Origin of the sequence: Halomonas binhaiensis, from assembly GCF_008329985.2 — a bacterium.
GTDB classification, from domain to species: domain Bacteria; phylum Pseudomonadota; class Gammaproteobacteria; order Pseudomonadales; family Halomonadaceae; genus Halomonas; species Halomonas binhaiensis.
Genome location: NZ_CP038437.2, coordinates 4,608,054 through 4,723,396 on the forward strand (window position 1 = coordinate 4,608,054; position 115,343 = coordinate 4,723,396).

General features: G+C 56.2%; 107 protein-coding genes, 1 other RNA gene and 1 pseudogene (2 of these 109 cut by a window edge). 60 read left to right on the plus strand and 49 right to left on the minus strand.

What is annotated here, in order from left to right; all coding sequences use genetic code 11:
* Window positions 1-700, minus strand: the 5' portion of a protein-coding gene (locus tag E4T21_RS20095; protein WP_149286722.1) for an amino acid ABC transporter substrate-binding protein. 332 nt of this gene lie to the left of the window's left edge; the window shows 700 of its 1,032 coding nt (coding positions 1-700); the start codon lies at window positions 698-700; its stop codon lies off the left edge, out of view.
* Window positions 701-930: 230 nt separating this feature from the next.
* Window positions 931-2,493, minus strand: coding sequence for a nitric oxide reductase transcriptional regulator NorR (gene norR / locus E4T21_RS20100; RefSeq protein ID WP_149286723.1), 1,563 nt, complete (start codon window positions 2,491-2,493; stop codon window positions 931-933).
* Window positions 2,494-2,730: 237 nt separating this feature from the next.
* Between norR and hmpA the strand changes: the two genes are divergently transcribed.
* Window positions 2,731-3,906, plus strand: coding sequence for an NO-inducible flavohemoprotein (gene hmpA / locus E4T21_RS20105; protein WP_149286724.1), 1,176 nt, complete (start codon window positions 2,731-2,733; stop codon window positions 3,904-3,906).
* Between the two features lie 95 nt (window positions 3,907-4,001).
* On the opposite strand, the gene E4T21_RS20110 is transcribed toward hmpA, so the two are convergent.
* The 4 genes from E4T21_RS20110 to yiaK all read right to left on the minus strand — a co-directional run bounded on the left by E4T21_RS20110 (window position 4,002) and on the right by yiaK (window position 8,206).
* On the minus strand, window positions 4,002-5,516 hold the full coding sequence (locus E4T21_RS20110; protein WP_149286725.1) for a tripartite tricarboxylate transporter permease: 1,515 nt from the start codon (window positions 5,514-5,516) through the stop codon (window positions 4,002-4,004).
* Between the two features lie 3 nt (window positions 5,517-5,519).
* Window positions 5,520-6,011 (minus strand): tripartite tricarboxylate transporter TctB family protein, encoded by a 492-nt coding sequence (locus tag E4T21_RS20115; protein ID WP_149286726.1) that lies wholly within the window; start codon window positions 6,009-6,011, stop codon window positions 5,520-5,522.
* A 62-nt stretch (window positions 6,012-6,073) separates the two neighbouring features.
* The gene (locus E4T21_RS20120) at window positions 6,074-7,042 is read right to left on the minus strand and encodes a Bug family tripartite tricarboxylate transporter substrate binding protein (protein WP_149286727.1); all 969 of its coding nucleotides are present in this window, start codon (window positions 7,040-7,042) and stop codon (window positions 6,074-6,076) included.
* A gap of 150 nt (window positions 7,043-7,192) precedes the next feature.
* Window positions 7,193-8,206: a 3-dehydro-L-gulonate 2-dehydrogenase gene (gene yiaK / locus E4T21_RS20125; protein WP_149286728.1), complete on the minus strand. Its 1,014-nt coding sequence runs from the start codon at window positions 8,204-8,206 to the stop codon at window positions 7,193-7,195.
* Window positions 8,207-8,413: 207 nt separating this feature from the next.
* On the opposite strand from yiaK, the gene E4T21_RS20130 reads away from it, so the two are divergent.
* Window positions 8,414-8,731: an NIPSNAP family protein gene (locus E4T21_RS20130; RefSeq protein ID WP_149286729.1), complete on the plus strand. Its 318-nt coding sequence runs from the start codon at window positions 8,414-8,416 to the stop codon at window positions 8,729-8,731.
* 85 nt (window positions 8,732-8,816) lie between these two features.
* Window positions 8,817-10,469, plus strand: a complete 1,653-nt coding sequence (locus E4T21_RS20135; protein WP_149286730.1) for a thiamine pyrophosphate-binding protein — start codon at window positions 8,817-8,819, stop codon at window positions 10,467-10,469.
* 271 nt (window positions 10,470-10,740) lie between these two features.
* On the opposite strand, the pseudogene E4T21_RS21720 reads toward E4T21_RS20135, so the two are convergent.
* Window positions 10,741-10,950 (minus strand): annotated as a pseudogene (locus E4T21_RS21720) (transposase); the annotation flags it as partial.
* A gap of 602 nt (window positions 10,951-11,552) precedes the next feature.
* Here E4T21_RS21720 and E4T21_RS20140 point away from each other — a divergent pair.
* From E4T21_RS20140 to E4T21_RS20155, 4 genes are all read left to right on the plus strand, one after another.
* Window positions 11,553-12,533, plus strand: coding sequence for a ThiF family adenylyltransferase (locus E4T21_RS20140; protein WP_149286731.1), 981 nt, complete (start codon window positions 11,553-11,555; stop codon window positions 12,531-12,533).
* Window positions 12,534-12,562: 29 nt separating this feature from the next.
* Complete coding sequence (locus E4T21_RS20145; protein ID WP_149286732.1) at window positions 12,563-13,438, plus strand: hypothetical protein; 876 nt, start codon at window positions 12,563-12,565, stop codon at window positions 13,436-13,438.
* A gap of 385 nt (window positions 13,439-13,823) precedes the next feature.
* The gene (locus E4T21_RS20150) at window positions 13,824-14,921 is read left to right on the plus strand and encodes a JmjC domain-containing protein (protein WP_149286733.1); all 1,098 of its coding nucleotides are present in this window, start codon (window positions 13,824-13,826) and stop codon (window positions 14,919-14,921) included.
* On the plus strand, window positions 14,921-16,195 hold the full coding sequence (locus E4T21_RS20155; protein WP_149286734.1) for an MFS transporter: 1,275 nt from the start codon (window positions 14,921-14,923) through the stop codon (window positions 16,193-16,195). Before E4T21_RS20150 ends, E4T21_RS20155 begins: the two co-directional genes overlap by 1 nt.
* Window positions 16,196-16,327: 132 nt before the next feature.
* Here E4T21_RS20155 and E4T21_RS20160 read toward each other — a convergent pair whose 3' ends face one another.
* Together E4T21_RS20160 and E4T21_RS20165 are read right to left on the minus strand one after the other, a co-directional pair.
* Window positions 16,328-16,759, minus strand: a complete 432-nt coding sequence (locus E4T21_RS20160; RefSeq protein WP_240349406.1) for a GNAT family N-acetyltransferase — start codon at window positions 16,757-16,759, stop codon at window positions 16,328-16,330.
* Window positions 16,760-16,835: 76 nt separating this feature from the next.
* Entirely contained in the window at window positions 16,836-17,210 is a 375-nt protein-coding gene (locus E4T21_RS20165) for a nuclear transport factor 2 family protein (protein ID WP_149286736.1), read from the minus strand.
* Window positions 17,211-17,520: 310 nt separating this feature from the next.
* Here E4T21_RS20165 and aptA point away from each other — a divergent pair, with 310 nt between their 5' ends.
* From aptA to E4T21_RS20185, 5 genes are all read left to right on the plus strand, one after another.
* Window positions 17,521-18,873 carry an omega-aminotransferase AptA gene (gene aptA, locus E4T21_RS20170; protein ID WP_149286737.1) on the plus strand — a complete coding sequence of 451 codons (1,353 nt, stop codon included), beginning with the start codon at window positions 17,521-17,523 and terminating at the stop codon, window positions 18,871-18,873.
* A 119-nt stretch (window positions 18,874-18,992) separates the two neighbouring features.
* Window positions 18,993-20,483 carry a CoA-acylating methylmalonate-semialdehyde dehydrogenase gene (locus E4T21_RS20175; protein ID WP_149286738.1) on the plus strand — a complete coding sequence of 497 codons (1,491 nt, stop codon included), beginning with the start codon at window positions 18,993-18,995 and terminating at the stop codon, window positions 20,481-20,483.
* Window positions 20,484-20,563: 80 nt separating this feature from the next.
* Window positions 20,564-20,695 (plus strand): hypothetical protein, encoded by a 132-nt coding sequence (locus tag E4T21_RS21570; protein WP_275898209.1) that lies wholly within the window; start codon window positions 20,564-20,566, stop codon window positions 20,693-20,695.
* Between the two features lie 86 nt (window positions 20,696-20,781).
* On the plus strand, window positions 20,782-22,344 hold the full coding sequence (locus E4T21_RS20180) for a sodium/proline symporter (protein WP_205423423.1): 1,563 nt from the start codon (window positions 20,782-20,784) through the stop codon (window positions 22,342-22,344).
* Entirely contained in the window at window positions 22,341-22,856 is a 516-nt protein-coding gene (locus E4T21_RS20185; RefSeq protein WP_149286739.1) for a hypothetical protein, read from the plus strand. Before E4T21_RS20180 ends, E4T21_RS20185 begins: the two co-directional genes overlap by 4 nt.
* A 56-nt stretch (window positions 22,857-22,912) precedes the next feature.
* Here the strand turns inward: E4T21_RS20185 and E4T21_RS20190 are convergent, their stop codons facing one another.
* The 4 genes from E4T21_RS20190 to hemN form a co-directional block, all read right to left on the minus strand.
* Entirely contained in the window at window positions 22,913-24,691 is a 1,779-nt protein-coding gene (locus tag E4T21_RS20190) for a DUF4153 domain-containing protein (RefSeq protein ID WP_187775051.1), read from the minus strand.
* Between the two features lie 136 nt (window positions 24,692-24,827).
* Entirely contained in the window at window positions 24,828-25,643 is an 816-nt protein-coding gene (locus tag E4T21_RS20195; protein WP_149286741.1) for a ribonucleoside-diphosphate reductase, read from the minus strand.
* Between the two features lie 57 nt (window positions 25,644-25,700).
* Entirely contained in the window at window positions 25,701-27,812 is a 2,112-nt protein-coding gene (locus E4T21_RS20200; protein ID WP_149286742.1) for an adenosylcobalamin-dependent ribonucleoside-diphosphate reductase, read from the minus strand.
* Window positions 27,813-28,088: 276 nt separating this feature from the next.
* Window positions 28,089-29,474: an oxygen-independent coproporphyrinogen III oxidase gene (hemN, locus tag E4T21_RS20205; protein ID WP_149286743.1), complete on the minus strand. Its 1,386-nt coding sequence runs from the start codon at window positions 29,472-29,474 to the stop codon at window positions 28,089-28,091.
* 385 nt (window positions 29,475-29,859) lie between these two features.
* Between hemN and E4T21_RS20210 the strand changes: the two genes are divergently transcribed.
* Together E4T21_RS20210 and E4T21_RS20215 are read left to right on the plus strand one after the other, a co-directional pair.
* Window positions 29,860-30,309, plus strand: a complete 450-nt coding sequence (locus tag E4T21_RS20210; RefSeq protein ID WP_149286744.1) for an Rrf2 family transcriptional regulator — start codon at window positions 29,860-29,862, stop codon at window positions 30,307-30,309.
* A gap of 94 nt (window positions 30,310-30,403) precedes the next feature.
* Complete coding sequence (locus E4T21_RS20215) at window positions 30,404-30,982, plus strand: hypothetical protein (protein ID WP_149286745.1); 579 nt, start codon at window positions 30,404-30,406, stop codon at window positions 30,980-30,982.
* Between the two features lie 31 nt (window positions 30,983-31,013).
* Here E4T21_RS20215 and phnE (E4T21_RS20220) read toward each other — a convergent pair whose 3' ends face one another.
* From phnE (E4T21_RS20220) to phnD, 4 genes are all read right to left on the minus strand, one after another.
* On the minus strand, window positions 31,014-31,817 hold the full coding sequence (gene phnE, locus E4T21_RS20220) for a phosphonate ABC transporter, permease protein PhnE (RefSeq protein ID WP_149286746.1): 804 nt from the start codon (window positions 31,815-31,817) through the stop codon (window positions 31,014-31,016).
* Complete coding sequence (phnE, locus tag E4T21_RS20225; protein WP_149286747.1) at window positions 31,811-32,605, minus strand: phosphonate ABC transporter, permease protein PhnE; 795 nt, start codon at window positions 32,603-32,605, stop codon at window positions 31,811-31,813. Before phnE (E4T21_RS20225) ends, phnE (E4T21_RS20220) begins: the two co-directional genes overlap by 7 nt.
* Window positions 32,605-33,390, minus strand: coding sequence for a phosphonate ABC transporter ATP-binding protein (phnC, locus tag E4T21_RS20230; RefSeq protein ID WP_149286748.1), 786 nt, complete (start codon window positions 33,388-33,390; stop codon window positions 32,605-32,607). Before phnC ends, phnE (E4T21_RS20225) begins: the two co-directional genes overlap by 1 nt.
* A gap of 64 nt (window positions 33,391-33,454) precedes the next feature.
* Window positions 33,455-34,453, minus strand: a complete 999-nt coding sequence (phnD, locus tag E4T21_RS20235) for a phosphate/phosphite/phosphonate ABC transporter substrate-binding protein (protein WP_240349229.1) — start codon at window positions 34,451-34,453, stop codon at window positions 33,455-33,457.
* Between the two features lie 146 nt (window positions 34,454-34,599).
* Here phnD and E4T21_RS20240 point away from each other — a divergent pair, with 146 nt between their 5' ends.
* A complete protein-coding gene (locus E4T21_RS20240; protein WP_149286749.1) occupies window positions 34,600-35,196 on the plus strand; it encodes a histidine phosphatase family protein in 597 nt (198 codons plus the stop codon).
* A 190-nt stretch (window positions 35,197-35,386) separates the two neighbouring features.
* Here the strand turns inward: E4T21_RS20240 and E4T21_RS20245 are convergent, their stop codons facing one another.
* From E4T21_RS20245 to E4T21_RS20255, 3 genes are all read right to left on the minus strand, one after another.
* Window positions 35,387-36,127: a 16S rRNA (uracil(1498)-N(3))-methyltransferase gene (locus E4T21_RS20245; protein ID WP_149286750.1), complete on the minus strand. Its 741-nt coding sequence runs from the start codon at window positions 36,125-36,127 to the stop codon at window positions 35,387-35,389.
* Window positions 36,127-36,636, minus strand: coding sequence for a protein-export chaperone SecB (secB, locus tag E4T21_RS20250; protein ID WP_149286751.1), 510 nt, complete (start codon window positions 36,634-36,636; stop codon window positions 36,127-36,129). Before secB ends, E4T21_RS20245 begins: the two co-directional genes overlap by 1 nt.
* A gap of 115 nt (window positions 36,637-36,751) precedes the next feature.
* Entirely contained in the window at window positions 36,752-37,174 is a 423-nt protein-coding gene (locus E4T21_RS20255) for a rhodanese-like domain-containing protein (protein ID WP_149286752.1), read from the minus strand.
* A gap of 609 nt (window positions 37,175-37,783) precedes the next feature.
* Here E4T21_RS20255 and gpmI point away from each other — a divergent pair.
* The 3 genes from gpmI (at window position 37,784) to E4T21_RS20270 (ending at window position 42,017) form a co-directional block, all read left to right on the plus strand.
* Window positions 37,784-39,355, plus strand: a complete 1,572-nt coding sequence (gene gpmI / locus E4T21_RS20260) for a 2,3-bisphosphoglycerate-independent phosphoglycerate mutase (protein ID WP_149286753.1) — start codon at window positions 37,784-37,786, stop codon at window positions 39,353-39,355.
* A 74-nt stretch (window positions 39,356-39,429) separates the two neighbouring features.
* Entirely contained in the window at window positions 39,430-40,557 is a 1,128-nt protein-coding gene (locus E4T21_RS20265; RefSeq protein ID WP_149286754.1) for a murein hydrolase activator EnvC family protein, read from the plus strand.
* A 155-nt stretch (window positions 40,558-40,712) separates the two neighbouring features.
* Entirely contained in the window at window positions 40,713-42,017 is a 1,305-nt protein-coding gene (locus tag E4T21_RS20270) for a S41 family peptidase (RefSeq protein WP_149286755.1), read from the plus strand.
* A 62-nt stretch (window positions 42,018-42,079) separates the two neighbouring features.
* Here the strand turns inward: E4T21_RS20270 and E4T21_RS20275 are convergent, their stop codons facing one another.
* From E4T21_RS20275 to E4T21_RS20290, 4 genes are all read right to left on the minus strand, one after another.
* Window positions 42,080-43,336 carry a UbiH/UbiF/VisC/COQ6 family ubiquinone biosynthesis hydroxylase gene (locus tag E4T21_RS20275; protein ID WP_149286756.1) on the minus strand — a complete coding sequence of 419 codons (1,257 nt, stop codon included), beginning with the start codon at window positions 43,334-43,336 and terminating at the stop codon, window positions 42,080-42,082.
* 108 nt (window positions 43,337-43,444) lie between these two features.
* The gene (ubiH, locus tag E4T21_RS20280) at window positions 43,445-44,677 is read right to left on the minus strand and encodes a 2-octaprenyl-6-methoxyphenyl hydroxylase (RefSeq protein WP_149287345.1); all 1,233 of its coding nucleotides are present in this window, start codon (window positions 44,675-44,677) and stop codon (window positions 43,445-43,447) included.
* Between the two features lie 76 nt (window positions 44,678-44,753).
* Window positions 44,754-46,211, minus strand: a complete 1,458-nt coding sequence (locus E4T21_RS20285; RefSeq protein ID WP_149286757.1) for an aminopeptidase P N-terminal domain-containing protein — start codon at window positions 46,209-46,211, stop codon at window positions 44,754-44,756.
* Window positions 46,186-46,770, minus strand: coding sequence for a UPF0149 family protein (locus E4T21_RS20290; RefSeq protein ID WP_149287346.1), 585 nt, complete (start codon window positions 46,768-46,770; stop codon window positions 46,186-46,188). Before E4T21_RS20290 ends, E4T21_RS20285 begins: the two co-directional genes overlap by 26 nt.
* 146 nt (window positions 46,771-46,916) lie before the next feature.
* Between E4T21_RS20290 and E4T21_RS20295 the strand changes: the two genes are divergently transcribed.
* The 3 genes from E4T21_RS20295 to E4T21_RS20305 all read left to right on the plus strand — a co-directional run bounded on the left by E4T21_RS20295 (window position 46,917) and on the right by E4T21_RS20305 (window position 48,388).
* Window positions 46,917-47,225, plus strand: coding sequence for a cell division protein ZapA (locus E4T21_RS20295; protein ID WP_149286758.1), 309 nt, complete (start codon window positions 46,917-46,919; stop codon window positions 47,223-47,225).
* 119 nt (window positions 47,226-47,344) lie between these two features.
* Window positions 47,345-47,529, plus strand: a non-coding RNA gene (gene ssrS / locus E4T21_RS20300) — 6S RNA.
* Between the two features lie 94 nt (window positions 47,530-47,623).
* Window positions 47,624-48,388, plus strand: coding sequence for a 5-formyltetrahydrofolate cyclo-ligase (locus E4T21_RS20305; RefSeq protein ID WP_240349230.1), 765 nt, complete (start codon window positions 47,624-47,626; stop codon window positions 48,386-48,388).
* A gap of 658 nt (window positions 48,389-49,046) precedes the next feature.
* Here the strand turns inward: E4T21_RS20305 and ilvA are convergent.
* On the minus strand, window positions 49,047-50,561 hold the full coding sequence (gene ilvA / locus E4T21_RS20310) for a threonine ammonia-lyase, biosynthetic (protein ID WP_149286759.1): 1,515 nt from the start codon (window positions 50,559-50,561) through the stop codon (window positions 49,047-49,049).
* Between the two features lie 136 nt (window positions 50,562-50,697).
* On the opposite strand from ilvA, the gene rpiA reads away from it, so the two are divergent.
* Window positions 50,698-51,372 (plus strand): ribose-5-phosphate isomerase RpiA, encoded by a 675-nt coding sequence (gene rpiA, locus E4T21_RS20315; protein WP_149286760.1) that lies wholly within the window; start codon window positions 50,698-50,700, stop codon window positions 51,370-51,372.
* Window positions 51,373-51,445: 73 nt separating this feature from the next.
* Here the strand turns inward: rpiA and waaA are convergent, their stop codons facing one another.
* From waaA to E4T21_RS20330, 3 genes are read right to left on the minus strand one after another with little or no spacing between them, the layout of a single operon-like run.
* Window positions 51,446-52,783, minus strand: a complete 1,338-nt coding sequence (gene waaA, locus E4T21_RS20320) for a lipid IV(A) 3-deoxy-D-manno-octulosonic acid transferase (protein WP_149286761.1) — start codon at window positions 52,781-52,783, stop codon at window positions 51,446-51,448.
* Entirely contained in the window at window positions 52,783-54,213 is a 1,431-nt protein-coding gene (gene hldE, locus E4T21_RS20325; RefSeq protein ID WP_149286762.1) for a bifunctional D-glycero-beta-D-manno-heptose-7-phosphate kinase/D-glycero-beta-D-manno-heptose 1-phosphate adenylyltransferase HldE, read from the minus strand. Before hldE ends, waaA begins: the two co-directional genes overlap by 1 nt.
* Entirely contained in the window at window positions 54,203-55,321 is a 1,119-nt protein-coding gene (locus E4T21_RS20330; protein ID WP_149286763.1) for a glycosyltransferase family 9 protein, read from the minus strand. The genes hldE and E4T21_RS20330 overlap by 11 nt, the downstream gene beginning before the upstream one ends.
* Here E4T21_RS20330 and E4T21_RS20335 point away from each other — a divergent pair.
* Window positions 55,320-56,102 carry a 3-deoxy-D-manno-octulosonic acid kinase gene (locus E4T21_RS20335; RefSeq protein WP_149286764.1) on the plus strand — a complete coding sequence of 261 codons (783 nt, stop codon included), beginning with the start codon at window positions 55,320-55,322 and terminating at the stop codon, window positions 56,100-56,102. The genes E4T21_RS20330 and E4T21_RS20335 overlap by 2 nt on opposite strands.
* On the opposite strand, the gene E4T21_RS20340 is transcribed toward E4T21_RS20335, so the two are convergent.
* Window positions 56,078-57,226 carry a glycosyltransferase family 4 protein gene (locus tag E4T21_RS20340; RefSeq protein WP_240349231.1) on the minus strand — a complete coding sequence of 383 codons (1,149 nt, stop codon included), beginning with the start codon at window positions 57,224-57,226 and terminating at the stop codon, window positions 56,078-56,080. The two genes, E4T21_RS20335 and E4T21_RS20340, sit on opposite strands and share 25 nt — an antisense overlap.
* Window positions 57,227-57,262: 36 nt before the next feature.
* On the opposite strand from E4T21_RS20340, the gene E4T21_RS20345 reads away from it, so the two are divergent.
* The 4 genes from E4T21_RS20345 (at window position 57,263) to E4T21_RS20360 (ending at window position 61,405) form a co-directional block, all read left to right on the plus strand.
* A complete protein-coding gene (locus tag E4T21_RS20345) occupies window positions 57,263-58,411 on the plus strand; it encodes a glycosyltransferase family 9 protein (protein WP_149286765.1) in 1,149 nt (382 codons plus the stop codon).
* On the plus strand, window positions 58,408-59,172 hold the full coding sequence (locus E4T21_RS20350) for a glycosyltransferase family 2 protein (protein ID WP_149286766.1): 765 nt from the start codon (window positions 58,408-58,410) through the stop codon (window positions 59,170-59,172). Before E4T21_RS20345 ends, E4T21_RS20350 begins: the two co-directional genes overlap by 4 nt.
* Window positions 59,173-59,190: 18 nt before the next feature.
* Window positions 59,191-60,837: a sulfatase-like hydrolase/transferase gene (locus E4T21_RS20355; RefSeq protein ID WP_149286767.1), complete on the plus strand. Its 1,647-nt coding sequence runs from the start codon at window positions 59,191-59,193 to the stop codon at window positions 60,835-60,837.
* A gap of 190 nt (window positions 60,838-61,027) precedes the next feature.
* Window positions 61,028-61,405 (plus strand): VOC family protein, encoded by a 378-nt coding sequence (locus E4T21_RS20360; protein ID WP_149286768.1) that lies wholly within the window; start codon window positions 61,028-61,030, stop codon window positions 61,403-61,405.
* A 14-nt stretch (window positions 61,406-61,419) separates the two neighbouring features.
* Here E4T21_RS20360 and E4T21_RS20365 read toward each other — a convergent pair whose 3' ends face one another.
* From E4T21_RS20365 to rfaD, 4 genes are read right to left on the minus strand one after another with little or no spacing between them, the layout of a single operon-like run.
* Window positions 61,420-62,052, minus strand: coding sequence for a glutathione S-transferase family protein (locus E4T21_RS20365; RefSeq protein WP_149286769.1), 633 nt, complete (start codon window positions 62,050-62,052; stop codon window positions 61,420-61,422).
* 55 nt (window positions 62,053-62,107) lie between these two features.
* The gene (locus tag E4T21_RS20370; protein ID WP_149286770.1) at window positions 62,108-62,800 is read right to left on the minus strand and encodes a helix-turn-helix transcriptional regulator; all 693 of its coding nucleotides are present in this window, start codon (window positions 62,798-62,800) and stop codon (window positions 62,108-62,110) included.
* Window positions 62,801-63,856: a lipopolysaccharide heptosyltransferase II gene (waaF, locus tag E4T21_RS20375; RefSeq protein ID WP_240349232.1), complete on the minus strand. Its 1,056-nt coding sequence runs from the start codon at window positions 63,854-63,856 to the stop codon at window positions 62,801-62,803.
* A complete protein-coding gene (rfaD, locus tag E4T21_RS20380) occupies window positions 63,849-64,805 on the minus strand; it encodes an ADP-glyceromanno-heptose 6-epimerase (protein ID WP_149286771.1) in 957 nt (318 codons plus the stop codon). Before rfaD ends, waaF begins: the two co-directional genes overlap by 8 nt.
* 108 nt (window positions 64,806-64,913) lie before the next feature.
* On the opposite strand from rfaD, the gene glyQ reads away from it, so the two are divergent.
* On the plus strand, window positions 64,914-65,912 hold the full coding sequence (gene glyQ / locus E4T21_RS20385; RefSeq protein WP_149286772.1) for a glycine--tRNA ligase subunit alpha: 999 nt from the start codon (window positions 64,914-64,916) through the stop codon (window positions 65,910-65,912).
* Window positions 65,913-65,914: 2 nt separating this feature from the next.
* Window positions 65,915-67,981 (plus strand): glycine--tRNA ligase subunit beta, encoded by a 2,067-nt coding sequence (gene glyS / locus E4T21_RS20390; RefSeq protein ID WP_149286773.1) that lies wholly within the window; start codon window positions 65,915-65,917, stop codon window positions 67,979-67,981.
* A 160-nt stretch (window positions 67,982-68,141) separates the two neighbouring features.
* Here the strand turns inward: glyS and E4T21_RS20395 are convergent, their stop codons facing one another.
* On the minus strand, window positions 68,142-69,233 hold the full coding sequence (locus tag E4T21_RS20395) for a zinc-dependent alcohol dehydrogenase family protein (RefSeq protein ID WP_149286774.1): 1,092 nt from the start codon (window positions 69,231-69,233) through the stop codon (window positions 68,142-68,144).
* 145 nt (window positions 69,234-69,378) lie between these two features.
* On the opposite strand from E4T21_RS20395, the gene E4T21_RS20400 reads away from it, so the two are divergent.
* Entirely contained in the window at window positions 69,379-70,290 is a 912-nt protein-coding gene (locus E4T21_RS20400; RefSeq protein WP_149286775.1) for a LysR family transcriptional regulator, read from the plus strand.
* A gap of 196 nt (window positions 70,291-70,486) precedes the next feature.
* Window positions 70,487-71,059, plus strand: a complete 573-nt coding sequence (gmhB, locus tag E4T21_RS20405) for a D-glycero-beta-D-manno-heptose 1,7-bisphosphate 7-phosphatase (protein WP_149286776.1) — start codon at window positions 70,487-70,489, stop codon at window positions 71,057-71,059.
* A gap of 221 nt (window positions 71,060-71,280) precedes the next feature.
* Here the strand turns inward: gmhB and gyrB are convergent, their stop codons facing one another.
* From gyrB to dnaA, 4 genes are all read right to left on the minus strand, one after another.
* A complete protein-coding gene (gene gyrB / locus E4T21_RS20410; protein ID WP_149286777.1) occupies window positions 71,281-73,701 on the minus strand; it encodes a DNA topoisomerase (ATP-hydrolyzing) subunit B in 2,421 nt (806 codons plus the stop codon).
* Window positions 73,702-73,712: 11 nt separating this feature from the next.
* Entirely contained in the window at window positions 73,713-74,828 is a 1,116-nt protein-coding gene (gene recF, locus E4T21_RS20415) for a DNA replication/repair protein RecF (protein ID WP_149286778.1), read from the minus strand.
* Between the two features lie 33 nt (window positions 74,829-74,861).
* Window positions 74,862-75,965 carry a DNA polymerase III subunit beta gene (gene dnaN / locus E4T21_RS20420; protein ID WP_149286779.1) on the minus strand — a complete coding sequence of 368 codons (1,104 nt, stop codon included), beginning with the start codon at window positions 75,963-75,965 and terminating at the stop codon, window positions 74,862-74,864.
* Window positions 75,966-76,028: 63 nt separating this feature from the next.
* On the minus strand, window positions 76,029-77,504 hold the full coding sequence (dnaA, locus tag E4T21_RS20425; protein ID WP_149286780.1) for a chromosomal replication initiator protein DnaA: 1,476 nt from the start codon (window positions 77,502-77,504) through the stop codon (window positions 76,029-76,031).
* Between the two features lie 621 nt (window positions 77,505-78,125).
* On the opposite strand from dnaA, the gene rpmH reads away from it, so the two are divergent.
* The 4 genes from rpmH to mnmE all read left to right on the plus strand — a co-directional run bounded on the left by rpmH (window position 78,126) and on the right by mnmE (window position 82,082).
* Entirely contained in the window at window positions 78,126-78,260 is a 135-nt protein-coding gene (gene rpmH, locus E4T21_RS20430) for a 50S ribosomal protein L34 (RefSeq protein WP_023005112.1), read from the plus strand.
* A gap of 14 nt (window positions 78,261-78,274) precedes the next feature.
* A complete protein-coding gene (gene rnpA / locus E4T21_RS20435; protein ID WP_149286781.1) occupies window positions 78,275-78,685 on the plus strand; it encodes a ribonuclease P protein component in 411 nt (136 codons plus the stop codon).
* A gap of 228 nt (window positions 78,686-78,913) precedes the next feature.
* Window positions 78,914-80,590, plus strand: a complete 1,677-nt coding sequence (gene yidC / locus E4T21_RS20440; RefSeq protein WP_149286782.1) for a membrane protein insertase YidC — start codon at window positions 78,914-78,916, stop codon at window positions 80,588-80,590.
* A gap of 121 nt (window positions 80,591-80,711) precedes the next feature.
* Complete coding sequence (mnmE, locus tag E4T21_RS20445) at window positions 80,712-82,082, plus strand: tRNA uridine-5-carboxymethylaminomethyl(34) synthesis GTPase MnmE (RefSeq protein WP_149286783.1); 1,371 nt, start codon at window positions 80,712-80,714, stop codon at window positions 82,080-82,082.
* 22 nt (window positions 82,083-82,104) lie between these two features.
* Here the strand turns inward: mnmE and E4T21_RS20450 are convergent, their stop codons facing one another.
* Both E4T21_RS20450 and E4T21_RS20455 read right to left on the minus strand, forming a co-directional pair.
* Window positions 82,105-82,752, minus strand: coding sequence for an NAD(P)-dependent oxidoreductase (locus tag E4T21_RS20450; RefSeq protein WP_149286784.1), 648 nt, complete (start codon window positions 82,750-82,752; stop codon window positions 82,105-82,107).
* Window positions 82,749-83,627 (minus strand): EamA family transporter, encoded by an 879-nt coding sequence (locus E4T21_RS20455; RefSeq protein ID WP_149286785.1) that lies wholly within the window; start codon window positions 83,625-83,627, stop codon window positions 82,749-82,751. Before E4T21_RS20455 ends, E4T21_RS20450 begins: the two co-directional genes overlap by 4 nt.
* 111 nt (window positions 83,628-83,738) lie before the next feature.
* Here E4T21_RS20455 and E4T21_RS20460 point away from each other — a divergent pair, with 111 nt between their 5' ends.
* The 3 genes from E4T21_RS20460 (at window position 83,739) to E4T21_RS20465 (ending at window position 84,941) form a co-directional block, all read left to right on the plus strand.
* Complete coding sequence (locus E4T21_RS20460; protein WP_149286786.1) at window positions 83,739-84,230, plus strand: MarR family winged helix-turn-helix transcriptional regulator; 492 nt, start codon at window positions 83,739-83,741, stop codon at window positions 84,228-84,230.
* Between the two features lie 21 nt (window positions 84,231-84,251).
* Complete coding sequence (locus E4T21_RS21575) at window positions 84,252-84,464, plus strand: GDCCVxC domain-containing (seleno)protein (protein WP_149286787.1); 213 nt, start codon at window positions 84,252-84,254, stop codon at window positions 84,462-84,464.
* A gap of 123 nt (window positions 84,465-84,587) precedes the next feature.
* The gene (locus tag E4T21_RS20465) at window positions 84,588-84,941 is read left to right on the plus strand and encodes a DUF1428 domain-containing protein (RefSeq protein WP_149286788.1); all 354 of its coding nucleotides are present in this window, start codon (window positions 84,588-84,590) and stop codon (window positions 84,939-84,941) included.
* 90 nt (window positions 84,942-85,031) lie between these two features.
* Here E4T21_RS20465 and E4T21_RS20470 read toward each other — a convergent pair whose 3' ends face one another.
* From E4T21_RS20470 to rdgB, 4 genes are all read right to left on the minus strand, one after another.
* Window positions 85,032-85,889, minus strand: coding sequence for a 23S rRNA (adenine(2030)-N(6))-methyltransferase RlmJ (locus tag E4T21_RS20470; RefSeq protein ID WP_149286789.1), 858 nt, complete (start codon window positions 85,887-85,889; stop codon window positions 85,032-85,034).
* A 228-nt stretch (window positions 85,890-86,117) separates the two neighbouring features.
* A complete protein-coding gene (locus E4T21_RS20475; RefSeq protein WP_149286790.1) occupies window positions 86,118-86,816 on the minus strand; it encodes a YiaD family glycine zipper/OmpA-like lipoprotein in 699 nt (232 codons plus the stop codon).
* Between the two features lie 78 nt (window positions 86,817-86,894).
* Window positions 86,895-88,082, minus strand: a complete 1,188-nt coding sequence (gene hemW, locus E4T21_RS20480; RefSeq protein WP_149286791.1) for a radical SAM family heme chaperone HemW — start codon at window positions 88,080-88,082, stop codon at window positions 86,895-86,897.
* A 28-nt stretch (window positions 88,083-88,110) separates the two neighbouring features.
* Window positions 88,111-88,734 carry an RdgB/HAM1 family non-canonical purine NTP pyrophosphatase gene (gene rdgB, locus E4T21_RS20485; RefSeq protein WP_149286792.1) on the minus strand — a complete coding sequence of 208 codons (624 nt, stop codon included), beginning with the start codon at window positions 88,732-88,734 and terminating at the stop codon, window positions 88,111-88,113.
* 341 nt (window positions 88,735-89,075) lie between these two features.
* Here rdgB and E4T21_RS20490 point away from each other — a divergent pair, with 341 nt between their 5' ends.
* Window positions 89,076-89,750, plus strand: coding sequence for a LuxR C-terminal-related transcriptional regulator (locus E4T21_RS20490; RefSeq protein WP_149286793.1), 675 nt, complete (start codon window positions 89,076-89,078; stop codon window positions 89,748-89,750).
* Window positions 89,751-89,890: 140 nt separating this feature from the next.
* On the opposite strand, the gene E4T21_RS20495 is transcribed toward E4T21_RS20490, so the two are convergent.
* The 5 genes from E4T21_RS20495 to E4T21_RS20515 are packed head-to-tail and all read right to left on the minus strand — an operon-like array spanning window position 89,891 to window position 95,734.
* Complete coding sequence (locus E4T21_RS20495; RefSeq protein ID WP_149286794.1) at window positions 89,891-91,132, minus strand: P-loop nucleotide/nucleoside kinase family protein; 1,242 nt, start codon at window positions 91,130-91,132, stop codon at window positions 89,891-89,893.
* Between the two features lie 18 nt (window positions 91,133-91,150).
* The gene (gene hemL, locus E4T21_RS20500; RefSeq protein WP_149286795.1) at window positions 91,151-92,437 is read right to left on the minus strand and encodes a glutamate-1-semialdehyde 2,1-aminomutase; all 1,287 of its coding nucleotides are present in this window, start codon (window positions 92,435-92,437) and stop codon (window positions 91,151-91,153) included.
* A gap of 55 nt (window positions 92,438-92,492) precedes the next feature.
* Window positions 92,493-93,329: a bifunctional hydroxymethylpyrimidine kinase/phosphomethylpyrimidine kinase gene (gene thiD, locus E4T21_RS20505; protein ID WP_149286796.1), complete on the minus strand. Its 837-nt coding sequence runs from the start codon at window positions 93,327-93,329 to the stop codon at window positions 92,493-92,495.
* Window positions 93,330-93,340: 11 nt separating this feature from the next.
* Window positions 93,341-93,772: a protoporphyrinogen oxidase HemJ gene (hemJ, locus tag E4T21_RS20510; RefSeq protein WP_149286797.1), complete on the minus strand. Its 432-nt coding sequence runs from the start codon at window positions 93,770-93,772 to the stop codon at window positions 93,341-93,343.
* A gap of 9 nt (window positions 93,773-93,781) precedes the next feature.
* Window positions 93,782-95,734, minus strand: coding sequence for a chloride channel protein (locus tag E4T21_RS20515; protein ID WP_240349233.1), 1,953 nt, complete (start codon window positions 95,732-95,734; stop codon window positions 93,782-93,784).
* A 96-nt stretch (window positions 95,735-95,830) separates the two neighbouring features.
* On the opposite strand from E4T21_RS20515, the gene argC reads away from it, so the two are divergent.
* The 21 genes from argC to E4T21_RS20620 form a co-directional block, all read left to right on the plus strand.
* Entirely contained in the window at window positions 95,831-96,865 is a 1,035-nt protein-coding gene (gene argC, locus E4T21_RS20520; RefSeq protein WP_149286798.1) for an N-acetyl-gamma-glutamyl-phosphate reductase, read from the plus strand.
* Between the two features lie 135 nt (window positions 96,866-97,000).
* A complete protein-coding gene (gene erpA / locus E4T21_RS20525; RefSeq protein WP_149286799.1) occupies window positions 97,001-97,354 on the plus strand; it encodes an iron-sulfur cluster insertion protein ErpA in 354 nt (117 codons plus the stop codon).
* Window positions 97,355-97,496: 142 nt separating this feature from the next.
* A complete protein-coding gene (locus E4T21_RS20530) occupies window positions 97,497-98,252 on the plus strand; it encodes a transporter substrate-binding domain-containing protein (protein WP_149286800.1) in 756 nt (251 codons plus the stop codon).
* 118 nt (window positions 98,253-98,370) lie between these two features.
* Window positions 98,371-99,039, plus strand: coding sequence for an amino acid ABC transporter permease (locus E4T21_RS20535; protein WP_149286801.1), 669 nt, complete (start codon window positions 98,371-98,373; stop codon window positions 99,037-99,039).
* Between the two features lie 148 nt (window positions 99,040-99,187).
* Window positions 99,188-99,907 (plus strand): amino acid ABC transporter ATP-binding protein, encoded by a 720-nt coding sequence (locus E4T21_RS20540; RefSeq protein ID WP_275898211.1) that lies wholly within the window; start codon window positions 99,188-99,190, stop codon window positions 99,905-99,907.
* 570 nt (window positions 99,908-100,477) lie between these two features.
* Window positions 100,478-102,391: a tRNA uridine-5-carboxymethylaminomethyl(34) synthesis enzyme MnmG gene (gene mnmG, locus E4T21_RS20545; RefSeq protein WP_149286803.1), complete on the plus strand. Its 1,914-nt coding sequence runs from the start codon at window positions 100,478-100,480 to the stop codon at window positions 102,389-102,391.
* Window positions 102,388-103,047 (plus strand): 16S rRNA (guanine(527)-N(7))-methyltransferase RsmG, encoded by a 660-nt coding sequence (gene rsmG, locus E4T21_RS20550; protein WP_149286804.1) that lies wholly within the window; start codon window positions 102,388-102,390, stop codon window positions 103,045-103,047. The genes mnmG and rsmG overlap by 4 nt, the downstream gene beginning before the upstream one ends.
* A gap of 180 nt (window positions 103,048-103,227) precedes the next feature.
* A complete protein-coding gene (locus tag E4T21_RS20555; RefSeq protein ID WP_149286805.1) occupies window positions 103,228-103,998 on the plus strand; it encodes a ParA family protein in 771 nt (256 codons plus the stop codon).
* 49 nt (window positions 103,999-104,047) lie between these two features.
* The gene (locus tag E4T21_RS20560) at window positions 104,048-104,959 is read left to right on the plus strand and encodes a ParB/RepB/Spo0J family partition protein (protein WP_149286806.1); all 912 of its coding nucleotides are present in this window, start codon (window positions 104,048-104,050) and stop codon (window positions 104,957-104,959) included.
* 337 nt (window positions 104,960-105,296) lie between these two features.
* Window positions 105,297-105,683, plus strand: a complete 387-nt coding sequence (locus E4T21_RS20565) for an ATP synthase subunit I (RefSeq protein ID WP_149286807.1) — start codon at window positions 105,297-105,299, stop codon at window positions 105,681-105,683.
* 13 nt (window positions 105,684-105,696) lie between these two features.
* Complete coding sequence (atpB, locus tag E4T21_RS20570) at window positions 105,697-106,560, plus strand: F0F1 ATP synthase subunit A (RefSeq protein ID WP_149286808.1); 864 nt, start codon at window positions 105,697-105,699, stop codon at window positions 106,558-106,560.
* Window positions 106,561-106,649: 89 nt separating this feature from the next.
* Entirely contained in the window at window positions 106,650-106,898 is a 249-nt protein-coding gene (gene atpE / locus E4T21_RS20575; RefSeq protein WP_013334203.1) for a F0F1 ATP synthase subunit C, read from the plus strand.
* A gap of 63 nt (window positions 106,899-106,961) precedes the next feature.
* Window positions 106,962-107,432, plus strand: coding sequence for a F0F1 ATP synthase subunit B (locus E4T21_RS20580; protein ID WP_149286809.1), 471 nt, complete (start codon window positions 106,962-106,964; stop codon window positions 107,430-107,432).
* A 10-nt stretch (window positions 107,433-107,442) separates the two neighbouring features.
* Window positions 107,443-107,982 (plus strand): F0F1 ATP synthase subunit delta, encoded by a 540-nt coding sequence (locus tag E4T21_RS20585; protein WP_149286810.1) that lies wholly within the window; start codon window positions 107,443-107,445, stop codon window positions 107,980-107,982.
* Between the two features lie 16 nt (window positions 107,983-107,998).
* Window positions 107,999-109,543, plus strand: a complete 1,545-nt coding sequence (gene atpA, locus E4T21_RS20590) for a F0F1 ATP synthase subunit alpha (protein WP_149286811.1) — start codon at window positions 107,999-108,001, stop codon at window positions 109,541-109,543.
* A 71-nt stretch (window positions 109,544-109,614) separates the two neighbouring features.
* Window positions 109,615-110,490 carry a F0F1 ATP synthase subunit gamma gene (atpG, locus tag E4T21_RS20595; RefSeq protein WP_149286812.1) on the plus strand — a complete coding sequence of 292 codons (876 nt, stop codon included), beginning with the start codon at window positions 109,615-109,617 and terminating at the stop codon, window positions 110,488-110,490.
* A gap of 91 nt (window positions 110,491-110,581) precedes the next feature.
* The gene (gene atpD / locus E4T21_RS20600; protein WP_149286813.1) at window positions 110,582-111,958 is read left to right on the plus strand and encodes a F0F1 ATP synthase subunit beta; all 1,377 of its coding nucleotides are present in this window, start codon (window positions 110,582-110,584) and stop codon (window positions 111,956-111,958) included.
* 66 nt (window positions 111,959-112,024) lie between these two features.
* On the plus strand, window positions 112,025-112,453 hold the full coding sequence (locus tag E4T21_RS20605) for a F0F1 ATP synthase subunit epsilon (RefSeq protein ID WP_149286814.1): 429 nt from the start codon (window positions 112,025-112,027) through the stop codon (window positions 112,451-112,453).
* Between the two features lie 211 nt (window positions 112,454-112,664).
* On the plus strand, window positions 112,665-114,035 hold the full coding sequence (gene mgtE / locus E4T21_RS20610) for a magnesium transporter (protein WP_420827715.1): 1,371 nt from the start codon (window positions 112,665-112,667) through the stop codon (window positions 114,033-114,035).
* Window positions 114,036-114,156: 121 nt separating this feature from the next.
* On the plus strand, window positions 114,157-114,954 hold the full coding sequence (locus tag E4T21_RS20615; protein ID WP_149286816.1) for an undecaprenyl-diphosphate phosphatase: 798 nt from the start codon (window positions 114,157-114,159) through the stop codon (window positions 114,952-114,954).
* A 26-nt stretch (window positions 114,955-114,980) separates the two neighbouring features.
* Window positions 114,981-115,343, plus strand: the beginning of a protein-coding gene (locus E4T21_RS20620) for an FAD:protein FMN transferase (RefSeq protein ID WP_149286817.1). Its footprint extends 723 nt past the window's final position; 363 of the gene's 1,086 nt are visible here — the first part of the coding sequence; the start codon lies at window positions 114,981-114,983; its stop codon lies off the right edge, out of view.

The following is a 115,343-nucleotide window of genomic DNA, read 5'->3' on the forward strand; positions in this document are numbered from 1 at the left end:
GAACCACTGGACCGAGAGGTTCCTTCGAGATCAGTTGCGTCATGATCTCGACACTATCCGGATCGGGCAGTTGCAGGCGCAAGGCACTGAGCTGAGAGGTATCGGAGGTCAACACATCGCAGCGCCCACTGGCGAAACCGGATGCCGTCTGGTCGGGGGTATCGAAGGTCACGGTGCTGATCTCGATGCCCTTGGACGGAAAGTAATCAGCCAGATTGAGTTCGTGAGTCGTGCCGGACTGGATACAGATGGAGGCTCCGTCCAGGTCCTCGAGACTGGTCACGCCGAGATCCTTCGAGACCATGAAGCCCTGGCCGTCGTAGAAGGTGGTAGCGGTGAAATTGAGCCCTAGCGAATTGTCACGGGTTGCCGTCCAGGTCGTGTTGCGAGACAGCACGTCGATCTCCCCGGATTGCAGCGCAGTGAAGCGCTCCTTGGCCGTAAGCGGTGTGAACTCGACCTGGTCAGGGTCACCGAAGATCGCTGACGAAAGGGCTCGGCAGGTTTCCACGTCCAGCCCCTGCCACTGACCACTGGCATCTGGTGAGGAAAACCCGGAGAGCCCGACATTGACGCCGCAGGTGAGGTTGCCACGCTGCTTGACCTCATCCAGGGTCGCAGCGGAGGCTGCACTTGCCATGCCCAGCCCCAGGGCCGCGACAGAGAGATGGATCAGCATCTTGTTATTGTTGCGTTTCATGCTTTCAACTCCGATCGGTTGCGTTGGCTGATTGTTGTCGACTTGCCTATTTGCCGAATCACGCAATTTACTATCGGAGCCAAAACGTCCCTGGTCAACGCTGGTTTTAAACGCTAGCTCGAATTCCGCCGGCCAAGCGCATGGCAACGCCCTTCTCGTTGCTCGTTGCTCGTTGCTCGTTGCTCGTAGCTCGTAGCTCGTAGCTCGTAGCTCGTAGCTCGTAGCTCAAATCATTCCTTCAACCCCAAGCGCCTGGCCAAACGATGCAGGTTGCCCGCATCCATCCCCAGCTCCCTGGCAGCCCCCGCCCAATTTCCCTGTTCGGCCAAGGCATGCTGTATATGCTCACGCTGGAAGGCATCCGTGGCCTCCCGCAGGTTGATCACGACAGCATTACCTGGCACAGGCTTGTTGATGGAATGCCCTTCTTCAGGAGATTCGGCGACATCCTGACGACCCTCCATACGGGGATCGAGCCCCAGGTGATGAGGGTTGATGCGTACCACTCGGCGTCTGGGATCGGCCACAGGAGTCGCCTCCGCCACAGCCAGCAACGATGCCCTGGCCAATACATGCTCCAGTTCACGCACATTGCCCGGCCACGCCCAGGTACTCAGAGCCTGCCGTGCCTCCGGGTCTAGGCGCAGATTGCCCACGCCTAGACGAATGCGGTTTTCTTCCTGAAAGTGTCCGATCAGCAGCGGCAAGTCTTCTGGACGCTCGCGCAGAGGCGGAACACGTAACGGAAAGGCACTGAGACGGTGATAGAGGTCTTCGCGGAAACGGCCGGCGGTGACTTCCGCTGCCAGGTCGCGGTTGGTCACGGCGACCACGCGAACATCCACGCTGCGGGACCGCTCACTGCCCAGGGCCTGAATCTCCCCTTCCTGCAACGCTCGGAGTAGCTTGGGCTGCAGTACCAAGGGCAGTTCTCCGACCTCATCGAGGACCAGGGTGCCGCCATCCGCCATGGCGAAATGCCCGCGATGATCCCGTGTCGCCCCGGAAAAGGCCCCCCGCTGATGGCCAAACAGAGCGCTTTCAATCAATGAGGCCGGTAGTGCAGCACAGTTGACCATGACCAGGGGGCCGTCCGCCCGGCGCGAATACTCATGCACTGCCCGGGAAATCCTTTCCTTGCCCACGCCAGTCTCTCCATGCACCAGCACACTCATGTCAGAGGCTGCCACCAGTTCTATCGAAGCCATCAGCTGACGCATGGCCGGACTGTTCCAGCGGCTCACGATGGATGGCTTGAGCGGTGTTTCCTGAGTCACCGCCAATTGCATGCGGGCAGAGCCTAGCCGCTCGGCAAGGCACAGACAGGTGCCGAGCAGATCGGCTGCGGCAATCAATCCTTCATCATCCAGGGCTGCCAGGCGCCCTGGGGTCAGGGCATCCAGCGTTACCATTCCGATCAGGCGCTTGCCATCACGCAGGGCAACTCCCAGGCAATCGTGCACCTGACTCAGTTCCTCATCGAGCAGGCCATCATAAGGGTCCGGCAGGGGGGAATCAGCCGGAAAACGACACACCTTCGGTGTTTCTGCAATGGCCGCCAAGCGTGGGTGCTCTTCCAGCAGAAATGTCTTGCCACGCACACTCTCCGGCAGGCCGATCACTGCCACCGGCACAAGGCCATTGCCCTGATGCACCAGTAACGCGCTGGCATCGGCCCGGGTTCCCGCCACCAGCGTCTCAAGCAGGTCCTGCCAGGCTTCCACCAGACCATCGTCATCATTGCCCCCGAGGCGTACCAGCAGTTCCCGCAGGCGCTGCATGAACGTCACCATGGCCTGTCCCCTGAATTGTCAATTTCACAATCATCAATGTCATTATGACAATCAATGTAGTGTCATTCTGACATCGCAACAACGAGCCGTCAGCACGCGTCTCTATCCGACATGGAACTGAAATGCGCCTGGCACAAGGCCTGCAGGCAACCCTATGCGGCAGGATGACGCAGGTCTGTCATGCCGGCATGCGGGTTGCGACAAGAAAGGAGAATGATCTCACCTAGGAGTCACGCCATGACCACAGCTGCTCAGGACGCTATCATCGACGCCACTGCTCCCGTTGTCGCCGAACACCTGAATGCCATTACCGCCTGTTTCTATCCGTTGATGTTCGAGCGCTACCCTGAGGTGGCCAGCTTCTTCAACCAGACCCATCAGCATGATGGCGCCCAGCCGCGCGCACTGGCTCAGTCCGTACTGGCCTATGTAGGCCTGCGCAAGCGCCCGGCCGAGGCCCAGGCGGCCATGGCCACCGCGATCAGCAAGCACGTATCACTGGGCATTCAGCCTGAGCAGTATCCCATTGTTGGCGAATGTCTGATGGCTGCCATCGGAGAGGTACTGGGTGATGCCGTCACTGCGGAAATCGCCGATGCCTGGGGCGCTCTGTACCAGGATCTGGCCGACCTGCTGATTGCCGCCGAGGCTCAGCGTTACGATGCGTTCGCCCACAGTCAGGGCGGCTGGTCAGGCACGCGTGACTTCCGCATCGCTGACATCCGCCAGGAAAGCGACGTCATCCGCTCATTCTATCTTGAACCCGTCGATGGCGGCCCAGTGGCAGAAGCCAAGCCCGGCCAATACATCGGCCTCAAGCTGAACATCAACGGCCAGACCACACACCGCCACTATAGCCTGTCGGGCCTGCTCAATGGCCGCGGCTATCGCATTTCCGTCAAGCAGGAACCGGAAGGCCTGGTAAGCAATTGGCTGCACCAGCATGCCAAGGTCGGTGATGTGCTGGAGCTGTTGCCACCCGCTGGCGAGCTGACCCTGGACGACAGTGACACCCCCGTGGTGCTGATCAGCGGCGGCGTCGGCCAGACCCCCATGCTGCCCCTGGTGCGTCAGGCACTAAAGCAGGGCCGTCAGGTGAGCTATTTGCATGCGGCACGCAGTGCTCAGCATCATGCCTTTGCCCATGATCTCAAGGAGCTTGCTGCCCAGCATCCCGACCAGCTGACCACCCTGGTCGCCTACGAAGAAGGCACAGGCGGCGATGTGCAAGGGCGCATCGAGAAGGAAGTGCTGGCCCGCCTACTGCCAAGCGACAAGGCACAGTGCTACTTCGTCGGCCCTCAGGAATTCATGAGTGTGATGGATCGTTATCTGGAGGAGCTAGGCGTTCCCGGCAGCCAGCGTCATTACGAGCATTTCGGCCCGTCGCGTCCCTTGCACACCGCAGCCTGAAATCACCAGCAGAGCATTCTGCCCGGTAAAAATGCACAAGGCCGCATCGGTTCCGATGCGGCCTTGTGCCATCAATCACCAGCATGAAAGATGATCTAGGCGTGCTGGCGCGCCTGTGGCTTGCGAATCACCATGAAGTAATAGAACACACCGGTCAGGGCCAGGAAGAATAGGCTATCCGGGCTGGTCAGGAAGATCAGCGGACTGCCATCGGAAATCGACAGCGAACGTCGACAGTATTCCTCGAGACTTGGCCCCAGCACGAACCCCAGCAGCAGGCAGGCGACCGGATAGCCATGTCGGCGCAGGAAGTAAGCCAGAATGCCGAACAGCAGCGCCAGGCCCATCTGAAACATCGAATAGGTCGCCACATAGCAGCCGACCAACGCGATCACCGCGATGCTGGCGTAGAGAATGTCCCGTCGGATCGACACGATGCGCACGAACCAGGGTCCCAGCAGATAGAGCGTCAACGGCACCAGGACCAGGGCTGATATAAACAGGGCCATGAACATGGGTGCGATCAGTGCCATCTGGCTGTCGAGGAACTGTGGCCCAGGCTGCAGACCATTGATTACCAGAACCCCCAGCACAATTGCCGTCGTCGGGTCGCCTGGTATGCCGAATGACAGCATCGGTACAAAGGCACCGCTGCACATGGCGTTGTTGGCGCCCTCGGCAGCGGCGATACCCTCCACGGACCCCTTGCCATACTTCTCGGGGTGTTTCGAACTGCGCATCGACTCGGCATAGGCGACAAACGCCGCCATCGAGCCACCGGCCCCAGGCAGGACGCCAACCGCGTAGCCGATGACGGCACACTTCACATAGCGATAGAAGCCGATTTCCCGCACCTCACTCCATGGTGGAATGAAGTCGCGACGCCGGATCGGAGCCGCCTTGACGTCCGCAGCTTCCACGGTGCGTGCTGACTTGTTCTCGGCCTGTACCAGCAGCTCGCTGATGGCGAAGGCTCCGATCACCAACGGCATGATGTCGATCCCCTGCATCAACACGGCAGTGCCGAAAGTGAACCTGGTCACTGGCTGCATCACATCAATGCCGACGGTGGCGACCATGACCCCTAGTGTGGTTGCCACCAGTCCCTTGGATATCGCCCCGCGCTGGGAAATGACAATCACGATCAAGGCGAAGGCAATCAACGCAAACTTGCCTGGCGTGCGTATCAACAGCGCTGCATCGGTTGCCAGTGGCGCAACTACCATCAACAACACCGCGCCCAGAGCACCACCAATCATCGAGGCCAGAGCTGCATGGCCCAGCGCCTTGGCGCCTTCCCCACGCTGCTGCATGGGGTAGCCTTCAATGGCGGTCATCATCGACGCTGGTGCACCGGGAATATTGATGGTGGTTGCAGTGATGCTGCCGCTACACATTCCCGCCATAAAGATACTGGCACAGGCCACCAGCGCCGCCGTGACATCGAGGCTATAGGTCAGCGGCAGCAACAGCGCGATGGCCAGCATCGAGGTCAACCCCGGTACCGCACCGAAGAAGGTACCGATCAGGTAACCGCCGATCAGGTAGGGAAGAATGTCGGGTTGCATGAGTACGGCAAACCCACGCATCAGTTCAGCAACATAATCCATGTGTTATCCCCACAGTACCGGTAAGCGGACCCGGAACACCCACTCGAAGAGTCCGTACCCCAACACCGCAATGGCCACGGCAATCAGCGCCTTGACCAGCAGTTGCCCTGGAGCGGGACGCCCGGCGCTGAACACCAGGGTCATGGCAAAGGCATAGAGCGTGGTGCTGATGAAGTACCCCAGCGATGAGAACAACGCGATATAGACGGCGGTCAACACCACCACCGCGAGGGGCCCGAATGACCTGCTGGCATCCGTCTCCGTAGATGGCTCGTCTTCATTCTCGGCAGCCGCCTTGCGCCGATCCCCCAGCATTGACGCCGCCAATGCCACCAGCATGATCAAGCCGAGCACCACCGGGAAAAAGGAAGCGGTGATATTGCCGTTACTGAGCGGCGGCGCAATGCCAAGTGCCGCCACCAGATAGACCAGGGTCAGGGCCAGCAGCAGCACGACGACACCCGCGCGGCTACCCAACCAGGACAGAATTCTCATGCTTAGCCCTCATGAATAGAACACCGCCATGTATCGACACGGCGGAGAAACCTCTGTCAGGCTCACTGTCCCAGCAGCCCCGCTTCCTTGAGCTCGTCCATGCGGCCAAAGAGCTCCTGCTGTGTTGTCTGCGCCCAGTCGCTGACCTCGTCATGGCCCAGCCAGTTGGGTGTCACACCGACATCGACCAACCAGCTCTGGAATTCCTCGCTGTCGTAGGCCTGTTGATAAGCCTCCTCCAGGGCCGAGATAGCCTCGTCCGGCGTATTGGCCGGCGCCGCGAGGATGACGAAGCTACCCATCTGAATGTCGTAGCCCAACTCCGTGGCGGGAGGAACATCGGGGAAGCTCTCGCTCTGCACATCGGTGAACTCCACCAGGCCACGCGCATCCCCCGAAGAGATCAGCGACTCGAAATCGCCCAGGCTGGTGAGGGCAAAATCCACTTCACCGTTGAGCAGCGCTTCCTTCTGCGGCGCTGCACCGCCAGGATAGGACACCACCTTGAATTCCACGCCGGCCTGATCCTGCAGTTGGAGTAGCGTCAGGTGGGTACGGCTGCCCATGTTCTGGATACCGGCACGGACCTCGCCGGGAGCCTCTTTCGCCGCGTCGATCAACTCCTCGAGACTGGCATACGGCGAATCATCGGGTACCACAATGGAATCCGGTTCGCTGGTAATCCGCGCAATCAGGTCAAGCTTGTCGATATCGTATCCGGCCAGCATGCCCTGCCAGGGAATCGTCACCACGCTATCGTAGGTCAGGGCGACCAGGGTATAGCCATCAGGCCGGGCGCCAAGCGCCTGAACCAGACCATTGGCACTCATGCCGCCTTCGATGTTCTCTACATAGAGGGTGCCGCCGAGCGAATCTTCGGCGAGATTGGAGATCTTGCGCACGATGCCGTCGGTGCCACCGCCCGCGCCCCAGGGCACGATCATGCGAACGTCACGCTGTGGATAATCGGCGTATGCGGCGGTAGCGGTGATCAGGGCCACCAGACCTAGAACCGGTATTGACTTGCGCATGGCGTTTACTCCCTTGGATTGTTATTGGGTTTCAGCCGGATGCACCGGCCTGAGCTGCGGCAACGACCGTTCTCTCTGTAGCAACTGTTGTGTAGCAACCGTTATCGCTGTAACAACGGATATCTCTGCTGCGGTTTTCAACATCCATCATCAGACAGGCAGCGCCAGTACGGCCTGCCAGGTGTCATCAGGTATCTGAACAAGTTCATCGGGACCATGTCGTCGATGGTTCATCGTCGCTTGGCCTGGCCAGCGAACCGGTCGCCCCATTGCATCCGGCTCGCTGGCAGCAAGATGACCGGTAATCCCGGCGCAGAGCGCCTCGCAGGCCTCCTGGCCACCGAGATGCCGAGGATCGAAAATCATGAAGATCTGGGAACAACCGGTACCACTGCCGCGCTGTATACGGTCAATTTGATGACTGGCATTGCCCTGGGACAGTAATGCGGCCAGAGCATCCAGCAGGATGGCCAGACCGGAACCCTTCCAGTAGCCCGTCGGCAACAATCGTCGAGTAGCAGCGATTACCCCTGGGTCGCGACTGAGACGCCCCTGCCCATCAAAGCCCCCATCCACCGCTAGTGTCTCCCCGGCTGCGGACAGCGTGGCCAGCTTGCCGTAGGAAAACTGCGACATGGCCATGTCCAGCACCAGAGGCCCCTCTTTCGAGGGCACGGCCATGACCAGCGGATTGTTGCCGATGCTCTGATTCCTGGCCCCCCAGGCCGGCATGCAGGACTCGGTATTGGTCCACATGATGGCGGCATACCCTTGCTCTGCAGCATGCCAGCCATAGGTGCCACCACGCATCCAGTGTGTGGTGTTGCGAACCGCGACCAGCCCCATGCCATGCTGGCTGGCCAGTGCCATGGCACGCTCGGTGGCGTTGAGGGCGTGGCACACGCCAATACCTTGCCCTCCATCGAAGACCTCCAGGGTATCCAGGCGAGTGATCGGTGTCAGAGTCGCCTGCGGATCAACCCACCCTCTGGCGAGATAGTCGATAAACCTAGGGATGCGGCCTACGCCGTGGGAGACCACGCCATCCCGCGTCGACTCGGCATGCACACGAGCACAGAGAGCGGCATCCTCGGCACCTAACCCAGCCACTCGGAGGATTCGCTCGAGACGCTTTTCCAACTCGACGAAGGGAATCTCAGCCACGACAGATCCTTAAATAATACATCATACAAATGACAACCAAGGACAACATAGACCCCGCCTCCGCAGAGCGGTATGCAACTTTAGTGGACGCCAGATCATCGCACCCAGTCCCCCACTATGGTCGAACTCGCATACAAAGATCATATGTACTACTAATAGAAGAACTACTCATGCATCTTTTTCCACATTCCCCCATCAGGAAGCCACATGATCGTCGATCTACGCACCTACACCATGGTTCCCGGCCGCCTCAACGCCTTTCTCGAACTCTACGAACGCGAAGGCCTGCCCATTCAGAAGCGTCATCTGGGAAATCTCATCGGCTACTTCACGACCGAGACAGGTACCCACAATCAGGTTGTCCACCTGTGGGGATACGAGTCGGCGGCAGACCGTGAGCGGCGCCGCACCGCCATGGAGCAGGATCCAGAGTGGATCGCCTACCGCAAGAAGAGCGCGGAAGCCGGCAACGTCCAGCATCAGTGCAACAAGCTGCTGCGTTCAACGTCGTTTTCGCCGTTGTGAGTTGATCAGTGTGGCGTCCTGCAGGTTCAGCCACACTGCTACTGCCATACTTCCAGCAGCCACTCTCTCCTGACGGAACAATGCCATGACCTCTCACACCAGTGCCCACGGTGGCCAGGTGCTCATCAAGGCCCTCGCCGCCCAGGGCGTCGAACGGGTTTTCTGTGTACCTGGCGAAAGCTATCTTGCCGCTCTCGACGCCTTGCATGATGCCGATATCGATACCATCGTCGCTCGTCACGAAGGTGGTGCCGCGATGATGGCCGAGGCCGACGGCAAGCTCACCGGCCAGCCAGGAGTCGCCTTCGTGACCCGAGGACCCGGCGCGACCAATGCTTCCAGTGGCGTGCACGTTGCCTTCCAGGACTCGACACCGATGGTGCTGTTCATCGGTCAGGTCGCCAGTGATCAGCGTGATCGAGAGGCCTTCCAGGAAGTCGACTACGGCGCGATGTTTGCGCCGCTGGCCAAGTGGGTTGCCACCATCGATCGTGCGGATCGCATTCCGGAATACGTCAGCCATGCCTTCCATGTCGCCCAGAGTGGTCGCCCCGGCCCGGTGGTACTGGCCCTGCCGGAAGACATGCTGTCGAGCCATTGCCAAGCCGAAGTACTGCCCGCGGCTAATCTTCCCAGCGGCAGGGCGAATCACCAGGACGTCCAGACAGTCATCGATGCACTTGCCGAGGCCGAGAAGCCCATGGTCATTGTCGGTGGCAGCGGCTGGTCACAGGCTGCCGCACGGGCACTGGGGCAGTTCGCCGAGCGCTGCCAACTGCCGGTTGGCGCCGCCTTTCGTTGCCAGGACTACCTCGACAACCGTCAACCACACTACGTCGGAGATGTAGGAATCGGCATCAATCCAGCACTGGCCGAGCGCATCAAGGACGCGGATGTGGTGCTGGCGCTGGGCGCCCGGCTTGGTGAAATGACTACCAGCGGCTACACGCTGCTGACGCCGCCCAGGTCCCGGCAGCGCCTGATCCACATACACGCCGATGCCGACGAGCTCGGCCGGGTCTATCGTCCGGACCTGCCGGTGGTGGCCAGGGCCGGAGTGATGGTGCAGCAGTTGGCTGAGCATGCCGTGCCGCCGCGCAGTGATCGACGAGCTTGGCTGGAGGCGGCGCGGGCCGACTATGAGGCCTGGCAGGTCCCGGAGCCGACTCCCGGTGCGCTGCGCATGGAGACCTTGATCCATCACCTCAATGAAGCCCTCCCGGACGATGCCATTGTGACTAACGGGGCGGGTAACTACTCCGCATGGCTCCACCGTTACTATCGTTATCGTGATTTTCGTACCCAGCTGGCTCCTACCTCAGGTTCGATGGGCTACGGCCTGCCCGCCGCCGTGGCAGCCAAACTGCGCTATCCCGAGCGGGAGGTGATCTGCCTGGCAGGGGATGGCTGCTTTCAGATGGTGTCCCAGGAGTTCGGTACCGCCTGTCAGTATGGCGCCAACATCATTGTGCTGGTGTCCAACAATGGCATGTACGGCACCATTCGCATGCATCAGCAGCGCCGTTATCCTCAGCGACCTTCAGCGACGGATCTCTCCAACCCGGATTTCGCCGCTCTGGCGCAGGCCTATGGGGGTTATGGCGAGGTCATCCGTGAAGACAAGGAGATAGCATCGGCACTGGATCGTGCCCGCCAGGCGGGTCGCCCGGCAATCCTCGAACTGCGTGTCGATCGAGAAGCCCTTTCTCCGCGGTTGCGTCTGGAGAAATCGAACTGAAGGAATTGGGAGCCCCCTCCGACAGTGATAAGCCTCGGCCATACGCCGGCCAAGAGCCGCCTGTTGATGCCTGGGGACGTGGCACCATGCGTAGTGCCGCTGCGGGTGCGCGAAGACAGAGAACATGCACTGAATGCTGAATGCTGAATGCTGAATGCTGAATGCCTGACAATGCTGATGAATGAAGTCTTAACCACCTCAGGTTCTTGGCAAATACATCGCGGTTTTTTTGCAATATCAAGCTCTGCGACTTCTCGGCCAGCTGACACTTGAGCCGGGCATTCTCATCGGCAAGAGTCTGCTCACGTTCTGAAGCGCTTTGCTGATGTTGGGCCTTGGTGTGCCACTGGTAGATCTTGCAGGGCTGAAGGTCCAGCTCTCGGGCGGTGGCACTAAAGCCAATACAGTCGGCGAAGGCCTCGTCCTTGAAGACTTGAGAGTAACGGACACGGATCCTCTGTATCGAAGTTGGTTGGCGCACCTCGTCTCAGTGCACTGCCCTAACGGGATGTCCACTGCTCCAGGGCGAGATCATTCTGTCCTCCTGAAGGCCTCATTATGATCCATGCAGCTCTGAAGAGGGCTCTAATAAAATATGGATCACAAATATTTATCAAAATAATTAATTAACAAATAGTTGATCGCAACGTGAAACGTCACAATCTTATTCTTATATTATAGATATATTAGAAACAGCATATAACTAGGCCAAATCAGCCATAAAACTGCTAAAATAACTTACACCAATTATAGCTTATTTCTTACAGTAAACTTGGAGCAGATGACATAAATTAAATTTGCAGATTGAAATTACTATCTGCGATATAAAGATAAGCTATATTATCTATTCAGGAGATTAGTAATGTCTGACTATACTAAAGTTTATTCAATTCAAGCTGCCGACGTTGAACTGGAAATCAAAGAGAAAGAGTGGGACCCCTCAGGAGGACAAGGTGGCGGCACTCATCGTTGTTAATTGAGTAGCCAAAGGGTCGGCAATAGCCGGCCCTTCTATGAAAAATATAATTATTCTAGTTATATTCATTACGACATAGGAAATATTATTTCTAATAAAGGAAAGGCATGAAATATTTAATTCTCTCTCCAAGATGGACTGTTTCTAGGTTAGGATCTGATTTATTTTTCAGATCTGATGATAAACAAATTGAAATAAAAAATATTGAAAACATTGAAAACATTGAAAACATTGAAAATATTATAGAAAAGATCCAAGCAGGCCCTTTCTTATCCGAAAGTTTATTAGAACCTTTACTTGATTTTTTACTGTCTCGTAAAATCTTAGTATCGTCAGATGGATATAAGCAACATCCTCCAAAACTAGATCGGCAATGTGAATACTGGAGATCATTAAATGAGAATCCTTCTGATGCTCTCAATCGAATACAGAGCGCACATGTATCTATTGTTGGTGTAGGGGGCATTGGATCTATCGTTGCTGAAATTTTGTCTGGCTGCGGAGTGAAAAACTTCTCTCTCATTGACAATGATAGAGTCGAAGAATCTAACTTTAATAGGCAATATCTATTTGAAGATAAAGATATAGGTGAATTTAAATCATATGTTGTAAAAGAATGGATTATTTCAAGACACCAAGACGCAAGGGTGGATACATATATAGAAACTTATCCTAATAATAAGGTAAGAGATAAAATATTCGAGAAGTCTGATTTAATTATAGCTTCATTTGATATGCCTAGTATTGATGCACCATTATCACTATTAGAAGATTGCTGGGAAGCAGGAATACCCTCGGCTTTCGCTACAACAGGAATAACTAAATGCTTGATTTCTCCAATTTTCGATCCATCTTTATCGGAACTACCACCTATAAAAGCATTTGAAATCTCTCATCATATGAAAGATAGGCCTCCGGTAATTGCATCATCTGGAGCTTCTAATTCATATACAGCCTCATTCTTGTCAGAGCAGGCTATGCTACATCTTGCAGGAATAAAAGAAGAGGTTAATTACTCACACTCGATGATTCTTAGCAGAAGATCAGGAAAGGTATCATCCTCATTTCACAAAATAGTTAAAATATAACAATGAAAATATTAAGAATTGAAAGTGATATGGAAAAATGCTTTTCCTCTAAGAGAATCGAGTATCATTCAGAATTTATTTCATCACAAACCCGAGCCCCATTAATACAAGAAAATCATTCTGGAGATGTAAGTGGAAATCTTCTTAGTCTTGGCAAGAGAATTTTTGATGATATGTGGGAGTATATCCCAGGGTCTTTATGGCCACGCAATGTTTCCATTATAGAAGGGTTCCAATGTATCATTAAAAATATTATTGAATATTCTCAAACTACAGATGGAATCTGGCTAAGCAAGATAATAAAAAATCTATACATACATAAGGATTCATTGAGAATAAAAACCAGGTTCCCTATATCTGATTTAAATAGAGTGTTGACATGTCCAAGGCTTAATATGGAGCATATTAAAAATGAAAGGGTGGGGGATTTTATTTTAAATAAAAGTCTTAAAAATGAATTTCTTATCCCCCAATCAGATAATTTGCCAAAAATTGAGTTAGTGCCTACATCGAACAGGTTTGTTGGGAAGCGTTTGTTTGAAGAAGGGAAGCTAGATATAGGTTGGGGAATCGGTGTTCCGTCTAGTTTTTTTGATGTTTCAGATTCAGGGCCATTTTCTTCCGAAGCATATCTACCAATGCATTATTTTGTTCATGCTGGAAGCCAAGTTAGCGAAGAGAAATGGCTTTGGGTTAAAGAAAGTTTAATTGATTTATATATGGATATCCCCGGAGTCATCTCAACCCGTTCAAGGTACATGGATTTAGATTTCACTGATAATAATCACCTAATAGATAGAATTAAGCTGAGAAAGACCTGTAAGGAAAGTAAACCTCTTTATTACTCTGACTTTGATCCAAATCGTGAGGTAGCATATAGAATCGCAAAACACACAGGAGTGTAATTTACATCCAGAAAAAACAGGCTATGAGGAAATTGTTAGAAACTCAAAATCATTACAAGATGGATTTACACTTTCTATTCGTGCTCCTGTACATGCAGGACTCATGGGCGCGATACCTGAGTCGTTGGCCTTTATAAATCCAAGGGGTATGAATAACAATAGGATATTACATGAATTTTCTGAAAAAATAAAAACTGTATGGGGGACAAGCAATATTGATAAACATCTCTTGGTTTCACTTGATAAGAATATTAATGCTGCGTGTAGAAAAATAGTTATTGGACGCCTTCGACCCCGCTTCAGATCAGGAGTCAATATCCCAATTTCATCAGGTGGGATAATTTCTCTGAAAAACATTAACACAAGTTAAAAATGGAAATAACAAATGAATATTTACAATAATGTTTATCATGCTCTACATGATCTTAAATCAAGAAAATCAACTCATGGTAAACTACAAGAACTACCATTTTTATTCGGTTTCAAGGAGGTCGGTGAAATATTGAATAGCCCTATTACAAGATCGATTCAGATAAGAGTTGTCCAGAATGGGAGGCTAGTTCCTAGAAAAGATTATACTCGCTCATATTCCTTGGGGCGCGATACCATTCATGACGCACTCGATAATGATAGAATTGTAGACCTTATTATTAATGGTGCGACAGTAGCAATTGATTCCTTAGAGTACTTAAGTAGTGATATCCAAAGTATATGTAAAAAAATGAGTGAGATATTTGGAATTTCAGCCACTGCTACTGCATATATAACTCCTCCACATAGACCCGGGCTCATGCCTCATACTGATGAAGAAGAAATTCTTGTCATCCAAACCTCTGGGAGTAAGAATTGGCGTTATTCACCACCTAGTGATGATATAGCTTATTCTGAAATTGTTGGTAACGATATATTAAGTAACTCTACGTCGGTAATGCTAAAGAAGGGATATACTTTGTGTTTACCATCAGGGGCTCCACACGAGGCAAACACCGGATATGAAGCATCAATTCATCTCACTTTTTCTGTAGAGAAAGAGCGATACTCTGATTTGATCAAGAGTATAATAGAAATTGAGGAGAAAAATAGAAACCCTTTATTAACTACACAGTTTTCTCACGTAGAAGAAGTCAATAGGATAAAATTAAGAAAAGCTTTGATTAAAATATATAACTCTATTGATGATCATGAAATTGGAACTGGAGACGTAAAAAAAGACCATTGCTATACTTCATGGGATAATCTTCAGGGAAAAGAAATAAAAATAAATCTTTTGGAAGATATCCATATGACAGAGTCTAGTGAAAGATTAATAATAGAAAGTAATAGCATGCCTGGAAGGATAATCCTCACAAGAGATGTTAAGGCATTCTTAGAAGAATTAAAAGAAAAAAAATATAAACTCCTAAATGAAAAGAACAAAGGACACATTGGGAAGTTGTTATTTGTTTTATCTGGATATAATGTTATAAAAATAGAGATAGCATAATGAGAACAATACCGTATGAGAAGAATAAATTCCTTGATATTAGAAAAACCCGTATATTATCAACAGAAGCTTTGTCTGTTCTATCTTCACAGATGATTTCATTTTCTATATCTATTGTAGCTGTCTCATTTACTAATATGAGTGACGCAGAAGTAGGTCTAATAGGTACTTTTGCCGGACTGGGAACTTTTATTTTCTTACTGTTTTTCATGCCTATTGCAGATATTGGAAGAAAAGATATTTTGATGGGTGGTATATCTTTGTTTAGGGCCATAGTGTCTGGAACTATAGCGTATTATGCTATACAAGGAAATATTGACAGCATAACTATTTTAGTATCTGTTTTTTTCTTGTCCGGAGCATCCTCAGTCTATGAAAGTACTTTTTCTGCATACCTACCCTGTATAGTAAAACGAAACGAACTCCCTAGAATGAATAGCTGGATCGCTGGTCTAAGGTCAGCCATGGATATTGGCGCAGGATCTATTTCAGGAGTTGTTCTAGCAACCGGAGGGCCTATAAGTATGTTTCTGATGATCACGTCATTATATATAATATCAAGTTTGGGACCTCTTTCATTTAGAAAGGAGTTTATGGAGAAAAAGTCATCAAAATCAATACAGAGAGGCAACAACTGGCTTAGATCAGCTTTTATGGGAATAAAAATCCTCCTTAAAGACCCTAGACAAAGAATTCTTAATATCAGCATAGTTCATTTTAATATTTTTACAGCAGCCATACAGTCTATCTACATAGTATATACTGTTCGCTATGTTGGAATGAGTGAGCTAGAGTTGGGAGTAGCAGGAAGTATAGGAGGGGCGATAGGCCTGAGTGGGGTTTATCTCTCGGAAAGGCTATTCAAAAGATTTAGTATGAAGGCCCTTATGGGAGGAACCCTAATAGCCCCAGGCTTTTCCTGCCTCGCCATTTTAGCATTACCTGTTGTCTCATCGAAATTGACCACCATAATTCTAGGAATTTCTTTGGGCCTATGGATTGCATCAGTTCTCATTAATGTTGCTGCTTTCGAGACACAGAAACAGATCCTTGTTCCAGAGGAACATATAGGAAAATACTCTGCCGCAAGCCGGCTGGTCACTTGGGGAGTTGATCCACTCGGTTCCGCGCTTGGTGTTATTGGGGTATTAACTCTCCCCCTACCATTAGTCTTATTAATAGCTACTCTTGGTATATTTAGTTCTAGCATATGGATTTTTACTAGCCAATCTCTAAGTGATCTACCTTTGAAGTCTCTATGCAGTTTTACATGACCTTTCCCATATTGGTGGCCTCAATTGGATACAACTGTATGTGACAATGTATTCCTCAGGAGGCCATCATCATAGACAAATCTATATGAACCATACTCTGGCAGTTAACCAGCCCTCTTTAATCACACAATATTATCCCATATTTTTATAGATATCTGGGCGTATGACATGCCATACAAAGCTATCTCTATTGATTGCCGTATATCCACATTTCTCATATAACCATGGAGCTGTAGAGGTCACCAGCATTATACGCCTCAAGCGCTTCATGTCAGGGTGAGAATGGCAACACTTCATTAGCCATCCAGCAAGCCCTATCTTCTGGTATGCTTCCAGAATATAAACATCACATAGGTATCCAAAAGTACAATAATCGGTAACCACCCGAGCAAAGCCAATTTTTTTATTCTTGTCAAAAAGACCAAAATTCAGGCTGTGTGAAATAGATTCGATAACCGTCTGGAGGTCAATTCCTTCTGCCCAAGAAGATTTTGTGAGGTAATCATGAATAGCCTTAATATCCAAGCAGTTATTATCTGTTGTTATCCAGAAGCCACCTTTCATCCATTCCACCGAAGACTCCATGTTTACTACCGTCTATTAAATATAATCTCTACTAAAACTCATCATCTCACCAACATCAAATAGCCTCATAGCATAAATATGCTATTTGCCAACGATCATCAACAACCATCCATACTTCAAAGAAGTCATATCGACCAACTATTTCGCTCTCACAATAAACTGTGGCACGGCCACTCACTGTTGTACAACCAGGATGCTCACGAACCTCATCGATGGATTCTCTAAAATCAACAATATCACACTTGTTTACCAATCTTTTATATCTATTTTTCCTGACGTTTGACAGCTGCTCATCTTTAGAGATTATGGTTTCCCCTGATTTGACAAAAAAGAAAGGGGATTCGATATCTGCAAGACAGTCAACATCACCTTTGAAATAGGCTTCAATCCATAATTTCCTGACCTTTTCTAAAGATATATTGATTTCCATTATAAATTCCTTAGACTATTTTCAATATCTCATAAGAATCTCCACTACATATCAAATCAAGTTATATATTTCCTACAAGCCCACTCAAAGCGCTTAATTTCTCTGCTGCAATTTTCCTTTAGTTTCAGCGCTATGGAGTTATCTGCAGTGCGTAGATGAATGGCTCTTCTGCCATCATTTCCACAACCACCCCCCTTTACGTCAGCCATGGCTAACGTGAACGCAAGTAAAGCAGGATTTTACTCACCCGACGCTCACGACATGCTGGGACAGATACCTTGAATCGATATCCGTACCCAGGAGAACCGCCATGCAGGCCTTCGATGCACCGACTGCGCAGACCTCGCCCCGCGATGACAACGCGCTCAACTCGCATTACTGGATGCCTTTCAGCTCCAATCGCGACTTCCGCGAGAATCCGCGCCTGATCACGGGTGCCGAAGGCCGTTATCTGATCGACGACCAGGGCCGTCGCCTGTTCGATTCGCTCTCTGGTCTGTGGACCTGTGGCGCGGGCCACAACCGTGAAGAGATCCAGACGGCGGTTGCCCAGCAGTTGGGCAGCCTGGATTTTGCACCCAGCTTCCAGATCTCACACCCGCTGGCGTTCAAGCTGGCCGAGAAGGTTGCCAGCCTCACGCCCAAGGGGCTGGATCATGTGTTCTTCACTGACTCAGGCTCGGAGTCTGCGGACACTGCGCTGAAAATGGCCAAGGCTTACTGGCGGCTCAAGGGGCATCCGGAAAAGACCCGCCTGATCGGTCGTGCCAAGGGCTATCACGGGGTCAATATCGGTGGCACCAGCCTGGGAGGCATCGGTGGCAACCGCAAGCACTATGGCCAACTGCTCGATGCCAGCCACCTGCCGCATACCTTGCAGCCTCAGTTGACCTTCACCCGGGGCCAGGCCGATACGGGTGCCGAACTGGCCGATGCCCTGCTTGAGCAGATTGCTCTGCACGATGCCTCGACCATCGCCGCCGTGATCGTCGAGCCGATGTCCGGTTCGGCCGGCGTCATCGTGCCGCCCAAGGGCTATCTGGAGCGCTTGCGCGCTATCTGCGATGCCCATGACATCCTGCTGATCTTCGACGAGGTCATCACCGCCTTTGGTCGTTGTGGTGCCAACACGGGTTCTGCTGCGCTTGGCGTCACTCCGGACCTGATGACCATCGCCAAGCAGCTGACCAATGGCGCAGTTCCCATGGGCGCGGTCATTGCCTCCACGGAGATCTACGACACTTTCATGCATGCAGGTGGCCCGCAGCATGCCATCGAATTCACCCACGGATACACCTACAGCGGCCACCCGGTGGCCTGTGCCGCAGGCCTGGCGGCTCTCGACCTGCTCGAGCGTGAGGATTTTCCCGCACAGGTGCGGGCCATCGCTCCAGTGTTCGAAGACAAGCTCCATGCCCTCAAGGGGCGCTCGCATGTGGTCGATATCCGCAACTTCGGCCTGGCGGGCGCCATTCAGCTTGCACCGCGCAATGGCGACCCGAGCATCCGTCCACGGGACGCCCACCTGGCCTTGTGGGAAGCTGGCTTCTACGTACGCTACGGTGGCGACACCCTGCAGTTCGGCCCTCCCTTCTCTACCACCGAGGCAGAACTGGAGCGGCTGTTCGATGCCGTGGCCGGTGTCCTCGACAGCCTGAACTGATAGAGAGTATCTCGTCTATTCACTGAAAATCGACAGCCTGTGGACAGCTCTTATACCGGTGATCCACAGAGTTATCCACAGACTCGCGACACATTCACAAGAACTCAAGCGGACTCTTCATGCAAAACACCATTACCCACTGGATCAACGGCGAGCACATCACCTCCGAGCGTACCCTGCCTGTCACCAATCCTGCTGACGGCACCACCATTCGCCAGGTGGCCGACGGAGACCGCCATACGGTGCAAATTGCCATTGAAGCAGCTCAAGCAGCGTTTCCCGCCTGGCGTGACACCCCTCCGACCAAGCGCGCCCAGGTCATGTACCGTTTCAAGGCATTGCTCGAGCGCGATGCTGAACGCCTGGTTCAGTTGATCAGCGAGGAACACGGCAAGACCCTGGAAGACGCCATGGGCGAACTGCGCCGGGGGATCGAGAATGTCGAATATGCCTGCGGCGTACCAGAACTGATCAAGGGTGAGTATTCGCATAATGTGGGCCCCTCCATCGATGCCTGGTCCAATTTCCAGCCGCTTGGTGTGGTAGCGGGGATCACTCCCTTCAACTTCCCGGCCATGGTGCCGCTGTGGATGTATCCCATGGCGATCGCCTGCGGTAATACCTTCATTCTCAAGCCTTCGGAAAAAGACCCCTCGGCCGCCATGGCCGTGGCAGAACTGTTGGAAGAAGCGGGCCTGCCCAGAGGGGTGATCAACGTGGTCCATGGCGGTCGCGAGTGCGTGGAAGCCCTGCTCGATGCCCCCGAAGTCAAGGCGGTATCATTTGTCGGTTCCACCCCCATCGCTGAGTCCATCTACACCCGTGGCGCAGCATCCGGCAAACGTGTTCAAGCCCTGGGTGGTGCCAAGAACCATGCGGTGGTGCTGCCTGATGCCGACATCGAGAATGCCGCCAACACCCTGATGGGTGCCGCCTATGGCAGTGCAGGCGAGCGCTGCATGGCGATCTCTGTCGCGGTATGTGTGGGCGACGGAACTGCCGAACGGCTGATCGAATCCATGCAGCCAAAGATCGCCGCCCTAAAGATCGGTCCCGGCACTGAGAAGGGGCTCGACATGGGCGCCCTGGTTACCGCCGAACATCGCGACAAGGTGCTGGGCTATATCGAGTACGGCCTTCAGGAAGGTGCGAAACTGGTCGCCGATGGCCGCGGACTGGTCGTCCCCGGCCATGAGGATGGCTACTTTGTCGGTGGTTGCCTGTTCGACAAGGTCACTCCGGAGATGCGTATCTATCGCGAGGAAATCTTTGGCCCAGTGCTTTGCATTGTGCGAGTGGACAGCCTCGATGAAGCCATAGCCCTGACCAACGCCCACGAATACGGTAACGGCACTTGCCTGTTCACCCGCGATGGCGAAGCAGCCCGCCGCTTTGCCGATGCCATCGAAGTTGGCATGGTCGGCATCAACGTGCCGCTGCCTGTTCCCGTGGCTTATCACAGCTTCGGCGGCTGGAAGCGTTCGTTGTTCGGTGACCTTCACGCCTATGGACCCGACGCGGTACGCTTTTATACCCGGCGCAAGGCAATCTCCCAGCGCTGGCCCTCAAGCTTTGAGACCAGTCAGGCGGAGTTCTCCTTCCCATCCTGATCAGTATCCATGATCCATATCGGCCTCGCTCTGCGGGGCCGATGCCATACCGGACACATGATAATCACAAGGAGATAAGCATGTTCGGACTCCCCACCTCCACGACCTGGCTGGTCATCGGCGTTCCTTTGTTCTGGGTTCTCTACACCTTGGGCTTCCTTTGGGTGACACGTGGCTGGCCCGGCCTCAAACGTTCGGAAAGTGAACACTGAAACAAGGCCACATCTCACCAGCGAGTGATAGCCGCACTGCGATAAGAACAGAGTAATAACAACAATGCTCCAGGAAGGAGACAGAAGTGAACACTACCGTCCTGCTTTTTCTTGCCCTGTACTTCATCGCCATGCTGGCGGTGGGCGTCATTTCCATGCGCCGAGGAGGCTCCAGCAGCATGGAAGGCTACTACCTCAGCGGACGCAATGTCGGTCCACTGGTCACTGCCATGACCATGCAGTCCACCTCAATGAGTGGCTACATGTTTCTGGGTGCCGGTTCTCTCGGCTACACCCAGGGCTATTACGGTTTCTGGTATGCCGCAGGTGATATTGGTGGCGGCGTTGTCAATCTTTCAGTGCTTGGCCGCAGGATGCGCAAGCTGTCCCAGATCATGGGCGCACTGACATCCATCGAGTATCTCGAGAAGCGCTACCCCAGCAAATGGGTTCGGCTGATTGCCGCGACTCTGTCTGTCTTTCTGCTGGGAGCTTATGTGCTGGCACAGTTCATTGCCGGCGGCAAAGGTCTGGAGCTTGTCACAGGCCTGCCCTATGAAGTGGCCCTGAGCATCGCCGTGGCGGTCATCCTTGCCTATACCCTTATGGGTGGCTACGGTGCCGTGGCCTATACGGATCTGCTGCAGAGCTTCGTGATGATCATCGGCATCATCTGGATCCTGGCTGCTACCCTGCAGGAGGTGGGGGGCCTGACCGCCGCCAATGAAGCCATTGCTGCTCTGGACCCAACCCTGCTCAGTGTCTGGGGCAAAGATCTCGCCTTCGAAGGCCAGTGGGGTATGGTACTCGGTGCCTTTCTGATCTTCTCGATCGGCTACATGGGCTGGCCTCACGTTGTCACCCGACACATGGCCATGCGCAACCCTTTCCACGCTCGTCGCGCCGGCGTCTATGCCACCTTGTGGAACCTGATCTTCGTCAGTGCGCCTTATATTCTCGGCACCCTGGCCATTCTGGTTCTGCCTGACCTCGACGACCCCGAGCAGGCCATCTTCTCCCTCGCCCAGAATCTGCTGCCTGCGGCAGCCGTCGGTATCGTGATGGCCGCGATAATGGCGGCCATCATGTCCACTGCAGACTCCATCCTGCTACAGACAGGCAGCATCGCCGCCCGGGATATCTACGAGCGTTTCATCAATCCGGACATGGGGGAGCGCCAGATGGTACGGGTATCCCAGCTTATCGTCCTGGTACTGGGAGTGGTGTGCGGCATCGTGGCTATCTTCGAGCCTCCTGCGGTCTTTTCCATCGTCGTATTCACTACCTCGGTACTGGGCAGCGCCTTCCTGCCGGCCTACGTCGCTGCCGTCTGGTGGCGCAAGGCCAATACTCCAGGGGCGCTGGCCTCGATGATTGTCGGAAGCGCGGTGGCCTTTTTCTGGCAGTACCTGGCGCTAGATAGCGTGACAGAGCTGCATCCCATGCTGGTCGGTGTAGTGATGTCCAGCCTAGCCATGGTGATCGCCAGCCTGCTGACTCAGGCCAGCCACCCCGTACCAGAACATATCCTGCGTGCCATGGAAGAAACGGCTGAGCTACGCCCGCTGCCACGCTCCCTGGCATCACAGCAGAGTTTCGAACTGGCCCATGAAGCCATGACGCTCAAGACCCATGGGCGCCAGGCATGAAGCATGTCATAGAGCTGTCGGACGATATCGGTAGCGAAGAAGCCTGGCTCAAGGCCAGGCTTCCTCTGGAAGGCCTTGAACGCCGATTGGCGATGGTCGATCCAGGCCTGCGCATTCTCGATATCGAACCTGTCGGCTTTCCCTATCTGCTGTTCCTGTATCGCTGGGAGTCCCGACGCTGGGGAACCCTGCGCCAGGAACTGATGAGCTGCCTGGTGGATCGCTGCCAGGGAGTCAGCACGACGCTGGAAGGTGTCGAATTTGGCGACCCTCTGGCCTCGGCCACCCTACCAGCGCCAGAACTGGAAACACCGCCGCTTGAGCGCAAGGCGCGCCAGCATGTCATGCAGGTGCGTCGCCACCGCCTCAAGCGTCGGAGTGCAGCAGAACTGGAACTGGCACGCGCCCAGAACATCCGAAAGCCGCTATGGCGTATCCATGCCCGGCATGGCCAACATGGTGAGCTCGACTTGCTGATCGATGCCATCAACGGTGGTTACTATGTGATGTAGGATCATGTGATGTAGGACCGGCTGATGTGGGGCCAGTTAAACCAAGACCTGAGCTCTCACTGGTCATTCAGTGAACGTTTGCTGTCTGGCCGGACGCTAAGCCTCGCCTTGCCAATCTGCAATTCGCGCCAGCGTGGCAAGACCGGTACCAGCTCGCTCGAGGGAATGTTCTCCGATAGCGCAGGACGGTCATCCCCTTCCTGCTGCGGGCCATCGATGCTCATGTCCAGCGACCACCACCGTTCCGCTTCCTGATGCTCGGTTTTCCCGGGCTCTGATTTGAGATGCCCTGATTTGCGATAGAACAGACGCGCTTCGACAAAAGACGAATGATGCAGAACCAGCAGATAGTCAGTTTCACCGTCACCATTCAAGTCCACAGGCAACAACTGGGCTGCTGTGGTGTATCCGTGATCAAGTTCATCCGCCAGGTCACGGCTCAACGCCTCCCATAGCCCCTCGGGCACCCCTTCCTTCTCCAGGCCGAAGCTGGCAAGTGCCTTGCCCTGCAAGTCGGAAGCATCACCATCATCATCAGAGGCTGCCCCCAGCAGGCGGTCTATGCGCAAGGCTACCCGGGGATGGCTGTCGGCATAACGTTCACGCAATACATGCAGGGCCTGGTCGCCAGGGATCGCCAGGTGGTAACGCAGATAAGTGTAATCGAATTCCTCGACATCGATCTTGCCGCTGTCCAGACGGGACAACTGGCTGGCCAGGGAGATCTTGCGGAAGTCCACCAGCGGAGAATTGACCAGCAGCATGCTCAGCATGACAACCAGGCCGAAGGCAATGTTTATCCTTCCCACACCACGCATCCAATCATCGCGCCGGCGCAGCATGTTCTGGCAGTAGCCAATGCAGAATAGCGAGAGCAGCGCCCAGATCATAAATGCCCAGCAACGCTCTACTGTCCAGCCATACTGGGCAACGCGTAGCCACAGGCCATAGCCACTGATGGCACAGTAGATGGGCAGCAAGGCGATCGAGACATAGATGGCACGATGTAGCCAAAGTGGGTAATCACGGCGCTCGGGTTCGGCCTGATAAACGACATTGGTGAAGAACAGCATCAAGGCCAGCAGCCACAGCACCAGGAAGCTGCCACCCGATGCCCAGAGCGGACCCAGCCCGGTGAAAGCCAGTGCAACCAGAAACAGCACACTGACCAGACACAGGATGACAAGGATGATCCTGGCCAGGATGTGCAGAATCCCCACGATGGTATCGAACAGGTTCGACTGGCGACGTAGCAGGGCGATTCCCAGGCCATGGGCAACGGACAGGACCGGATAGAGGAACCAGTGGCTGGAAAACAGATCCTGGAAGAAGTCGATATTGATAGCCGCAAACAGCTCGGCCCACAACAGCAGCAAGGCACTGACACACAACGAGAACAGCAGCGCCAGTATCACGGTCAAGGCCGTACGCCAGGAGTCGCGGAACAGAATACGATATTCCAGGGGACCGCCGCGGCTCACTTGCTGAATGTACAGGACCACCTTGAAGGTGGCGATGGCCAGTGTCATGCCCAAGCCCGGAACCAGGTCGAGGCTATCCACATGCTGCTGGGTGCCCGTGTAATAGCCGAGCGTTCCTACCACCCCCGTGTACAGGCACGTCCACAGTACAACTCTTGCCGCCTGTTCACGGGTATATGTCAGCAGCAGCACTTCCGGGCCGAAGATCACCATGCTGTACAGGGCGATCAGCCACCCAGGAGACACGGCAGGCCAGACTTCGAGTTCCAGCGATTGATGCAGCGCCAGTAGCGCCAATCCCTGAAACAGGGCTAGCAGGATGAGAGTCGGTGTCAGGCTGGGCTTGTGGTCCATCCTTGGAGCACTCCTGTGTATCAGACATGACGAATCATTGCACACCTGGGCCATGGGGCCCTAGAAAGCACAACCCCCAGCGACCTGAGGCAGGGCTGGGGGTTGTGGCATCAACGGCAGCCTGTCGCGCTAGCGATCAACCACACTTGGACCAGCCACAGCCTGCATAACAGGTCGGACAACCATCCATCATGATCAACTCACCGCGACATTCAGGACAATGGCCGACCACCGCGGGACCGTCGCCTTGCGAGTGCTCTTTGCCCTGGGAGCCATCCTGACTCTGGCCGCCTGCCTGAGCCTTGCCATCGATAGGTTCGGAAGCACCAGCCTGTGCTATTTCTTCATCCTCGACTTCTGCCGGAAACCAGCCATGGCCGGAAGCCTGGCGCCTGGCATAACGGCTGACCAGCTCTTCTACCGGGACCTGACGACCATCCTGGTCGAGGAAACCGCGACGATAGAGAATCTGCTGTATCGACCAGGCAATGGCTGCCACTTCGGAGTCGTGGAACATGGGCTTGCCCCAACGATTCATCCCACAGCGCACCAGCCCTTTATCCCATGCGACCTTGCGCAGGTCGGCCACCGCTTGAGTGACGTACCCGCCGCGAGCAGCCAAGGACAGGCTGCGCATGGTGGCAGTGATCCACTGGTGCTCACTGGACAGCTGACCGGAAGGGAAGAAAAACTCCACCGGCCGCTCAATGATCACACGCTGACCATTGAGTACACCTTCCACCGGCATGAAGGACACCAGCAGGTAGACCTTCTTGCGCCCTTCAGCACCAACGTAAGAGATTTTCTCGGATACTGCTTCCAGGGTGCCTTCAGGGCGCGAAGCAATACGCAACGTCAGCGGGTTTTCTTCAGGCAACGGTGCCGGAGGAGGCGTTTCCTGCTCCGCCTTGACCCGGTAGCCCACGATCTTCGAGTTGATTTCGACAGCCATCAGCGGGCTCCTCCAGGTAACAGATGATTCAACAGGGACGCCGACATATCGTCACACTTACCACTTGCCATATGTCCCCTCCTTCAAGGCGTCATAAAGGTTGGCGGCAGTATGCTCTTCGCCGTCGTAGACCACCTTTTCGTCACCTTTCAGTTCCACTGTCTCACCGTTTTCCAGCTCGAATACGTAGGTGGTGTTCTTGAGATCATCCTCACGCACCAGCACACCCTGGAAAGCTTCCGGATTGAAGCGGAAGGTCGTGCATCCCTTGAGGCGACTCTGATAGGCATCCAGATACAGGTCCTTGAATGCCTCGAAGGGGAATTCGGTAGGTACATTGACGGTCTTGGAAATCGCCGAGTCGACCCATGCCTGAGCGGCAGCCTGTATCGCCACATGCTGCTTTGGTGTGACCGCATCGGCCGTCACGAAATAGTCAGGCAGATCACTCTCCACCGCATCGGAACTGATGAAATGGCGATAGGCGGCCAGCTCGAAGGAAACCACTTCCACCTGTTCCTTGGTCTTCTTGCCAGCCTGGATCACATTGCGGAAGTAACGATGCGAGAACGATGGCTCGATACCATTGGACGCGTTATTACCCAGTGACAGGCTGATGGTGCCGGTGGGGGCAATGGAAGAATGATGCGTAAAACGTGCGCCATGCTCGGCCAGCTCGACGACCAGTTCCGGCTCGACTTCGGCAACCTTCTGCATATAGCGGCTATAGCGAGCATGCAGAATGCGTCCTGGGACCTTGTCGCCCACTTCATACCCATCACGCGCCAGCTCCGGACGCTCACGCAGCATCTTCGGGGTCAGCTCGAATTCTTCTTCAAGAATCGGCGCCATGCCCTTTTCCTTGGACAGCAGCAAGGCCTGCTTCCAGCCTTCCACCGCCAGTACCCGGCTGACTTCTTCAGTAAAGGCCAGGGATTCAGGCGAGCCATAGGGCATCTTGAGCATGGTCAAGGTGGAACCCAACCCCAGGAAGCCCATGCCATGCCGGCGCTTGGCTTCGATTTCGCGGCGCTGGCCTTCCAGCGGCAGGCCGCTGATCTCCACGACGTTATCGAGCATGCGGGTGAAGATAGCCACTACTTCGCGGTAAGTATTCCAGTCAAAACGCGGCTTCTTGCCGAAAGGATCGACAACGAAACGGGTGAGGTTCACTGACCCCAGCAGACAGGCTCCCTCTGGCGGCAATGGCTGCTCACCGCAGGGGTTGGTGGCTCGGATCGACTCGCAGAACCAGTTGTTGTTCATCCGATTGACCTGGTCGATCAGAATGAAACCCGGCTCTGCGTAGTCGTAGGTGGAGCGCATGATGGTGTCCCACAGCTCTCGCGCCTTGATCACCTCCACCACACGGCAGGCCACACGACCTTCAGCATCCACGGTGTAACCGTCTTCGATAACCGGCCAGTCGCGATAGATCAGCTCTCTGTCGTCCACATCCCCCTTTTCACCGCCATGCAGCGGGAAGGCCAGCGGCCAGTCAGCATCATTCTTCACCGCTTCCATGAATTCATCGGTGATCAGCAGGCTGAGGTTGAATTGACGTAGACGCCCGGCCTCACGCTTGGCCTCGATGAAATCACGTACATCAGGATGGCCAACATCGAAGGTGCCCATCTGAGCGCCACGACGACCACCCGCAGAAGCGACGGTGAAACACATCTTGTCGAAGATATCCATGAACGCCAACGGACCATTGGTGCCGGCACCGGCGCCAAACACAAAGGCCCCTTTATGGCGCAGTGTGGAAAACTCGTAACCGATGCCACACCCCGCTTTCAGCGTCATTCCGGCGTCCACCACGCTGCCGAGAATATCCTGCATGGAGTCATGGATGGTGCGGGATACGGTGCAGTTGATCAGGCTGACTGCCGGCTTGTAGCCTTCAGCCCCCGCATTGGACATGATCCGACCCGCTGGTACCGCGCCATGCTCCAGTGCCCAACGGAACTTGGGCAGCCAGTGTTCGGCCTGGTCACCTTCCACGGCAGCAAGCGCTTTGGCAACACGTTCCCAGGTCGCGCCAAGATCGGCGTCGACAGGTTGGCCGTGGCGATCCTTCAACCGGTACTTGGCATCCCATATGTCATAAGAAGGGCCCTGCATAGGTACCTCCTGCGACAACGCAGCGACCTTGGAAGATGTCGTCATTCGTATCCTCTCCGATGGATCTCGGCATGTAAACGTATAGCGAAACGGGTGTCCGCGCGAGGGCTGCGCATACTAACGCAGACCACTCACCAGCACCATATATAGTAGAAAAGTGAATAGAAAATACAACATGAAGTATATTTAGGAGAAGACGCCGGAGAAGCACCAGCCCAGCAACTGCCAGGTCCGGCACTCAGAGACGCGCCATGACCTGCTCAGAATACTGCGACATCCTGTCATGCCGCAGCCCGGATTCACCCGCTTGGACGACAGGGGTCAGACCGTGCGGGAATATCTCCCGGCCCCCTCTCCCAGATAAGCATCGAAGGCCATGGCGACATTGCGCAACATCAAGCGTCCGCTCGGTAGTACACGCAAGTACTGGGCATCAATGGTGACCAGGCCGTCATCCTGCATTTCTTCCAGCGCTTCCAGGGCCGCGGAAAAATGTTCCCGGAATATAATGTCATGACGCTTTTCGATTGCGCTGAAGTCCACTTGTCCATGGCACATCACCGCAGTGATCACATCAGCACGCAGATGATCCTCGGCGCTAAGCACATAACCGCGCAATACAGGCAGCTCACCAGCATCCAGACACTTCATGTACTCGGCAGTGGTCTTGACGTTCTGGCTATAGGCATCCGCCATCCGGCCGATAGCCGTCACGCCCAGGCCAATCATGTCGCACTCGGCTCGGGTCGAATATCCCTGGAAATTGCGTTGCAGGGTGCCATCCTGCCGGGCCAGGCTCAGCTCATCCTCGGGCAGGGCGAAATGGTCCATGCCGATGTAGACATAACCCGCCTGAGTCAGTCTGGAAATGGTCAATTCCAACAGCTCCAACTTGCGTTCAGGAGGCGGCATGTCCTCGTTGCGAATCAAGCGCTGAGCCTTGAACAAGGATGGCAGATGAGCATAGCTGTAGGCCGCGATACGATCCGGCCTCAATGCGATGACCTTTTCCAGAGTAGTGGCGAAACTATCGATGGTCTGTAGCGGAAGACCATAGATCAGATCCACCGACACAGAGGCAAACCCGGCCTCTCGAGCAGATGCCATCAAGGCCGTAACCTGAGCCTCACTCTGCACTCGATTAACTGCCCTCTGTACTCGTTCATCGAAATCCTGCACCCCGAAACTCACGCGATTGAAACCCAGTTCGCGCAGTTGACTGATCTGCTCGGTGCTGACTGTTCTTGGATCAACCTCAAGAGAAAACTCACGTGTTTCCGGTGCCGAAAAATGGAACGCGGAGGATAGGGCATCCACCAGTTCAGCAAGCTGGTCATTGGAAAGAAAAGTTGGTGTTCCGCCACCAAGATGCAATTGAGAAAGCTCTCGATTTTCATCGAACAATGCAGCCTGAAGTACAATTTCACGCTTCAGATAATCTAGATATTCTGATGCTCTCTCACGGTTATGAGTAATGATCTTGGAGCAGGCACAGTAATAGCACAGACTTTCACAGAACGGCACATGAATATAAACCGATAATGGCCGTGCGTGATGTCTATGACTTTTGCTCACTGCACGCAGGTAATCATGGGCATCATAGGCATCTTGGAAATGAGGAGCCGTTGGATAGGAAGTATAGCGAGGTCCAGGTCGGTCATATTTTTCGGCCAGGTGTCGTTGGAAGGGAACAACATCGACAGACATCAAAGACTCTCCTCGCCCCGTGTGGCAGATACCTCTTTCAGGGCAATATCCTGATCATCATGCCTCCGGCAGAATCAGGCTGCAGCGAGGCTTCGTCATGATGCTCATTGTGCCATCGAAGCAGGTGATTCGTGCCTCGCGCATAACCAGAATATGACCTGCATCAATAATGCGTCACTTATTAATCCATTACCTACCTCAAAGATGGATACTTGGCATACGCACTGACTCAGATCAGGCATTGTCTTTCTCTTTCTCGCCATACTCTGTGCCAACTTGCGCTATCTGCTCTTCCTCCAAGAGCGGGCAATGCTAGAGTCAGATTCATCCACATTGTCTTGTTAATTTTCTACTACGTTGCCTTTACGGTACCGAGATACTAACGATGCACCTCACTCGTTTTACTGATTACTCATTGCGTGTCCTCATGTATCTGGCTGATGCAGGAGATGAGCGTACTACCATCGCAGAAATTGCAGCGCGATTTTCAGTTTCACGCAACCATCTTATGAAGGTGGTACAGGAACTTAGCCGCCTGGGATATGTCTGTGCCATTCGAGGTAAACACGGTGGCCTTTCTCTCAAGCGGGCGCCTGAATCCATCCGCCTGGGCGCCCTGATACAGGATACTGAACATAGCCTGGCGCTGGTGGAATGCAGTGTCGATGAGGATAACTGTCATCTATCACCCGCATGCCGCTTCAACAGCATTGCCAGTGAAGCCTTGCAGGCTTTCCTGAAGTCCCTGGACAATTACACATTGGCCGACCTCATGGTTCCCGATTGCCGCACACGCCTGCGTGAAATGAAGCGGATCAACGTTCACGTCGAATAGACTTGGGATGACACCAACGGGGGAGCCCCCTTGGAAGGACGACAGCCCTCGCAGAGCATGCTAGCCTCGCCGCAGCTGATTTAGAGGAGTTGTCATGCATTTTCCCTTGTCTTTGGGCCAGCGCTGCCCCCGCATCTTGGCCGTACTGACCACGCTGTCGTGCATCAGCCTGGCCTCCATAGCCCAGGCCGTGAGCTTCAACACTCAGCAGCAACAACAGCATCAGGACTGGGAATCCCTGGTCGTCAGCCTTGGCCAGGAACACCATATTCGCGCGGTGGAACGGTCGAGCTATACCGATGCCATGCTCAGTATTAACGCCACCCCCGGGCGTTGTACCCAGCACTGGCTGGAAATGCGTTCAGACCTGGGTGAACAACAGGCTGTCTCGGGCCAGGTCAACGAAGTTCCTGCCGATGTACTGATCGATGAGAACTCCGCCATGACCGGGCGCGTGGCCTTGTCCACCGAGCGTGGAGATGATGGCCTCTACTTGCGCTTCCACGATATCGACATGCCGTTGCTGGAAGCTCAGATGAGCACCGGACAACAGCTCCACTTGCGTATCCGCATGAGCGAAAACCTGGACGACTACTGGTTCATGACCTTCTCGTTGAGCGGTGCCAACGAAGCACTTTCACGCATGCGAGAGCTGTGTCAGTCCAGCCGCTGACGCATCATTAAAAGCTTACAACCCCCTTTATCTACAGCACTTTACGTCGCAATAAACTGGTAATGGCTTCACCTATCAATACCAGCAGGATGATGGCGCAAAGAATGGTGGCTACGGTCGGCCAGGCAAAAGTATCAATGGCACCTTGCAGGATCACGCCGATGCCACCGGCACCCACCAGCCCCAGCACCGTGGATTCACGGATGTTGATATCCCAGCGCAGAATGATGATGGCAAAGAAAGCCGGCATCACCTGGGGGACCACGGCATAAAGAATCACTTTGGCGCGCCCCGCTCCCGTAGCCTCCATTGCCTCTACCGGCTTGCGATCGATTTCCTCGATGGCTTCTCCCATCAATTTGCCGACGAAGCCGATGGAGCGGAACATGATCGCGAGTATTCCTGCCAGGACGCCCGGACCAAAAATGGCGACGAACAACAGCGCCCAGATAATGGTATTCACAGAGCGACTGGCCACCAGAATGAAGCGCCCAAGCCATAGACAGGCCTTGTTCGGGGTGGTGTTCTGGGCCGCGATATAGGACACCGGCAATGCCGCAAAGATGGTCAGTGCAGTGGCCAGGGTCGCGATATGCACTGTCTCGACCAGAGCGGCAAAGATGTCATTCGCTCGGCGTAGATCCGGCGGCCACATCCGTTCGAGCAGACCATGTATCTGCACCGGCGCATCCCATACCCATGGCCAGTAGATGTCCACATCACGTACGGCCCAGACCATGATGGCCGCCACCAGCAACATGACAGCCAGGCGCATCCAGCGTTCACGCCGGTCGTAGCGTGCCCAGACACGCTGTTCCATCGGCTCCATCACCATACGCGTTTCCTCACCCAGCCACTGATGCCTTCGCTGACCAGAATCACCACGATGATTACCAGCAGGATGGCAAAGGCAAAGTCATAGTCATAACGACCGAAGGCGTTCATCAATGTGCTCCCTATCCCACCGGCACCCACGATGCCTACCACCGCCGATGCTCGCAGATTGCTGTCTAGCTGATACATGGACAGGCCAATCTGGCGTGGCAGAATCTGGGGAAAAACCGCAAAGATGAGCGTCGACAGATAACCCGCCCCTACCGCACGCATGGCCTCGACCTGTCCCCAGTCGATTTCCTCGATTTCTTCCGCCAGCAGCTTGCCAACGAAGCCAATGGAATACAGCGTCAGTGTCAGAATCCCGGCGAGAGGCCCAAACCCCACCGCCTTGACGAACAGGATGGCAACGATCACCGGATGGAAACTACGCGCAACGATGATGATGGCGCGCCCGATCAGGTAAACCGGGCGAGGCACGATATTGCGGGCCGCCATCACAGCGAAGGGAATCGAAAGCAGCACGCCCAGCAAGGTCGCCAGCAGTGCTATCTGAAAGCTTTCCTTGAAGCCATCCAGCAGGAGCTGATAGCGATCGAAATCAGGTGGCAGCCCTCCGCCAAAGATACGTACCGCTCGGGGCAGGCCTTCACCGATACGTTGCCAATTGAATGGCAGGGTTGCCAATGCCCAGCCCAGGTAGGTGAGCACACCGATAATCAGCGTCCAGCGTAGCCAGGGGTTGGTAATGAAAGGCTGCCTGCGCCAATGATGAGGAGTGCTCGACATCAGACATTCTCCTCTGCAGGGGTCGGCGCCAGGGTTTCATCCGGCGCCTCGATTCCACCATAGACTTCGTCCAGAGCGGCCTTGTCAAAGCGCTCAGGAGGGCCATCAAAGATCAACCGGCCATGGCGCAGCCCAACGATACGCTCGGTATAGGCCCGCGCCTGTGCCACATTATGGATATTGATCAACACTGGCAGAGACAGCTCACTGGCCAATGAGCGCATCAGCTTCATGATCTGCTCACTGGTGACCGGATCCAGAGAGGCCGTGGGTTCATCGGCCAGCAGAATATCCGGTTCCTGCATCAGTGCCCGCACCACACCCACCCGTTGGCGTTCTCCCCCGGACAGTTCATCGGCACGCTTGTTGGCGTATTGCGCAATGCCAACCCGCTCCATGAGCTGGAAGGCACGCTCGATGTCCTTCTGGGGGAAACGACGACGCCATGCCTGCAGGAAAGTCACATAGCCCAGCCGTCCCGCCAATACATTCTCCATGACGGTCAGGCGATCGATAAGGTTGAATCCCTGGAACACCATGCCAATACGACGACGTGCATTGCGCAGTGCCTGCCCCTTGAGGGTGGACAGTTCTGTACCATTGAGCTTGATCGAGCCAGAGGTGGGCTCGATCAAACGATTGATACAGCGCAACAAGGTACTCTTGCCAGCGCCTGAAGCACCGACAATGGATACGACAGAATTACCCTCGACGGAAAGATCCAAGCCTTTCAAGACTGGCTCATCATGACCGTAACGTTTGACCAGCTGAGAAATCTCGAGCATTACGACTCCTGGCCCATCGGCAATGGCTGGCCTCTGTATGAAGCAGAGGCCAGGCTGTTTTGGATCATTCCAGATTGTCAGGGGTATAGGTCACACCATTGGCTTTCTGAATGGTGCGAATCACGTTCCACTGGTCCTTGTAGGTAATGGGGATGAACTTCTCGACGCCATCGAATTCCTCCCCCAGTTCAGTACCCGAAAAGTCGAAGCTGAAGAAGGCTTCCTTGATCTTCTCTACCAGTCCCGGGTCCAGGTCATGGGCATAGGTATAGGACGTGGTCGGGAAGCGATCGGACTCGTAGATCATGCGTACACTGTCTTCGTCATAGAGATCGCGAGCCGCCATGCGTTCCACCACTTCAGATGCCACCGGCGCAGCATCGTAGTCTCCCGCTACCACACCAAGCATCGACTGGTCATGACTACCGGAATACGTCACCTCATAATCCTTATCGGGCACCACGCCTTGATCGGGGAACAAGGCCCGGGGAGCCTGGTTGCCGGAATTGGATGTCGGTGAGGTATGAGCGACCCGCTTGCCCTTGAGATCCGCCAGGCTCTGGATATCCGAGTCCGCCTGGGTGTAGACCTGCAAGGTGTAGCCAAAACTCCCATCATCAGAGCCCATCAGAGCAAATGGCACGGCTCCCGCCAGATTGACGGCAAAGGGGGTAGGCCCCGTGGAAAAGCCAGCGATATGCAGACGCCCACTACGCATGGCCTCGACCTCGGCAGAGTTGGACTGCACGGCAAAAAAGCGTACATCCTTGCCCGTCACCGACTCGAGGTGATCAATGAAAGGCTTCCAGATATCCGCATATATGGCCGGATCTTCCACCGGGGTATAGGCAAAGATAAGAGTGTCTGGATTGACGAACTCTTCGGGATCAGCGGGTGCATCCGCCACCAGGTCACCATCGCGGTCACAGTACAACCGGTCGAGTTCCCCTCGCGGACAATCTTCGGCATAGGCAGTACTGAACGTCAGCCCCATGGAGGCAAGAAGAGCGGCACAGACAGCCGCACTCGGAAGCAGGCGAACCTGCCAGGACAAATATCGCATGGCGTGCCTCATTAATTGTGTGTTGTAGTCTATCGTGATGGTTATACCGGCCGGGATGGCAGGCCAAGAGTTCGAAGACGAACGCCTCCGCACAAATATGTGCGATTACGAACATCCACCTCTTCAATCTAGAATGTGACAATCCGATGTCAAACACTCCGAGCCTGGATTTCGCACAGCTCCATAACCACTACCTGCTGATGCGGCACGGCCATAGCCAGGGCAATGCCATGGGACTGATCGTATCGTCTCCGGAACATGGCCTGGGTGGCTATGGCCTGTCGACCAAAGGACAAGAGCAAATTCTCGTGCGCTTGGCGGAATGGCACCTGGCCCCTCCCGAACGCGTCCTGTATTCCGACTTTCTACGAACCAAGGAAACGGCACTCAGAGTAGCCGAGCACTTTGATGTTCCTTCGGCCCCAGAGCCCCGTCTACGTGAGCGATTCTTTGGAGAGCTCGATATGCTGCCGGATTCCGCTTATCAGCAGGTATGGGACGAAGATGCCAGGAACCCTGACCATACCGGCGGAGGAGTGGAAAGTGTGCGTCAGGTAGCCAACAGATTGATTGAAGTGATCCAGGAACTAGAAAAGGGCTACCAGCAAGCCACATTACTCCTGGTCAGCCACGGCGACCCACTGCAGATTCTGCTGACAGCCGCCGCCGGACATGACTTGCGCAGCCATCGGGAGCATTTTCCTCTGGCGCCGGCGGATATCCGTCCTCTGATTGGTCACTAGGCAAACGCTGAAACAGTCTGGTGCCCATCACCTTATTGGCCGTGGTTGTGGACAGAGTTGTGAGTTAATCCCGTAACTCTTTGTGGATAAGCTGTCATCAACCTGCGGAAAAGCGCTCCACAAGCCTACTTCCCTGTTGAATACAGCGAGAAGAAGCCTGTGGAAAAGACATACAAAGAAGGGTACCGCTTCAGAGATCTCCGAACCTGGCCTGCAACAGGCTCAAGGCCACCACGGGAGCGGTTTCGGTGCGCAGAATGCGCGGACCTAACGTCAAGGCCACAAAGTCGGAGGCTTCAGCTGCTTCGACTTCCCTGGCAGAGAGGCCGCCTTCAGGACCAATCAGGACACAGACAGAGGTCACCGACGCGGTGCGCTCAAGGATGCCAGGCGTTCCGGGGTGCAGCACCAGCCTGAGCGACTCGTCACGGGCCGCCAGCCACTCTGCAAGCGGTAGAGGGGCATGCACCTGAGGGACACTGGCTCGGCCACACTGTTCGCAGGCACTCACTGCCACTGCCTGCCAATGAGCCAGCTTCTTTTCCTCGCGCTCACCTTTGAGTCGCACATCACCGTGTTCGGTGTACAAGGGAGTAATCGCCGCAACACCCAGTTCCACTGCTTTCTGGATGGCATAATCCATGCGATCCCCCTTGGAGATCGCCTGTCCCAGATGCACCGCCAAAGGCGATTCGCCTTGCCCTTGGCGTACTTCCTTTACACGGGCCACGACGCGCTTGCGATCGACTTCCGTCAGTTCTGCAGCCGCCTCCTGGCCAGCGCCATCAAACAGCACCAGGGGCTCTCCAGCCTTGAGCCGGAGCACACGCCCCACGTGACGGGCAGGTCCCTCGGGCAGAACGACGTCGCCGCCAGCAACGAGCGTGGCGGCAACGTGGATGCGCGGCCCTTGAAAGACAAGGGCTGTCATCAGTGAGTTGAAGCCTGCTCGGCCTGCTGCTGTGCACGCGCCTTCTTCTGCGCATACAGCGCTTCGAAGTTGACCGGAGCCAGCATCAACGGCGGGAAGCCACCGCGGTTGACCAGGTTGTCAATGCACTCGCGGGCATAGGGGAACAGCACATTGGGGCAGAACGCACCCAGAGTATGATCGAGCTGATCGCCTTCGATACCGGAGATGCGGAACAGTCCAGCCTGCTCCACCTCAGCCAGGAAGCATGTGGTACCACTGTCTGCGTGAGTGACCTGTGCAGTGACCTTGACCACGATTTCGTACAAGTCTTCACCAACGTTCTCACTGCGCGTATCCAGGTCCAGCGCCACCTTGGGCTTGAACTGCTGGGCGAAGACCGACGGAGAATTAGGAGCCTCGAAGGAAATATCCTTCACATAGATACGCTGCAGGGAGAACTGCAGCTGCGGCTTCTCTTGCTGACCTGCGGCCTGTGCACCGGCGTTCTGGTTGTTGTCTTCCGACATGAAACAGATCCTTTCGTCGTAGCTATGAAATAATAGGCGATGAAATAATGGGCGATGATGTCACGCCGCCACAGGATAAACGAGCAGTCCTGTATGGGAGGCCTGTAACAGGCTCCTACTTCTTGACGATGGGCAGACTATCGGCCTGCCACTGGGTCATACCGCCTTTCAGCTTCAGTACCTTTTCGAAGCCAGCTTTCTTCAGCTTGGCCTGCACAGCTCCTGAGCTTTGGCCATGCTTGCATACCACAACAATGGGCTTGCTCTTGAGCTTGTCAAGTTCAGCCATACGGTCGTCAAGGCTGCTCTGGGGAACATTGCGAGCACCGGCAATATGGCCCGCCTTGAAGTCATTCTTATCGCGAATATCCAGGATCACCGCATCTTCGCGGTTGACCAGCAGGGTCGCTTCATTGGGAGTCACTCCCCCGGCATTGGCGTTGCGCAGTTCATACAGTAACCAGGCAGTCAGTACGGCAAGGAAGGCTGCCACCAACACTGGGTGATTCTGCACAAATTCGAACAGCTGATCGATCATGGGCTCGGCTAATCTCTTTTCAGTACTGAAGAATGAACACTCACTAGGCTTTGTGTGAAAAGTCGGCGAGCGATGATCAGGCAAGACGGAATCGATCGAAAAAGCGGAGTTTACAGGGTGTAAATGAGCATTTTGAGATCGATTGACTCGCTTCACTCGCCCTTCGGGCCAGCCTTCGGCCGTTGTCTCCGCTTCGCTCCGGCTCAACGCAGCATGAGCAAGCGCAGGCACTTTTCGTACAGAGCCTAACACGGCATGATGCCGTCAAGGGTGCCTAGTATACATGAGCCTCAGCACTATCCACTGCGCACTCAGCCCCTGCTGCAGAGTGACCTTCAAGCCCTCGCGGCATGACGCTTGGCACCACCGTGCGATATGATGCCGCAAGGAGACGCGACTCGCGACCCCCAGTGCCACGAGATAGACGATACCAGGGCATCTGGATGGACGTGTAGTTGCAACGCATGGCACCAGCGTCAACCCATGACAGCCCAGGACATCCCGTGTGCAACGCAGTATATCTGCCGCACCCACTGCTCGCCTTGATCGTCGGCGAGTACTGAGAAGGATGCTCGGAGACGTCACCCAGACCCAGAGGTTTGTTTCCGCATGACTGCTTCCGCGAACGCGCCGCGCCCAGTGGCACTGATCATCCTCGATGGCTATGGCCACAATGAGGACACTTCATCCAATGCCATCGTCGCCGCCGACACTCCCAATATGGATCGCCTATGGAGTGAGCGCCCACACACTCTGATCCACACTGATGGCCGATATGTCGGCCTGCCAGATGGACAGATGGGCAACTCGGAAGTCGGCCACATGAACCTGGGTGCCGGCCGCATTGTCTATCAGGACTTCACCCGCATCACCAAAGCCATCGAAGATGGTGAGCTGGACAACAACACGGCCCTCACGGCGCCCATTGATGCCGCCGTGGCAGCAGGCAAGGCGGTTCATCTTCTTGGCCTGCTGTCTCCTGGTGGCGTGCACAGCCACGAGAACCACCTGCTGGCAGTAGCGGAACTGGCTGCCCGCCGGGGCGCCAGCAACATCTACATTCATGGCTTCCTCGATGGCCGAGACACGGCCCCCAAAAGCGCTCTCCCGTCCATTGAAAAGACCAACGCCAAGCTGGCCGAACTGGTCGGTGCCGACAATGGCTTTGTTGCTTCAATTATTGGCCGCTATTTCGCCATGGACCGCGATAACCGCTGGGACCGTGTCGAAAAGGCCTATCGCCTGATCACCGAGGGGCATGGTGAATATGTTGCATCCAGCGCAGAAGCTGCCCTCGATGCTGCCTACGAGCGTGGAGAAACCGACGAATTCGTCAGTGCCACCAGCATCCAGCCACATGCCACGCCAGTCGCCAGTGAAGACGGCGATGCCGTTCTGTTCCTCAACTTTCGTGCCGACCGCGCCCGCGAACTGGCTCGAGCCTTCGTGCTTGAAGATTTCGATGGCTTCCAGCGCCAGCGTCAACCGAAACTCGCAGCCGATGGCCTGCTGATGCTGACCCAGTATGCTGCCGATATCCCTGCGCCTTCGGCCTTCCCCCCGGAAGACCTGGTCAACACCTTGGGTGAGGTGATGGAAAAGCGTGGACTGACGCAGCTGCGCATCGCCGAGACCGAAAAATACGCCCACGTCACCTTCTTTTTCTCCGGCGGCCGTGAGCAGGAATTCAAGGGCGAGACCCGCATCCTGGTACCGTCCCCCCAGGATGTGAAAACCTATGACGAAAAGCCGGAGATGAGTGCCCCGGAAGTCACTGACAAGCTGGTAGCTGCCATCGATAGCGGTGCCTACGACCTGATCGTTTGCAACTACGCCAATGGCGACATGGTCGGCCACACGGGTGACTTCAATGCTGCAAAGGCTGCCATCGAGGCAGTCGACGCTTGTGTCGGCCGCGTGGTCGAGGCCATTGAACGAGCAGGTGGCTCCTGCCTGATTACCGCCGACCATGGCAATGCCGAACAAATGGTGCATCCGGTAACCGGCAACCCCCAGACAGCCCATACCACGTTCCCGGTACCGCTTATCTACGTCGGTGAGCGTCCAGCCAGCCTGAAGGATGATGGCCGCCTGTGCGACCTTGCCCCCACGCTGCTGAGCATGATGAACCAGCCGATCCCGGAGGAAATGACCGGCGAGGTACTGATCTCCCTATCGTGAGCGTGACGTTCCAGCACCACCGAGCCAACAGACTTGCCCACACGCCGGCCAGAAGCCGGCGTTGTCGGACCCTGATGGCCTTATTGCTTGGTCTGAGCTTGAGCCTGGGAACCGGCTCAAGCATTGCTGTGCCCAGTGAAAACGATGCACGAGCTCGCCTGGATGCCATCGGCGAGCAGATTCAGGGGGCGACCCGCAACCTGGCCAATACCGATGCGGCTCGTGACGAGGCCAGCCAGGACCTGCGCAAGGTAGAGACCGAACTCGCCGAAACCCATCATCAGTTGGACCAGATCCAGAACGACCGTCGCCAGTTGACCAAGGAAGTCGATGAACTGGAGCAAAGACGCCAGTTCATGGAGGATGAACGCAGTGCCCAGCTTCAGGCGCTGAAGCGCCAGCTCGATGCCCTCTATCGACTAGGCACCACACCGCAATTGAAGCTGCTGCTGAGTGAAAGCGACCCATCCCGTCTGGACCGCCTGCAGACCTACCTCAACCATCTGAGCAAAGCGCGTAACGAGCGCCTCGATGCCCTGGCCGAACTGGATCGACAGCTGGTAGCCAACCAGCATGAACTCGATAAACGGGAACAACGCCTCGATGCGCTCCAGGAGGACCTGGACAAGCGCAGCAAGGTGCTCGCCGACCAGACCAAGGAGCGCCAGGAAGTGGTTGCCAAACTCGACCAGCGCTACGACACCGAAGCCTCGCGCCTGGAGCAGCTCAGCCAGGACCGCGCGCATGCCGAACGTGTTTTGCGTGAAGTCCAGGAAGCCGTAGCGCGTCTGTCCGAGCCACCGCCATCCACGGCCATTGAACGTACTCGTGGAGACCTACCCTGGCCAGTACAGGGCATGATGATGACGCGCTATCACCAGACCCGCGGCGTGCACTATAACGGCATTCTGATTCAGGCAGCCTCCGGCACCAAGGTGGAGGCAGTACACGCCGGACGTGTCGTGTTCGCGGACTGGATGCGAGGTTTCGGTAACCTGTTGATCATTGATCATGGTGATCAGGTGATGACGCTCTATGCCCACCTGCAGCAATTCAGTGTGGACGTCGGCAGTCGTGTGGAAAAAGGACAGGCCATCGGCCAAGTGGGAGAAAGTGGTGGGCGCTCGGCTCCGGGGCTGTATTTCGAGGTGCGTCGCGCAGGCCAGCCCATTAACCCTCAGAGCTGGATTGCACAACGCTGAATGCCATTACAGGGCCAGGCTTTCTCAATACTTTTTCACCGCTCTGTGACACAGGCTTTTCCATAACCCTTTTTCATCCCCCTCGGCACAAGCTATGCTGAGGGCCCAGGCCCTGCCGCCTCAAAGTCGAAACCCCATTGCGTCACGGAGTCCGCATGCCCATCCCTTCAGCTGCCTTTTTCGGATCTCTGCGCCAGCCCTGTGTCGCATTGTTGCTGGCTGTTGTCATTGGCTGGCCACTCACTGGCCAGGCCCAGACATCAACGACAGACGACGATGACTTGCCGGTAGCAGAAATTCAGGCCTTTTCCGAAGTCTTCGAGCGCATCAAGCGCGCCTATGTCGAAGATGTCGACGACGCGACACTGCTCAAGAACGCGATGCGAGGCATGCTCAGCGAGTTGGATCCTCATTCCGCCTACCTCGATGCTGATGCCTACCGCGACCTGGAAGAAAGCACTCAGGGAGAGTTCGGGGGCATCGGCATCGAGATCGGCATGGAAAATGGTCAGTTGATCGTGGTCACTCCCATCGACGACACACCTGCACAGCGCGAAGGTCTCCATGCCAGGGACATGATTCTGCGCATCGACCAGACGCCTACCGATGGCATGGGGTTGCAGGAAGCCGTGGACCTGATGCGCGGAGAACCAGGAAGCAGCATAGAACTGACGATTCTCGGCGCTGGCGATGGCACGCCACGCACAGTGACGCTGACCCGGGAACTCATTCGTACCGAAAGCGTGAAGAGCGAAATACTCGAGCCCGGATATGGCTACCTGCGTATCAGCCAGTTCCAGGCCCGTACTGGCGACCAGGCACTCGATGCCCTGGAAGAGCTCAATGAAGATGCCCCTCTCTCAGGGCTGGTGCTGGACTTGCGCAACAACCCCGGCGGTGTACTCCAGGCCGCAGTGGATGTGGCCGATGCCTTCCTCAGCAGCGGCTTGATCGTCTATACCGAGGGCCGCCTGCCCGACAGCCGCATGCGCTTCTCGGCAACTTCCCGTACAGCAGCACCCAACGTGCCACTGGTGATTCTGATCAACGGTGGTAGTGCCTCGGCAGCCGAAATCGTCGCAGGAGCCTTGCAGGATCAGCGGCGCGGCGTGGTCATGGGCACAGAAAGCTTTGGCAAGGGCTCCGTTCAACAGATCATGCCGCTGGGGAATGGCGAAGGCCTCAAGCTGACGACCGCGTTGTACTACACCCCAAACGGCCGTTCCATTCAGGCACAAGGCATAGAGCCGGATGTGGAAGTCGTGCGCGGCCAGCTGAAAATATCCCAGAACAACGGCGTGCGTGGAGTGAGAGAAGCGGACCTGGAAGGGCACCTCGGCAATGGCAAGCAGTCTGACCAGGCAAAACGCAGTGAGCTTCTGACCAAGGACTATCAGGTGGGTGAAGCGCTCAACCTGCTCAAGGCCTTGAATGTGCTTAGCCAGCGCAATGCCGGCTGAGCCACTGTCTAGAGCCACTGCCTAGCACTGTGACTCAGCCATCATCCACTCAACGAACCCACTCAGCGACAGGACAGAGGTAGCCGGCCTCTCTGTCCTGTTGCCTGCTGCATGAGCAGGCGCTTGAGCGGAGATAGCCGATTGACGCTGGAGAGCCCGAAGTTGCGCAGCAGGGTCACCGCCGGGTGCCGAGCACCAAACAACTGGCGGAAACCATCCATCAGCGCCAGCATCGTCGCGTTGTCTCCCCGCCTACGGCGTTCATAACGAGCCAGCACAGCCGTTTCACCGAAGCCGACACCTCGACGTCGGCCCTCCAGCAGTTCTTCAGCAAGCACCGCGGCGTCCATCAGCCCCAGATTCACGCCCTGCCCCGCCAATGGATGAATGCTATGAGCGGCATCACCGACCAGCGCCAATCCGGGCAGGTGGTACGTCACAGCATGGCGCTGAGCCAAAGGGAAGGTGCGAGCTTCGTCGAGAACCTCCACCTTGCCGAGACGGTCATCGAAGGCCTGGGCCATGGCTTGCCCCAGCGCCTCCCGCGATAGGCACGCCAGCTGGCTGGCGTGCTCAGGTGCGGTTGACCAGACGATGGAGCAATAGTGATCGTCACCATCTACCGTCAGCGGCAGAAACGCCAAAGGGCCATTGGCAAGGAACACCTGGCGAGCCGTGGCTGCGTGGGGAAGAGCGGTACGCACCGTCGTGACCAGGGCATGATGCCCCGTATCACGCTCGCTGATATCGATCCCGGCCATGCTGCGCAAGTGCGAACGCGCGCCATCGGCACCTACCACCAGGGCGGCCCTGAGCTTGCGGCCATCATCCAACATGACGGCCCGTCCTTCCACGCTCTCTTCCAGGGAAGACACCTTGTGTGCATAGAGACGCACCACATTGGGCATTCGCTCCAGTTGCTCCTCAAGCGCAGCAAGCACCACATCGTTCTCGACGATATGGCCCAGGGTCGCGACACCGGCCTGATCCGCACGGAACGCGATACTTCCCGAGCCTTCACCATCCCAGACGTGCATGGCGGTATAGGGCGTCGCTCGGCGCTGGCGAATCGTCTCCCAGGCCCTCAGACTACCTAGCAAGCGCTGGGAGACAGGCGTAAGCGCACTGACCCTGGGAGCCGGCAAGCCATCCCCCACGCCATCCAGGGATAAGGAAAAGGGACGAGCATCGACCATGGCCACACTTACCCCGTCACGGCCAAGAAGCGCTGCCAACGCAGCCCCCACCATGCCGATACCCACGATGACAACATCAAAATCCTGCGGTGCCGCAGCACCTTGTTGAGTCTTGTCCTGCATCCCAAGGTCCACTTCAACAGATTGGCCTATCATCTCATAACCCGACCCTTGGGGAGACCTGCTCTCGCTTTCTCTCCACTACGACCTCTCCACTACGATCTTTCTACCCTATCTCTCAACCCCCATGGCTCGACGAGCCAGGCTGCGACGCAAGGGATCGGCAAGATTGAGGCCGATCAGCCCAGCAGCACGAATATGGGATATCAGTGGTTGATCAATGTCGAAGAGCCGGATCAGGCCATCACTGAAGCGAATGACATTACGCCGGTCCGACTCGCGGCGTGCGTCGAAATCCGTAAGTGTTGCTGCACTGCCGGGTGCCTGCCCATTGGCCATGCCGTTCTCGATTGCTTCGACCAGATCCATGACGCCACGCAAGGCCAGATTGAAGCCTTGCCCGGCCACAGGGTGCAGGGCATGAGCCGCATTGCCCAGCACCGCCAATCCAGGGCGCACTGTCTCACGTGCCGTCACCAGTGATAGTGGGTAGGCATGCCGGGTTCCTACTTTGAGAAAGGCGCCTGCACGCTCACCGAAGGCGTGTTGAAGCTCGGCCAAAAAGTCCTGATCCGACAGTTCCATGCGGCGCTGCTCAGCGCCCTGCGAGTGCGTCCAGACCAGGCCCATGCCTTGCCCCTGCAACGGTAACAGGGCAATGGGCCCTTCCGCCGCAAAGCGCTCATAGGCGGTACCGCGATGAGGACGGCTGACCGTCACATTGGTGATCAGGGCGACCTGGTCATAGGACTCGGTATCACTTGCGATACCCAACGCCTCCTTCATCCCGGATCGGCCACCATCCGCCAGTACCGTCAAGCCTGCCTGCAATGTCTGGCCTGTCGAGAGACGAAGGAGATGCCCTCCTTTCACTGCCTGAATGCTTTCCACCTTCGCAGGGCAGAACCACTCCAGTGGCAATGTCGCCAGATGACGATGCAGTACTCGTCCCATCCATTCATTGGGGACGACATACCCCATGGCTTCAACCCCCAACTCGGCCGCCCGCAACCTGGTCACACCCAGACGTCCCCGCTCACTGACATGGATCAGTGAGATCGGGCTGGCCTGCTCGGCCATCTGCGGCCACACCCCCAGTTTTTCGAAATGTGCAGCAGACCCTGCCGCTATCGCGCTGGACCTGGCATCAAAACTGGGCTGCCACAGTTCCTGATTGGAATCGAGTACAGGAAAGGCTTCGATAATGGCCACCCGGAGCCCCTTGCGCTGCACAAGCGGGGCCAGTGCCGCCCCAAGACTAGCGCCAACCAAGCCACCGCCAATGATGGCAATATCTACATTACATAATAACGATGAATCGCAATCCTTCGGTTCGCGTGGCATACCCGCCTGACAACCCGGCATATTCTTTCCTGTAAAAAGCATTACGTAACGGCATATCCGATAGCCTGCTAACTGGCTAATCAGTATTCATCCAGGCTTCAATATCATCCACCTGCTTGGGAACATCTGAGGTGATGACCCGGCCCCCATCGGCCGTCACCACAACATCATCTTCAATACGTACCCCCAAGCCGCACTGCTCTCCCAGGAACACTTCCCGGAGAGCAGTAACATCCGTGTCTTTCGATATATTCTTCTCGTGTATATAGAGTCCGGGCTCAATCGTGAGCACCATTCCCGGCTCCAGCAGGCGCGACCGACCGTCATCCTCGCGATAGGCGCCTGTGTCATGAACATCCAGACCCAGCCAGTGGGAGGTCGCATGGGGGTAGTAGGGTGCAATGCTATGATCTGCCAGGCGGGCCTCCAGAGGCCCTTCCAGCACCCCTTGGCGAATCAGGCCCGCGGTCAGATCACGCACGACACCACGGTGGATATCCTCCAGGCTGACGCCAGGGCGTACGGCCTCAATAGCACGATTCTGGGCGTGCAACACGAGATCGTACAGCGCACGCTGGGGTTTACTGAACCGCCCTGATGCTGGAAATGTGCGGCTGATGTCACCCGCATATAAAGCAAACTCGGCACCGGCATCCACCAACACCAGATCGCCGTCCTGCACGACACCGTCGTTCTCAATGTAGTGCAGGACGCAGGCATTCGCCCCTCCCGCCACAATCGACTCATAGGCTGGAGCGGACGCGCCATGCCAGCGAAAGACGTGTTCGATCTCGGCTTGCAGCTGATATTCCTTCAAGCCCGGCCCAACACAGGCCATGGCACGCAGATGGCCCAGCGCTGAGATTTTCGCTGCATGCTCCAGCAAAGCAATTTCAGCCGAGCTTTTCAGCATACGTCGTGCGGCCAGGTACGATGCCAGGTCGTGAAACTGGGGGGGCACCTTGCCGGCAGACGCCAGGCGTTCACGGCTCGCTTCCAGCTCCGTTACCAGGTGCTTGTCTCCGGCATTGCAATAGACCCGCTCATGCCCGGCAAGCAGATGATCAAGCGCCGCCTCCCGCTCGCGGTTTTCTATCGCATGATCGATGCCAAACAGCTGCCGAGCACCGCTGGCACCTAGACGGGGGCCCATCCAGCGCTCCAGCTCTACATCCCTGTCCTGGCAAAACAATACGCTGAGAGCCGTGCCATCCTTGCGATCGACATCATGCTGTTGCGGCGGCTCGGGTAACAGCACCAGCAAGGCTTCAGGTTCGGGGAAGCCACACAGATAATGCAAGTCGCTGTTCTGGCGGAATGGGTATTCACTGTCTCGTGAGCGCATTACGGGATGCGCACCACGCACGACAACGACACCAGGGGAGGGAAGAGCGCCCATCAGCGCCTGGCGGCGCTGACGGTATTCCTCCAGGCTTATGGGCTCAGGAGGTTCAGAGATCAGTTTTCGGGAGAGTTCAGCGATCCTGGAAAGCTGATGATGGGATAATTCAGTGCGTGGTCCTGGAGTCCTCATCCACCTTCTCCACCTGGGGCTGGCCCGGGTGCTGCTCGGTGTAGAGCAGCATCGCGGCCATGCGAGCATGCTCGGACAAGGCGAATAAATCGCCTTCATTCTCGGCGTTGTCGTCAATGTCGGTTTCTATTCCCGTCAGACCGGCAAGATCCTCAATGGCCTCTCGCAGAGCTGCCGACCATTTCGTACGCGCATCATCACCAGCATCCTCTATGACTTCCATGAATCCCAGCGTCCACTCCTTGAGTCCCTGGGCACGCTCAGCCAAGGAAAATACTTCATCTGGAAGGAGAGGCTCGAAGTTCAGCTCACTGGCCGCCAAGGCATCCAGGGTCTGACGACGCCAGGCCAACAGGCGTTCGGCACTGGGCTCGTCACGCGGCTGCTCAACACCAAGACTCATGCATACTTCTTCCAGCCAGACTTCGGCACTCAGGTCGTGAAGTGCCAGGGATGCACACAGGCGTCCATCAAGGAAGGCGGGGGATTGCATGCTGCCATGCAAGAGAAATACATCGGCAATGGTTGAAAAATCCTGACGTTCGCTGATCAATGACATAGTAGTATCCATTCGAGCCCCCGAGATACGGCGTTGACCAGTCCGCGAGGGCTCTCATATAGTGACTGGCAATCGATATCCTGATGGTAACGCATTGCTGCCTGCACTGCGCTGCTGTCCTATTTCCAGGCGCCTGGAGCCAGCCCATGACCGACGCAACCCGGCACACTACCGATATTTCCCTGCTTGAGCGCTCCTACACTATCGCCTGTCCGCCTGATCAGCAGGAAAGACTGGAGCGGGCAGCTCGCTACCTGGACCGCGCCATGCAGGGCATCCATGCACAGGGCAAGATTCTGGATCGCGAGAAAGTCGCCATCATGGCAGCCCTGAACCTGGCCAATGAGTTGCTTGAGCTGCATGACGAGAGACGTTCCAGCGAACAGAGCGTCAATGCCCTGAACGAGCGCCTGACCCAGGCCCTGTCGGGAGCCCCCAGCCCCGATCGTCGTTGAGCGATCGTTTCTTTGCTGCTTGCGTAATTCTCCAGTGAAGGACGGCTCTGCGTTGGATTCGTTGAGCCGATATTGAGTTATTCACTTTGGGCGCGGCCGTGGCTCTGGTACGATGAAGGGGTTCCCTGGGGTGTGCGCCAGTTGTTTATCGTCCCTCGAGCCTATGCGCAGTACCCAGGGGGCCATATGCTAGTCGGCCCTGTGTGCAAGTCCGTGCGACGGAAAGCCTGACGGTCCGACTGCGGCCACCCACCTTGAACCTTGGGTTCAAGGGCCAGAACGACAGCGGCATTCTGGGGAACTCTTCATTCGACGCTTGCATCTGAAAGCGGACATTGAAGCTTGAAAGGCTCATCTGTTGCCACAACAGATATGGACTCTCCTGGAGGGTATGACGGTTGTCAGTACGCCTCCTGCATGACACTCCTGTAATATCCTCGCTGATGACGGATTTCTCCGGACGCGAGGTTCACGTGACAGACTTCTCCTCCATCTGCTCTGGGCAGGCATCTCAGGCTCAGCGGCAACAAAATTCCCAGCTACATAGCTCTCAACTGCTCCGTTCTCAACTGCGCCGCGAGTTACGACAGCGCAGAAGAGCCCTCAGCGCCGCCCAGCAAAAGGCAGCCAGCAAAGCCTTGGGTGCCCAACTGCGCAGCCTGCCAGAGCTGCTGGCGGCACGTCGTGTGGCCTTGTACCTGCCCAACGATGGAGAAATCGACCCTCGGCCTCTGCTGGATTGGCTACATCGCCGCGGTGCTCATGCCTATTTGCCCGTGCTTCGGCCGCTGGCCAACAATGCCTTGTGGTTTGTGCGTTATGACCACAACACCCCCATGGTCCGAAACCGCTTCGGCATCCAGGAGCCGGACACTCGCCACGGAGCCCACCCCGCCCGGCGCCTGCCGGCCTGGGCCCTGAGTGTCATCCTGATGCCACTGGTGGGGTTTGATGACCAAGGACAACGCCTAGGCATGGGTGGCGGCTTCTATGACCGGACCCTGGCCTTCACTCACCCTGAGCGCGGCAACCCCGGACCTAGACCAAAACTCATCGGCCTTGCCCATGAAGTGCAACGCATGGAGAAACTACCCATCGCTTCCTGGGATGTACCTCTTGATGCCATTGCAACGGATATGCGGGTCATACGTCCCGGGAATTGACGACGCTTTTCATCCGCGATGTTTCACCGCTCGAATCGCCCAAGCCGGGCTTCCTAATATTGCTATTTAAAGAACACTGTTTCCTTTAAAAAGGAAAACTCCGGTTGTTCCTTTGTATGGAACAACCGGAGTTTGAATGTTCGATTTCGCACAGACAACTATGCTGTCTTCAGGTGGCTTTTTCTGCTTCTACCGCCTGTTCAACCACCTACCAGTGCCTGAGCGTAGCCGGTGGCAACGACCCCGATAGCGAATACCAAAACCAGCACCGCAACTAGATCGGGCTTGCGATTCATCCCCTGACTCCCTTAGCGATCGTTACCGACCGCAAGCGCATGGGAAACACAAGCTCGTGCTTCCCTCCCATGAGCATTCATTAGCTGAAACAGAATATAGAGCGCTATTGAAAGGATGACAAATCGCGACATAACCAACGATCAATGCGTAAACGCGATATCAGCCTTTCGCCAGCATCTCTGGGAAAAATCCGAGAGAGCTAACACTCAATCCGCGCGAAGAATACGCGGCTTGAATGAAAGAAGCCATAGACAACATGCAAAGTCATCTAATTCTTACACTAAAGTCAGATGACTCGGCTTAGCATCCTGATAAATTCCGTTTCTAGAGCGTCCATGCCTGAAATTTAGCAGGCTTATTTTCAGGCCATGAATAATTTATAGGCCGGATTATTGCTTTCCTTCCAATAGTGATAACCGATCTTGTCAAAATACTCTTCGACATGAGTACGGTCGCCATTGGGGACCTGCATACCCACCAGCACCCGGCCGAATGCAGCGCCGTGGTTGCGATAATGAAACAGGGAAATATTCCAGTCCTGGGGAAGGTGAGTCAGGAAGTTCATCAGAGCGCCGGGGCGCTCGGGAAATTCGAAGCGATAGACTTCTTCGTCGAAGCGAGACTTTGGGCGTCCGCCGCCCAGATGGCGGATATGCAGCTTGGCCAGCTCATTGTCCGTGAGGTCCTCTACTGGATAGCCAGCTTCACGCAAACGCTCGATCACGGCCTGGCGATCTTCTCCACCTGGCTTGACCTGGACACCCACGAAGATATGAGCATTCTCTTCATCGGCATAACGATAGTTGAATTCCGTCACCATTCGCTTGCCGATGGTGCGGCAGAACTTCTTGAAACTCCCGGGGACCTCGGGAATGGTCACTGCCAGGATAGCCTCACGCTGCTCCCCAAGTTCCGTCCGCTCTGCGATATGCTGCAGGCGATCAAAATTGGTGTTGGCCCCTGAGTTGACACACACCAGGGTCTGCCCTTCAGCGCCAGTCTGCTGGATGTATTTCTTCAAGCCAGCCAGGGACAGGGCACCAGAGGTTTCTGACACCGCGCGGGTATCCTCGAAGATATCCTTGACCGCGGCACACATCTCGTCCGTGTTCACAGTAATGACATCGTCGACCAGATCACGCACGATCTGGAATGGCACCTTGCCAATCTGGGCCACTGCCACACCTTCGGCAAAGACGCCTACATGCTCCAGCACGACTCGCTTTCCGGCCTTCATCGCAGCCTTGAGACAAGCGCTGTCTTCTGACTCGACCCCGATCACCTTGATCTCCGGGCGCAGGTACTTGATGTACGCTGCCATGCCGGCCAGCAGGCCGCCGCCTCCCACAGGGATGAACACTGCATCGATCGGCCCGCTGTGCTGTCGCAGAATCTCCATGGCCACCGTTCCCTGGCCCGCGACCACATCAATGTCGTCAAAGGGCGGGATATAGGTGTAGCCGTGCTCCTTGACCAGCTCCTGGGCATGCTCCGAAGCTGCATCAAAAGCATCGCCCTTGAGCACAACCTTGGCTCCCCAGCCGCGCACTGCGGCCACCTTGATCTCCGGAGTAATGCGCGGCATCACGATGACAGCCTTGACCCCCATCAGCTTGGCCGCCATGGCCAGGCCCTGGGCATGATTGCCTGCTGAGGCCGCGATCACTCCCTTGGCCCTCTGCGCCTCGCTCAACTGGGCCATCTTGTTGTATGCACCACGAATCTTGAACGAGTGGACAGGCTGCAGATCCTCGCGCTTGATCAGAATTTGATTGCTGAAGCGACGTGACAATATGGGAGCAGGGGAGATCGGTGTTTCCCGCGCAGCTTCGTATACCCGAGCCTGGAGGATCTTCTTGACAGTAGCTTCAAGCATTCTGGTGTCCAACGTGTAGAGAAAGGCGAAAAATCATCTATTGGTAGCATTGCGCCGGGGCCAACGTCCAGCAGTACAGATATCCATCGCTTATAATGGCTCGGCACAAACACTTTTCAGGAAACGCTTGCCCGCCATGACCCAAGACGAACTCAAAGACGCCGTTGCCGCCGCCGCCATCGAAGAGGTGCGCCCGATGCTCGGAAACGACATCGTGATAGGTATCGGCACAGGCTCTACCGCCAATTGTTTCATCGATCGCCTGGCTGCATTGCGTGGCGACTTTCGTGGTGCCGTGGCCAGTAGCGAGGCCAGTGCCAAGCGCCTCAAGGATCACGGCATTGATGTTTTCGAACTCAATGAAGTGGGCACCATGCCAGTCTATATAGATGGCGCAGACGAAGTGAATGCTCACTTACATATGATCAAAGGCGGGGGAGCAGCGTTGACCCGCGAAAAGATCGTGGCCGCTTGCTGCAAGACCTTCATCTGCATCGCTGATGCTTCCAAGCGCGTGGAGCGTCTGGGGAATTTTCCGCTGCCGGTCGAGGTCATTCCCATGGCCCGTTCCTACGTTGCTCGTGAACTGGTCAAGCTGGGCGCGGATCCGGTCTACCGTCAGGGAGTCATCACCGACAATGGCAACCAGATTCTTGATTGCTATGAGTTCATGATTGACGACCCGGTGGCCATGGAGGCTCGCATCAATGCTATTGCAGGCGTCGTCACCAATGGCCTTTTTGCCGCCCGTCCGGCGGATGTTCTGCTGCTTGGCAGTGAAGATGGCGTCAGCCGACTCCTGTCGCAGTAGGCATTCCGGAGCAAGCATCCCGGAGTAAACACTCACTGACATTCGACAGAAGTGGAAAAGAAGGTATCTCCCTTCAGGGGGGGGTCGACAAGGCAGATGAAGGCTGCCCAGGCCCCTCTTCACGCAAGTGACATAGACCCGTCAGGGTCGCCTCAAGCGCCCCTCTATGTGTCTCGATCACCAGCAACCCTGCTTCACGGAGACGCTTGCACTGCTCAGCATCTTCCAGCAATGCGATGACTCGCTCGGAAAGCTCGTCACCATCCGCTACCTCGACCAAAGCCCCAGCATCACGCAAGGCTTCGGCCACGTCTTCGAAATTGGCCAGTTCGGGCCCGGTTACCACCGGAACACCCATCACAGCAGGCTCCAACAGGTTGTGACCGCCGACAGGCACCAGGCTGCCCCCTACAAACGCCAGATCTGCTGTGCCATATAGCGCCAGCAACTCTCCCATGGTATCGCCTAGGTAAACCTGGGCCTTGGCGCTGGGCGTACGTCCACGCGAGCGACGTACGGTGGTGAAGCCAGCTTGCTGGCATAACTCGGCGACTTCATCGAAACGCTGTGGGTGGCGTGGCACGATGACCAATAGCGCATCCTCGAATCGCTCGCGCACCCGGGCGTGAGCCTTGAGCACCAGTTCATCCTCACCGTGATGCGTCGATCCCGCCACCCAGACTGGACGGTGACCAATGGAAGTATGCAAGTCCTCACTAACCCTGTATGTGCCGTCATCAACGGACATATCAAACTTCATTGATCCCACAACCTGGACATGAGAGGGCTTCATGCCCAGGCTTTCAAAACGTTCTGCATCAACTTCGGATTTGGCCGCCAGCCAGTCGATCCGTCCAAGCGCATTGGCCATCAACCAGCGCAGACGGCGATAGCCGCGATATGCACTGAGGGACATGCGTCCATTGACGACAGCGATTGGGATGTGTCGCTTGCTGCAGGCATGCAGCAGGTTGGGCCATAACTCGGTCTCGAAGAAGATGGCCAGTTCCGGCGCCAACTGATCGATGAAGCGTTGTGCACAAAGAGGAAAATCCAAGGCCACGAAAACATGGCTCAGAGGAGCAACCGTCTCAGTCTCCGGTACATCCTCGACCAGTGCCGCAACACGTTCAGCACCTGTGGCTGTCATGGTACTGACCACCAGTCGATGACCTGGGTGGCGTATACGCAGCTCACGAATCAGCGGTCGTGCAGCAATGACCTCTCCCAGGGACGCACAGTGCAACCATAGCCTCGGGCGCGTGTCGGCCGGAGGAGGCAACATGCCCAGGCGCTCGGCTCGGGAGCGCCCGGGAAGCTGTTCACGCCACACCCGACGCCAGATCAGCGGTGACAGCAGGATCAGTGCTGCCGAGTAGGCATGGCGAGTCCAGGAATAACGGCTGGTCATCAGCTCTCGCGGTCGAGAATAGTGGATATCATGGCGGTGGTGGACACGCCATCTTCAAAACCTAGCACCTTCACTTCTCCGCCATTGGCCATCACTGCGCCACCTCCTGCGATGTCTTCCGGGCGGTAGTCGCCGCCCTTGACCAGGATATCCGGCAATACTGCTTCGATCAGTCGGGCCGGGGTATCCTCGCTGAAAGGTACGACCCAGTCCACGGCACCAAGTCCGGCCAGCACCTGCATACGCCGACTCAGCGGGTTGATCGGGCGCTTGGGCCCTTTCAGGCGAGCAATGGATGCATCATCGTTGACAGCAACAATCAGGCGATCCCCCAGTTGGCGCGCATGCTCCAGATAAGCGACATGACCGGCATGCAGAATGTCGAAGCAGCCATTGGTCATGACCACCTTCTCACCACGCGCCTGGGCGGCACGTACGGCCTGAACCAGGGCGACCTCTTCAATCAGGCCATATTCGGCCAGCTTGTCGCCATGCAGTGCCGTATACAGTTCGGCAATCGACAACGTCGCCGTTCCAGGCTTGGCCACAACCAGACCAGCGGCCAGGTTAGATAGAGTCATTGCCTCGTGGAAGCTGTGTCCTGCCGCCAGGGCCAACCCTAGCACCGCGATCACGGTGTCGCCGGCACCCGTCACATCATAGACTTCCCGCGCCCGGGTCGGCATATGCAATGGTTCGTAGCCCTCACGAATCAGTGTCATGCCTTTCTCGCTGCGGGTGATGAGCAAGGCTTCAAGCTCCAGGTCCGCACGCAATGCCTCACCCTTGGCAGCCAGTTCTTCATCGGTGGCGCAGTGCCCAACCACGGCCTCGAACTCGGCCAGATTGGGCGTAATCACACTGGCACCGCGATAACGGCTGAAGTCTGTTCCTTTTGGATCGACCAGTACACGCTTGCCAGTGCTGCGAATATGCGAGATGACCCACTCGATATTGCTCAGGGTTCCCTTGCCATAATCAGACAGGATGACCAGATCCGATGCCGCCACGGCTTCTGCCAGCCGCGGCGCCAATCCCTTGGTATCGATCTTTTCCAGACCGTCCTCGAAATCCAGGCGGATCAACTGCTGGTTGCGACTCATCACCCTTAACTTGGTGATCGTGGGAATGCCAGGGGTACGATGAAAGTAAGTATTTACTCCCACCTCCTCCAGGCGTTGGGTCAGACGATCGGCATTGTCGTCATCACCGACCAATCCGGCCAGCGATGCCAGGGCTCCCAGGGAAGCGATATTGAGCGCCACGTTGGCTGCGCCACCGGGTCGGTCTTCACATTCTTCAACCCGCACTACCGGTACGGGGGCCTCTGGCGAAATCCGTGAGGTGCCTCCATGCCAGTAGCGATCCAGCATGACATCTCCTACCACCAGTACACGGGAGCACTCTAGCGCGGTCAGATCAAGCTTCATCGGGGAACTCACTTTCCTGGTCGGTGGAAGTTGGCAAGGCGTCACTATGCGCCTCATTGAGCAGTCCATCGAGGTGATCGATTACATCTTCGGCACAAATCAACGACATGGCCTCAGGATGACGTACCCGGCGCCCCCAGTTGATGGTTTCTGGGTCTTCGTGAAGAAAGTCCTTCACCGCCTGGGGATAACGATTCACCACCTGCTTACGCCATAGATAGGGTGCCGCACGATCGGGGTTAGTGGTCGCATACAAACCCACTACCGGAGTATTCACGGCGTTGGCCATATGCACCGGCCCGGAATCTGGACCGACCACGACCTGAGCACGATCGATCAGCGCCAGCAGTCCCTTGAGCGAAGTGGCACCTATCGCATCGATCACCGCTTCAGGTTGACACAACGCCTTGATACGCTGCCCCATTTCCCTCTCCTGAGTGCTTCCGCCTCCTGTCATCACCGTTTTCAGGCCGTACTGGACAAAAACGTGTTCGACCACTGCGGCATATCCTTCGGCAGACCAGTTGCGGAAATTGCGCAATCTCGGATTGGCGCAAGGGCTGATCAGCATATAACGGGCATCACCCGTATAACGCCGGGCTTCCTCATAGGCCTGGTCAGGGATCGGCAAGTCCCAGTGAAGGCTGGTGTCCTCAACGCCCAGCAGACGGGCAAAGTCCATGAAAGACTCCAGAACATGAGCTCGCGGGCGGGGATCAATCTGGCGATGAGTAAACCAGTACTGGCGGTCCTTGGCCCGGTCCTTATCGAAACCGACCCGGACATCAGCCTTGAGCCCCAGGGACAGCACACTGGCACGCAGCGCCTGTTGCATGTGCAACAGGACATCAAATCGGGTGTCCGCCAGTTGCCGCCATAGCGCGCGCATGCCAGCCAGTCCCGTGGACTTGTCATAGACGATGAACTCGACCCCTGACAGGCCGGCCAGTAGACTGTACTCGCCCTTGCCGATGATCCAGGTGATCCGAGCCTCAGGCCATTGGCGTTGCAGGGCACGCACCGTGGGCACCAGGTTGCAGACGTCCCCCAGAGCGGAGAGTCGCAGCACGCCGATGTGGGTAGGACGAGTGGGCAGAGGATGCTTCATGCAATTGGCAACGTATCAATCGGTAGGGGTAGGCATTTTATACGATGCCGTCAGTTTATGTGACGGTACTGCAGCTTCACAAATAGAGGAACCACAAACCGAAGCGGCCTTGAAGGCCAAAAGCAGCTTGAAGATCAGTCCCGACATGCTTGAACCCGCCTATTGGCAACGCCTTGGTCATGTCGTTGGCCAGGCCTCGGGGCGAGGCCAGAGCCTGTTTCTTGACCTGGGAGATCGTCATTGGGTATTGCGACCCTATCGCCGCGGCGGCCTTATCGCCAAACTTTCCACCCGCCGTTATGTGTGGACAGGGCTTGAACGCACACGCGCCTTCCGGGAAATGCGCCTGACAGCCGACCTCTTCGCTGCCGGCCTTCCCGTGCCACGCCCTATTCTCGGCGGTGTGACCCGGCACGGCCTGACTTACGAAGCCACACTGATCACCGAACGTCTCCCCGAAAGCATTCCGCTGGCCGATCACTTGATGGCCGACAGTGCTGACAGCGACCTGCTACAACGTGTCGGCAGAATAATCCGACGCTTTCATGATCATGGTCTCGACCATGTCGACCTCAATGCCCGCAATCTGTTGATCGACACCAACGCCAATCCATGGCTGATCGATTTCGATCGCTGCCAATTACGCCGCCAAGGTGCCTGGCAGGCCAAGAACCTCGAGCGCCTGGGGCGTTCACTGGCCAAATTCTGTACCAGCCCGACCTCTGCCAATGCGGCACTCATGGACATTCAGCAGGGCTATTCCGCCAGCACTTCTGCATAGACATTGATCAGGCCCTGTACATGTGACGAGAGAAGAAAGTGAGCACTCACTCTCGCCCTGGCTTCGTCGCCTAGCCGCTCACGCAAGGAAACACTGCCGGCCAGTTCCGTCATGCCAGTTGCCCAGTGGTGAGCCGACTGAGGATCGGCCAGGCGCCCGCTATGCGCATCGATCAACTCAGGAATGGCACCACTGGCGGACCCTATGACGGCCTTGCCTGCGGCCATGGCCTCGATCACTGTCAGCCCAAAGGCCTCATTGCGCGACGGCACACAGACCACGTCGAGTATCTCGAACAATCGTGCGAGGTCTCGGCGGAAACCGGTGAAGGTAATGTGCTCAGCCAGCCCCTGCTCTCTCACCAGCGTTTGAAGCTCAGCAACGTAATCCTCGCGGCTGCCCTCTTCTGCGCTGAGTCCACCGATGATCACACCATGGGCGTGGAGTTCGGGATGCTCTCGAATGACCTCCACCATGGCCTCGACAAATACCTTCTGCCCCTTTCCTGGCGTCAGACGTCCGGCCACCCCCAGGGTCACACTCCCTGAGGGAATACCCAGGCTTGTACGTAGTGCTCGCCGTTCGGCCGCATCCAGGTGGGGAGCAAAATGATGGGGATCGATGCCCAGATAGAGGCGTTGAATGCGCGAGGCGGGTAGCGGAAATGCCTTGATGTTGCGCTTGCGTGTCGCTTCGCTGATCGACAGCACACGACTGACTCGCCCATAGGCCCAGCGATGGTAAAGATCCTTCTTCGGCCGAGTCACTCCCATGTGATCGGTAAACACCACCTTGATGCCTGGGCGTAAGGTGGCAGCCAGTGCTGCCAAGCGCAGATCACTGGACTTATGGCAGTGAAGCAGGCGGATATCATGTGTTCGCAGATAGGCCAGCAGTCGGCGAATACTTGTCAATGCCCTGCCCCGGGATCTCACCGTCAGCGGTTCAACCCCGGCTTCGGCCATACAGGAGGCCACCTTGGAGCCTTCCAGAGCAAGACCATGTACACCCCACCCTTGCGCCACAAGCTCCGGTATAATTCGGGATGGATACATTTCCAGTCCGCCCCAACCGTCCGACAGGCAGATGTGCATCACCTTGGGTTTCGTGACAGCATGACTCAAGCGCGTCTCCTTTCGCAGCGGGGCTTTGGAGCCCAAATGACGTTTTCCAGCAATTCCCCGGACCCTCATTCCCTGGAGAGCCAATCTCCAGGGAACAACAGCGTGGCGCGTGTACTGGTGGTGCGCAACGACAAGCTCGGCGATTTCATGTTGGCGTGGCCAGCCTTGGCAACGCTCAAGGCCGCAGCACCTGCACCACATATTACCGCTCTGGTGCCGTCGTACACCGCTCCCATGGCCGAGGCCTGTCCCTGGATCGATGAAGTGATTCTCGACCCAGGTGACGAGGCCCCCGCAAGCGAACAGCAACAACTGCTCAAGACACTTCGTGAAAAGGCCTTTGATGCACAGCTTACGCTGTTTTCTACACCACGCATCGGCTGGCTGGGATGGCGTGCACGCATTCCTCTGCGCCTGGCGCCAGCAACCAAATGGGCCCAGATATTCTATAACCGACGCATTACCCAGCGCAGGTCACAATCGGCCAAGCCAGAATACGTCTACAATCGCGAGCTGGCCGAAGCGCTGATCAAGGCCCTTGGCCTGACTCCCGGCCACGCCACTCCTCCCTTCTGGCCCGAAGGCAGCGCCAGTCGTGCGCAGGAGCGCCAGGCACTGGCCGCCAGCCTGCCCCTATCGGCGGAACGTCCCTGGGTGTTCCTGCATGCGGGCAGCGGCGGTTCGGCAGTCAATCTGTCCCTTGACGCCTATGCCTACCTTGCCTGCGAGGTGGACAGACAACTGGCCGCTGGCCATCATGCTCGCCCACACTGGATCCTGACGGCAGGCCCGGGTGAGGAAGCCAATGCTGATGCTCTGACCGAAACCCTGACGGCACATGGATTATCAGCGCATCGTCAGCCTCCTCAGGCCGGCTTGGCCGGTTTCTCTCGTAGCCTGGCTGCTGCCGATGCTTTCATTGCTGGTTCCACGGGACCTTTACACGTGGCAGGCTGTCTCAACGTGATCACCATTGGCTTCTATCCGGCACGCCGCTCTGCCACTCCACTACGCTGGCAGACCTGCAACGACGATGATCGCAGACTGGCTTTCCATCCGCCTGAAAGTGCAGTTGAAACCGATATGACGGCCATCGACCTGGAAGCTGCCGCCACGGCCATCGCTCATCGCCTGGCGGCACTTGAGGCAGCGCCTTCCACCGACATCATTCGCGAGAGCCCATGAACCCGATTACCGGTATCATCATCACCCTCAATGAGCAGGACAACATCCAAGATGCCATTGCCTCGCTGCGCCCGGTGTGCGACGAAATCATCGTTGTCGATTCAGGAAGCCAGGACAACACCGTGGCCCTGGCCGAGGCCGCTGGTGCCAGGGTGATCCATCAGTCCTACCTGGGCGATGGTCCACAAAAGGCGTTTGCGGTACCTCAGGCCAGTCATGACTGGATCTTCGCCCTGGATGCGGACGAGCGCCTCGACGCCGACGCGGTAGAGGTGGTTCGCCAACTGGAGCTGGGCGATCCTCGCAAGGCTTACCGTTTCAAGCGCCGCAACTTTGCCGGCCGCCACTGGATTCGCGCTGCCGGCTTCTATCCTGATCCCGTCACTCGCCTATACAACCGCACGACCTCCGGTTATCTACCGAAGAAGGCGCACTCGTCCGTGCAGGCCCCCGAGGTCATCGATGTTGACGCTCACCTGAGCCACTTTACCTATCGCGACCTGTCTCACTGGATGACACGTATCGATCAGCTATCAAGCCGTGACGCCTGGGCCATGAAAGAGCGTGGGGTCAAACCTTCAACACTGCGACCGACGTTGCATGCCATCACCGCCATATTGCGCAAGCTGATTCTCAAGGGTGGCCTGTTCCAGGGGCAGGATGGCATGACAGTTGCCATGACGACTGCATTTCATGCCTACATGAAATATGCCAAGCTGAACGAACTATACGAAAACGAGCAGGCTGACCGAGACGCCTGATCTACACAGAGTCACCCGATGTCCATTTCTACCTCTTCGTGGCTGCGCTGGGTCATTCTGCTGTTTCTCGGCTTGGTCATCGGCCATACCGTTGTCACGATTTCCCCTGTTCCGAACTGGCTGTTTCCATTGCCAACAGCGGCATGGCTGGGTCTGGCCCAGTGGCGCCGCTGGGGCATCAAGCAGCAGCCCCCCGGAGAGCCCCCGCGTAAACGCTTTATCTGGGCCCTGTTGCCATTAGTGCTATGGGGCATCTATGTCTATCTGGTAGACAACTACGGACAGGCTGACATAGGAGCACTGTTCTTCCACCTACAGGCAGGCATCGCTCAACATGGTGGCGGTGAGCGCAATCTCATTGCCGTCATCTATACTTCTGTCATGCTGCTGGTGCTGGTTGCCTATACCTGGCTGATTCGCCAGGACCTGCGCTGGAGACGTTGGGATCCATGGCTCGCGGCCATTCTGCTGATCGGCAATCCTGTGTTCTACACCATCGGCCAACGTAGTGCGGCAGTCGTTGCCACCCCTGGTGCCTGGCTGGAGCAGCGTTACGTCGCGCCCACGATTCTCAAGGCTCCGCAACGGCCACCCAATCTGCTGGTGCTGTACCTGGAAAGCCTCGAACGCACTTATGGTGACAGCGAGAAATTCGGCAATGCCTATGCCGATATCAAAGCCCTCGAGCCCAAGGCCGTGGTATTCGACAACGTCCAGCAGATGGACAACACCGGTTGGACCATGGCCGGCATGATTGCCAGCCAGTGCGGTACCCCGCTGATACCTGCCGGGTTATTGCACGACAGTCAGTTCGAGCCTTTGCATCAGGTAGCACCAGGTGTTGACTGTCTTGGAGATCTGCTCAAGCAGCAGGGTTACCGCCTGACCTTCATGGGTGGAGCCAGCAAGGCATTCGCCGGTAAAGGACTGTTCTATGAGGGCCACGACTTCGACCAGGTCTTCGGTCGCGATGAACTGGCAGCACGTCTAGACGATCCGGAATACCTCAACAGCTGGGGGCTGTACGATGACAGCCTCTACGAGTTTGTCAGCGACGAAATACGCCGCCAGGATGCCTCCCCTGGCCCTTGGGCCATGGTCGCTCTCAATCTCTCTGCCCATGCTCCAGAGGGCTATCCCTCGCAGAGCTGCGAGCCTTTCAAGGACGATTACGAGGATGCCGACATCCTCTACGCAGTGAAATGTTCCGGATGGCTGACACGACGCCTGCTGGAACGGCTCCAGGCCGAAGGACTGCTCGACAACACGCTGGTGGTAGTGGCCAGCGATCACCTGACCATGCGCGTCTCGGCCTGGGAAGACCTGCTCGCCGACAAGCGCACCAACACCCTGTTGATGATGGGCAATGGCCTGACACCGAGGGTTATCCACAAGCCTGCGACCACCATGGATACCTTCCCCACGATCCTCGAAGCCATGGGCTTCACGATCGACTGGCACCGCGCCGGACTCGGCGTATCACTGCTATCCACCGAGCCCACCCTGATGCAACGCCACGGTATCGACGAGCTCAACCGCTACATGCGCGAAGAAACAGCGCTGCAGGAACGCATATGGCTGGGTGAGACCCCGCCCAACCAAGCCGAGGAAAATGATGCAGAGCTAGAGCAGCAAGCACCGGTAGCGACACCGGAACAGCCCTGAGCGGGGTTAAATAAAGACAGCCCTGAGCGGGGTTGGATAAAGACAGCCCTGAGCGGGTTGATAGACCACCCTGAGCGGGTTGATAGACCGCCCTGAGCAGGGTGATCCAGGGCAGCAAGAAGAAGAAGACAGCCCGGGGCCGAGTTTTAGGCTATACCTGCAGGTAAGCCCATCACGGACATCCGCTGTCATGACTACCGGTATCTATTTCGAAATTCAGGCCGATGACACGGAACGTGCTCGAGACTTCTATTCCCGGTTATTCGGTTGGACCTTCACTCACGTTGACGGTCTACCACTGGCCTACTGGCGCATTGATGGCGACGGTATAACAGGAGGCTTGCTGCAGCGTCCTGCAGCCAGGCCTCCCGAGGCCTGTGGCACCAACGCCTTCACCTGTTCCTTCGAAGTCGAGAACATCAAGGCCTGCGTCGGGCTCATCGTCAGCCTGGGAGGACAGGTCGCCCTGCCAGTTTTCCCGGTTCCGGGAACCTGCTGGCAGGGCTATTTCATCGATACCGAAGGCAACACCTTTGGCCTGTTTCAAGTCGATGAACAGGCGGGATGACCCTGAGCCGACATTCAGTTCGCAGCGCCCTCCTTTTCTGCCATGGCCTGCTGAATGAAGGCCATGACCTTTTGTTGCGCAGGGCGTTGCGCTAGTCCCTCACAATAGGTTTCGAACTCCGGGCGCCTTTCCAGCGAGCCGAAATTCATCCCCCAGCGCAAGTGCGAGCCAACATAGACATCCGCTGCCGAGAAGTTATCTCCGGCAATGTAGCGCTTGCCCTTCACGGCGGAGACCAGGGCCTCTATCACATGTTCATAGCAACCATAGCCGAGGGCAACCTGCTGTTCCGGCGAAGGCTGAAAACCTGTGCTCTTGAGTGAAGCCGCCATTTCTACTGGCCCTGCGGAGAAAAACAGCCAGCGGTAGTAGTCCCCGCGCTCGGCTGGTGGAGGAGCCAGCCCGGCTTCGGGAAAGGCATCGGCCAGATAGGCGCAGATTGCCGCCGCCTCGGTCACCACGACATCGCCATGGCGCAGCGCCGGTACCTTGCCCATGGGGTTGATGGCCAGGTATTCAGGCGATTTCATGGCATCACCGAATTCGATGATTTCCATGCTATAAGGGGCACCAACCTCTTCCAGCATCCAATGGACAATGCTGCTGCGTGACAAGGGGTTGGTATAGAAAACGAGCGGTTCTTGCATCGGGTTTCTCCTGCATGACTAGGTAACTACCCATGCAGCATAGTCCGGAATACTGTCAGTTCTTGTCAGCAGTGTGGAGCGTCTTGCGCCAGGCAGCATGCAACGCTTGCCTGCGCCTTGGATAACGCTGTTCCAGTACCGTTGCGCGGGTAATTCGATCAACCCGGAAATGGCGGAAGGATTGCCTCAGCTCGCACCAGGCAGCAACGATGCAGACAGACTCAAAGAAAGCGATGATAAAAGGCCAGACAGTCCTGGTCGTCGCTCGTTTCTCCGCATCGCTATAGATAATCGTGAGCTTGCGTTCCTCACGTATTGCTCGGTGCAACACGCTCAGTTCTACCGCCTGTGGAGGCTTGGCAGCAGGCGCAACCAGCATGGCAGAGTCTTCCAGCCGATGGCGCAATTCCCCCGGCAGCACAGCGGCCACCTTGGTCAGTACCTCATTGGCGGATACTGCCAGTCGGTCATCGCCACTTCGTCGAGCCACCCAGTCCAGTCCCAGGGCCAGCGCTTCTATCTCAGTGTGGGAAAACATCAGCGGGGGGAGCAGAAAGCCCGGCTTGAGTACATAGCCCATGCCGGGTTCACCTTCGATATCGGCGCCCAGTACCTTGAGCTCAGCAATATCGCGATACAGCGTACGTAACGAGACACCCAATTCCTCGGCCAGCGCCTGTCCACTAACCGGATAACGATAGCGACGCAGTGTCTGCATCAGGACAAACAAGCGAGTGGTGCGAGACATTCAAGCACCATCGATGATCGCTGCCAGCAGACGCTCGGGCGTGATCTGCTTGAGGCAGTTGGTATGGCCCAGGGGGCAGTTACGCTCGAAACAAGGGGAGCACTCCAGTGCCAGATAGTGCACTTGGGCATTATCGGTCAGAGGAGGCGTATAGGATGGGCTGGAGGATCCATAGATGGCCTGAATCCGGGTGCCTACGGCTGCCGCCACATGCATCAGGCCAGAGTCATTGGTAACGACCTGTTGGCAATCGCCGAGCAGATCCACCGCGTCTTCCAGTCGCGTTTCCCCGCACAGGTTATGGGCATGCTCAAGACCAGAGACGATTTCCTCACCTGCTGGCTTGTCCTTTGGGCCACCAAAGACACGAATTTCAAAGCCACGTTCAACCAGGGCCGCTGCCAGTTGATGAAAATACGCCAGAGGCCACTGTTTGGCAGGACCATATTCCGCTCCTGGCATCATGCCAATGGCTGGACGTTCACCAAGCTCATGGCTGGCCAGCAGACGAGCAAGATTCTGCTCATCATGCCGCAGGCTCGGTTGCGGAATGGGGAAATCGCCGAGCCTGGCCTGGGCATCGGGCAACCCAAGAGAGACGAAACGCTTCACGGTCTGGTCAAGCACCGTCTTGTCCAAGCTACGGCGCTCGTTGAGCAGCACATAGCGCTGCTCGCCAGTGAAGCCCACTCGATGAGGCACCCTGGCCAGGAACGGCACCAGGGCGGATTTCCAGGAACGCGGCAGTACCACTGCCTGATCGAAACGCCCACGCAGCCCTCTGGCCAGTGCCCGGCGGGAAGCAAAGCCGAACTGGCCATGCCCCACCGGCAACTCGACCACTTCGTCGACTTCCGGCATACGCTCGATGATAGGCCGAGACCAGGCCGGGGCTACCACGGCAAGATAGCCAGCCCCCTGCCCCTTGAGCGTCTTGAACAGGCTCTGGGCCATGACCATGTCACCCACCCAACTGGGGCCAATCACCAACATGCGCTGGCCAGCAAGGCGTTCACTCTGAAGCTTGCTGGCTCCAGCCATTGCCGCCTCAGGCATTCAACCACTCCAGGTACTCTCGCACCCCTTGGGCCACGGTGCGGAACTCCTCGTCGTAGCCGACTTCACGCAGGCGGGAAATATCCGCACGGGTGTAGCTCTGATAACGCCCTTTGAGTTCATCGGGGAAGTCGATGTAGTCGATCTTGCCTTTGCCGTAATAGTCGATCACAGCCTCGCCAATGGCCTTGAACGGCTCGGCACGGCCAGTTCCCAGATTATAGATGCCGCGAGCCTGGGGGTTGTCGAGGAACCACAGGTTGACCTTGACGACGTCTCCCACATAGACGAAGTCACGGCTCTGCATGCCCGCTTCATAACCATCGTAAGCGCCGAACAGGCGCAGATTGTCACCTGCCCGCACCTGAGTATGGTTATGGAAGGCCACACTGGCCATCTTGCCCTTGTGCTGCTCACGCGGGCCATAGACGTTGAAGTAACGGAACCCCGCCACCTGAGTCGTCAGCTTGCCCTCCAGAGAGCGCACATACTGGTCGAACAGCAGCTTGGAATAGCCGTAGACATTGAGCGGCTTCTCATGCTCGGGAGATTCGACGAACACTTCACTACCGCCATAGGTCGCTGCCGATGACGCATACAGGAATGGAATGCCTTCCTGCTCGCAGAAGTGCAACAGCTCCTTGGAATAGGTGAAGTTGTTCTCGAGCATGAACTTGCCATCCCACTCGGTCGTATCCGAGCAGGCGCCTTCATGGAAGATCGCTTCGATGGGCGGCAGTTGATTGAGTTCACCTCGCATGTGGGCCTTGACCCGGGCCAGGAACTCATCCTTGTCCATGTAATCGCCCAGCGTCAGATCAGCCAGGTTGATGAACTTGGTGCCATCACTCAGATCATCCACCACCAGCACATCGGTACGGCCACGCTCATTGAGCGCCTTGACCAGATTCGAGCCGATGAAGCCGGCTCCGCCTGTAACTACGATCATGGGAATCCCCTCTACTTTGGCAGCGGCGTGAAGCCTGCGCCTATAACCTAATTGCCACTGATTGTATACTTGACGGCTTGTGAATTCATGGCCAACGGTGCTCATCCAATGACTCATTCAGCAACCCAGTCGACGACGTCATCGACATCTCCGTCGACACCCGACGTGACAACCTTCCAGGGCCTGATCCTCGCTCTGCAACAGTACTGGGCAGAACAAGGCTGCGTGATCATGCAGCCGCTGGACATGGAGGTGGGCGCAGGCACCTTTCACCCGGCAACCTTCCTGCGCTCCATCGGCCCCGAGACCTGGAATTCAGCCTACGTGCAGCCTTCTCGCCGCCCCACCGATGGCCGTTACGGTGAGAACCCCAACCGCCTGCAGCACTACTACCAGTTTCAGGTAGTGATGAAGCCGTCACCGGATAACCTGCAGGAGCTGTACCTCGGCTCTCTGAAGCATCTCGGCCTTGACCCACTGGTTCACGATATTCGCTTTGTCGAGGACAACTGGGAATCCCCCACTCTTGGTGCCTGGGGTCTTGGCTGGGAAATCTGGCTCAACGGCATGGAAGTCACCCAGTTCACCTACTTCCAGCAAGCCGGCGGTATCGAGTGCTTCCCGGTCACCGGTGAGCTGACCTATGGCCTGGAACGCATTGCCATGTACCTGCAGGATGTCGACAGTGTCTACGACCTGGTATGGACCAAGGCACCAGATGGCAGCATAGTCACCTACGGCGATGTCTACCTGCAGAACGAGCGCGAACAGTCCACCTACAACTTCGAGTACGCTGACGTCGACGCCCTGTTCCGCAACTTCGACCATCAGGAATCCGAGTGCCAGAAACTCTTGGCGGCAACACTGCCGTTGCCCGCCTATGAGCAGGTACTCAAGGCTTCCCACACTTTCAACCTTCTCGACGCCCGTCATGCCATTTCGGTTACCGAACGTCAGCGCTATATCCTGCGCGTACGCACCATGGCCCGGGACGTGGCTCACGCCTACTACGAATCACGCAAGGCTGCCGGCTTCCCGCTGGCCCCCGAAGCATTGCGGCGTGAACTTCTCGACAACGAAACGCAGACAGAACAGGGAGACGCATAAGCATGGCAGCCCAAACCCTATTGGTCGAACTCGGCGTAGAAGAGCTTCCGCCGGGCGCCATCAATGCTCTGTCCGACAGCTTCGCTGATGGTATTCGCCGTGGTCTGAATGAAGCAGGCGTAGCTTTCGAAGGCACCACCGCCTATTCCACACCGCGTCGCCTCGCAGTTCGCGTGGAAGGCCTGAGCGACAAGCAGCCCGACCGCGAAGTCGAGAAACGAGGCCCGGCTCTGGCGGCAGCCTTCAAGGACGGTCAGCCGACCAAGGCCGCCGAGGGCTTTGCTCGTTCCTGCGGCGTCAGCGTGGATCAACTGATCCACCTGGAAACTGACAAGGGCACCTGGCTCGGCTTCCGCGAACAACAGCAAGGAGAAGCGACGACGTCCTTGCTGCCAGCCATTCTGGAAAAGGCCGTAACCTCCCTACCGGTACCCAAGAACATGCGCTGGGGTGCTTCACGCATCGAGTTCTCTCGCCCAGCCCATTGGTTTGTCGTCCTCTACGGTGACAAGGTCGTGCCCGCCAGCGTGCTTGGCCTGAACTCCGGCCGCACTACCTTCGGTCATCGCTTCCATGCCCCGCAGGCCATTGAGCTCGCGCATGCCGATGACTATCTCAAGAGCCTGGCCGATGCCTGGGTCATCGCCGACCGCGAAGAACGCCGTAGTCGCATCCTTGAACAGGTTCTGGCTGAAGCTGAACTGCTGGATGCCACTGCTGTGATCGACGAAGACCTTCTCGATGAGGTCAACGGTCTGGTGGAATGGCCCGTGGCACTGACAGGTAACTTCGATGAGCGCTTCCTGGAAGTGCCGGCGGAATGCCTGGTCTCGTCCATGAAGGCCAACCAGAAATATTTCCACCTGCTGGATGACGAAGGCCTGCTCAAGCCTGCCTTCATTACCATCTCGAATATCGACAGCAGCGAGCCGGAAAAGGTCATTGCCGGTAACGAGAAAGTGATTCGCCCTCGTCTGGCCGATGCGGCTTTCTTCTATGAGACCGACCGCAAGCACAAGCTTGCCGACCGCTTTTCCGGCCTGGCCAATGTGGTCTTCCAGCAGAAGCTGGGAACCCTTGCCGATAAAGCGGCTCGTAGCGCTAATGTCGCCGCTCACATCGCCAGAAAGATTGGTGGTGATGAGGACAAGGCCCGTCGTGCCACACAGTTGGCCAAATGTGACCTGGTCACCGAGATGGTGCTGGAGTTCCCCGAACTGCAGGGCATCATGGGTCGCTATTATGCCGAGCACGATGGCGAGGATGCCGAAGTCGCCAAGGCCCTGGAAGAACAATACCTGCCGCGCTTCGCAGCTGATGAGATCCCGGCGACTCGCACTGGTCAGGCACTGGCCATCGCCGACCGCCTGGACACGCTGACCGGCATCTTCGGCATCGGCCAGCGCCCGAGTGGTACCAAGGATCCCTTCGCTCTGCGCCGAGCTGCCATCGGCACGCTGAACATCATGATCAAGGGTGAACTGGATCTGGATCTGCGCCAACTGCTTGAACTCGCAGTGGCTCAGCATAAGGAGCTGCCCAAGGCTGAAGGCTTGGTGCAGGAAGTGCTCGACTACATGCTTGAGCGCTTCCGTGCCTGGTCTCACGACGAAGGCATCAGCGCAGAAGTCTATCTCGCGGTACGTGCTCGCCCGGTCACCACGCCATTGGACTTCGCTCGTCGTCTACGCGCCGTGCATCTCTTCGCGTCTCGAGAAGAAGCTGCGGCTCTGGCGGCTGCCAACAAGCGCGTTTCCAACATCCTGTCCAAGCAGGAACACGATGGCAGCATCAGCGTTGATGCCAGCCTGCTCTCGGAAGACGCCGAGAAAGCGCTGTACGAGGCGGTCACCCACTGCCGTGACCAGGTAGACCCTCTGTTCCAGAACGCTCGCTACAGCGACGCTCTGGACGTTCTCGCCAGCTTGCGTGCGCCTGTCGATGCTTTCTTTGACCAGGTCATGGTCATGGCGGATGACTCTGCCGTTCGCAACAACCGCCTGGCATTGCTGGCCAGCCTTCAGGCTCTGTTCCTGGAAGTCGCGGATATTGCAGAACTGCAGCAGTAAGCAGCTGTCTCTTCTTCATCTTCTGCTTGCCACTGGAACAAAGGGCCGATCCTAGGATCGGCCCTTTGCTTTGGGGTATTCAGCGAAGATGTTTCACGTGAAACACCTTCGTTTCGTCGCACACTCACAGCCTCCGACGTTGTTCTGCTCCGCCCATCCCCTACGACACTGCCCTGCCCGCAATGCAAGGATCAACAACGATAACGATCTTGCCCAATCCATCAACGCGATGTGTCAATGCCTGCTGTATTTCATCGGGAGAATACCTTGCGGCAATTTTGGGTCGTAGGTTATGGTGCTGCATGAACGTCAGGAGGTCTACGAAATTCTGACGACTACCGACACTGACTCCTTCCAGTCGCAGCATCCCTCTCAGCATGGGGCCGATCAAGTCACCACTCACCTTCGGGCTGTCGAGAAAACCGACAATGGCCACTCTGCCCTCTTCACGCATCAGAGGCAAAACCAAGGACAGCAAGGTATCCCCACCGATGACATCAATAGCCAGGCTCACCCCATGTCCCTGAGTTACCTCCAAGATCCATTGGCGCCGTTGCTCCAGGCTGCCAGGCCCGATAACAGCGCAAGCCCCCATTTCAAGCAATGCCTGCTGGTGATGAGGTCGCGATGTCAGGACAACAGGAAGTGCACCGGCTTTAGCCGCAATGTCCAATGCCTGCAGCGAGACATTGCCAGTACCTTCAATCAGGACATATTGGCCAGCGAGCTGCGCAAGCGAGTCTTTGCTACCTCCCAGAGCTCGCCATGCCGTCACCCCGGAAACCGCCAGGCTCGCAGCCTGCTCCAGCGTCCAGCCCTTTGGGACTTCAAGCACGGCCCTGCGAGGCATGATGACTTCCTGTGCTAACCAGCCATCGACAGGGCCACCAACCTTGCTGTCATGATATTGAACGTAAAACTCGCCCTCCAGCCAATCGCGGGTGTAGTGCCCTAGCACGGCATCGCCTATCTTGAGGTCGGTTACCTTGCCGCCAACTTCTGTGACAATGCCGGCTCCCTCTGAAAGCGGGACAAAGGGTCGTTTCATGTGTGGTAAATACTCACCCTTGGCCAACGCCAGATCACGATAGTTCGTCGCAGCCGCCGCAACCCTGATGCGGACCTCATCCTCGGCCAATGGGCGCCGTTGTATCTCAGTCCTTGTCAGATGATCCATTCCAAGTCCTGTCGATTGATACGCCCAGAACGTCTCGACTTCTTCTGCTTGCTTTTCGAATGACGGTTGTTGCATTGCCACTTCTCCTGTAGATGGTTCGAATGCGCTTTCAACATCCTCCTCTCTTGCCGCCTTCAGGAGCCATCGAAAAGATATCGAAACAGTCTTGAGACTTATGCAACAGTAAGGGGTAATTGCCCACTGCAAACGGAGAGCGGCTGTGTCCTCACACTATCCCAGCCCAGGCACCAGTCTGGATGACATTGTCACCTTTGCAGAAGTCGCTCGCCGAGGTTCCCTACGTAAGGCAGGTGAGCGCCTCCATCTCACCACCGGCGCGGTAAGCCGTCGCTTGGATGCCCTTGAGCAACGTCTCGGTGTTCGTCTGCTGCATCGCACCACCCGCTCCGTGTCACTCACTACTGCTGGTAGTGAGTACCTGGCAAACGTCTTGCCCGCCGTCGAGGCAATCAGCATGGCCAGCCAGCGGTTATCCGAGCATGAAGGGGCTCTCGCGGGAGAAATCAGAATCTCACTCCCCGTCAATTATGGCCGCCTGCATATCGCCCCTTCACTCCCGGAGTTTCTTAATCTTCATCCCAATATCCGTCTGGACGCGGTATTCAATGACAGCTTCAGCGATATCGTGGGCGATGGTTTTGACCTTGCCATACGCATTGGACATCTTGAAGATTCACGCTTGGTGGCACGACGCATTGCTTCAGACCGCCGCATCATCGCCGCCTCCTCCGAGTATCTGGACGCGCACGGAACACCTCGCCACCCTACGGATTTGCTGCACCACGACTGCCTGCATTACACCCACTTTCGAGGCTCTCAGCGCTGGATATTCCGCAAGGGTGATGAGCAACTCTCCATTCCTATCAAGGGAAAGTTCAGGGCCAACTATGGCCATGCACTGACACTGGCCGCGGAACAAGGTTTAGGTATCGTACAAAGCTCTCGTGCCATTACCCTCGACGCACTGAAAGCAGGAAAGTTATGTGAAATCCTCACCGACTGGGCATTACCCGAGATCGGTGTCTATGCAGTCACTCCATCTCGCAACGGCATGCCCTTACGAGTACAGGCTTTGATCGACTTTCTTTCACAGCGCTTACCCGATGCATGAGAATAAATACGAAAGCAATTACCCCTTTCTTGGCTCTCGCCCCCATCCCGACCTTAAGAGTGTTTCACGTGAAACACGTGAACCTGGGAAAATGATTATTGCTTGTTGCCTGTGAGATGTTTCACGTGAAACATGGTGACACTGAATTATGTGAGAACTTGCTCTACACTGGGCCACTCCAGAATTTACTGCGGCAATGAAAATGGCCCCTAAACTCGTCATTCTTGATCGCGACGGTGTGATCAACCAGGACTCGGATGACTATGTAAAGTCTCTCGATGAATGGATCCCCTACCCTTCCTCCATTGCGGCGATGGCAAGGCTCAGCCAGAACGGCTGGCAGGTAGCAGTGGCTACCAATCAGTCTGGTATCGCCCGAGGCTATTACGACGAAGTCACTCTCTCCGCCATGCATCAGCGAATGCTGTCATTGGTCGAAGATGCGGGTGGGCATATTGGCCATATCGCGTACTGCCCTCATGTCAGCGAGGATGGCTGCAATTGCCGCAAGCCACTTCCAGGATTGCTCGAAGAGATTTGCGATGCGCTTGGCCACGACAGCCTGGAAGGCAGCTGGATGGTCGGTGATAGCCTGCGTGACCTGCAAGCAGGTAATGCGGTTGGTTGCCGTCCCGTGCTGGTACGCACGGGCAAGGGAGAACGTACTTTGATCAAGCACCCTGAGCTGGAAGAAAAGAACAACCCGACACTGATATTTGATGACCTGGCAGCCTTTGTGGACTGGTTGCTTGAAGAGACCAACGAATAAGCAGCAAGTTGCTCATACCCTCTAGACAACTGATCTACATAAAAAAAGCCTGACGTTGCCGTCAGGCTTTTTCTTGCTTGAGCATCGAATCATCCAACGCTTCAGCTATTTTTAGAACCTATGCTTCAGAACTCATGCTCTAGGCCCATTGCTCCATGGGTGCATAGGCCTCAGTCACCGAAGCAAGATGTTTCACGTGAAACATCTTGCTTGGCAGACCACTAGACATCCAGGTTGGCTACCAGTGCATTACGTTCGATAAAGTCACGGCGAGGTTCGACCTCATCACCCATCAAGGTGTTGAACATCATGTCAGCAGCAACAGCATCCTCGATGGTCACACGCAACATACGACGGGTGTTGGGATCCATGGTTGTCTCCCACAGCTGATCCGGGTTCATCTCTCCCAAACCCTTGTAGCGCTGCATAGACAACCCTCTCTGGGCTTCACCCATCAACCAGTCCAGCGCTTCGTAGAAGGTACTGACGGGCTTCTGGCGCTCACCACGGGCCACGAAGGCACTTTCTTCCAGCAGACCATCCAGGGTCTCCCCCAGGGCCGCCATGGCACGGTAATCCGCACTGGTGAAGAAATCCACACCCCATACATAGTCAGTAGTGACACCATGGGCGTTCAACGCCACAGCCGGAAGGAAGAAGCCACGCTCGGTATCTTCGTGCAGGGAGAAGGTATAACGCGGGCCGCCTTCATAGGCCACCAGCTCATCCATTTTCTCCTGCAGCTTGTCAATCCAAGCCTGCATGGCACTACGGTCGAGCAGGTTTTCCTCACCCTCAACCCTGCTGAGGTGCACAATCTTGCGAAGCACTTCTTGAGGATAGACCCGTGACAGGCGATCGATACGACGCATGACATCGCGGAACTGATTGACCAGCGTCTCAAGTTGCAACCCGGCGATACCAGGTGCATCAGCATTTACACAGAGACGAGCACCATCCAGTGCCGTGGAGGTCAGATATTCCTCCATCGCCTGCTCATCCTTGATATAGCTCTCCTGCTTGCCTCGCTTGATCTTGTATAGCGGAGGCTGGGCAATATACACATGGCCACGCTCGATCAACTCCGCCATCTGACGGAAGAAGAACGTCAGCAACAGAGTACGAATGTGCGAACCATCAACATCAGCATCCGTCATGATGATGATGGAGTGGTAGCGCAGCTTGTCAGGATTGAACTCTTCGCGGCCGATGCCGCAACCCAAGGCGGTAATCAAGGTGCCAACTTCAGCCGAGGACAGCATCTTGTCGAAGCGAGCCTTCTCAACGTTGAGGATCTTGCCCTTGAGCGGAAGAATCGCCTGAGTACGTCGGTCACGTCCCTGCTTGGCACTTCCCCCTGCCGAGTCACCCTCCACCAGATAAAGTTCGGAGAGACTTGGGTCCTTTTCCTGGCAATCCGCCAGCTTGCCGGGCAGGCCCGCAATATCGAGGGCGCCCTTGCGACGCGTCATGTCACGCGCCTTGCGCGCGGCTTCACGAGCCCTGGCTGCCTCCAGCATCTTGTTGACGATGGACTTGGCTTCGCTGGGCTTCTCGATCAGATATTCGGCAAACAACCTTCCAAGCTCTTGCTCTACCGCTGTTTTTACTTCTGAGGAAACCAGCTTGTCCTTGGTCTGGGATGAGAACTTGGGATCCGGCACCTTGACCGAGATGATAGCGGTCAAGCCTTCACGCGCATCATCCCCGGAAGTGCTGACCTTGGTTTTCTTCAGCAGACCTTCGGTTTCGATATAGTTGTTCAGCGTGCGAGTCAGGGCAGCACGGAAACCGGCCAGGTGAGTACCACCGTCACGCTGAGGAATATTGTTCGTATAGCAGAAAATATTCTCGGAGAAGGTGTCGTTCCATTGCATGGCAACTTCGACACCCACACCATCTTCACGCTGGGCCTCGAAGTGGAATACCGGGTTGAGAACCGTCTTGTTGGTGTTCAGATGGTCCACAAAGGCCTTCAGGCCACCCTCGTAGTGAAACAGCTCTTCCTTGCCACTACGCTCATCCAGCAAGCGAATGGCCACCCCAGAGTTGAGGAACGAAAGTTCGCGCAGACGCTTGGCAAGAATATCGTAGTGGAACTCGATATTGGCGAAAGTATCTGGAGATGGACGGAAATGCACACGAGACCCGGTCTTCTCTGTCTGCCCGACCACCCCCAAGGGAGCCTGGGGCACGCCATGGCGATAGATCTGCTCGTGCACTTTGCCAGCACGCCAGATGGTCAGTTTCAGCTCTTCCGAGAGTGCATTCACCACTGACACCCCTACGCCATGGAGGCCACCGGAGACCTTGTAGGAGTTGTCATCGAACTTACCACCGGCATGCAGTACGGTCATGATGACCTCTGCAGCCGACACACCCTCTTCCTCATGGATATCGGTAGGAATACCGCGACCATTGTCGCTTACGGTAATCGATTCATCCGGATGGATGATCACCTTGATCTCGGTGCAGTGGCCAGCCAAGGCTTCATCGATGGAGTTGTCCACCAGTTCGAACACCATATGGTGCAGGCCAGTACCGTCGTCGGTATCACCGATGTACATCCCGGGCCGCTTGCGTACGGCATCCAGGCCTTTCAGTACCTTGATGCTCGATGAGTCGTAAGCCTGTTCACTCATTGACCGCTCCGTCATGAAGTCTGTCTGTCTATTGCCTGTAACTGCCCACTTCCAGCATCCGTATGTTTCACGTGAAACATCGCTACTGGAGTGTCAGGCTGCCACAGGTCGGCCAGCACCTCGTGATCCACGCTGGTGATAAAGGCCTGACACTGCATCCTTTCCAGCCATTGGCAGAAAACTGCTCGATGGTGCTGGTCTAGCTCAGCAGGTAGGTCGTCGATCAGATAAAGGCAAGTCTGCCCTGTCATCTGCTCCAACAGCCGTCCCTGTGCCAGCTTCAATGCACTCACGACGAGTTTCTGCTGTCCTCGTGAAAGCACGTCCACTGCTGGATACCTATCTAGACGTATGCCCACGTCAGCACGCTGAGGTCCTTGTTGGGTAAATCCCATCTGGCTATCCGTCCCGCGCGCACTGTGCAGTACTTCCGCCAGGGGGCGCTGACGATCCCAGCCACGCGAATAACGTATGCGCAGACCAGGCAGCGGAAGCAAACCATCAAGCGTGTCTTGAAAGACCGGGCGGAAAGCCGTCACCCAAGCATCACGCATTGCATCTAGCTGTTCACCCCACTGAGCCAGCTCATGCTCCCATACGTCCAGAGAAGCATTCTCCATTCTACCATGCCTGAGCAAGGCATTCCGATGTTTCAGAGCCCGACGAAAGCGACGCCAGACATCGATGAAGTCATGTTTCACGTGAAACACTCCCCAATCGAGAAACTCTCGGCGTCCGGCAGGGGGGCCTTCAAGAAGACGAAAGGCATCAGGGTTAATCAGCTGCAGTGGCAAGGTCTCGACAAGCCGAGCCACGCGATCCACCTTTTCTCCGCCGATGCGCAAGGTCAGGTCACTGTCTTCGCGTTGGCGTCGCACTCCGATCGCGACTGGCGGGTCCCCTTCCAGGCGCCCATGCAAGGTGATATCCCCTGCGCCATGGGCAATGACCTGGGCAAGCCTGCGTGCACGAAATGAGCGTCCCATTCCCAACACATGGATACCTTCAAGCAGGCTGGTCTTGCCACTGCCGTTGGCGCCCGTAATCAAGTTGATACGGGGCCCAGGAGAAATATCAAGGGCCTGCAGATTACGCAGGCCCTTGAAAACAAGACGATCGAGAGGCATGAATAGACTCAATGGCCCTTGAAGAAATACGTCTTACAGACGCATCGGCATGACCACATAAAGCGCATCTCCGCCACCCGGTTCCTCCATCAACGCACTACTGTTGGCATCACCCAGCGTCATCTGTACACGCTCCTGCCCCAGCACATTAAGCACGTCAATCAAGTAACCTACATTGAAGCCTATCTCCATGGCAGCACCGCTGTACTCGATGGAAATGTTCTCTTCTGCCTCTTCCTGCTCAGGGTTATTGGCCATGACCTTGAGGTTGCCCTCTTCCAGGTTCAGGCGCACACCACGGTACTTCTCATTGGACAGGATGGCAGTTCGAGAAAGCACCTGACGCAACTCGGAACGTTCGGCGATGAACACCTTATCGCCATTGCGAGGCACCACCCGCTCATAGTCCGGGAACTTTCCATCAACCAGCTTGGAAGTAAAGGTGAAGTCGCCGGTATGAGCACGAATATGGGTAGAGCCCAGGGTCAGGCTGACCGGCTCATCGGAATCATCCAGCAGACGCACCAGCTCAAGCACACCCTTACGCGGCACGATCAGCTTCTGCGCTGTATCCAGACTGACTTCCGTTGAACGTGAACAAACCGCCAGACGGTGACCATCAGTCGCCACAGTTCGAACCAGGTTCGGAGCAAATTCCAGCAACAAGCCATTCAGGTAATAGCGCACATCCTGCTGAGCCATGGCAAAGGAAGTGGCATCAATCAGGTGCTTGAGGGTACCGCGCGGCAGGGCAAGCTCGACACTACCCTGATTGTCCTCAATATTGGGAAATTCTGCTGCTGGCAGTGTGGACAACGTGAAGCGCGAGCGTCCACTGCGCAACACTGCACGATCCCCTTCCAGCGCGATCTGCAGCTCGGACTGATCGGGCAACGATTTACAGATATCCATCAGCTTGCGTGCCGGAACGGTAATCGTTCCAGCCTCGTCAACCTGGCTGGCCACAGTGCGACCAATCAGCTCGACTTCCAGATCGGTGCCGGTCAAGGCCACTTCGTCCTGCTCGACCTTGATCAATACATTGGAGAGCACCGGCAGCGTCTGGCGACGTTCCACCACGCCGGCGACCAGTGTCAGTGGGCGCAGCAAGGCTTCGCGGGAGATGGAAAATTTCATGTCGGCTCCACTTCTTGTCCTGGAGTGATTGAGACCTTTGACCTGTTGCTCTCAGAGTGAGGCTCAGCTGGTCAACAGCCGCAGCAAGTTCTTGTAATCCTCACGAATATCGGCGCTTTCTTCCTGCAGGGCCTGAACCTTGCGGCAAGCATGCAGCACGGTGGTATGATCACGACCACCAAAAGCATCGCCAATCTCGGGAAGACTGTGGTTGGTGAGTTCCTTGGCCAGAGCCATCGCAACCTGACGCGGTCTTGCCACAGAGCGCGAACGCCGCTTGGACAGCAAATCGGCCAGCTTGATCTTGTAGTATTCCGCTACGGTGCGCTGGATGTTATCCACCCCCACCTGCTTATCCTGCAATGCCAGCAGATCCTTCAGCGACTCACGAATGAAGTCCTGAGTAATCGGTCTCCCCATGAAATGGGAGTCGGCAATGACCTTCTTCAGGGCGCCCTCCAGTTCCCGCACATTGGAGCGGATCTTCTGGGCAATAAAGAAGGCAGCGTCATGGGGTAAATCGACCTTGGCCTGATCCGCTTTCTTCATCAGGATGGCGACCCGAGTTTCAAGCTCGGGCGGTTCGATGGCGACAGTCAGCCCCCAGCCAAAGCGGGACTTGAGACGCTCCTCCACCCCGCTGATCTCCTTTGGATAGCGGTCGGAGGTCAATATCATCTGCTGACCACCTTCAAGCAACGCATTGAATGTATGGAAGAATTCTTCCTGGGAGCGCTCCTTGCCGGCGAAAAACTGAATATCGTCGATCAACAATGCATCGACACTGCGGTAAAAGCGCTTGAAGTCATTGATTGCATTGAGCTGCAACGCCTTGACCATGTCCGCCACAAAGCGTTCGGAGTGCAGGTATACCACCCGGGCATTTTCCCGCCTTCCCGCCAGGGCATTGCCTACCGCATGCATCAAGTGCGTCTTGCCCAGACCAACACCACCATAGAGGAACAGTGGGTTATAGGCCCCTCCAGGATTCTCCGACACCTGCCGAGAAGCCGCACGAGCCAGCTGGTTGGACTTACCTTCGACAAAAGTTTCGAAAGTGAAGCTAGGGTTCAGGCCACTGGAGTGCTTGAGACTGCCTTCTACCTGAACCTGGCGTTCACTGCCCGCTGGTGAGCGCAGCGTTTCACCCGCCTCTTCACGCAATTGCTCGATTTCCTGCTCATCAGCCAGGTCATTGCCACGTGGAGAGGTACGCACGGCAGGAGCACGGTTTGCACTAGCAGAAACAGGATTGCCTAGTTCTCGCGTCTGAGGCTGAGGAGCCATCGTTCGGCGGCTGCCAACACTCAGCATTACCTTGGGCGGCTTGGCCGGAGACAGCTCACGCATTAATTCGCTGATGCGCTTGGCGTACTTGTCACTGACCCAGTCTCGTACAAAACGGTTAGGGGCCAAGAGCCGAAGCTGGTTGGCATCACCTTCTTCCGCTTGCAGCGGACGGATCCAGGTATTGAATTGCTGGGAATTCAATTCGTCCTGAAGGGTTTCCAGACATTGTTGCCAGAGAGCGAGCGACACACGAGCTACCTTGATTGGAAGAACGACCGCACATTGTAGCGCCCAAGGACCGGGTTATCCACATGACCAAGGTACCTTTTCATTGCTGTGGACAACCTCTTGTTCGATGACCTGGAGGCATGAGGACAAAACCAGGACACTTCAATGGATGTGGATAAAAAAGCTTACTGTACACAAGGCTTCCACGCTGCCTCCACCATTCATCTACCTGTTCTCCACACTTTTAATATTTCTATATGCCTTTGATATACTGAATGAAAAACAAGTTATCCACAATCATTATCCCCAGTAATAATAACAGGTTTATTTAAAAAACCTTTTAGTAATAATTACTAAAGAAACCGGCAATTTCCCAAATGAACGTCTGTACCACACGGCACCAAAGCGATGCTTTCAGACCTCGTTTCGTCAACAACGCTTTCCTGATCGCTCGCAACGGTCCCGACAAGGCAACCGCCGATTCAAACCTCCTGTGGAAAAAGTGCTTTCGGCAATTGCACCGATGGCTTGAAATCACTAGAATGTCCGGTCTTGAGCCGAATACCCCCGGAGGCCTGAGCGGATTCCGGGCATATCTGGATATCTATCCGTTCCAAAAAACCACTGTGGGATTAATGAGTTATGAAGCGCACTTTCCAACCGAGCGTTCTCAAGCGTAAGCGTACGCACGGCTTCCGTGCCCGTATGGCCACCAAGAACGGCCGTGCCGTTCTGGCACGCCGTCGTGCCAAGGGCCGCAAGCGCCTGAGCGCCTGATCAGCAGGTCATCCGTGACCTGTCTGGCCTTTCCCCGGCATTACCGCTTGCTGACTGCCGGGGAGTATCGCCATGTCTTTGATAAGGCGGTCTACAAGGTCCACGGCAAAGGCCTGATGGCGTTGGCGACCCCGAATGAAGTGGGTCACCCGCGCCTGGGCCTTGTTTTCAGCAAGAAGAACGTACGCCGCGCCGTTGATCGTAATCGTCTGAAACGGCTGGCTCGCGAATCCGTACGCCATGCTCAGCATCGACTACCCGCTGTGGATATCGTCTTGTTGGCCAGACGTGGCGTTAACGAGGTCGACAACGACACTCTGCATCGTCAGCTGTTCGGCATGTGGCGCCGCCTCGAGCGCGAGGCCGAGAAGTCGACCCGACCCTCTCGCCCCTCGACGGCTCCCCGCTCACCCGCAGCCTCCTAGTATCGGGGTCGGTAGCATAGCGGGTAGATCTTGCCGGGCTCCTTCGATGCCATTGGTGACCCGAATGCGCATGATTGGGCCTGATGCTTCAAGCATTGACGTCTTATCCTTTATCGCGGAATGTCTGCGTACGGAATTCGGCCTGCCTCCGGCAGGCTTTCGCATATCTCACGTAGGCGTCCCGCATGACGCCACTGGATTGTTCACTTCCCATCGGGCAGATCCCTCATGGACGTAAAACGACTACTCCTACTGATCCCCCTGGCGGTGCTTGCTTACCTGATCATGGTGCAGTGGAACCAGGATTATGGTCAGACTCCCAGCACGCCGGAGGCTCCAGCAATCACCAGCAATGCCTCCCAGGATGGCTCAGATGATGCGGGCGAAGGCTTGGCCGCACCTAACGCCGATAAGGACGTCGCAGCAGAACTCCCAACTACCGACAACGCGGCAGTCAGCAAGGGGCGTAATCTTGTCGCCGTCGTCACTGACGTGCTTGATCTGCGCATCGATCCTCAAGGGGGAGATGTTGTTTATGCCGCTCTGCCCGAGCATCTGATGAGCCAGGATGGTGACCGGCCCTATGTCTTGCTGGCCAGCACCAATACGCTCAACTATGTAGCGCGCTCCGGCTTGCAGATTGATGGCCACTCAGGCCGTATCGCCTTCACGCCCGAGAAGACCGAATACCGCCTGGTTGATGGCCAGGACACCATGGACGTGGACATGAAGGCCACGGTCAATGGCGTCGACGTCATCAAGCGCTTTACCTTCAATCGTGATGATTATGCGGTGAAGGTCTCTTACCTGCTGGACAATGGCAGTGACAAACCAGTGACGGCCCGCTTCATCGGCCAGTTGGTGCGTGACAGCCAGCCGGATCCATCCGTCGGTCCGAAAATGGGTATGAAGTCCTTCCTCGGAGCGGCCTATTCTTCTCCGGATAACCGTTACGAGAAAGTCAGCTTCGAAGATGTCCAGGCTCACAAGTTCAGCAATCGTGAAGCCGAAGGAGGCTGGGTAGCCATCATCCAGCACTACTTCACCTCTGCCTGGGTTCCCTCCCAGAAACAGCAGAACCTGTTCTACGCGACCACCGACTCTCAGAATCGTAACGTCGCTGCCTTCGCCGGTCAGACAGAAACTGTCGCACCAGGTGCAGATGCTACTCTTGGCGCAACGCTTTACATGGGCCCCAAGGTCCAGGAGCGCCTTGAAGCCATTGCCCCGAACCTGGAACTGACCGTCGACTTCGGCTGGCTATGGTTCATCGCCAACCCCTTGTTCTGGCTGCTTGATCATATCCACAGCCTGATCGGCAACTGGGGCTGGTCCATCGTCATCCTGACCATCATGGTCAAGACAGCACTGTGGCCGCTGTCGGCCAAGGCCTACCGCTCCATGGCGCGCATGCGCAAGCTGGGCCCGGAAATGCAGCGCCTCAAGGAACGCTTCGGCGATGATCGCCAGAAGATGTCCCAGGAGATGATGAAGTTCTACCAGAAGGAAAAGATCAATCCTCTGGGTGGCTGTCTGCCGATCGTGGTTCAGATGCCTGTGTTCATCGCTCTCTACTGGATGCTGCTGGAATCCGTCGAGCTGCGCCATGCTCCCTTCATGCTGTGGATTCAGGACCTCTCGGTGAAGGACCCTTACTTCATCCTGCCGATCCTGATGGGCGTATCAATGTACGTTCAGCAACTGCTCAACCCGACGCCTCCAGATCCCATGCAGGCGAAGATCATGAAGCTGTTGCCCATCGTCTTCACCTTCTTCTTCCTGTGGTTCCCCGCAGGTCTGGTGATCTACTGGGTGTGCAACAACTGCATTTCGATCATTCAGCAGTACCTGATCACCCGCAAGATCGAGAGTGACCCGAGTGTCGGCAAAGGGGTAGCCAAGTAACCCTTCCCCGCACGCTCCAGCCCCCCGCCTAGCGGGGGGTTTTCGTTTCTGGACCACTCCGGACTGGCAAAAAACTCCCTCCCCCAGGAAAATAGGCACAGTATTCAAGGAATCTTCTTCCATGTCCCAACCTCTCTACACTCAGGATAGCATCACCGCCCTGGCTACGCCTCCCGGACGCGGCGGGGTCGGCATCATTCGCGTATCAGGGCCCGCCTGCGCGACGATCGCCAACGCCATGCTGGGGCATGCCCTCCAGCCACGCCGAGCCTATTACGGGCCTTTCCTGGGCGCGGAGGGAGTCATCGACGAGGGTATTGCCCTGTTCTTCGAGGGTCCTCATTCTTTCACCGGCGAAGATGTACTTGAGCTTCAAGGTCATGGCGGCCCGGTGATAATGGATATGCTGCTGGAACGATGCATCGCGCTCGGTGCCCGCCTGGCTCGCCCAGGAGAGTTCTCTGAACGCGCCTTCCTCAACGACAAGCTCGACCTGGCCCAGGCCGAAGCCATTGCCGACCTGATCGATGCCAGCTCGCGCACAGCTGCAGAGAATGCCTTGCGCTCACTGCAGGGTGAATTCTCTACCCGGGTTCATCACCTGGTTCAGGGGCTGATCGAGCTGCGCATGTATGTGGAAGCGGCCATCGATTTCCCCGAAGAAGAAATCGACTTTCTCGCCGATGGCCATGTGGCTGCCAAACTCGCTGCCCTGATGACGGAGCTGGCTGAAGTGCGTGCCAGTGCCGGGCAGGGAGCCTTGATGCGAGAAGGGATGAGCGTGGTCATTGCCGGCCGCCCCAATGCCGGCAAGTCGAGCCTACTCAATGCACTGACCGAGCAGGAGACCGCGATCGTCACCGATATTGAGGGTACCACCCGGGATGTACTGCGCGAGCATATCCATATCGATGGCATGCCCCTGCATATCATCGATACCGCTGGCCTACGTGACACGCCTGATGAAGTCGAGCGCATCGGTGTCGCCCGCGCCTGGGCCGAGATCGAAAAGGCTGACCGGGTGCTGCTACTGGTCGATGCCAATACCACCTCCTCCTCCGACCCCATGGCCATCTGGCCGGAGTTCGTCGAACGCCTGCCTGCGCCAGAACGCTTGACCCTGGTCCGCAACAAGGTAGATCAAAGTGGAGAGTCCTCCGGGATTGACTTATCCACAACCCCTCCGACGTTGCGTCTCTCGGCGCATACCGGAGAGGGTGTGGATAGTCTCAAGGAGCATCTCAAGGCCGTGATGGGCTTTCAGTCCACCACAGAAGGCCGTTTCTCTGCCCGTCGACGCCACCTCGATGCACTCGACCGCGCCCGAGTGGCGCTGGACAATGGCGATGCACAATTGCATGGCTACGGTGCAGGAGAGTTGCTCGCCGAGGACTTGCGCGATGCCCAGCATGCCCTCGGTGAAATCACCGGGGAATTCAGTGCAGACGACCTGTTGGGCGAAATCTTCGGTAGCTTCTGTATCGGCAAGTGACCGATAGAAGCTCATGCCCGACTCAAGCCCATCCTGCTGTGAGACGGCGAGGGGCATCATGCGCTGACATCAGATCCAGCATGGCCATGGCGAAATCGGCGTAACTGATGCGTGACTGTCCCGCGCCATCCACTACCAGGCTATCTGTATCCAACCGATACTCGCGCCTCCCGGGCTCTATCAGCAGATTGGCAGCAGGGCGCAGACAAACCCAGTCAACATCGGGGAAGTCATCCAGCAACGCGTCCTGAGCCGCGCAGGCTTCTGCGATGGGCCGCACACTATCAGGCAGGAAACCAGGCGCACTAAGCACCGTATGGCCACTGCCATCAGCCAATTTCAGTGTCGCAGCACCACCTGTCAGTAGCAGACGACTCCCACTGCCACGTGCACCTTGCAGCAAGCGCTCGCTAAGCTCGACCAACAAGGCTTCATGCCCAGCAGGAGGACGTAGCGAGCTGATTGCCACATCATGCTCAGCCATCAGACTGGCAAGTTCCTCTATCGTTGTATCGAGCAAGTCCAGGTCCATACGGCGAATGCCATCAGGCAAGCACGTATCACGCTGCGCATTCCGCGCCACTACGGTGACTTCCTCTCCACGCTCGACGGCTTCATTGACGAGCGCCCTGCCGACATCTCCGGTACCACCGAATATGATGATCTTCATGCAGCTTCTCCCTGACGGGATCTGGTGATGGCGTACCGCCCTGCTCTCTGGCCTAGCCATACGCTGGCCAGAATGATGACGGCCCCCAGCAGTTGTCGGATACTGAGTTCCTGGGACAATACCAGCCAGCCCAGAACCACCGCCGTCAGGGGGCTGAGAAAGCCAAATGCCGTCACCGTTGCGGGGCCGAAGTGGGCAATGCCGCGGAACCACAGTGCATAACTGAGTGCGGCACCCACCAGGCCAAGCCATAGATAACCAGCAAGATTGATCATGCTGGGGACTGGCAGAGAAGGCTCCAATGCCAGGGCGACAGGGAGAAGCAGCAACCCGCCTGCGGTCAGCTGCCAGGCGGTGAAGGTCAGAGGAGACACATCCGGTTGCCATTTACGCGTGAGTACCGTGCCCAGAGCCATTGAAATCGCGCCTCCCAGTGCCGCTGCCACACCGACAGGATCGAGACGAGCATCAGGCTCAAGGATCAATAACGCGACACCGGCCAATCCTGCCAAGGCAGCCAGAATGCCTTTTGGGCGAATCGCACTACCCAGTGCCAGACGCGAAAGAACCAGAACCATCAACGGCTGCACAGCTCCCAGAGTCGCCGCAACCCCTCCCGGCAATCGGTAAGCCGCAATAAACAGCAAGCCCCAGAACAGCGAAAAATTGAGCGCACCCAGCACCAGCAACCGAGGGATGCTATTCCAGGCAGGCAAGCGGCGAGTGATCAGAAGCAGAATGATGCCGGCCGGCAAGGCTCTCAGCATTGCGACTCCTAGCGGGTGCCCCGGTGGCAGCATCTCCGTCGTGACCACATAGGTGCTGCCCCAGACAGCAGGCGCCAATGCAGTGAGTATGAGATCAGACTGACGCATGATTCTCTCCCGAACATTTATCTTGACCTCAAGATATATCCATTTATCTTGAAGTCAAGATTGTTTGAAAGACATCTTGATATCGAGACAGATAACACTCAGCATCACGGCATGGATAAAGTAGATCGTATTCTTGACCAATGGCGCACCGAGCGCCCAGACCTCGATGTCACCGCGATGGGCCCCATTGGCCGTATTTCGCGACTGATGGCATACCTGCGCCAGGGCATGGATCCTGTGTTCCATGCACATGGGCTGAATGGCGCCAGCTTTGATGTCCTTGCCACCCTGCTGCGCTCGGGCCCACCCTATGCTCTGACGCCCTCGGAATTGATCGATTGGACCATGGTGACATCCGGCACCATGACCAATCGCATTGACCGCCTGGCAGAAGCAGGCCTTGTTGAACGGCGCCCCAACCCTGAGGATGGGCGCGGCAGCCTGATTGCCTTGACCGACAAAGGAAAAACACTCATTGACCGTGCAGTCAGCGATCATTGTCGCAAGCAAGAGGAACTACTGACGCCCCTGTCTGCCGAAGAAATAGAGACACTCAACGCTCTGCTGTCCAAATGGTTACATCAGGCCAGCAGCAGCGAATGAATTCAGCGGAGAGCCTTCCGCATGCAGAGCACATCACAGCTCACCTGCCCCCACTGCGGCCACCAGAAAGTCGAGCAGATGCCCATGGACAGCTGTCAATGGTTCTATGAGTGCGGGCAGTGCCATGCACTGCTGAGCCCCAAACCTGGCGACTGCTGTGTATTCTGCTCGTATGGCTCCTCTCCTTGCCCCTCCATACAGCATGAGCAGGGCCATGGTGATTGCTGCCAGTGACACGAATGGCTGGCCATCCCCTTTCCAGGAATGAAGCAACTACCCAGACGCCAAGGTGCTAGGCGCCAATGGCAACTACACTTTCTGTAGCGTCCAAATTCACATTCCATGGAGGGCCTTGTCATGGCCTATGTAGAAGGTTTCGTGGTTGCAGTACCCGAAGAAAACCAAGAAGCTTACCGGGATCTTGCCGCTCGCGCCGCGGAAATATTCAAGCGTTACGGAGCAACACGGGTAGTGGAGGCCTGGGGCACCGACGTCCCCGAGGGCAAGGTTACCGATTTTCCCCGTGCCGTACAGAGCGAGCCCGGAGAGGTAGTAGTGTTCAGTTGGATAGAGTTTCCATCGAAGCAAGCCAGAGACGAAACTTTTGCACGCATGGAAGCCGAGAATGCAATGGACGACTTCATGGGCGAGATGCCGTTCGATGGAAAACGTATGATTTTCGGTGGATTCGAAACCATTCTGGATGTTTGAACATCTAGGGAAACACTGCATGAATGACGATATTCGTTCCAGATGAACCATCTGCCTTCCCACATCCATGTGGGTCATCGTGAGCACGGTTCATTCTTCCACCAGCCATTCGGCTCGGTGCTGCGCCTGATCCCCTAGTAGCGGCAACCAGTGTTCATAGGCCTGGCCAAGGCGCTCATCGAGCCCCCACGGTGGATTTATCACCAGCATGCCGCTGCCGTACATGCCATGGGCGGACTCCCCTACCGGCTCCCGCAGGATTTCACTACGCCAGATCTTGCGGATGCCGCTGCCTGCAAAGGTTTCCAGCATGGCATGATGACGCCCGGCAGGCAGCAATGGATACCACAACATGACCACCGCGTGGCGCGCCTTGCGCATGGCCTGAATGATCGCTTCAACGACCTCCTGGTATTCATCCTTGCGCTCGAATGAAGGATCGATCAACGCACAGACCCGCGGCGTCGTCGTTGGCAATGACCTGACCAATCCTGCCAGGCCATCGCCATGTACCCTGCGTAATACCTTTTCACGCCCTTTCGGAACCACACTTTCCTCACTGAGATGACGGTGCTCACCAGGATGCAGCTCGAACACTGTCAGGCAATCCTGCTCCCTGAGCCGATGCCCCAACCACCAGGGTGATCCAGGATAGCGCTCAAGCTTCGCACTGCTTTGCAAACTGGCAATGGCATCCAGCCATTCGATCAACAATGGATTGTTCAGCTGATCTCGCGTCATCCATAGCCGCTCGACCCCTTCTCGATACTCCTGCAGCCTCGCTGTTTCAGTTGCAGCAAGAGGATAACTGCCTCGACCGGCATGAGTATCAATGAACGTAATGGATGATTTTTTACGTAACAGATAATCAGATACAGAATATACGCAGATATGCTTGTGAACGTCGGCGAAGTTGCCGGCATGATAGGCGTGTTGATATGAAAGCATGGAGGATTATAGTCGGCAGTGATAATTCAATAATGGTGGGATTACGAAAAGATAGCGGGTTTCAGGAGGTTCGTCCCGTGTGGATGACAGAAAAACTCGCACCCAGAGGCTACACCAATACAGCGGAGCAGAAACATTCGCCAAAGCTGGGAATGAAAAAGCCCGTCACCGGTTAGTGACGGGCAGAGAGTATTCAACACATCGCCAGGAGATCCTGGCAACCATGCATCAGCCAGTGGTGGTTTGCTGTTGCGGCTGCTGACCGGTCGGAGTCAGGGTGATTTCGACGCGACGGTTCTGGGCACGCCCTTCTTCCGTGTCATTGCTGGCAATAGGTTGATTCTCGCCATATCCCATCATGGCCAGACGGTTGGCAGCCACACCACGGCCCTGCAGGTAGCTGCCTACGGCTTGTGCACGACGCTCGGATAGCTTCTGGTTGTAGCCAGCATCCCCTGTGGAATCGGTATGACCCGCGATGTTGATGGTGGTTTCCGGATACTGGGTCAGAACATTGGCCACGTCATTCAATGCCGTGGAGGCATTGCCGGTAAGATCGGATGAGTCAAAGCCAAAGGTGACACTGCTCGGCATGTTGAGCACGATATTATCGCCCTGGCGATCAACCTCGATACCGGTGCCTTGCATACTTTGACGCAGTTCGCGTTCCTGCTTGTCCATGTAGGCGCCAATACCACCGCCTACAGCAGCGCCGGCAGCAGCACCGATCAGGGCACGGTCACGCTTGCTGGTGCTGCCATCACCACTGATGGCACCAGCGGCAGCACCTACAACAGCACCTACAGCAGCGCCAATACCGGTATTGTTGCGATCAGTCTGCTGTCCAGAATAGGGGGATGACGAAGCACAACCAGCGAGAAGGGCAGCGGCGGCCAGGGGGGCAATCAGTCGGATAGTACGGCTCATGCGTCAATGTCTCCTGACTTTATTAAACGCGACGGTATTAAACGCGATGATTTTAAACGCGATAGTGAAGCTGCTCGATTATTCGTCATCAGAGAGCAGCGCAAGAAGGTCGTTCAAGAATAATAGACCTTGAGGCGTAGCTTGCAGTGTCTCGCGGTCTTGCACAAGAAGTCCTTTTTGTCTCGCTACATGGAGACACTTTTCCAGCTCATCCCGCGGCCGACCGGTATATGCCTGCCAGGTCGACAGTGCCACTCCATCGACCAGACGCAGCGCATTCATGGCGAACTCGATCAGAATGTCCTTGTCACCGATGGCACGGGACCCCGCAATGAAACCACGAGGATCCTGCAGACGGCGCAGGTAGGCATCAGGCTGGCGGGTCTTCCAGCGTCGCTCGATGTACAGTTTGTCAGCATCCCACTGACTCAGTTTGGCATGGGCTCCTGCGCCGATACCAAGATAGTCGCCAAAGTGCCAGTAATTGAGATTATGCCTCGATTGCCGTCCTGGCCGGGTATAAGCGGAAATCTCATAACGACGCAGACCCGCCTGTTCCAGGCGGGCATGTCCCAGGTCCTGGATATCCCACAATATCTCATCATCGGGTAATACTGGCGGATGGGAATGGAACTCGGTGTTGGGCTCCACCGTCAACTGATACCAGGACAGGTGTTCCGGTGCCAGCTCCAGAGCCTGATCGAGATCGGCCAGGGCAGATTCTGGTGTCTGCCCTGGCAAACCATGCATCAGATCCAGATTGATATTATCGAAACCTGCCTCACGCGCCTCGGCAACTGCCAGCAACGCATCATCTCCATCATGAATGCGTCCGAGCGCTTTCAGTTGAGCGTCCTGAAAGCTCTGCACTCCCAACGACAGACGATTGATACCCGCCTCGCGATAGGCTGCAAAGCGTCCGCGCTCCAAGGTCCCGGGGTTGGCTTCCAGGGTAATCTCGATATCATCGGCAAAGGGTACCCGCTGCGCTACTGCCGCCAATAATCGACGATAGAAATCACCCGACATCAGGCTCGGCGTCCCTCCACCGATAAAGATGCTGCGCAAGTGGCGGTTGCCTGCCAACGCCATGTCGGCCTCGAGATCAGCAACCAGTGCGGCAAGATAGTCCTGCTCCGGCAACTCCTCACGGCCTTTGTCGCCAGAACGGCCGATACCATGGGAATTGAAGTCGCAATAAGGGCACTTGCGCACGCACCAGGGTACGTGAACGTACAAAGCCAGAGGGGGGAGGGCAGTGTTCATTGCATGATCATCGCACATTATCCGGTCATCACAGAGCTGACATACCTTCGAGGTGCGACAGTAGTGTCGCCATTGCACGCCCACGATGACTGAGACGATTCTTTTCTTCGCTGCTGAGTTCAGCCGCGGTCATGCCACTCTCCGGAATCCAGAACAATGGATCATAGCCAAAACCACCATCACCACGCGGGTGAGCAAGAATCTCGCCATGCCAATGTTCCTGGACAATCAGCGGAACCGGATCTTCGGCGTGGCGCAGCAATACCAGCACACACCAGTAACTGGCACCACGTTGACCCTCCGGCACATCGCGCAGTGCATCGAGCAACTTGGCATTGTTGCGCTCATCGCTCTTCGGTTCGCCAGCATAACGCGCGGAATAGATGCCAGGCTGTCCCCCCAATGCATCTACCGCCAGACCAGAATCATCTGCCAATGCTGGGCGCCCACTGATACGACAGGCCTCACGAGCCTTGAGCAAAGCATTCTCGACAAAAGTGGCCCCAGTTTCATCGACTTCGGGAACATTGAATTCAGACTGAGCTCGAACATCTATACCCAGAGGGAGGAGTAGGGCCGAGAGTTCTTTCAGCTTGCCCGCATTGCCGCTGGCCAGGACAAGTTCTGTGGAAGAGGAAAAAGATTGGGACATGAGAGCGCTTTCTTGGAATGACCGGTGGATGATGCCGATGGCAGAACACCTCGGCTGGCGATACTTTAGCATGCCTATTCGCCATCCCGCGCAAGTCTCGTTATTGACATTCCCTCTTGACTTGAATCGAGGGGGAGATTCACCAGCATGCCAATCCTTTAGAACTAAAACATAAGAACTAGAATATCCATCATTAAGGATAAATTTTTCCTAATAGTACTGTGAATTGGTTACATAATCTTACACAATGGCTAGGGAAGGTCCAGAATGATCCTCTCTTCCCCCTGTGTCAGACCATCCCTGACAGGCGGAGATCGTAGGATGGTAAGGAGGCGGCTGAGATGAATGACACTACTGCGCAGATCGTACTGGTAACGGACCACAATCCCCAGTCACTGCTGTTCATCAACTATATTCAGGAGCAGTTCCACTGCCCAGTATCCATCGCAGCACCTACAGATGTTCTTGATGCCAATGCTACTACCAGGACACTGGTGTTGATGGATGCTGATCATGTTGATGATAACGCCATGCAACACTGGCAGGACCAGGTGACTCAGAGCATTGAATTGATTCTCACGGCCTTTAACCTGCGTGATGAGGAACATGCTCTGGAGGTTCTCTCCTTCATGCATCTGCGCGGCGTTTTCTATCGTCAGGATAGCCTGGAGCGTATCTGCAAAGGCATTTCTCGACTGTTCGAAAGCGATGAGCTGTGGATGTCCCGGCCACTGATGACCCGCCTGATCGAGTTCTCCCGGCGCCAGCAGTTGAATGCTTATCGTCCTGCCTGCGGCCTGACACAGCGAGAGATGGAGATCATCGGGCTGCTCGGCTCGGGAGCCTCCAACATGGAAATCGCCGAACGCCTATGTGTCAGTGAGCACACCGTGAAGTCTCATCTTTACAATGTGTTCAAGAAAATCCGTGTCAGCAACCGGCTTCAAGCCGTCAACTGGGCCCGCCAGAACCTGGGAACACCGCCTCCGCGCCACCACACCAGCACTGGCAGTTGACCGATAGGGCCTGAGCCGTCTTAGTCAGATGGCTCGAGTATGAGTGAAGACTATGCCCTTGGGGCAATGACTTACCCACAGACATAAGAAAACCGGGACCTCAGGCCCCGGTTTTCTTGCGTGCACACCACGTCATGCGATCACAGCATCCGAATGTGCTCTTCAATCAGGCTGGCCAGTGTTTCTGCAGCATTATTGGCCGTACTGTCGAGATGCACCAGGTGCAGGCGCTCTTCTTCGGTGAAAGCTTCGAAGGAGTCCTGCTGGGCAGCTAGTACCGCAAGACTCAACGATTCATTCTTCTGATTGCGACGAGCACGTTTACTGATACGCTGCCGTAGTGTCTCTTCATCAGCCTCGAAACTGACAATCAACACCGGCAAGCCCCTGGCCTCCGCCTGCCAACGCAGCAGATCACGCTGCTTGCGCTCAAGGAAAGTCCCATCGACACACACCATGAACCCTGCATCCAGCAGGATACCGGCACAGGCGGCCAGGCGCTGGTATGTCTTTTCAGTGGCTTCACGACTGTAGATATCCACAGACGCAAGCGAATCACGCTCCAGTGGATTCAATCCATGCAAGGCGAGACGCTGTGAATCGGAACTCAAGCGCACAGCCCCGAGGCGCCCGACAATGGCTTTCGTGAATCGGCTCTTGCCGCTGCCGGATACTCCAACACCGATGATCAACGGTGGAAAACGGAATTCCGCGTGCCGCTCGGCCAACCCAAGATAACGGCGAAACGTCTTCATGGTTTCTGCCGCCAGGGACGGGCGCTCATTGCCGCCAGCCTGACGCCGCTGCAGTGCACGACGCATTCCGGCCATGGCTTCCACCACTTGAAGAACTGTCAACACACGCGCCAGTTCATAATCGCCACTGCGCCGCAGATAGCCATCCAGCGCCTGATGAGACAGGCTCATCTCATCTCGCAACTCCAGCTCGACACGCAGGCTGGCCAGGTCATGTCCTGGATCGGCCAGGACAGGATAATCAAAAGGCTCAGGATCCTGAGCGGCACTCTGAGTAATGACCAGGCGACCGTTGTCGGTCAACCTCACATCGGCATATTCCATGTACCAGCGGCTGGGACGCAAACGATCGCGACGGGCCTCGATAATCGGCGCCAGGCGCTGAAGGTCCTGATCGAGCCATTGTTTCAAGGCAGCCAGACGCTGTACATCATCCTCAGTCGTGAGCAAGGCGCTGCACACAGCATATTCGGACTCGATACGCTGCTGCAGAACCTCCATGGGATCAGGCAGCTCAGCATCTGGCTCCATGGGTTCGGCATGGAACCCGGCCACCGCATCCAGCAGTTCATCAAGGGTGAAGGGGTCCAGGATGGTTTCCTTCACTGAGGCGTCATTGCCAGTCATGGTGGGCTCCTGTCAGACCTAAGACGTCATTTGAGCAAAGGCATGCTCAGCAGCATCCAGCGTTACCTGAATGTCTTCTGGAGTATGGGCGCTGGACATAAAGCCTGCCTCATAGGCAGACGGCGCCAGATATACTCCACGATCAAGCATGGCAGTGAAGAAGCGACGGAACGCTTCATCATCACAGGCAATGGCCTGAGCAAAATTGTCGACTCGACTCTGGGCAGTGAAGAACACACCGAACATGCCTCCGGCACGCTGAGTGATCATATCAATACCTGCTGCCTGAGCTCGCGCCTCTAGACCATTACACAAGGTATCGACCCGCTGTGCCAGCGCATCATGGAATCCAGGCTGTCTCACCTTGTTCAATAACGTGACACCAGCCGCCATGGCCAGGGGATTACCAGACAGGGTGCCGGCTTGATACACCGGGCCCAGCGGCGACAGTTCAGACATGATCTCGCGACGGCCACCAAAGGCGCCGACCGGCATGCCACCACCAACGATCTTGCCTAGGCAAGTCAGGTCGGGATCGACGCCGAAATAGGTCTGTGCTCCCCCGAGGGCTACCCGAAAGCCCGTCATTACCTCATCAAAGATCAGTATGCTTCCATAGCTGTCACAGACCTTGCGCAGGGTTTGCAGGAATCCAGGCTGAGGGGGAATGCAGTTCATGTTACCTGCCACGGGCTCAACGATAATGCATGCGATCTGGCTGCCAACTTCCTCGAAACACTGCTCTACAGCATCGATATCATTGAAAGAGAGTGTGATGGTGTGATCTGCCAGAGAAGCAGGTACCCCAGGCGAGCTTGGCTCACCATGGGTCAACGCTCCAGAGCCGGCTTTCACCAGCAGCGAGTCACTATGGCCGTGGTAGCAACCTTCGAACTTCACGATCTTGTCGCGACCGGTATACCCCCTGGCCAGTCGAATCGCTGACATGGTGGCTTCAGTACCGGAATTGACCATGCGTACCATCTCGATGTTGGGCATGATCTCGCAGATAAGGTCCGCCATGGTGGTTTCCACGGCCGTCGGCGTACCGAAGGATAGCCCCTTGTCGAGACTTTCACGCACGGCAGCAAGCACCTCAGGATCAGCATGACCGGTAATCATCGGTCCCCAGGAGCCGACATAGTCGACATAGCGCTTGCCCTCCACATCATACAGGTAGGCTCCCTTGGCATGCTCCATGAACACAGGGGGACGATGCATCCCCTTGAAGGCTCGTACCGGTGAATTGACCCCCCCGGGAATATGCCGACAAGCCTGTTCGAAGAGCTCAGCAGATGTGGTCATGAAAACCTCTTTGTGGATAACTCTGTGAAAAGCACGGGATAATTCTTTGCCCTCATCATAACCCGACCTCGTCCATGGAAAAGCATGGAACAGGCATCTGCCACAAACGACGAGGCAGATATTGCCCGCTGCCAGCTTGCCAGCCGTGGGCCAGTGCTTGCCAGGTAAACACCTGGGCCTGTTCACAGGCCTGAACCAGGGATTCACCCGCGGCCAGACGCGTGGCCAGCGCAGATGCCAGGGTACAACCAGAGCCATGGTAGCGGCCATCGAGACGCGGCCAGGTCCATTGACGATCCACATCAGGTGCATGCAGCGTGTGGGCTACCTTGTCCTTCGCCACCTGCTCCAGAGGCTCATCAGTCCCTGTCACCAACAGGGCCTGACAGCCTTGACGCATCAGGCTCACCGCGCGCTCTGTATCGTCGTGATAATCCTTTCCTGCCAGACGCGCCAATTCGTGACGATTGGGCGTCAGGATGTCGATCCAGGGCAACAAACGCTCGCAATAAGCATCGATAAGTTCCTGAGTTGCCAGATCGCAGCCACCTCCAGCGCGCAATACCGGGTCTGCTACGACAGGAATGCCCGGGCGAGTACGTACGACATCGACCACCGCATCCAGCACTTCAATATCAGCAATCAACCCTATCTTGATGGCAGACACCGAAATGGCTTCCAATGCCGCAGCAGCCTGCAGAATACCTTCTGCGGGTACCGACGAAACCGCCAATACATTGTCACAGTCCTGTGCGGTCAGAGCCGTCGGGATGGTCAAGGCCCAACCACCGCAAGCTGAGACGCTTTCAGAGTCTGCAATAATCCCTGCTCCTCCGGTGGGATCATGTCCGGCCAATACCAGGACCCCGGGAAGGTTGGGTTGCCAATTCATGTTAAGAGCAGTCAAAACGGCTTCACCACAACAAGGATGACAATAGCCACCAGCGCTACAACTGGTAACTCATTGAATATACGAAAAAACTTATGACTCCGCTGGCAGCGATTTTCTGCCAACTGCTTCATGTAGATCAAACAGACATGATGATAGGCAACCAGCAGCAGGACAGCGAAAAGCTTGGCATGCAACCAGCCCATGTGTAGCCATGCCGGATTGAGCCATAGCAGAACGATCCCAAGGAGCAGAGACACTACCATGGAGGGCGTCATGATACCGCGATAGAGCTTGCGCTCCATGACCTTGAAAGTGTCCATGCTGGTGTATTCGCCTTTGTCCCGAGCCATGGCGTGGTACACGAACAGGCGGGGCAGATAGAACAAGGCAGCAAACCAAGCTACCACGGCCATCAGGTGAAAAGCTTTTATCCACAGGTACATACTGGCTCCTCAGGCTGTGGATGAATCAGAAATGCGATAGTACGCCTCGATTGCCTCTCGAGTGATGATACCGGAAATTCTCTTCTGCCTAGCATGGTAACCGTGCTCTACGTATAGCCCATCGACCTTGCGCTCATTGAGGACAATCAAAGCCTCCGACAGTGTTGCCTGCAGAGAAATGGCAGCCAGGTCCATACGATGCCCAGGGATTTCCAGCAGATCCAACGTCTCGGCCTCGCTGTTCTTGCCCTGGTCGCCTTCCCCATCTTCGACACGCTCCTGGCTCCCACTCAACTCACTCGCTTCTTCGCTCTCATTGCGAGAGGCAGTATCCATGATCTCCTCATCCTCCGCAGATGTCAGGGGTGGCCTGGCTTTTTCGCGGGAATCCTTCTTCTGGCCATGACTCTGCTCAGAGGAGGGAGTGGCATGCTTGTTTTCCAGCTCCATTAGCCATAGCGCCAGGTCTGCCGCTTTCAGTGCCAAGGTAGGCTTGTCATCAGAGGAACGCTCGATCAGGATCCACATGGGGTTGCTTTCAAGCAAAGACTTGGCCTGATCCTTGTCGATCCGACGCCGGGTGCGCGCAATACTGCGCTCCATGACCGCAGGTACCGATACTCGAGACAAAGCCTGCATCAAAGGGTGCTGCAAGGGATGCATGCCCTTGCGCTTGATGTTGATAAATATCCCATCACAGCGACACAGTTGCCGCGCGGTGAGCCCGGAGACCACCACCGCCAGCATTCCTGGCAACAAAATATGCGGGTGGTGTGTCAATTCAAGCAGCGCCATCAATGCCGCCAAAGGTGCCTGCAATACGGCTCCCATCATCGCCGCCATGCCGATCATGGCGAAGAGCCCGGGATCGGCAGCTTTACCTGGCCATAGCCAGACGCCAAACAGCCCCATCAGTGCCCCAGCAGCAGCGCCTATCACTAGTACCGGGCCTATGATGCTCACCGGTACACCACAAGCCACAGAGAAGGCCGTGAGCAACAGCTTGCCTAACGCCAAGGCTACCAATACATCCACGGTCAATTTGCCAAACAAGGCATCGGACAGGCTGTCATAGCCAATCCCCTGTACCTGGGGATAACTCCAGGCCAATGCAGCAGCCAGCGCTGCTACCAGGGCAAAACGCAACCACATGGGCAAGCTGCCAACGCGCGCACTGCGCGCGACATGCAGGAACAATCCTGCCAGCAGGCCTATGCCAAAGGCCATGATGACGATCCAGTAGAAATTGAACAGCGATCCCATCGCCAATTCGGGTACAGCGAAGGCTGGCTCAGAACCATAGACCAGTTGAGATATCACTGCGGCCATGCAGGCGGCCAGAATGACAGGCATGAAACCGACGATGGTGTATTCCATCATCACCACTTCCATGGCGAAAATGACCCCGGCAATCGGTGTATTGAAAGAAGCTGAAATCCCTGCCGCAGTACCACAGGCCACCAACACCCTCAGGCTGTTATGCGGCAACCTGAGCAATTCCCCCATGCCGCTGGAAGCCGCTGCACCAAGGTGGATCGCCGGTCCCTCACGCCCCGCGGAAAGCCCGCCCATCACGGACAGGGCTCCGATCCACCATTGATTGATCCAGTTGCGCATAGGAAAGCGCCCCTGATGGTCGGTCAATCGCTCGATGACATGACCTACCCCAACCTTGCGAGCAGCAGCGGGTTGCCGCCAGAGCAACATACCGATCACGAAGACCGCCAGGATCGGTAGCAGCACACGTACTGTTCTGGACAGTTGCTCGAAGGCTTCCGGGTCGCCATGAGGCATGAAAACGACAGCTCCCAGCATCAGCAAGGAACGAAACAACACCATGAAGCTACCGGTAATCAATCCGCTCAATACGCCTAGCACGCATAGCTGCGGAAGTGCGTCGACATTTGCCAGTTGTCGACGGAAGGTATCAAGACTGAAGCCCGACAGACGGATACGTGGCACAGAACTTTCCTTGATCGAGGAACAAGAGTTTCCTTAAGCGGTGTTACCCTTGTGTATCATAGAGCGAATGATGTCCCCATATACAGGAGCACCCAAGTGATCAAGGTTGGAATTGTCGGCGGTACTGGCTATACCGGCGTCGAGCTGCTCAGGCTTCTGGCACGTCACCCCCATGTCGAAGTCGAGGCCATTACCTCCCGAAGCGAGTCAGGCCTGGGGGTCTGTGAACTATATCCCAACCTGCGTGGGCACTACGATGAACTGCGCTTCTCCGAGCCCGATCCGCAACGCCTGGGTAAGTGCGATGCCGTATTCTTTGCTACGCCTCATGGGGTTGCTCATGCTCTGGCTGGAGAATTGCTGGAGCAGGGTACTCGTATCATCGATCTGTCAGCCGACTTCCGTATACGCGATGCCGAGCTTTGGGCTGAGTGGTACGGCCAGCCTCATGGCGCCCCTGAGCTGCTTGAGGAGGCTGTCTATGGCCTGCCGGAAGTCAATCGTGAACGTATTCGCTCTTCACGCCTGATCGCGGTTCCCGGCTGTTATCCCACTGCGGTACAGCTCGGCTTCCTGCCATTGCTCGAAGCCGGCCTGGTCGACCCGCAACACTTGATTGCCGACTGCAAGTCCGGCGTCACAGGTGCCGGACGTGGCGCCAAGGTACCGTCTCTGCTGGCTGAAGCCAGTGAGTCTCTCAAGGCCTACGGCGCATCGGGACATCGTCATCTACCGGAAATCCGTCAGGGCCTGGGAGATGCGGCTGGCGATAATGTCGGCCTGACCTTCGTGCCCCATCTGACGCCGATGATCCGTGGTATTCACGCGACACTTTATGGGCGTCTGACCAGTGAGCCTGGCGATTTGCAGAAACGCTTCGAAGAGCGCTATGCCAATGAGCCCTTTGTCGACGTGATGCCTCCCGGCAGTCACCCGGAAACGCGTAGCGTCAAGGGCGCCAACATGTGCCGCCTGGCCATTCACCGCCCAGGCGGCGGCGATACCGTGATCGTGCTTTCAGTGATCGACAACCTGGTCAAGGGAGCTTCTGGTCAGGCTGTGCACAACTTGAACCTGATGTTTGGCTTCGATGAGACTGCAGGTCTCGATGCTCCGGCGATCATGCCCTGATCAAGCGATCGCACCAGGTCTGGCCGCTTCCTGTCGTCTGATAGGAGGCGATCAGCAGGATAAAGTTGACCAAATTAGTGGGAATTCCGGATAATACGGTGTTGATCGCCATTCACCGATTTCCGGAGCTCTACCATGAGCGGTGCCGAATCCTTCATTCCCACGCCTCTGATGCTTTCAGACAATGCACGTCGCCGCCTGCAGGCCCTCAAGGCCGATGAAGGCAACGACCGTCTTTCTCTGCGAGTCTACGTTACAGGAGGAGGGTGTTCAGGTTTTCAGTATGGCTTCGATGTAGCCGATGCCATCAACGAAGATGATACCGAAATCCCCTTTGGCGATGTGTCACTGGTGATCGATCCCCTTTCCTACCAGTATCTTGTCGGCTCCACCATAGACTATGAAGAAGGCCTCGCAGGCGCGCGCTTCCTGGTCCAGAACCCCAATGCCACCAGCACTTGTGGCTGTGGCGCCTCCTTCATGGTGTAAGCGAGTACTTGCTTGCCAGCCTCCTGGCCTTGAAATGGCCACGATTTTCGCCCTATTGAAAATTCACGTAACTTGACCCTTTTATCTCAAGTCAGCCATGGTAGTTGGGGTATTCGACAATAACTCCAACAGGGGAAACCCCATGAAAACCGCACTGACTTCCACGGCTCTCGCAGCAGTGATGATGATCGCGGGCGCTGGCCTTGCACATTCCGAAACCCTGACCGTCGCCACTGATCCTAGCTTCGTCCCCTTTGAGATGATGGACCAGAAATCCGGCGAAATGGTCGGATTTGACATGGATATCATTGCGGAATTGAGCGAACGGGCCGGTTTCGACTACGAAGTCCGCACCATGGATTTCAACGGCATCATTCCCGCTGTACAAACCGGTAACGTGGATATTGCCATTGCTGGCATCACGATTACCGATGAACGAGCCAAGATCGTCGACTTCTCCGATCCCTATTACGACAGTGGTCTACAGATTCTGGTCAAGGCCGACCAGGAGGACGTCACCAGCATAGATGACCTCTCGGGCATGCGCGTGGGTACCAAGATTGGCTCCACCAGCTTCGACTACCTGCAGGAAACGCTCGGAGAAACATCGACCATCACGCCTTATCCAGGCTCTGCTGACATGTACATGGCCTTGCTTGGCGGTAGCGTCGATGCCGTCTTCTATGATGCTCCCAATGTCGGCTACTTCTCTCAGACACGAGGCAAGGACAAGGTCAAGGTTGTTGGCCCGCTCTACGAAGGGCAGCAATACGGCATCGTCTTCACCAAGGACAGCGAATGGGTCAAGCCTGTCAACGAGGCCCTGGCTTCCATGAAGGAAGACGGTACCTACGACAGCATACATGCCAAGTGGTTTGGTTCCTCTAGCGACGAGTGATTTCACTCTCGTCACACCGAGGTTCTCACGTGATACCTGTGAAAGAAGCGAAAGGGCCGGATCATCATCCGGCCCTCTTTGCATTTTCCCTGACTCTACTGCTCGAGGGAGATCTTGAGTGAACTCCAACTTTACATTTGACTGGTCGGCAGCATTTTCCTCCATTCCCCACCTGCTGACGGGCATTCCTTATACACTGCTGATCTCCATCGCCGGTCTAGCCATCGGCTTTTTCATCGGCATCTTCTTCGGCCTGTTGAGAATATCTCCCAGTCGCTGGCTACGCGTTCCCGCCATCGTCTATATCGAAATATTCCGTGGCACTCCGGTGCTGGTCCAGGTCCTGTTCATCTTCTACGGCCTTTCCGACGTGATCGGCCACATTGGCCCGCTTACTGCCGGTATTGCTGCCATTGCTGTCAATTCCGGAGCCTATATCTCTGAAGTCGTGCGTGGAGGCATCCAGTCCATCGAACGAGGTCAACGCGAGGCTGGCCTGTCTCTGGGCCTGTCGCGCTTGAATACCTTCCGTTACATCATCTGGCCCCAGGCTTTCCGACGCATGATTCCCGCATTGGGAAACCAGGGCATCATCAGCATCAAGGACACCTCTCTGTTCGCCGTCATTGGAGTAGGGGAGCTCGTTCGCCAAGGCCAGATCTACATTGCCACCACCTTCACGGCTCTGGAGGTATACCTGATGGTGGCCCTGATGTACCTGGCCATCACCTTAACCCTGTCCTTGCTCCTGCGTCTGCTGGAACGCAGGGGATTGGTAGGCCAATAACCCACCCGTACTGGACCTCTCTACTTCAATGGTCTCAACGACAGGACAACATGACATGAGCCATTCACTCAGCACTAGCGCAAGTACTAGCACAAGTACTAGCACAACAGCTCACAAAGACGGTGAATCCATCGTCAGACTGCGCAAATTGAACAAGTACTATGGTGCGCATCATGTATTGAAGAATATCGATCTCGACGTCAGCCACGGTGAAGTCGTCGTCATCATCGGCGCCAGTGGCTCCGGTAAGTCCACTCTGATCCGCTGCATCAATGGACTGGAAGAGTTCCAGCAGGGCCAGCTACGTGTCGATGGCCACGACCTGCGGCCCTATGGCAAGGCTACCCGTGCCCTGCAGACCATTCGCACGGAAGTCGGCATGGTGTTCCAGCAATTCAACCTCTTTCCTCACCTAAACGTGCGCGACAACATCACCCTGGCGCCGACCAAGGTGAAGGGCAAGAGCATGGCGCAGGCAATGGAAATTGCCGAACGTCTCCTGGATAGGGTTGGCATCCGCGATCAGGCGGACAAGTATCCTTCTCAGCTTTCAGGGGGCCAGCAACAGCGCGTCGCCCTGGCCCGGGCTCTGGCCATGGAGCCACGGCTGATGTTGTTTGATGAACCAACCTCGGCGCTGGACCCAGAGATGATAGGGGAAGTGCTCGATGCCATGCGCGAGCTGGCTCGGGACGGCATGACCATGATGATCGTTACCCATGAGATGGGGTTTGCCCGGGAAGTCGCCGACAGAGTGATCTACATCCACCAGGGTGAAATTGTCGAGCAGGGGCGCCCTGATGAAGTCTTCGACAATCCCCAGAATGAAAGGACACGGTCCTTCCTTTCCCGGGTATTGAAACATTAGATGGAATGTCAGTCCCTTCTGGATTGAACGCGAAAAGCCACCTCTGCAGGCCCTCGATCCCCTGGCGAGCTTATCGACAGGGGATTTTTTGCCTGTGGATAAAAAAACCAGGTTTATCCCTCTAGCCCAGATATCGTACGGGTTTCAGGCTAATCCGTCTCTTGTTCACCTCTACGGTGACAAGTCTCCTTCAGGTCGGTGGATAACTGGTGGACCCTGTCGGATGTGGGTAACCTAGGGTTTCATCCACAGCATCAAGACAGGGAGTCCGCAGCTCATTGGCCTCTTCTCCAGAACATTGTAAACAGTATATCTTGTTGTTTTTAAAACTAGGCTCAATGTTTTCCACAGAAATTACCCACAACAGTAGTAACTATTACAACAGAACTTCTTTCTTTTTATATGTATTGTTTAATTAGAAATGAGAGGGTGGGGGAGCTGGCTAACCAGGGTGTGGAAAACCCTGACGTTTACCCACAAGGGGCGTATACTGGCGGGCTGATCTTCGACATATCCCTGATGTCCTATTAAATTTTTGCGCTGGCGCCTGAGCGCCAAACGAGGTGAACCTTGGAGTATCCCGACCGCTTTGACGTCATCGTCATCGGCGGTGGCCATGCTGGAACGGAAGCTGCCCTGGCCTCTGCCCGCATGGGTTGCCAGACCCTGCTGCTGACACACAACATCGAAACCTTGGGCCAGATGTCCTGCAATCCCGCTATTGGCGGGATTGGCAAGAGCCACCTGGTCAAGGAGATTGATGCGCTTGGTGGTGCCATGGGTCTGGCAACGGACCTCGGGGGCATTCAGTTTCGCGTGCTCAATGCACGCAAAGGACCTGCTGTACGTGCTACCCGGGCCCAGGCCGATCGCATTCGCTACAAGGCAGCCATTCGCCACATTCTGGAAAACCAGCCCAATTTGACGCTGTTCCAGCAGGCGGCTGGGGACCTGGTCGTTGAAAATGACACTGTGAGGGGCGTAGTCACTGAAACCGGCATACGGTTCATGGGTGAAACTGTCGTGTTATGCACAGGGACTTTTCTCGGCGGGGTTATCCACATTGGCCTGCAGCAGAGTCGAGGCGGCCGTGCCGGTGACCCGCCTTCCAACGCCTTGGCTGAGCGTCTGCGCGCACTGCCATTCCGGGTTGATCGCCTGAAGACCGGGACTCCTCCGCGTATCGATGCCAAGAGCGTGGATTTCTCCAGGCTCGAGGAGCAACCGGGGGATACTCCAATTCCGGTAATGTCCTATCTCGGCTCCCGGGAGATGCATCCACGTCAGGTCAGTTGCCATATTGCTCACACCAATGAGCAGACTCACCAGATCATCTTCGATAATCTCGACCGTTCACCGATGTTTTCCGGTGTCATCGAGGGTGTCGGTCCGCGCTATTGCCCATCCATCGAGGACAAGGTGCATCGCTTTGCCGACAAGGCTAGCCATCAGGTGTTCATCGAGCCCGAAGGCCTTGATACACATGAGCTATACCCAAATGGTATTTCTACGTCATTGCCATTTGATGTGCAGCTCAAGGTGGTGCGTTCCATGGTGGGGCTGGAAAATGCGCACATAACCCGGCCGGGTTATGCCATCGAGTATGACTTCTTCGATCCTCGCGATCTGAAGCATTCACTGGAAACCAGATTTATCCACAACCTGTTTTTCGCAGGGCAGATCAATGGCACTACGGGATACGAGGAAGCAGGGGCTCAAGGCCTGCTTGCTGGTCTCAATGCCGCCTTGCGTGCCAAGGAGCAGGATGCCTGGTGTCCACGTCGTGACGAAGCCTATCTCGGCGTTCTGGTAGATGACCTGATCACTCTCGGCACCAAAGAGCCTTACCGCATGTTCACGTCACGTGCGGAATACCGCTTGTTGCTGCGTGAGGACAATGCCGACATGCGGCTGACGGAACAGGGCCGTAAACTGGGCCTGATCGATGATGAACGTTGGGCCAGTTTCTCTGCCAAGCGCGAAGCGGTTGAAAGCGAGAGCGCACGTCTCAAGGCCTCCTGGGTTCAACCGGGAACTGCAGCAGCAGCCAAGGTTGAAGCAAGTACAGGAAAGCCTTTGTCTCGGGAATACAACCTGATGGATCTGCTCAAGCGACCGGAGCTGGTCTACCACGATGTAGCTGGTCTGTTGGGAGAAGCTGTCGCCGACGAGCAAGTTGCCGAACAAGTGCAGATCCAGGCCAAGTACCAGGGTTACATCGATCGTCAGCAGGACGAAATCGACAAGCTCAAGCGCCATGAATCGATGGCCCTGCCCGAAGATCTGGATTACAACGCGATCGAGGGGTTGTCACATGAAATTCGCCAGAAGCTCAACGATGCCCGTCCTGCGACGCTGGCTCAGGCTGGGCGTATTTCAGGTGTGACACCTGCTGCTGTTTCCATTCTTTTGATTTATATGAAGAAACGTCATCTGATCAAAGAAGTGGCAACCACACCGAGCAATGAGCAGGTAGCCGGATGACGTCAGCTTTGACTTCTGCACTGGAACAACAGATCGCTGATCGCCTTGCACAGGGGCTCGCGGAACTAGGGGTTGCCTGTGATGCTGGCCAGCAGGACAAGTTGGTGGCGCTGGTGGGGTTGTTACACAAGTGGAATCGCGCTTATAACCTCACCGCTGTTCGAGACCCGCTGGACATGGTGTCGCGACATTTGCTCGACAGTGCTTCCATTCTGCCCTGGGTCAAGGGACCTAGGGTTCTGGATGTTGGTGCGGGGCCTGGCCTTCCGGGATTGGTATTGGCCATTCTGGAACCGTCTCTGGAGGTCACTCTGCTTGACAGCAATGGCAAGAAAGTACGCTTCCAGCGTCAGGCTGTCATGGAACTGAAGTTGACCAATGCCACTCCTGTTCAAGCTCGGGTCGAAGCCTTCGAGGCGCCACCTGGTGGTTTCGATCAGGTTGTTTCCCGTGCTTTTGCCAGCCTGGCGGACTTTGTTGAACTGACCCGGAATCTTGTGGCTGACGATGGTCAATGGCTAGCGATGAAAGGGCCTGCTGTGGATGATGAACTGGCTGGGCTAGTCACCAATGTTAGTCAGGCATCGCGTCATTCGCTGAAAGTCCCTTTCGAGCCCGGCAGTCGTGAACTGGTCATTTTGGAACCATCGGTTTAGAAACAGGGAAGAAACATCTAGCGCTGGAACCTGACGCCTCAGGCCGCTAGTCTCTATCCCCAAGTTCCAGGTTTGGCATGAAAGGTCTCAGCGAGAGCAGACAACTTTCGTACAATGCCTGGCCAGAGGCCGAGCTGTTCGGCCATCTGTCGCCCGAGAACACCGAACAAGGATGACGACGTGACCAAAATCATCGCCGTGACCAACCAGAAGGGCGGAGTCGGAAAGACCACTTCTGCCGTCAACTTGGCTGCGAGTCTCGCGGCATTGGATCGTCGAGTACTGATGGTCGATCTCGACCCCCAAGGCCATGCCACCATGGGAAGTGGGGTCGACAAGCATAACCTGGATGGCAGCGTGCTGGATGTGATCCTCGGCGAGAAACGTCCTGTCGAGGTAATCCTCGACTGTCCTGAAGCCGGTTATGCCTTGATGCCTGGCAATGGTGACCTGACCGCAGCCGAAGTCGAACTGCTCGAGCGTGAAGATGGCCGAGAACGCAGTCTGGCTCAGGCGCTTGGCGAGGTCTCCAATGAGTATGACGTCGTATTGATCGACTGCCCGCCGTCACTCAACATGCTGACCGTCAATGCCCTGACCGCGTCCAATGGCGTACTGATTCCCCTGCAGTGTGAGTTCTATGCCCTCGAGGGCCTGTCGGCATTGCTTGATACCGTCGAGCAGATCAAGGATAGCGTGAACCCTTCTCTGGAGATCTACGGTATCCTGCGTACCATGTTCGATTCTCGTAACAGCCTTACGCGCGATGTCAGTAAGCAGCTGCGAGATTATTTTGGTGACGCATTGCTCAAGACCACGATTCCACGCAATGTGCGAGTTGCCGAAGCGCCCAGCCATGGGCTTCCAGTGACCAAGTACGCACGTTTCTCGCGGGGTAGCCAGGCTCATCGAGTGCTGGCCAAGGAACTGATTCGCCGGTTGTCTCTGTAGTAAGCGTTTTTTTGATGCAGTGTCTGCTTTGTGAGATGAGGGGAAGTCGATGACCCGTAAACGCGCCTTGGGACGTGGCCTGGATGCTCTGATCGGTGCTGGAGCTCGCCGTCGCGAAAGCCTGGACTTGCCCGAAAGCGGACTCGATGGCAACGAAGGCGCAGTCGATGCCGCACTTGGCGTTCAGGATCGCCTTGAACGCTTGCCACTTGGCCAGTTGAGTCGGGGAAAGTACCAGCCGCGTCGTGACATCCGTCCTGAAGCTCTGGAAGAGCTTGCAGACTCCATTCGTGCTCAGGGGGTCATGCAGCCCATTGTGGTCCGACCCATCGGGCCCGATCGTTATGAAATCATCGCAGGTGAGCGACGTTGGCGTGCATCCCAACTCGCCGAACTGGATGTTATTCCAGCAGTGGTGCGTGATGTTACCGATGAAGTTGCACTGGCCCTGGCCCTGATCGAAAACATTCAGCGTGAAAATCTCAATCCTGTTGAAGAGGCCCTGGCGCTCAAGCGTCTGATCGATGAGTTTGAGTTGACCCAGCAGCAGGTTGCCGATGCCGTGGGACGTTCCCGGGCACAGGTAGCCAACCTGTTACGTCTGTTATCTCTGGATCCTGAAGTTCAGACCTTGCTCGAGCGTGGTGATCTGGATATGGGACATGCGCGTGCGCTGCTTACCTTGCCGCCACTCAAGCAGCGCAAGGCCGCCCATGAAGTGGTCAACAAGGATCTTACCGTGAGGGCCACTGAAGCCTTGGTCAAGCAATTGACCAGCGATAAACCCAAGACCACCAAACCTTCTCCGCCAAGCCAGGATGTAGCGCGCCTGGAAACACGCCTGGCCGAAGTGTTGGGAGCACCGGTAAAAATTCAGCATGGAAAGGCTGGCAAGGGAAAAGTGATGATTCAGTACTCCAGCCTTGACGAACTTGATGGAATTCTCGCGCATATTCGCTGAAAAGAGCGGGAATGTGGAGTGTTCTACCGCTTTTATGATGAAAAGAGAATGTAGTAAATAGGCGTATTATTCTATTTGCTTGCTAATTAATATAGCGACAAGTTCTGCGCATTTAGTCGAAAACTTGCGACAAGTACGCGCAAATACATACTACTTCGGTTGAAGCAGTAAGTTCCCTTCCCTATAATCGCGCCGAAGTCTGTCAGTGGTTTGGCATCCACTGACAGCAAGACGATGGAAAATACGCTTGCACGAAAAGGCATCACCGGTAGGTTGATCAGTGAGTTACTGGTGATACGCAAGTTGCACAGACCACGCGGCGCAGCAGGAGAGACCCTTGGCGGCCAGTATTCAACGACCCCAGGTAAAACGACTGCTGCAGGTGCAATTGGCCGTGGTGGCACTGCTGAGTGCGCTTGCAGGGATTGGTTTTGGCGTATCCGGTGCGGCTTCAGCTGCAACGGGAGGGCTGGTTGCCTTTTTGCCCAATGCTTTCTTTGCCTGGCGCGTATTTCGCTATCAGGGAGCGCGATACTCCCGAGCCATCGTCAATAGTTTCTATCGTGCGGAAGCCGGCAAGTTCGGTTTGACGGCGGCGCTGTTCACTCTAGTGTTCATCGCAGTGCCTCCTTCAAACCCAACTTTTTTCTTTGGCGCTTACGTGGTGACGTTGTTCGTTCATTGGCTGGGTCCCTGGCTGGTGAAACGTCCGTCGCACACATAAATAAGAGGCTCGCATGGCAGGCACGAATCCGACTCCGACGGAATATATCCAGCACCACCTGCAGAACCTGACGTTTGGTCTGCATCCGGATCATGGCTGGAGCATCGCGCACTCCGCTCAGGAAGCTTCCGACATGGGCTTCTGGGCCATTCACCTGGATACCATGGGATGGTCCATTGGTCTGGGCCTGATTTTCCTGTGGGTGTTCAAGAAAGCAGCCAATGCAGCGACAACAGGCGTTCCTGGTGCATTGCAGAACTTTGTCGAGCTGATGGTCGAATTCGTCGATAACTCGGTGAAGGACACGTTCCATGGCAAGAGCAAGCTGATTGCTCCGCTGGCGCTGACGATCTTCTGCTGGGTGTTCCTGATGAACCTCATGGACCTGGTGCCGGTGGATTTCCTGCCTATGCTGGCAGCGAAGATCGCTTCCTTGTTCGGCGCTGATCCTGCCCATGTTTACTTCAAGGTCGTACCGACCACAGACGTCAATGCCACCATTGGCATGTCTCTCTCTGTATTTGCCCTGATCATCATCTACACCATTCGTGCCAAGGGTTTCAGCGGCTTCATTGGTGAACTGACTCTGCATCCGTTCAACTCGCCGAACAAGCTGGTCCAGGCGCTGTTCATCCCGGTCAACTTCCTGCTTGAAACAGTGACCCTGCTGGCCAAGCCGATCTCACTGGCGCTGCGACTGTTCGGTAACCTTTACGCCGGCGAGCTGATTTTCATCCTGATTGCCATGATCGGTTTGTGGCAGCTGCCTCTGCACTTCACCTGGGCGGTGTTCCATATCCTGGTCATCACTCTGCAGGCCTTCATCTTCATGATGCTGACCATCGTCTATCTGAGCATGGCGGTGGAGAAGCACTAACCGCTTCACCCTTAGAACACCCTAAACCACTAACCCTTAATCAACCCTTAACCCACTAAACCACTAACTCGAAAATTGGAGAGACCAACATGGAAGCACAAGTTCTGGGTATGACCGCCATCGCCGTGTCCCTGCTGATCGGCCTGGGTGCCCTCGGTACCGCTATCGGCTTCGGTATCCTCGGTGGCAAGTTCCTGGAAGGCGCTGCTCGTCAGCCGGAAATGATCCCGATGCTGCAGGTCAAGATGTTCATCGTTGCTGGTCTGCTCGACGCCGTGACCATGATCGGTGTAGGTATCGCGCTGTTCTTCACCTTCGCTAACCCGTTTGTCGGTTAATGCGCTGGCTCGAGAGAGCCATCGACCCGTTAACCCCAAACCCGTAACGCGAGAGGTGCTGGCGTGAACCTGAACCTTACCCTAGTCGGCCAGGCTATCGCCTTTGCGTTCTTCGTCTGGTTCTGCATGAAGTTTATTTGGCCGCCGGTCATGCAAGCTCTGCAGGAACGTCAGAAGAAGATCGCCGATGGTCTGGATGCTGCCAGCCGTGCGGCGCGTGATCTTGAAGTGGCCGAGCAAGAGGCCAGCGAGACACTGCGCAAGTGCAAGGAAGAGGCAGCTGCGATTCTGGAGCAGGCCCAGAAGCAGGCTAACCAGAAGCTTGAGCAGGCTCGCGAGGATGCCCGTCTTGAAGGCGAGCGCATGATCGCCAAGGCCAAGGCCGAGATCGAGCAGGAAGTGACCCGTGCGAAGGAAGATCTGCGCGGACAAGTGTCACGCCTTGCGATCCTGGGCGCTGAGCGAATCCTGGAGTCCTCCATCGACGAGAAGCAGCATGCTTCCATCGTCGACAAACTCGCCAAAGAGCTCTGAGGAGGTGACCATGGCGGAAGCGTCAACTATCGCTCGCCCCTACGCCAAGGCTGCTTTCGAGTACGCCCTGGCGAAAGGCGCGCTCGACGACTGGTCCGGCATGTTGGCCCTTGTGGCGCAGGTCGTCAGCGATGACGATCTGCGTTCCCGAGTGCTCGATAATCCCAAGCTGTCCAGCGCACAGAAGGCTGATGTTGTCGTCGACGTCTGTGGTGAAGCCGTCAATGACGATCTCAAGAACTTCATCCGTCTGGTAGGCCAGAAAGGCCGCCTGATGGCGCTCGACGTCATCGCCGAGCAGTTCGAGGCGTTGAAGGCTCAGCAGGAGAAGCGCATGGAGGTGGAGATCCTGTCCGCCTTTGCGCTTTCCGAGGCACAGGAACAATCGCTCGCGAGTGCACTGGCCAAGCGTCTGGACCGCGAAATCTCCATTACCACTCAGGTGGATCCATCGCTTCTGGGCGGCGTGATCCTGCGTGCCGGTGATACCGTCATTGACGGTTCGGTACGTGGTCGATTGAGCCGTCTCCAGGACGTCCTTTCCGCCTGAGTCTGAGGGACATGGCATGCAGCAACTGAATCCTTCCGAGATTAGCGACATCATCAAGCAGCGTATCGAAAAGCTGGATGTCGCTTCTGAAGCCCGTAATCAGGGCACGGTCGTCAGTGTGTCTGACGGTATCGTGCAGATTCACGGCCTCGCCGACGCAATGTTCGGTGAGATGATTGAATTCCCCGGCGGCGTCTTTGGTATGGCCCTGAACCTCGAGCGCGACAGTGTCGGCGCCGTGGTCCTGGGAGACTATCTGCAGCTGGAAGAGGGCATGACTGCCCAGTGTACTGGCCGTATCCTTGAAGTGCCGGTGGGTCCTGAGCTGCGCGGTCGCGTAGTTGATGCCCTCGGTAATCCGATCGATGGCAAGGGTGACCTGGGCACTTCCCTGACTGACGCAGTCGAGAAGGTTGCTCCGGGCGTTATCACCCGTCAGTCGGTCGATGAGCCGATCCAGACAGGCTTCAAGTCCATCGATGCCATGGTGCCGATCGGCCGCGGTCAGCGTGAGTTGATCATCGGTGACCGTCAGATTGGTAAGTCGGCCATCGCCATCGACACCATCATCAACCAGAAAGGCAAGGACGTCACCTGCGTCTATGTGGCCATCGGCCAGAAGCAGTCGACCATTGCCAACGTGGTGCGCAAGCTCGAAGAGCATGGCGCGATGGATCACACTATCGTGGTTGCCGCTGGTGCCGCTGACCCGGCTCCGATGCAGTTCCTTGCTGCCTACTCCGGCTGCACCATGGGTGAGTACTTCCGTGACCGTGGTGAAGATGCCCTGATCGTTTACGATGACCTGTCCAAGCAGGCTGTGGCGTATCGTCAGGTGTCCTTGCTGCTGCGTCGTCCGCCGGGCCGTGAAGCCTATCCTGGTGACGTCTTCTATCTCCACTCTCGTCTGCTCGAGCGTGCAGCTCGCGTCAATGCCGACTATGTCGAGAAGTTCACCAACGGTGAAGTGAAAGGCAAGACCGGCTCTCTGACCGCTCTGCCGATCATCGAGACTCAGGCTGGGGACGTTTCCGCTTTCGTTCCGACCAACGTGATCTCCATCACCGATGGTCAGATCTTCCTCGAGACCGACCTGTTCAACTCAGGTATCCGCCCGGCCATCAATGCTGGTCTGTCGGTATCTCGTGTGGGTGGTGCTGCTCAGACCAAGATCATCAAGAAGCTTGGTGGTAGCGTGCGTCTGGCTCTGGCCCAGTACCGCGAACTGGCAGCTTTCTCCCAGTTCGCTTCCGATCTGGATGAAGCTACCCGCAAGCAGCTGGAGCATGGTCAGCGTGTCACCGAGCTGATGAAACAGGCTCAGTATGCGCCCATGTCCGTGGCCGAAATGGCTATCTCCCTGTACGCCGCTAACGAAGGCTACCTGGACGATGTCGAAGTCAAGAAGGTACTCGACTTCGAACATGCTCTGCATGAGTTCATGAAGTCCGAGTATGGCGCGCTGATCGACAAGATCAACGAGTCCGGCGACTACAGCAGCGAGATCCAGGACGGTCTGAAGCAGGGTCTCGACAAGTTCAAGGCCACTCAGAGCTGGTAATCCCCTCGGGCCCGCCTTCGGGCGGGCCGTGTGGACAACATTCTGAGGGTCACGAACAAAGGTAGATCGCCATGGCAGTCGGAAAAGAGATTCGCACCCAGATCGGGAGCATCAAGAACACGCAGAAGATCACCAATGCGATGCAGATGGTGGCGGCGTCGAAGATGCGCAAGACCCAGGATCGGATGAAGGCTACCCAGCCTTACGCCCAGCAGATCCGTGCCGTCGTTGGTCACCTCTCCCAGGCTACCCCGGAGTACAAGCATCCGTGGCTGGAAGAGCGTGAGGTCAAGCGTGTTGGCTACATCGTCGTTTCCACTGACCGTGGTCTGTGCGGCGGCCTGAACGTCAACCTGTTCAAGGCTGTGGTCAACGACGCCCAGGCATGGCACAACAAGGGCGCTGAGCTCGATTTCTGTGCCCTTGGCAGCAAGGCTGGCGGTTTTTTCCGTAAGTACGGTGGAAACCTGGTCGCCTCCAAGAGTGGCCTGGGTGAAACGCCGAGTCTTGATGACCTGATCGGTAACGTGAAGGTGATGCTGGATGCCTATGATTCAGGCTCCATCGATCGTCTCTACGTGGTGTACAACGAATTCGTCAATACCATGACGCAGACGCCGGTCGTCCGTCAGCTGTTACCGCTGACCATGGACTCCGCTGCGGATGATGACGAGAACAAGCGTCCCAGCAGTTGGGACTACCTGTATGAGCCGGATGCCAAGGCGCTGCTCGATAGCCTGCTCGTGCGCTATGTGGAAGCGCAGGTGTATCAGGCTGTGGTCGAGAATGCGGCCTGCGAGCAGGCGGCACGCATGATCGCGATGAAGAGCGCCACCGACAATGCTGGCAACCTCATCGATGAACTGGAGCTGGTGTACAACAAGGCCCGTCAGGCGGCCATTACCCAGGAAATCTCCGAGATCGTTGGTGGTGCTGCAGCGGTATAGCGTCGGTTGGTTCTGAACCTGGGCGCCACATCGGGCGCTGGTCGGAACCAGGCACACAGGCTTCAATGACAGGTTATTGAGAGGAACCAAGATGAGCGGACGTATCGTACAAATCATCGGCGCGGTGATTGACGTAGAGTTTCCGCGGGACGACGTGCCCAAGGTCTACGACGCGCTGAATGTCTCTGGCAAGGAGACCGTCCTCGAGGTCCAGCAGCAGCTGGGCGACGGCGTGGTTCGTACCATTGCCATGGGCTCCACCGAAGGTCTGCAACGTGGACTGGAAGTGACTGACTCCGGCGCTCCGATTTCTGTGCCGGTAGGCCAGGAGACTCTGGGTCGGATCATGAACGTTCTCGGTGAGCCGATTGATGAGGCTGGCGAGATCGGTGAGCAGGAACGCATGCCGATCCACCGCAAGGCTCCGGGCTACGCGGACCAGGCAGCTACCAACGAACTGCTCGAGACCGGCATCAAGGTCATCGACCTGGTATGTCCTTTCGCCAAGGGCGGTAAGGTCGGCCTGTTCGGTGGTGCTGGTGTGGGCAAAACCGTCAACATGATGGAGCTCATCCGTAACATCGCCACCGAGCACAGCGGGTACTCCGTATTTGCTGGTGTCGGTGAGCGTACTCGTGAGGGTAACGACTTCTATCACGAGATGCAGGAGTCGAACGTTCTCGACAAGGTGGCACTGGTCTACGGCCAGATGAACGAGCCGCCCGGCAACCGTCTGCGCGTGGCCCTGACCGGCCTGACCATCGCCGAGAAGTTCCGTGACGAAGGTCGTGACGTTCTGCTGTTCGTCGACAACATCTATCGTTACACCCTGGCGGGTACCGAGGTATCTGCACTGCTCGGTCGTATGCCGTCTGCGGTGGGTTACCAGCCGACCCTGGCCGAGGAGATGGGCGTTCTGCAGGAGCGTATCACCTCGACCAAGACTGGCTCGATCACTTCCGTGCAGGCCGTATACGTGCCCGCGGATGACCTGACCGACCCGTCTCCGGCGACGACCTTCTCGCACCTTGATGCGACGGTGGTACTGGCGCGCTCCATCGCTGAGCTGGGTATCTATCCGGCCATCGATCCGCTCGACTCCACTTCTCGTCAGCTTGATCCGCTGGTGGTAGGGGAAGAGCACTACGGGGTCGCGCGTGGTGTTCAGGGCGTGCTGCAGCGTTACAAGGAGCTCAAGGACATCATCGCTATCCTGGGTATGGATGAGCTGTCTGATGAAGACAAGCAGATCGTAGCCCGGGCGCGTAAGATCCAGCGCTTCCTGTCCCAGCCGTTCTTCGTTGCCGAGGTCTTCACCGGTTCTCCGGGCAAGTATGTGTCGCTGAAGGAAACCATTCGTGGCTTCCAGGGCATCCTCAATGGCGACTATGACGAGCTGCCTGAGCAGGCCTTCTACATGGTCGGTAGCATCGACGAAGCTGTCGAGAAAGCCAACCAGATGAAGTAATCCCTTAGGAAATGCCGGATGTGACCGAGTCACATCGGTATTTCCTTCTTTCTGGGAGACGTCTCAATGACGAAGACCATTCAATGCGAGATCGTCAGTGCTGAAAGCTCTGTCTACTCCGGTAGCGTTGAGCAGGTGGTGGCGGCTGGCATCATGGGGGATCTCGGCATCCTGGCTGGCCATACGCCACTGCTTACCGAGTTGGCTCCTGGTCCTGTCCGGGTGCTTACCGAGCAAGGTGAAGAACATTTCTATGTCTCCGGCGGCTTCATTGAAGTACAGCCCGACAAAGTAATTGTGCTCGCCGATGCTGCGGTACGTGCAGCAGATCTGGATGAAGCCGCTGCCGAGGAAGCCCGTCAGCAGGCCCTCAAGGATATGCACGAAAAATCGGCGGAGCTGGATTATTCCCGTGCCACTGCCGAGCTTGCCGAAGCCATGGCTCAGTTGCGTACCATCAATCAACTGCGTCGCAAGGCTCGTAGCAAGAGCTGATCTTGTATTGCCAAGCGCTGATCCTCTATGAGGACAAACGCCCCCGAATAGCGTATTCGGGGGCGTTTTTTTATCTGGCTTTTCATGGGTAACTTCGTTGCCTGTTGCGAGCATGGCATCATTGCTTACCATTGATGCGCCCAATCCTGGGCAAGTCTTCTCTGACAGCCCTTCCATGCCGTAGGAACCGCGGCAGAATCAGGAGATGTCGATGAACCTTTCACCGACACTGGAAACCCACAAGCACGTGTTGATTCGGGCGCTGGCCGTGAAGGACCAGGCATTGCTGGATGAACGCTTGCCTGAAATACGTTCAGCGGACCTGGCGGAAATCCTCGATCAACTGATTGAAGATGATGATCTGGCCACTGCCCTGGCATTATTTGCGTGCTTGCCGATTGAGCGGAAGGCCAGCGTGTTTGGCCATATCCCCAGTGATGGTCAGGAAAGGCTCAGTGCTTCCATTGGGGATGGCGACCTGGTTCGTATCCTGGATCGCATGGGCTCGGATGAGCGTGCCGATGTCTTCAAGCTGTTCGATGATGATCGCAAGGAAGCCCTGTTGCGGCGTATGGCGCACCGTGAACGCGAGGCATTGAAGCGCCTGGCCAGCTATGAGGAAGGGACGGCTGGGGCCTTGATGACCTCGGATTATGTTGCGATTCCCTCTGGACTCACCGTGGCTCAGGCGATCATGAGGGTTCGCCAGACGGCACCGGATGCAGAAACTGTCTACCAGATCTATGTCATCGACAACCAAGGTTGTCTGATTGGCACCATGTCCTTGCGACAGCTGATGGTGGCACGTCCTCAAGCGTTGATTGACGATCTGATGATCCATGATGTCATCAAGATTGGCGTGGAAGCCGAACAGGAGGAAGTCGCCAGGGTCGTAGCCCGTTATGACCTCCTGGCCTTGCCGGTGATTGATGCTGAACAACGACTGATTGGCATCGTGACACACGACGATGCCATGGACGTCGTGGAGACCGAGGCAACGGAAGATATCCACAAGGGGATGTCGATAGGTCAGTTGAAAGATGGAGTTTCCCGGGTACCGTTATGGAGTCTGTACCGCAAGAGAGTGACCTGGCTGGTGCTGCTGGTGTTTGGCAACCTGTTTTCGGGGGCAGGAATTGCCTATTTCGAAGACACCATTGCAGCCCAGGTGAGTCTGGTGTTCTTTCTGCCTTTGCTGATCGGCAGTGGTGGGAATGCAGGTGCTCAGGCGGCTACTTTGATGGTCCGCGGTATGGCCACAGGTGATGTCGGAGTAAAGGACTGGGGCAAGTTGCTTGGGCGTGAGCTCCTGGTTGCTGGTTCGCTTGGCCTGACCATGGCGCTGGCAGTAGCACCCATTGGTGTCATGCGTGGCGGCGATGCTATTGCGATTGTGGTTGCCATCAGCATGGTCAGTATCGTGTTGTTTGGCAGTCTGTTGGGGATGTGCTTGCCTTTTGTCCTCAATCGGCTGGGATGGGATCCGGCCACTGCATCGGCACCCTTGGTAACGACGTTGATCGATGCTTCTGGGGTCATCATCTATTTCTCCATCGCGACTGCCGTTCTTGCCGGGATTTAAGCTTCCTCTAACTGTCGACAGCGGACAATCTTTTCTGTGGCATGTATCCTTTTGCACGCCACCGGGGCGCTTTGTTTAGTTCAACGGACGCTTATTTTCTGCTTCTACTACGGGTTACACCATGGATTGGCTTCAGATTGTTGTTCTCTCATTGATTCAAGGAGTGACTGAGTTCCTTCCAGTTTCCAGTTCGGCACACTTGATTCTGGTTCCCGTATTCAGTGATTGGCCTGATCAAGGGCTGGCTTTCGATGTCGCCTTGCACGTCGGCAGTCTTGCAGCAGTGATCATCTATTTCCGTGAAGAGCTGCTGCGCATGATCGGCAGCTGGTTCAAGAGTGCAACCGGCAAAGGTACCGATGAGGATGCGCGGCTGGCCTGGTGGGTGATTCTGGCCACCATTCCTGTAGGAATGGTAGGACTGGCATGCAAGGATCTGATCGAACAATATGCCCGCTCTCCTGTATTACTGGCTCTTGGCCTGATTGTGTTCGGTATTGTGCTTGGCGTGGTTGATTGGCGCTTTCGTGGTTCGCGCAGCGAGTATCAGATGAACTGGCGTGATGCCTTGCTGATTGGGCTGTCCCAGGCCTTGGCGCTGATTCCTGGCACGTCTCGTTCAGGCATCACCATGACCATGGCGTTGATGCTGGGATTAAACCGTGAAGCTTCAGCGCGCTTTTCCTTTCTACTGTCGATTCCGGTCATTGTTCTTGCCGGTGGACTGGAAACCCTGGACCTGGTGGAGTCCGGCATTGATGTGAACTGGGGTGACCTGGCGCTGGGCACCGTACTGTCTGGCGTCAGCGCCTTTCTCTGTATCCATTTCTTCCTGTCATTCATCAAGCGCATTGGCATGCAGCCTTTCGTGATCTATCGCATCCTGCTCGGCATCGCCCTGCTATGGCTGTTCGCTTGATGGAATCCTTCTTGAGGAGACGTTTCATGCCTGTGGCATATCATCGCAATCTATTGTTTCCCCTATATCTATTACTGTTGCTGCTGGTTGTGTCGCTTGCCGGCTGCAGTGATGAGGAAACCCACAAGAATGTGACGCTGGAAGGTGACATATTCGGTACTTTCTATCAGGTCACCATCGCGGATCCTGTCGATACCGGACAGGTTGAAGAAATCGAGCAGGGCATGCTCGATGTGCTGCATGGCATCGATATGTCCATGTCCACCTGGAAAGAAGACTCGGAGCTGTCGACCTTCAATCGTTCCCCTATAGGAGAGTGGCAGCCGCTTTCCCCTGAGCTGATGGAAGTTCTGGACATCAGCCGTTCGGTTTACCAGGCAAGTGGCGGT

Excerpts from the sequence above, each read along its gene's own strand:
- norR (WP_149286723.1), bottom strand. The coding sequence starts at position 2,493 with ATGGTGACGTTCATGCAGCGCCTGCGGGAACTGCTGGTACGCCTCGGG.
- hmpA (WP_149286724.1), top strand. The coding sequence starts at position 2,731 with ATGACCACAGCTGCTCAGGACGCTATCATCGACGCCACTGCTCCCGTT.
- E4T21_RS20110 (WP_149286725.1), bottom strand. The coding sequence starts at position 5,516 with ATGGATTATGTTGCTGAACTGATGCGTGGGTTTGCCGTACTCATGCAA.
- E4T21_RS20115 (WP_149286726.1), bottom strand. The coding sequence starts at position 6,011 with ATGAGAATTCTGTCCTGGTTGGGTAGCCGCGCGGGTGTCGTCGTGCTG.
- E4T21_RS20120 (WP_149286727.1), bottom strand. The coding sequence starts at position 7,042 with ATGCGCAAGTCAATACCGGTTCTAGGTCTGGTGGCCCTGATCACCGCT.
- E4T21_RS20130 (WP_149286729.1), top strand. The coding sequence starts at position 8,414 with ATGATCGTCGATCTACGCACCTACACCATGGTTCCCGGCCGCCTCAAC.
- E4T21_RS20135 (WP_149286730.1), top strand. The coding sequence starts at position 8,817 with ATGACCTCTCACACCAGTGCCCACGGTGGCCAGGTGCTCATCAAGGCC.
- E4T21_RS20140 (WP_149286731.1), top strand. The coding sequence starts at position 11,553 with ATGAAATATTTAATTCTCTCTCCAAGATGGACTGTTTCTAGGTTAGGA.
- E4T21_RS20145 (WP_149286732.1), top strand. The coding sequence starts at position 12,563 with ATGGAAAAATGCTTTTCCTCTAAGAGAATCGAGTATCATTCAGAATTT.
- E4T21_RS20150 (WP_149286733.1), top strand. The coding sequence starts at position 13,824 with ATGAATATTTACAATAATGTTTATCATGCTCTACATGATCTTAAATCA.
- E4T21_RS20155 (WP_149286734.1), top strand. The coding sequence starts at position 14,921 with ATGAGAACAATACCGTATGAGAAGAATAAATTCCTTGATATTAGAAAA.
- E4T21_RS20160 (WP_240349406.1), bottom strand. The coding sequence starts at position 16,759 with ATGAAAGGTGGCTTCTGGATAACAACAGATAATAACTGCTTGGATATT.
- E4T21_RS20165 (WP_149286736.1), bottom strand. The coding sequence starts at position 17,210 with ATGGAAATCAATATATCTTTAGAAAAGGTCAGGAAATTATGGATTGAA.
- aptA (WP_149286737.1), top strand. The coding sequence starts at position 17,521 with ATGCAGGCCTTCGATGCACCGACTGCGCAGACCTCGCCCCGCGATGAC.
- E4T21_RS20175 (WP_149286738.1), top strand. The coding sequence starts at position 18,993 with ATGCAAAACACCATTACCCACTGGATCAACGGCGAGCACATCACCTCC.
- E4T21_RS21570 (WP_275898209.1), top strand. The coding sequence starts at position 20,564 with ATGTTCGGACTCCCCACCTCCACGACCTGGCTGGTCATCGGCGTTCCT.
- E4T21_RS20185 (WP_149286739.1), top strand. The coding sequence starts at position 22,341 with ATGAAGCATGTCATAGAGCTGTCGGACGATATCGGTAGCGAAGAAGCC.
- E4T21_RS20190 (WP_187775051.1), bottom strand. The coding sequence starts at position 24,691 with ATGGACCACAAGCCCAGCCTGACACCGACTCTCATCCTGCTAGCCCTG.
- E4T21_RS20195 (WP_149286741.1), bottom strand. The coding sequence starts at position 25,643 with ATGGCTGTCGAAATCAACTCGAAGATCGTGGGCTACCGGGTCAAGGCG.
- E4T21_RS20200 (WP_149286742.1), bottom strand. The coding sequence starts at position 27,812 with ATGACGACATCTTCCAAGGTCGCTGCGTTGTCGCAGGAGGTACCTATG.
- hemN (WP_149286743.1), bottom strand. The coding sequence starts at position 29,474 with ATGTCTGTCGATGTTGTTCCCTTCCAACGACACCTGGCCGAAAAATAT.
- E4T21_RS20210 (WP_149286744.1), top strand. The coding sequence starts at position 29,860 with ATGCACCTCACTCGTTTTACTGATTACTCATTGCGTGTCCTCATGTAT.
- E4T21_RS20215 (WP_149286745.1), top strand. The coding sequence starts at position 30,404 with ATGCATTTTCCCTTGTCTTTGGGCCAGCGCTGCCCCCGCATCTTGGCC.
- phnE (WP_149286746.1), bottom strand. The coding sequence starts at position 31,817 with ATGGTGATGGAGCCGATGGAACAGCGTGTCTGGGCACGCTACGACCGG.
- phnE (WP_149286747.1), bottom strand. The coding sequence starts at position 32,605 with ATGTCGAGCACTCCTCATCATTGGCGCAGGCAGCCTTTCATTACCAAC.
- phnC (WP_149286748.1), bottom strand. The coding sequence starts at position 33,390 with ATGCTCGAGATTTCTCAGCTGGTCAAACGTTACGGTCATGATGAGCCA.
- phnD (WP_240349229.1), bottom strand. The coding sequence starts at position 34,453 with ATGCGATATTTGTCCTGGCAGGTTCGCCTGCTTCCGAGTGCGGCTGTC.
- E4T21_RS20240 (WP_149286749.1), top strand. The coding sequence starts at position 34,600 with ATGTCAAACACTCCGAGCCTGGATTTCGCACAGCTCCATAACCACTAC.
- E4T21_RS20245 (WP_149286750.1), bottom strand. The coding sequence starts at position 36,127 with ATGACAGCCCTTGTCTTTCAAGGGCCGCGCATCCACGTTGCCGCCACG.
- secB (WP_149286751.1), bottom strand. The coding sequence starts at position 36,636 with ATGTCGGAAGACAACAACCAGAACGCCGGTGCACAGGCCGCAGGTCAG.
- E4T21_RS20255 (WP_149286752.1), bottom strand. The coding sequence starts at position 37,174 with ATGATCGATCAGCTGTTCGAATTTGTGCAGAATCACCCAGTGTTGGTG.
- gpmI (WP_149286753.1), top strand. The coding sequence starts at position 37,784 with ATGACTGCTTCCGCGAACGCGCCGCGCCCAGTGGCACTGATCATCCTC.
- E4T21_RS20265 (WP_149286754.1), top strand. The coding sequence starts at position 39,430 with ATGGCCTTATTGCTTGGTCTGAGCTTGAGCCTGGGAACCGGCTCAAGC.
- E4T21_RS20270 (WP_149286755.1), top strand. The coding sequence starts at position 40,713 with ATGCCCATCCCTTCAGCTGCCTTTTTCGGATCTCTGCGCCAGCCCTGT.
- E4T21_RS20275 (WP_149286756.1), bottom strand. The coding sequence starts at position 43,336 with ATGCAGGACAAGACTCAACAAGGTGCTGCGGCACCGCAGGATTTTGAT.
- ubiH (WP_149287345.1), bottom strand. The coding sequence starts at position 44,677 with ATGCCACGCGAACCGAAGGATTGCGATTCATCGTTATTATGTAATGTA.
- E4T21_RS20285 (WP_149286757.1), bottom strand. The coding sequence starts at position 46,211 with ATGAGGACTCCAGGACCACGCACTGAATTATCCCATCATCAGCTTTCC.
- E4T21_RS20290 (WP_149287346.1), bottom strand. The coding sequence starts at position 46,770 with ATGTCATTGATCAGCGAACGTCAGGATTTTTCAACCATTGCCGATGTA.
- E4T21_RS20295 (WP_149286758.1), top strand. The coding sequence starts at position 46,917 with ATGACCGACGCAACCCGGCACACTACCGATATTTCCCTGCTTGAGCGC.
- ilvA (WP_149286759.1), bottom strand. The coding sequence starts at position 50,561 with ATGCTTGAAGCTACTGTCAAGAAGATCCTCCAGGCTCGGGTATACGAA.
- rpiA (WP_149286760.1), top strand. The coding sequence starts at position 50,698 with ATGACCCAAGACGAACTCAAAGACGCCGTTGCCGCCGCCGCCATCGAA.
- waaA (WP_149286761.1), bottom strand. The coding sequence starts at position 52,783 with ATGACCAGCCGTTATTCCTGGACTCGCCATGCCTACTCGGCAGCACTG.
- hldE (WP_149286762.1), bottom strand. The coding sequence starts at position 54,213 with ATGAAGCTTGATCTGACCGCGCTAGAGTGCTCCCGTGTACTGGTGGTA.
- E4T21_RS20335 (WP_149286764.1), top strand. The coding sequence starts at position 55,320 with ATGCAATTGGCAACGTATCAATCGGTAGGGGTAGGCATTTTATACGAT.
- E4T21_RS20330 (WP_149286763.1), bottom strand. The coding sequence starts at position 55,321 with ATGAAGCATCCTCTGCCCACTCGTCCTACCCACATCGGCGTGCTGCGA.
- E4T21_RS20345 (WP_149286765.1), top strand. The coding sequence starts at position 57,263 with ATGACGTTTTCCAGCAATTCCCCGGACCCTCATTCCCTGGAGAGCCAA.
- E4T21_RS20350 (WP_149286766.1), top strand. The coding sequence starts at position 58,408 with ATGAACCCGATTACCGGTATCATCATCACCCTCAATGAGCAGGACAAC.
- E4T21_RS20355 (WP_149286767.1), top strand. The coding sequence starts at position 59,191 with ATGTCCATTTCTACCTCTTCGTGGCTGCGCTGGGTCATTCTGCTGTTT.
- E4T21_RS20360 (WP_149286768.1), top strand. The coding sequence starts at position 61,028 with ATGACTACCGGTATCTATTTCGAAATTCAGGCCGATGACACGGAACGT.
- E4T21_RS20365 (WP_149286769.1), bottom strand. The coding sequence starts at position 62,052 with ATGCAAGAACCGCTCGTTTTCTATACCAACCCCTTGTCACGCAGCAGC.
- E4T21_RS20370 (WP_149286770.1), bottom strand. The coding sequence starts at position 62,800 with ATGTCTCGCACCACTCGCTTGTTTGTCCTGATGCAGACACTGCGTCGC.
- waaF (WP_240349232.1), bottom strand. The coding sequence starts at position 63,856 with ATGCCTGAGGCGGCAATGGCTGGAGCCAGCAAGCTTCAGAGTGAACGC.
- rfaD (WP_149286771.1), bottom strand. The coding sequence starts at position 64,805 with ATGATCGTAGTTACAGGCGGAGCCGGCTTCATCGGCTCGAATCTGGTC.
- glyQ (WP_149286772.1), top strand. The coding sequence starts at position 64,914 with ATGACTCATTCAGCAACCCAGTCGACGACGTCATCGACATCTCCGTCG.
- glyS (WP_149286773.1), top strand. The coding sequence starts at position 65,915 with ATGGCAGCCCAAACCCTATTGGTCGAACTCGGCGTAGAAGAGCTTCCG.
- E4T21_RS20395 (WP_149286774.1), bottom strand. The coding sequence starts at position 69,233 with ATGCAACAACCGTCATTCGAAAAGCAAGCAGAAGAAGTCGAGACGTTC.
- gmhB (WP_149286776.1), top strand. The coding sequence starts at position 70,487 with ATGAAAATGGCCCCTAAACTCGTCATTCTTGATCGCGACGGTGTGATC.
- gyrB (WP_149286777.1), bottom strand. The coding sequence starts at position 73,701 with ATGAGTGAACAGGCTTACGACTCATCGAGCATCAAGGTACTGAAAGGC.
- recF (WP_149286778.1), bottom strand. The coding sequence starts at position 74,828 with ATGCCTCTCGATCGTCTTGTTTTCAAGGGCCTGCGTAATCTGCAGGCC.
- dnaN (WP_149286779.1), bottom strand. The coding sequence starts at position 75,965 with ATGAAATTTTCCATCTCCCGCGAAGCCTTGCTGCGCCCACTGACACTG.
- rpmH (WP_023005112.1), top strand. The coding sequence starts at position 78,126 with ATGAAGCGCACTTTCCAACCGAGCGTTCTCAAGCGTAAGCGTACGCAC.
- yidC (WP_149286782.1), top strand. The coding sequence starts at position 78,914 with ATGGACGTAAAACGACTACTCCTACTGATCCCCCTGGCGGTGCTTGCT.
- mnmE (WP_149286783.1), top strand. The coding sequence starts at position 80,712 with ATGTCCCAACCTCTCTACACTCAGGATAGCATCACCGCCCTGGCTACG.
- E4T21_RS20450 (WP_149286784.1), bottom strand. The coding sequence starts at position 82,752 with ATGAAGATCATCATATTCGGTGGTACCGGAGATGTCGGCAGGGCGCTC.
- E4T21_RS20455 (WP_149286785.1), bottom strand. The coding sequence starts at position 83,627 with ATGCGTCAGTCTGATCTCATACTCACTGCATTGGCGCCTGCTGTCTGG.
- E4T21_RS20460 (WP_149286786.1), top strand. The coding sequence starts at position 83,739 with ATGGATAAAGTAGATCGTATTCTTGACCAATGGCGCACCGAGCGCCCA.
- E4T21_RS21575 (WP_149286787.1), top strand. The coding sequence starts at position 84,252 with ATGCAGAGCACATCACAGCTCACCTGCCCCCACTGCGGCCACCAGAAA.
- E4T21_RS20465 (WP_149286788.1), top strand. The coding sequence starts at position 84,588 with ATGGCCTATGTAGAAGGTTTCGTGGTTGCAGTACCCGAAGAAAACCAA.
- E4T21_RS20470 (WP_149286789.1), bottom strand. The coding sequence starts at position 85,889 with ATGCTTTCATATCAACACGCCTATCATGCCGGCAACTTCGCCGACGTT.
- E4T21_RS20475 (WP_149286790.1), bottom strand. The coding sequence starts at position 86,816 with ATGAGCCGTACTATCCGACTGATTGCCCCCCTGGCCGCCGCTGCCCTT.
- hemW (WP_149286791.1), bottom strand. The coding sequence starts at position 88,082 with ATGAACACTGCCCTCCCCCCTCTGGCTTTGTACGTTCACGTACCCTGG.
- rdgB (WP_149286792.1), bottom strand. The coding sequence starts at position 88,734 with ATGTCCCAATCTTTTTCCTCTTCCACAGAACTTGTCCTGGCCAGCGGC.
- E4T21_RS20490 (WP_149286793.1), top strand. The coding sequence starts at position 89,076 with ATGAATGACACTACTGCGCAGATCGTACTGGTAACGGACCACAATCCC.
- E4T21_RS20495 (WP_149286794.1), bottom strand. The coding sequence starts at position 91,132 with ATGACTGGCAATGACGCCTCAGTGAAGGAAACCATCCTGGACCCCTTC.
- hemL (WP_149286795.1), bottom strand. The coding sequence starts at position 92,437 with ATGACCACATCTGCTGAGCTCTTCGAACAGGCTTGTCGGCATATTCCC.
- thiD (WP_149286796.1), bottom strand. The coding sequence starts at position 93,329 with ATGAATTGGCAACCCAACCTTCCCGGGGTCCTGGTATTGGCCGGACAT.
- hemJ (WP_149286797.1), bottom strand. The coding sequence starts at position 93,772 with ATGTACCTGTGGATAAAAGCTTTTCACCTGATGGCCGTGGTAGCTTGG.
- erpA (WP_149286799.1), top strand. The coding sequence starts at position 97,001 with ATGAGCGGTGCCGAATCCTTCATTCCCACGCCTCTGATGCTTTCAGAC.
- E4T21_RS20530 (WP_149286800.1), top strand. The coding sequence starts at position 97,497 with ATGAAAACCGCACTGACTTCCACGGCTCTCGCAGCAGTGATGATGATC.
- rsmG (WP_149286804.1), top strand. The coding sequence starts at position 102,388 with ATGACGTCAGCTTTGACTTCTGCACTGGAACAACAGATCGCTGATCGC.
- E4T21_RS20560 (WP_149286806.1), top strand. The coding sequence starts at position 104,048 with ATGACCCGTAAACGCGCCTTGGGACGTGGCCTGGATGCTCTGATCGGT.
- atpB (WP_149286808.1), top strand. The coding sequence starts at position 105,697 with ATGGCAGGCACGAATCCGACTCCGACGGAATATATCCAGCACCACCTG.
- atpE (WP_013334203.1), top strand. The coding sequence starts at position 106,650 with ATGGAAGCACAAGTTCTGGGTATGACCGCCATCGCCGTGTCCCTGCTG.
- E4T21_RS20585 (WP_149286810.1), top strand. The coding sequence starts at position 107,443 with ATGGCGGAAGCGTCAACTATCGCTCGCCCCTACGCCAAGGCTGCTTTC.
- atpA (WP_149286811.1), top strand. The coding sequence starts at position 107,999 with ATGCAGCAACTGAATCCTTCCGAGATTAGCGACATCATCAAGCAGCGT.
- atpG (WP_149286812.1), top strand. The coding sequence starts at position 109,615 with ATGGCAGTCGGAAAAGAGATTCGCACCCAGATCGGGAGCATCAAGAAC.
- atpD (WP_149286813.1), top strand. The coding sequence starts at position 110,582 with ATGAGCGGACGTATCGTACAAATCATCGGCGCGGTGATTGACGTAGAG.
- E4T21_RS20605 (WP_149286814.1), top strand. The coding sequence starts at position 112,025 with ATGACGAAGACCATTCAATGCGAGATCGTCAGTGCTGAAAGCTCTGTC.
- mgtE (WP_420827715.1), top strand. The coding sequence starts at position 112,665 with ATGAACCTTTCACCGACACTGGAAACCCACAAGCACGTGTTGATTCGG.
- E4T21_RS20615 (WP_149286816.1), top strand. The coding sequence starts at position 114,157 with ATGGATTGGCTTCAGATTGTTGTTCTCTCATTGATTCAAGGAGTGACT.